Origin of the sequence: Kaistella palustris DSM 21579, from assembly GCF_000422265.1 — a bacterium.
In the GTDB taxonomy this organism is placed as follows: Bacteria; Bacteroidota; Bacteroidia; order Flavobacteriales; family Weeksellaceae; genus Kaistella; species Kaistella palustris.
Genome location: NZ_AULL01000012.1, coordinates 346,029 through 461,371, shown reverse-complemented (window position 1 = coordinate 461,371; position 115,343 = coordinate 346,029). Strand labels below are relative to the sequence as shown.

Annotated in this window: 89 protein-coding genes, 5 tRNA genes, 1 other RNA gene and 2 pseudogenes (2 of these 97 cut by a window edge); 31 read left to right on the top strand and 66 right to left on the bottom strand. The window is 41.8% G+C overall.

Annotated features, from left to right (window positions below; all coding sequences use genetic code 11):
- The 22 genes from rpoB to rpsU form a co-directional block, all read right to left on the bottom strand.
- On the bottom strand, window positions 1-2,383 hold the 5' portion of the coding sequence (gene rpoB, locus H562_RS0103285) for a DNA-directed RNA polymerase subunit beta (protein WP_027376201.1). It extends 1,445 nt beyond the left edge of the window; the window shows 2,383 of its 3,828 coding nt (coding positions 1-2,383); its start codon is at window positions 2,381-2,383; the stop codon falls past the left edge of the window.
- Window positions 2,384-2,933: 550 nt separating this feature from the next.
- Window positions 2,934-3,302, bottom strand: a complete 369-nt coding sequence (gene rplL, locus H562_RS0103280; protein ID WP_027376200.1) for a 50S ribosomal protein L7/L12 — start codon at window positions 3,300-3,302, stop codon at window positions 2,934-2,936.
- Between the two features lie 55 nt (window positions 3,303-3,357).
- Window positions 3,358-3,963, bottom strand: a complete 606-nt coding sequence (gene rplJ, locus H562_RS0103275) for a 50S ribosomal protein L10 (RefSeq protein WP_027376199.1) — start codon at window positions 3,961-3,963, stop codon at window positions 3,358-3,360.
- Between the two features lie 13 nt (window positions 3,964-3,976).
- Window positions 3,977-4,669: a 50S ribosomal protein L1 gene (gene rplA, locus H562_RS0103270; protein WP_027376198.1), complete on the bottom strand. Its 693-nt coding sequence runs from the start codon at window positions 4,667-4,669 to the stop codon at window positions 3,977-3,979.
- A gap of 11 nt (window positions 4,670-4,680) precedes the next feature.
- Window positions 4,681-5,124 carry a 50S ribosomal protein L11 gene (gene rplK / locus H562_RS0103265; RefSeq protein WP_027376197.1) on the bottom strand — a complete coding sequence of 148 codons (444 nt, stop codon included), beginning with the start codon at window positions 5,122-5,124 and terminating at the stop codon, window positions 4,681-4,683.
- 210 nt (window positions 5,125-5,334) lie between these two features.
- A complete protein-coding gene (locus H562_RS0103260) occupies window positions 5,335-7,617 on the bottom strand; it encodes a T9SS type A sorting domain-containing protein (protein ID WP_027376196.1) in 2,283 nt (760 codons plus the stop codon).
- A gap of 218 nt (window positions 7,618-7,835) precedes the next feature.
- Window positions 7,836-8,378, bottom strand: coding sequence for a transcription termination/antitermination protein NusG (gene nusG, locus H562_RS0103255; protein ID WP_027376195.1), 543 nt, complete (start codon window positions 8,376-8,378; stop codon window positions 7,836-7,838).
- Between the two features lie 12 nt (window positions 8,379-8,390).
- Window positions 8,391-8,594 carry a preprotein translocase subunit SecE gene (gene secE / locus H562_RS0103250; protein ID WP_027376194.1) on the bottom strand — a complete coding sequence of 68 codons (204 nt, stop codon included), beginning with the start codon at window positions 8,592-8,594 and terminating at the stop codon, window positions 8,391-8,393.
- 13 nt (window positions 8,595-8,607) lie between these two features.
- Window positions 8,608-8,678 (bottom strand) — tRNA-Trp (locus H562_RS0103245).
- 54 nt (window positions 8,679-8,732) lie between these two features.
- A complete protein-coding gene (tuf, locus tag H562_RS0103240; protein ID WP_027376193.1) occupies window positions 8,733-9,920 on the bottom strand; it encodes an elongation factor Tu in 1,188 nt (395 codons plus the stop codon).
- A 312-nt stretch (window positions 9,921-10,232) separates the two neighbouring features.
- A complete protein-coding gene (locus H562_RS0103230; protein WP_027376192.1) occupies window positions 10,233-13,331 on the bottom strand; it encodes an efflux RND transporter permease subunit in 3,099 nt (1,032 codons plus the stop codon).
- Window positions 13,332-13,391: 60 nt separating this feature from the next.
- Window positions 13,392-14,477, bottom strand: a complete 1,086-nt coding sequence (locus H562_RS0103225) for an efflux RND transporter periplasmic adaptor subunit (protein WP_027376191.1) — start codon at window positions 14,475-14,477, stop codon at window positions 13,392-13,394.
- A 2-nt stretch (window positions 14,478-14,479) separates the two neighbouring features.
- Window positions 14,480-15,721 (bottom strand): TolC family protein, encoded by a 1,242-nt coding sequence (locus H562_RS0103220; RefSeq protein WP_027376190.1) that lies wholly within the window; start codon window positions 15,719-15,721, stop codon window positions 14,480-14,482.
- A 79-nt stretch (window positions 15,722-15,800) separates the two neighbouring features.
- A complete protein-coding gene (locus tag H562_RS0103215; protein WP_034690490.1) occupies window positions 15,801-17,168 on the bottom strand; it encodes an ATP-binding protein in 1,368 nt (455 codons plus the stop codon).
- Window positions 17,165-17,848 (bottom strand): response regulator transcription factor, encoded by a 684-nt coding sequence (locus tag H562_RS0103210; RefSeq protein ID WP_027376188.1) that lies wholly within the window; start codon window positions 17,846-17,848, stop codon window positions 17,165-17,167. Before H562_RS0103210 ends, H562_RS0103215 begins: the two co-directional genes overlap by 4 nt.
- A gap of 73 nt (window positions 17,849-17,921) precedes the next feature.
- A tRNA-Thr gene (locus H562_RS0103205) sits at window positions 17,922-17,993 on the bottom strand.
- Window positions 17,994-18,043: 50 nt separating this feature from the next.
- A tRNA-Gly gene (locus tag H562_RS0103200) sits at window positions 18,044-18,116 on the bottom strand.
- 69 nt (window positions 18,117-18,185) lie between these two features.
- Window positions 18,186-18,268: transfer RNA gene (locus tag H562_RS0103195), tRNA-Tyr, on the bottom strand.
- 17 nt (window positions 18,269-18,285) lie between these two features.
- Window positions 18,286-18,359 (bottom strand) — tRNA-Thr (locus H562_RS0103190).
- Between the two features lie 100 nt (window positions 18,360-18,459).
- Window positions 18,460-18,750: an HPF/RaiA family ribosome-associated protein gene (locus tag H562_RS0103185; protein ID WP_027376187.1), complete on the bottom strand. Its 291-nt coding sequence runs from the start codon at window positions 18,748-18,750 to the stop codon at window positions 18,460-18,462.
- Window positions 18,747-19,637 (bottom strand): tyrosine-type recombinase/integrase, encoded by an 891-nt coding sequence (locus H562_RS0103180; protein WP_027376186.1) that lies wholly within the window; start codon window positions 19,635-19,637, stop codon window positions 18,747-18,749. The genes H562_RS0103185 and H562_RS0103180 overlap by 4 nt, the downstream gene beginning before the upstream one ends.
- Before the next feature lie 80 nt (window positions 19,638-19,717).
- On the bottom strand, window positions 19,718-19,915 hold the full coding sequence (rpsU, locus tag H562_RS0103175) for a 30S ribosomal protein S21 (RefSeq protein WP_027376185.1): 198 nt from the start codon (window positions 19,913-19,915) through the stop codon (window positions 19,718-19,720).
- Window positions 19,916-20,005: 90 nt separating this feature from the next.
- Between rpsU and H562_RS0103170 the strand changes: the two genes are divergently transcribed.
- On the top strand, window positions 20,006-23,164 hold the full coding sequence (locus tag H562_RS0103170) for a UvrD-helicase domain-containing protein (RefSeq protein ID WP_027376184.1): 3,159 nt from the start codon (window positions 20,006-20,008) through the stop codon (window positions 23,162-23,164).
- Window positions 23,165-23,335: 171 nt separating this feature from the next.
- Here the strand turns inward: H562_RS0103170 and H562_RS0103165 are convergent, their stop codons facing one another.
- The 11 genes and pseudogenes from H562_RS0103165 to H562_RS0103115 all read right to left on the bottom strand — a co-directional run bounded on the left by H562_RS0103165 (window position 23,336) and on the right by H562_RS0103115 (window position 42,946).
- A complete protein-coding gene (locus tag H562_RS0103165; protein ID WP_027376183.1) occupies window positions 23,336-23,752 on the bottom strand; it encodes a hypothetical protein in 417 nt (138 codons plus the stop codon).
- A 219-nt stretch (window positions 23,753-23,971) separates the two neighbouring features.
- Window positions 23,972-24,922, bottom strand: coding sequence for a hypothetical protein (locus tag H562_RS15315; protein ID WP_156831954.1), 951 nt, complete (start codon window positions 24,920-24,922; stop codon window positions 23,972-23,974).
- Between the two features lie 243 nt (window positions 24,923-25,165).
- Window positions 25,166-27,823, bottom strand: coding sequence for a 4-alpha-glucanotransferase (locus tag H562_RS0103155; protein WP_027376182.1), 2,658 nt, complete (start codon window positions 27,821-27,823; stop codon window positions 25,166-25,168).
- Between the two features lie 231 nt (window positions 27,824-28,054).
- Complete coding sequence (gene cysS / locus H562_RS0103150) at window positions 28,055-29,521, bottom strand: cysteine--tRNA ligase (protein WP_027376181.1); 1,467 nt, start codon at window positions 29,519-29,521, stop codon at window positions 28,055-28,057.
- Between the two features lie 51 nt (window positions 29,522-29,572).
- Window positions 29,573-30,238, bottom strand: a complete 666-nt coding sequence (gene folE, locus H562_RS0103145) for a GTP cyclohydrolase I FolE (protein ID WP_027376180.1) — start codon at window positions 30,236-30,238, stop codon at window positions 29,573-29,575.
- A gap of 218 nt (window positions 30,239-30,456) precedes the next feature.
- A pseudogene (sov, locus tag H562_RS14565) lies at window positions 30,457-37,527 on the bottom strand (T9SS outer membrane translocon Sov/SprA).
- Window positions 37,528-37,530: 3 nt separating this feature from the next.
- Entirely contained in the window at window positions 37,531-38,115 is a 585-nt protein-coding gene (ruvA, locus tag H562_RS0103135) for a Holliday junction branch migration protein RuvA (protein ID WP_027376179.1), read from the bottom strand.
- 28 nt (window positions 38,116-38,143) lie between these two features.
- Window positions 38,144-40,432 (bottom strand): NADP-dependent malic enzyme, encoded by a 2,289-nt coding sequence (locus tag H562_RS0103130; protein ID WP_027376178.1) that lies wholly within the window; start codon window positions 40,430-40,432, stop codon window positions 38,144-38,146.
- Window positions 40,433-40,522: 90 nt separating this feature from the next.
- Window positions 40,523-41,383 (bottom strand): BadF/BadG/BcrA/BcrD ATPase family protein, encoded by an 861-nt coding sequence (locus tag H562_RS0103125; protein WP_027376177.1) that lies wholly within the window; start codon window positions 41,381-41,383, stop codon window positions 40,523-40,525.
- 138 nt (window positions 41,384-41,521) lie between these two features.
- Window positions 41,522-41,770 (bottom strand): NifU family protein, encoded by a 249-nt coding sequence (locus H562_RS0103120; protein WP_027376176.1) that lies wholly within the window; start codon window positions 41,768-41,770, stop codon window positions 41,522-41,524.
- A 69-nt stretch (window positions 41,771-41,839) separates the two neighbouring features.
- Window positions 41,840-42,946, bottom strand: a complete 1,107-nt coding sequence (locus H562_RS0103115) for an Mrp/NBP35 family ATP-binding protein (protein ID WP_027376175.1) — start codon at window positions 42,944-42,946, stop codon at window positions 41,840-41,842.
- Between the two features lie 371 nt (window positions 42,947-43,317).
- Here H562_RS0103115 and H562_RS0103110 point away from each other — a divergent pair, with 371 nt between their 5' ends.
- Window positions 43,318-43,923, top strand: coding sequence for a DUF4142 domain-containing protein (locus H562_RS0103110; RefSeq protein ID WP_027376174.1), 606 nt, complete (start codon window positions 43,318-43,320; stop codon window positions 43,921-43,923).
- Between the two features lie 207 nt (window positions 43,924-44,130).
- Here H562_RS0103110 and H562_RS0103105 read toward each other — a convergent pair whose 3' ends face one another.
- The 5 genes from H562_RS0103105 to H562_RS0103080 form a co-directional block, all read right to left on the bottom strand.
- A complete protein-coding gene (locus H562_RS0103105; protein WP_027376173.1) occupies window positions 44,131-45,381 on the bottom strand; it encodes a dicarboxylate/amino acid:cation symporter in 1,251 nt (416 codons plus the stop codon).
- Between the two features lie 116 nt (window positions 45,382-45,497).
- Complete coding sequence (locus H562_RS0103100) at window positions 45,498-48,197, bottom strand: TonB-dependent receptor (RefSeq protein WP_034690558.1); 2,700 nt, start codon at window positions 48,195-48,197, stop codon at window positions 45,498-45,500.
- 274 nt (window positions 48,198-48,471) lie between these two features.
- Entirely contained in the window at window positions 48,472-48,891 is a 420-nt protein-coding gene (locus H562_RS0103090) for an SH3 domain-containing protein (protein ID WP_027376171.1), read from the bottom strand.
- Between the two features lie 6 nt (window positions 48,892-48,897).
- Window positions 48,898-49,377, bottom strand: a complete 480-nt coding sequence (locus H562_RS0103085) for a BON domain-containing protein (RefSeq protein ID WP_027376170.1) — start codon at window positions 49,375-49,377, stop codon at window positions 48,898-48,900.
- A gap of 149 nt (window positions 49,378-49,526) precedes the next feature.
- Complete coding sequence (locus tag H562_RS0103080; protein WP_027376169.1) at window positions 49,527-50,138, bottom strand: alpha-ketoglutarate-dependent dioxygenase AlkB family protein; 612 nt, start codon at window positions 50,136-50,138, stop codon at window positions 49,527-49,529.
- A gap of 61 nt (window positions 50,139-50,199) precedes the next feature.
- Between H562_RS0103080 and H562_RS0103075 the strand changes: the two genes are divergently transcribed.
- Window positions 50,200-52,056 carry a CocE/NonD family hydrolase gene (locus H562_RS0103075; RefSeq protein WP_027376168.1) on the top strand — a complete coding sequence of 619 codons (1,857 nt, stop codon included), beginning with the start codon at window positions 50,200-50,202 and terminating at the stop codon, window positions 52,054-52,056.
- A gap of 104 nt (window positions 52,057-52,160) precedes the next feature.
- On the opposite strand, the gene speB is transcribed toward H562_RS0103075, so the two are convergent.
- Window positions 52,161-53,018 carry an agmatinase gene (gene speB, locus H562_RS0103070; RefSeq protein ID WP_027376167.1) on the bottom strand — a complete coding sequence of 286 codons (858 nt, stop codon included), beginning with the start codon at window positions 53,016-53,018 and terminating at the stop codon, window positions 52,161-52,163.
- Between the two features lie 110 nt (window positions 53,019-53,128).
- Here speB and H562_RS0103065 point away from each other — a divergent pair, with 110 nt between their 5' ends.
- From H562_RS0103065 to H562_RS14560, 4 genes are all read left to right on the top strand, one after another.
- Complete coding sequence (locus H562_RS0103065) at window positions 53,129-53,788, top strand: HAD family hydrolase (RefSeq protein ID WP_027376166.1); 660 nt, start codon at window positions 53,129-53,131, stop codon at window positions 53,786-53,788.
- Window positions 53,789-54,340: 552 nt separating this feature from the next.
- Window positions 54,341-54,613, top strand: a complete 273-nt coding sequence (locus H562_RS0103055; RefSeq protein WP_027376165.1) for a DUF2089 family protein — start codon at window positions 54,341-54,343, stop codon at window positions 54,611-54,613.
- Window positions 54,613-55,182, top strand: coding sequence for a YIP1 family protein (locus tag H562_RS0103050; protein WP_027376164.1), 570 nt, complete (start codon window positions 54,613-54,615; stop codon window positions 55,180-55,182). The genes H562_RS0103055 and H562_RS0103050 overlap by 1 nt, the downstream gene beginning before the upstream one ends.
- 2 nt (window positions 55,183-55,184) lie before the next feature.
- Complete coding sequence (locus H562_RS14560; protein WP_034690486.1) at window positions 55,185-55,394, top strand: DUF5808 domain-containing protein; 210 nt, start codon at window positions 55,185-55,187, stop codon at window positions 55,392-55,394.
- 211 nt (window positions 55,395-55,605) lie between these two features.
- Here the strand turns inward: H562_RS14560 and H562_RS0103040 are convergent, their stop codons facing one another.
- From H562_RS0103040 to H562_RS0103030, 3 genes are all read right to left on the bottom strand, one after another.
- The gene (locus H562_RS0103040) at window positions 55,606-56,997 is read right to left on the bottom strand and encodes a type III PLP-dependent enzyme domain-containing protein (protein ID WP_027376163.1); all 1,392 of its coding nucleotides are present in this window, start codon (window positions 56,995-56,997) and stop codon (window positions 55,606-55,608) included.
- A gap of 119 nt (window positions 56,998-57,116) precedes the next feature.
- Complete coding sequence (locus H562_RS0103035) at window positions 57,117-57,764, bottom strand: thiamine diphosphokinase (protein WP_051190373.1); 648 nt, start codon at window positions 57,762-57,764, stop codon at window positions 57,117-57,119.
- A complete protein-coding gene (locus H562_RS0103030) occupies window positions 57,727-58,296 on the bottom strand; it encodes a cob(I)yrinic acid a,c-diamide adenosyltransferase (protein WP_027376161.1) in 570 nt (189 codons plus the stop codon). Before H562_RS0103030 ends, H562_RS0103035 begins: the two co-directional genes overlap by 38 nt.
- 214 nt (window positions 58,297-58,510) lie before the next feature.
- Here H562_RS0103030 and H562_RS0103025 point away from each other — a divergent pair, with 214 nt between their 5' ends.
- Complete coding sequence (locus H562_RS0103025; protein ID WP_027376160.1) at window positions 58,511-58,996, top strand: RNA polymerase sigma factor; 486 nt, start codon at window positions 58,511-58,513, stop codon at window positions 58,994-58,996.
- The gene (locus tag H562_RS0103020; protein ID WP_027376159.1) at window positions 58,983-59,576 is read left to right on the top strand and encodes a hypothetical protein; all 594 of its coding nucleotides are present in this window, start codon (window positions 58,983-58,985) and stop codon (window positions 59,574-59,576) included. The genes H562_RS0103025 and H562_RS0103020 overlap by 14 nt, the downstream gene beginning before the upstream one ends.
- Window positions 59,577-59,614: 38 nt before the next feature.
- Here the strand turns inward: H562_RS0103020 and H562_RS0103015 are convergent, their stop codons facing one another.
- The 4 genes from H562_RS0103015 to H562_RS0103000 all read right to left on the bottom strand — a co-directional run bounded on the left by H562_RS0103015 (window position 59,615) and on the right by H562_RS0103000 (window position 64,909).
- Window positions 59,615-60,454, bottom strand: a complete 840-nt coding sequence (locus H562_RS0103015; protein WP_027376158.1) for an alpha/beta hydrolase family protein — start codon at window positions 60,452-60,454, stop codon at window positions 59,615-59,617.
- A gap of 97 nt (window positions 60,455-60,551) precedes the next feature.
- Window positions 60,552-61,445: a ribokinase gene (locus tag H562_RS0103010; protein ID WP_027376157.1), complete on the bottom strand. Its 894-nt coding sequence runs from the start codon at window positions 61,443-61,445 to the stop codon at window positions 60,552-60,554.
- A 119-nt stretch (window positions 61,446-61,564) separates the two neighbouring features.
- On the bottom strand, window positions 61,565-62,203 hold the full coding sequence (locus H562_RS0103005; protein ID WP_027376156.1) for a DUF4241 domain-containing protein: 639 nt from the start codon (window positions 62,201-62,203) through the stop codon (window positions 61,565-61,567).
- Window positions 62,204-62,290: 87 nt separating this feature from the next.
- Window positions 62,291-64,909, bottom strand: coding sequence for a valine--tRNA ligase (locus H562_RS0103000; RefSeq protein ID WP_027376155.1), 2,619 nt, complete (start codon window positions 64,907-64,909; stop codon window positions 62,291-62,293).
- Between the two features lie 125 nt (window positions 64,910-65,034).
- Between H562_RS0103000 and H562_RS14555 the strand changes: the two are divergent.
- Both H562_RS14555 and H562_RS0102990 read left to right on the top strand, forming a co-directional pair.
- A pseudogene (locus H562_RS14555) lies at window positions 65,035-65,391 on the top strand (DUF1573 domain-containing protein); the annotation flags it as partial.
- Window positions 65,392-65,603: 212 nt separating this feature from the next.
- On the top strand, window positions 65,604-66,479 hold the full coding sequence (locus H562_RS0102990; RefSeq protein ID WP_027376154.1) for a polyphosphate kinase 2 family protein: 876 nt from the start codon (window positions 65,604-65,606) through the stop codon (window positions 66,477-66,479).
- Between the two features lie 19 nt (window positions 66,480-66,498).
- Here the strand turns inward: H562_RS0102990 and rnpB are convergent.
- Window positions 66,499-66,826, bottom strand: an RNA gene (gene rnpB, locus H562_RS15320) — RNase P RNA component class A.
- Between the two features lie 163 nt (window positions 66,827-66,989).
- Here rnpB and H562_RS0102985 point away from each other — a divergent pair.
- The gene (locus H562_RS0102985) at window positions 66,990-67,826 is read left to right on the top strand and encodes a mechanosensitive ion channel family protein (RefSeq protein ID WP_027376153.1); all 837 of its coding nucleotides are present in this window, start codon (window positions 66,990-66,992) and stop codon (window positions 67,824-67,826) included.
- An 86-nt stretch (window positions 67,827-67,912) separates the two neighbouring features.
- On the opposite strand, the gene H562_RS0102980 is transcribed toward H562_RS0102985, so the two are convergent.
- The 11 genes from H562_RS0102980 to clpB form a co-directional block, all read right to left on the bottom strand.
- Window positions 67,913-70,087 carry a reprolysin-like metallopeptidase gene (locus H562_RS0102980; RefSeq protein ID WP_027376152.1) on the bottom strand — a complete coding sequence of 725 codons (2,175 nt, stop codon included), beginning with the start codon at window positions 70,085-70,087 and terminating at the stop codon, window positions 67,913-67,915.
- A gap of 15 nt (window positions 70,088-70,102) precedes the next feature.
- Entirely contained in the window at window positions 70,103-70,546 is a 444-nt protein-coding gene (locus H562_RS0102975) for a hypothetical protein (protein WP_027376151.1), read from the bottom strand.
- A 231-nt stretch (window positions 70,547-70,777) separates the two neighbouring features.
- On the bottom strand, window positions 70,778-71,971 hold the full coding sequence (gene sucC / locus H562_RS0102970; RefSeq protein ID WP_027376150.1) for an ADP-forming succinate--CoA ligase subunit beta: 1,194 nt from the start codon (window positions 71,969-71,971) through the stop codon (window positions 70,778-70,780).
- Between the two features lie 107 nt (window positions 71,972-72,078).
- Complete coding sequence (locus tag H562_RS0102960; RefSeq protein ID WP_034690483.1) at window positions 72,079-72,945, bottom strand: DMT family transporter; 867 nt, start codon at window positions 72,943-72,945, stop codon at window positions 72,079-72,081.
- A 261-nt stretch (window positions 72,946-73,206) separates the two neighbouring features.
- Window positions 73,207-73,593 (bottom strand): DUF423 domain-containing protein, encoded by a 387-nt coding sequence (locus H562_RS0102950; RefSeq protein WP_027376147.1) that lies wholly within the window; start codon window positions 73,591-73,593, stop codon window positions 73,207-73,209.
- 1 nt (window position 73,594) lies between these two features.
- Window positions 73,595-73,765: a hypothetical protein gene (locus tag H562_RS15605; protein ID WP_156831953.1), complete on the bottom strand. Its 171-nt coding sequence runs from the start codon at window positions 73,763-73,765 to the stop codon at window positions 73,595-73,597.
- A 140-nt stretch (window positions 73,766-73,905) separates the two neighbouring features.
- Complete coding sequence (locus H562_RS15855; protein ID WP_084466316.1) at window positions 73,906-74,175, bottom strand: putative toxin-antitoxin system toxin component, PIN family; 270 nt, start codon at window positions 74,173-74,175, stop codon at window positions 73,906-73,908.
- Window positions 74,153-74,398, bottom strand: coding sequence for a hypothetical protein (locus H562_RS0102935; RefSeq protein WP_027376145.1), 246 nt, complete (start codon window positions 74,396-74,398; stop codon window positions 74,153-74,155). Before H562_RS0102935 ends, H562_RS15855 begins: the two co-directional genes overlap by 23 nt.
- Before the next feature lie 26 nt (window positions 74,399-74,424).
- Window positions 74,425-75,753 (bottom strand): hydroxymethylglutaryl-CoA reductase, degradative, encoded by a 1,329-nt coding sequence (locus tag H562_RS0102930; RefSeq protein ID WP_027376144.1) that lies wholly within the window; start codon window positions 75,751-75,753, stop codon window positions 74,425-74,427.
- 155 nt (window positions 75,754-75,908) lie between these two features.
- The gene (locus H562_RS0102925; protein ID WP_027376143.1) at window positions 75,909-77,834 is read right to left on the bottom strand and encodes an ABC-F family ATP-binding cassette domain-containing protein; all 1,926 of its coding nucleotides are present in this window, start codon (window positions 77,832-77,834) and stop codon (window positions 75,909-75,911) included.
- 691 nt (window positions 77,835-78,525) lie between these two features.
- Window positions 78,526-81,117, bottom strand: a complete 2,592-nt coding sequence (gene clpB / locus H562_RS0102915; RefSeq protein ID WP_027376142.1) for an ATP-dependent chaperone ClpB — start codon at window positions 81,115-81,117, stop codon at window positions 78,526-78,528.
- A 350-nt stretch (window positions 81,118-81,467) separates the two neighbouring features.
- Between clpB and H562_RS0102910 the strand changes: the two genes are divergently transcribed.
- The 11 genes from H562_RS0102910 (at window position 81,468) to H562_RS0102860 (ending at window position 92,732) form a co-directional block, all read left to right on the top strand.
- Window positions 81,468-82,556, top strand: a complete 1,089-nt coding sequence (locus tag H562_RS0102910; protein ID WP_027376141.1) for an FAD-binding oxidoreductase — start codon at window positions 81,468-81,470, stop codon at window positions 82,554-82,556.
- 26 nt (window positions 82,557-82,582) lie between these two features.
- The gene (locus H562_RS0102905) at window positions 82,583-82,843 is read left to right on the top strand and encodes a hypothetical protein (RefSeq protein ID WP_027376140.1); all 261 of its coding nucleotides are present in this window, start codon (window positions 82,583-82,585) and stop codon (window positions 82,841-82,843) included.
- 30 nt (window positions 82,844-82,873) lie between these two features.
- Window positions 82,874-83,818 (top strand): 1,2-phenylacetyl-CoA epoxidase subunit PaaA, encoded by a 945-nt coding sequence (paaA, locus tag H562_RS0102900; RefSeq protein WP_027376139.1) that lies wholly within the window; start codon window positions 82,874-82,876, stop codon window positions 83,816-83,818.
- Between the two features lie 17 nt (window positions 83,819-83,835).
- Window positions 83,836-84,750, top strand: a complete 915-nt coding sequence (gene hutG / locus H562_RS0102895; protein WP_027376138.1) for a formimidoylglutamase — start codon at window positions 83,836-83,838, stop codon at window positions 84,748-84,750.
- Window positions 84,751-84,988: 238 nt separating this feature from the next.
- Entirely contained in the window at window positions 84,989-86,764 is a 1,776-nt protein-coding gene (locus H562_RS0102890; RefSeq protein ID WP_084466315.1) for a GEVED domain-containing protein, read from the top strand.
- 290 nt (window positions 86,765-87,054) lie between these two features.
- Window positions 87,055-87,294 (top strand): acyl carrier protein, encoded by a 240-nt coding sequence (locus H562_RS0102885; protein WP_002976354.1) that lies wholly within the window; start codon window positions 87,055-87,057, stop codon window positions 87,292-87,294.
- 21 nt (window positions 87,295-87,315) lie between these two features.
- Window positions 87,316-88,560: a beta-ketoacyl-ACP synthase II gene (gene fabF / locus H562_RS0102880; protein WP_027376136.1), complete on the top strand. Its 1,245-nt coding sequence runs from the start codon at window positions 87,316-87,318 to the stop codon at window positions 88,558-88,560.
- 11 nt (window positions 88,561-88,571) lie between these two features.
- Entirely contained in the window at window positions 88,572-89,336 is a 765-nt protein-coding gene (rnc, locus tag H562_RS0102875) for a ribonuclease III (protein ID WP_027376135.1), read from the top strand.
- Window positions 89,311-89,784 (top strand): IPExxxVDY family protein, encoded by a 474-nt coding sequence (locus H562_RS0102870; protein ID WP_027376134.1) that lies wholly within the window; start codon window positions 89,311-89,313, stop codon window positions 89,782-89,784. Before rnc ends, H562_RS0102870 begins: the two co-directional genes overlap by 26 nt.
- On the top strand, window positions 89,777-91,222 hold the full coding sequence (gene pyk, locus H562_RS0102865) for a pyruvate kinase (RefSeq protein ID WP_027376133.1): 1,446 nt from the start codon (window positions 89,777-89,779) through the stop codon (window positions 91,220-91,222). The genes H562_RS0102870 and pyk overlap by 8 nt, the downstream gene beginning before the upstream one ends.
- A gap of 313 nt (window positions 91,223-91,535) precedes the next feature.
- Window positions 91,536-92,732 carry a hypothetical protein gene (locus tag H562_RS0102860; protein WP_027376132.1) on the top strand — a complete coding sequence of 399 codons (1,197 nt, stop codon included), beginning with the start codon at window positions 91,536-91,538 and terminating at the stop codon, window positions 92,730-92,732.
- A gap of 263 nt (window positions 92,733-92,995) precedes the next feature.
- Here H562_RS0102860 and groL read toward each other — a convergent pair whose 3' ends face one another.
- Together groL and H562_RS0102850 are read right to left on the bottom strand one after the other, a co-directional pair.
- Entirely contained in the window at window positions 92,996-94,618 is a 1,623-nt protein-coding gene (gene groL, locus H562_RS0102855; protein WP_027376131.1) for a chaperonin GroEL, read from the bottom strand.
- A gap of 79 nt (window positions 94,619-94,697) precedes the next feature.
- Complete coding sequence (locus tag H562_RS0102850; RefSeq protein ID WP_027376130.1) at window positions 94,698-94,976, bottom strand: co-chaperone GroES; 279 nt, start codon at window positions 94,974-94,976, stop codon at window positions 94,698-94,700.
- A 152-nt stretch (window positions 94,977-95,128) separates the two neighbouring features.
- Between H562_RS0102850 and H562_RS0102845 the strand changes: the two genes are divergently transcribed.
- On the top strand, window positions 95,129-97,519 hold the full coding sequence (locus H562_RS0102845; protein ID WP_027376129.1) for a DUF4347 domain-containing protein: 2,391 nt from the start codon (window positions 95,129-95,131) through the stop codon (window positions 97,517-97,519).
- 11 nt (window positions 97,520-97,530) lie between these two features.
- Window positions 97,531-98,019 carry a hypothetical protein gene (locus H562_RS0102840; protein WP_027376128.1) on the top strand — a complete coding sequence of 163 codons (489 nt, stop codon included), beginning with the start codon at window positions 97,531-97,533 and terminating at the stop codon, window positions 98,017-98,019.
- A 60-nt stretch (window positions 98,020-98,079) separates the two neighbouring features.
- Here the strand turns inward: H562_RS0102840 and H562_RS0102835 are convergent, their stop codons facing one another.
- Together H562_RS0102835 and H562_RS0102830 are read right to left on the bottom strand one after the other, a co-directional pair.
- A complete protein-coding gene (locus H562_RS0102835; protein WP_027376127.1) occupies window positions 98,080-100,449 on the bottom strand; it encodes a M1 family metallopeptidase in 2,370 nt (789 codons plus the stop codon).
- Window positions 100,450-100,524: 75 nt separating this feature from the next.
- On the bottom strand, window positions 100,525-101,106 hold the full coding sequence (locus tag H562_RS0102830) for a HupE/UreJ family protein (RefSeq protein WP_027376126.1): 582 nt from the start codon (window positions 101,104-101,106) through the stop codon (window positions 100,525-100,527).
- A gap of 53 nt (window positions 101,107-101,159) precedes the next feature.
- On the opposite strand from H562_RS0102830, the gene H562_RS0102825 reads away from it, so the two are divergent.
- Window positions 101,160-101,642, top strand: coding sequence for a DUF6702 family protein (locus H562_RS0102825; protein WP_027376125.1), 483 nt, complete (start codon window positions 101,160-101,162; stop codon window positions 101,640-101,642).
- Window positions 101,643-101,656: 14 nt separating this feature from the next.
- On the opposite strand, the gene H562_RS0102820 is transcribed toward H562_RS0102825, so the two are convergent.
- From H562_RS0102820 to radA, 3 genes are all read right to left on the bottom strand, one after another.
- A complete protein-coding gene (locus H562_RS0102820) occupies window positions 101,657-102,229 on the bottom strand; it encodes an acyl carrier protein phosphodiesterase (RefSeq protein WP_027376124.1) in 573 nt (190 codons plus the stop codon).
- A 54-nt stretch (window positions 102,230-102,283) separates the two neighbouring features.
- The gene (locus tag H562_RS0102815; protein WP_156831952.1) at window positions 102,284-102,670 is read right to left on the bottom strand and encodes a hypothetical protein; all 387 of its coding nucleotides are present in this window, start codon (window positions 102,668-102,670) and stop codon (window positions 102,284-102,286) included.
- Window positions 102,671-102,911: 241 nt separating this feature from the next.
- Window positions 102,912-104,258 carry a DNA repair protein RadA gene (radA, locus tag H562_RS0102810; RefSeq protein WP_027376122.1) on the bottom strand — a complete coding sequence of 449 codons (1,347 nt, stop codon included), beginning with the start codon at window positions 104,256-104,258 and terminating at the stop codon, window positions 102,912-102,914.
- A gap of 220 nt (window positions 104,259-104,478) precedes the next feature.
- Here radA and H562_RS0102805 point away from each other — a divergent pair, with 220 nt between their 5' ends.
- Complete coding sequence (locus tag H562_RS0102805; protein WP_027376121.1) at window positions 104,479-106,086, top strand: CTP synthase; 1,608 nt, start codon at window positions 104,479-104,481, stop codon at window positions 106,084-106,086.
- Between the two features lie 166 nt (window positions 106,087-106,252).
- Entirely contained in the window at window positions 106,253-108,061 is a 1,809-nt protein-coding gene (gene yidC, locus H562_RS0102795) for a membrane protein insertase YidC (RefSeq protein WP_027376120.1), read from the top strand.
- Between the two features lie 72 nt (window positions 108,062-108,133).
- On the opposite strand, the gene H562_RS14550 is transcribed toward yidC, so the two are convergent.
- Window positions 108,134-108,760, bottom strand: coding sequence for a ribonuclease HII (locus H562_RS14550; protein ID WP_034690479.1), 627 nt, complete (start codon window positions 108,758-108,760; stop codon window positions 108,134-108,136).
- Between the two features lie 128 nt (window positions 108,761-108,888).
- On the opposite strand from H562_RS14550, the gene H562_RS0102785 reads away from it, so the two are divergent.
- From H562_RS0102785 to argS, 3 genes are all read left to right on the top strand, one after another.
- Window positions 108,889-111,876 (top strand): SusC/RagA family TonB-linked outer membrane protein, encoded by a 2,988-nt coding sequence (locus H562_RS0102785; protein ID WP_027376119.1) that lies wholly within the window; start codon window positions 108,889-108,891, stop codon window positions 111,874-111,876.
- A 26-nt stretch (window positions 111,877-111,902) separates the two neighbouring features.
- Window positions 111,903-113,519, top strand: coding sequence for a SusD/RagB family nutrient-binding outer membrane lipoprotein (locus tag H562_RS0102780; protein WP_027376118.1), 1,617 nt, complete (start codon window positions 111,903-111,905; stop codon window positions 113,517-113,519).
- An 83-nt stretch (window positions 113,520-113,602) separates the two neighbouring features.
- Window positions 113,603-115,343, top strand: partial view of an arginine--tRNA ligase gene (argS, locus tag H562_RS0102775; RefSeq protein ID WP_027376117.1) — the 5' portion only. The gene runs 20 nt beyond the window's last position; the window shows 1,741 of its 1,761 coding nt (coding positions 1-1,741); the start codon lies at window positions 113,603-113,605; the stop codon falls past the right edge of the window.

Below are 115,343 nucleotides of genomic sequence, written 5' to 3'. Positions count from 1 at the left end.
CACGAACTACTTTTTCATTGATAACGATCGCATCCTCAAAGTTATACCCTTTCCAAGGCATGAAGGCTACGACAAGGTTTCTACCCAAAGCAAGTTCGCCGTTCTCAGTTGCGTAACCATCACAAAGAACCTGACCTTTCTGCACTTTCTGACCTACTCTTACGTTTGGTCTCAAGGTAATGGTCGTACTCTGATTCGTTTTACGGAACTTGGTAAGTTTATAAGTTTTGGTTGATGAATCAAATGATACCAGATCATCATCTTCACTTCTTTCATATTTAATGGTAATGCGGTCAGCATCTACATATTCCACCACACCATTACCTTCTGCATTGATCAGAATCCTGGAGTCGGTAGCAACCTGTTTTTCAAGACCTGTACCTACGATCGGAGCTTCGGGTTTCAATAACGGAACTGCCTGACGCATCATGTTGGATCCCATCAGCGCACGGTTCGCATCATCATGTTCCAGGAATGGAATCAAAGATGCAGAAATACCGGAGATCTGGTTTGGTGCCACGTCGATCAAATCAACCTGCTGTGGCTCAACTACCGGATAATCACCATCTAAACGGGCGATTACTCTTTCTGTAGAGATCGTTCCGTCTTCGTTCATTTCCACGTTGGCCTGTGCAATTACCTTATCTTCTTCGTCTTCAGCATTAAGGAAAACGGCTGTCGTTTTAAGATCTACTTTACCGTTGGTTACTTTTCTGTAAGGCGTTTCAATAAATCCTAAACTGTTGATCTTCGCATAAATCCCTAAAGATGAAATCAAACCAATGTTTGGTCCCTCAGGAGTTTCGATCGGACAAATTCTACCGTAGTGTGTATGGTGAACGTCACGAACCTCGAAACCGGCTCTTTCTCTTGATAAACCGCCAGGCCCCAGGGCAGAAAGTCTACGCTTGTGCGTGATTTCTGAAAGCGGATTGGTCTGGTCCATGAACTGAGAAAGCTGGTTCGTACCAAAGAACGAGTTAATTACTGAGGTTAAAGTCTTTGCATTTACAAGGTCAATCGGCGTGAAGATCTCGTTATCTCTAACGTTCATTCTCTCACGAATCGTTCTTGCAATTCTGGAAAGACCTACACCGAACTGGCCGGATAGCTGCTCACCTACTGTTTTAATCCTTCTGTTGGACAGGTGATCGATGTCATCAACTTCCGCTTTAGAATTTACCAACTCGATCAAGTGTCTCACGATCGAAATGATGTCTTCTTTAGTTAAAACTTCAGTTTTTTCAGGAATATTTAAGCCTAATTTTTTATTTAATCTGTATCGGCCAACTTCTCCTAAAGAGTAACGCTGTTCTGAGAAAAAGAGTTTTTCGATGATACCTCTTGCTGTTTCCTCATCTGGCGGATCTGCATTACGCAACTGACGGTAAATATATTCTACCGCTTCTTTTTCGGAGTTGGTCGGATCTTTCTGTAAAGTATTCTGAATGATAGAGAACTCGTTTGAATTTTCTTTGTGGATCAAAATTGATTTCACGCCGGCGTCCAGAATAAGATCTAAATGTTCTTTTTCCAGAATCGTTTCACGGTCAAGGATGATCTCATTTCTTTCAATAGAAACCACTTCACCTGTATCTTCATCTACGAAATCCTCGAACCAGGTGTTCAGAACTCTCGCAGCTAAGGTTCTTCCTTCTACTTTTTTCAGGGCAGCTTTGGAAACTTTCACTTCCTCCGCAAGGTCGAAAATCTGAAGGATATCTTTATCGGATTCGTAACCGATAGCTCTTAACAATGTTGTTAAAGGTAATTTTTTCTTTCTGTCGATATACGCAAACATAACGTTGTTGATGTCTGTCGTAAATTCCATCCAGGATCCTTTGAAAGGAATAATTCTGGAATAATACAGTTTTGTTCCGTTGGCGTGATAAGTCTGACCGAAAAATACACCTGGAGATCTGTGTAACTGAGTTACGATCACACGCTCAGCACCATTAATAATAAATGAACCGGACGGAGTCATATAAGGAACCGGACCTAAATACACATCCTGTACAACAGTCTGGAAATCTTCGTGTTCCGGGTCAGTACAGTACAGTTTTAGTCGGGCTTTCAGGGGAACTGAATAGGTCAGTCCTCTTTCCACACACTCATCGATGGAGTAACGAGGGGAATCTACCAGATAATCCAGGAATTCCAGTACGAACTGGTTTCTGGAATCTGTGATAGGGAAATTTTCTTCAAAGGTTTTGTACAGGGATTCGTTGAGTCTCTGCTCCGGAAGGGTATCCAACTGGAAAAAATCTTTGAAAGATTGGATCTGAATGTCCAAAAAGTCAGGCGTTTCAATTTTCCCTTTGGCTGTAGAGAAATTGATTCTTTCGTTTCCCTGAGTTTTAGCGACTGCTTTAGATTTACTCATAAAAATTTTAAAGAATGAAGGGGTTAAAAAATATTTTGTTTAAAAAATATCAGGTTCAGAGTAGAGATCTGTAGATGAGAGAAAATGAGACAAAAAGAACAGATGGTGAAAACTTTGGCGCAGTTATCTGATTAATTCTTTTTAAAAGTCCCTGATCAGTTATCTATCAGTCTTTTATCTAAAACCTAACTGCAACGCCGGTATATCTTTTCACGGAGTAGTGCAAAATATTTTTTTCTTTTGGCGGCAAAAAGCACGAGACCGGAAAACACAGAAAATTCTCTTCATTCACAGATGAAAAGAGTTTATAATGGTGTTTCGTTTAGTTGTATGTAATTTGATGCGCCAAAAGGAGTGCAAATATACAACATTTCAAACTGAAATGCAAGCGGTTGGTCGAAAATAAAATATCCTGCGCAACATGGTTTGTATATGGCCGAAGTCGTAACTTTTACAGGTAGACAAATATTTATTCCGAACAAAATTTCAAAAAAAATTCCGCCCTGATTCTCATCGGGACGGAATTGATATAAAGTGTATCGGAAATGAATTATTTCAATTCTACTTCAGCACCAGCTTCTTCAAGTTGTTTTTTCAACGCTTCAGCTTCGTCTTTAGAGATACCTTCTTTGATTGCAGTCGGAGCTGAATCTACCATATCTTTAGCTTCTTTAAGTCCTGCACCGGTTAAGTCTTTAACCAATTTCACAACTGCTAATTTAGAAGCACCTGCAGCTTTAAGAATTACGTCGAATTCTGTTTTTTCTTCAGCAGCGTCAGCACCTGCACCACCTCCGGCAGCAACAGCTACAGCAGCTGGTTCGATTCCGTACTCATCCTTAAGGATTGCAGCTAATTCATTTACGTCTTTTACAGTAAGGTTTACAAGCGTTTCCGCTAAGTTTTTTAAATCTGACATTTTACTAATGTTTTAATTTGTTGAACGATTTATTTTGATTTTTTTTTGAGTCTGATTACTCTGCACTTGGTGCATCATTGGTTTCGGCATTTGCCTCAGGAGCAGCTTCCGCAGCCGGAGCTTCTTCTGTTTTTGCTTCTTCAGCGGCCGGAGCTGTTTCTTCCGCTTGAGCGTCGTTGGTTTCCGGTTTGTTCTGAAGGGCAGAAAGTACATTTCTAAGCGGCGACTGAAGCAATGTGATGATTTCACCAATCATTTCTTCTCTTGACTTGATGTTTACAAGTGTCTCAAGATTCTCATCACCTACATAGAAAGTTTCCTGTAAATAAGCTGATTTCAAAGCAGGGATTTCTGCTTTCTTTCTGAAACCCTGGATCAACTTTGCCGGAGCATTCGCTGTTTCAGAGATCATCAGTGCAGAATTTCCTTTGAAACTCTGGAACATTTCTGAGTAATCTACTCCTTCCATCTGTTCCATTGCTTTTTGCAGCAAAGTATTCTTTACAACTTTCATTGTAATGTTCTGCTTAAATGCCTGTCTTCTGAAATCTGAAGTCGCAGCAGCATTCATTCCTTCCAGATTTGCTACATAGACCACTTTCGCGTCCTGCAACATATCTTTAATATCTTGTATTACTAATACTTTATCTTCTTTTGTCATTGTTCTTCAGATTTTAGTTTACAGATTTAGTATCAATTGCAATACCCGGGCTCATGGTAGAAGACAAGTAAATGCTCTTTACATAAGTTCCTTTAGCTGCAGTAGGTTTCAATTTAACCAATGTCTGAATCAGTTCAGCAGCATTTTCTCTGATTTTCTCAGCTTCGAAAGATACTTTACCGATTCCAGCGTGGATGATACCGTATTTGTCTACTTTGAAATCGATCTTACCCGATTTTACTTCAGATACGGCTTTACCGATATCCATAGTTACAGTTCCTGATTTTGGGTTTGGCATTAAACCTCTTGGTCCTAATATTCTACCCAATGGACCTAATTTACCCATAACTGCAGGCATGGTAACGATCACATCAACATCTGTCCAACCGTCTTTAATTTTTTGCAAGTATTCGTCAAGACCTACGTAATCAGCACCAGCTTCTTTAGCTTCTGCTTCTTTATCCGGAGTTACAAGGGCAAGAACTTTTACGTCTTTACCGGTACCGTGTGGCAGAGATACAACACCTCTTACCATTTGGTTTGCTTTTCTTGGATCTACACCTAACCGCACAGCGATATCAATAGATGCATCGAATTTTGCAAAATTCACTTCTTTCACTAAAGCAGAAGCTTCGGTAAGGTTGTAAATTTTATTTTTTTCTATTTTGCTTAAAGCTTCTTTTTGCTTTTTTGTCAGTTTTGCCATTTCTATAAGTTTTAAGCGTTAGTTGGTTTAGTTCCTGTTACTCTTAAGCCCATAGATCTTGCAGTTCCTGCTACCATGGTGAGTGCACCATCAATTGTAAAGCAGTTTAAGTCTGTCATTTTATCTTCGGCAATTTTTTTAACCTGATCCCAAGATACAGAACCCACTTTTAAGCGGTTTGGTTCACCTGAACCTTTTTTCTGCTTAGATGCTTCCAGTAACTGGATTGCAGCCGGTGGCGTTTTGATAACGAATTCAAAAGATTTGTCTTCGTATACCGTAATCACTACAGGTAAAACCTGTCCCGGTTTATCTTGAGTTCTTCCGTTAAATTGCTTACAAAACTCCATAATATTCACACCTGCCGAACCCAATGCTGGACCAACTGGTGGAGAAGGGTTTGCTGCTCCTCCTTTTACCTGGAGCTTAACCATTTTAAAGACTTTTTTAGCCATTTTTGTTTTTTAAAAAATTAAGAAATTTATGAATGTGGAAGCATTTATAAATTTGCAGAGAGTTGTCTCACCTAACTACTCTACATTTCGGATTGCAAAATTAAGAATATTTTTTAATCCTGCAAGGTAAGATGTTGATTTTTAATAAGAATTTTATACTAAAACAAATAACCGCCTGGTGAAAAGCGGTTAATTTATGGTTTAAATTTTTCAGTTATTAACTGTCACTTTCTTTACAGTTTTTCCCTTCGTGCCGGAAATTGTAACCATATAAATTCCCGGTCGCAATGATACAGGGATTTCCGTTAAACCTGAAATATCCTGCGTTTTTCGAAAAACAGTTCTGCCGGTCACGTCGGTCACCATAATAGCTGCATTCTGAAAACTGGAGGGTGACTTTATCTTCAGAAGATTCCGGACAGGATTCTCGATCGTAATTTGATTCAGGGAATTTTCATTCGTAGCTAAAGTCGTCGTGTTTAAAATCTCATTCAGTGCAAACTGTACATTCTGGGCATCGAGTGTCACATGATCTTCATTAACGGACGGAACTGAATATGCCGCAAATGGAGTCACCGAAGAAGTGGTGACCGGTGCATAGTAATCAGCGGTATTCGAAACGGCAAGTGAACTCAGTGTTGGAATAAAATCGAAATTTAAAATATTCAGGTTATTCAGAAACTCGGTCAGCAAAGCATTTCCTTCGGCAAAAGCAGCGAATTTCGCAATATCGAACCTGCCGCCTGGCGCCGAATCCAGCCCGTCGGATGTGGCCGGAGATTTAGAACTGGCCATACTCTCATAAAAGGTGATCCAGAAGAGGATCCACTGCTGTCCTTTGAAATGACTCACTTCTAAAGTCTGATTCTTAGCAGGCGTAAAATTAAGTTTAATAATCGCCCTTTGTGTGCCCGAGGTGTTAAAGGTGTGATCCAGCACCGTCATTCCGGGAGTTCCGGTCGTGGTTCCGTTTCCGGCCCCATTGGCGATCGCTACATTTCTTGTGTTTTGTGGGAAACCCATTGTATTTAATTCATTCTGGAACGCTGCGCGAAAACCGGGCGCACCAACCGGCAGGAGAAGCGAAGTATCAAACTCAGTTGCACTTCCGTTTTGCAAATGCGCCTCAAAATGATCGAGAAGCATTTCCTTAGCAGCCGGACTCTTCAGCATGCCGTTTACAATTTCCTGCATGGTAAGGTCACCCAAGGGACCGAAACCCATATAATTGAAAAGATGCTGAAAACCGACAGGTACATTGGCACCCAGATGCGGTGCATCAAAGGAAAGATAAAGCCGTGCGTCATGCGACATGCCATTCAGCTCCATATATCGCAGCGCGTATCTCGTAATAAGCCCACCCATGCTTGGACCTATCACCACATTTTTGGCTGCTCCTGCTTTTTGCGCATTGATTACATTTAACAGTTCTGCGAGGATCATGGCGTTCCTCTGTATGTAGTCTACGCCGCCATCGATAATAGTTATGCCATCAGGTCTGGTATATTTTGGGAAATTAAGGACAATGATATCATAACCCTGCGCACGAAGCACGTCGCCAAGATTTTGATTGGTTCCGTAATTGAGGAGGTTGTAAATATCGGTAGTATTTCTGGTGTCGCCGGGATCAAAACCATCAACTAAAATGATCGGTTTATCCAGAACGCCATCTACACTGTCCAAAAAAACCTCATACTCGCCTTTTCCGGTGAACGAAGCATTTTCACCATAACCCTGATAAGGAATCGTGGAGGAAATGGTCGTCACCACATTAGGCCGGAACGCAGAATCGTTATGGTTTTCAGCGGCCCTTTTCTGATATTTAACGTTAAGACTGAAGGATTGATCCAAAACCCGGCCATCAGTAAAATATAGTTTATATGGAATTGTCTTGACACCGTTTGATGAAAACTTTAGCACAAAAGGCACACCGACATTAATTTTTTGCCAGCCGTTTTCGGATTTAATTTCTACCGCTGAAATATGCCGGTCGGTCGTGTTGAATACCAGGTCATTTTCCAGCAGAAACTTCACTTCATTATTTGTGGCCTTTCCAAGGATGGGCGCAAGAATATTGATCTGATGCTTATCGAAGACAGCGCCGGATGCATCTTTTACTTCAAACTGGTCATCACTGTTGAGAGCGACTTTATTCAGTTTCAAAGCATCTGAATTTATATTTTCAAAGTCAGCCGTAAGCAGCGAGAGCGGAATATAATCTTTACTAAATCCAAGATTGGCTTTTTTCTGAATAAAGTCAACTTTTGGCAGGCGGTCCAGAAAATCGGCACGCTGCATTTCATGATAAATCTGAAGAAATTTCGTCGCGGAAACCCCCTCATTTTTCAGATTCGTGGCATCCGAAACGGGGTAAACTCTGTCATAAAGGATTTTTGTTTCAGAAGATTTCGCAAGGAGATCATAGTTTTTGCTCTGGCCAAAAACGGAACAGACACACAAAACTAAGATCAGAAGTGTAAATTTTGATTTCATCTTATTTGGTTTTAAAGACGAAGCTACAAAATAAATGACTTGAGTATTTAAATTCCGGCGAAAATAAACGGCTGTTAAAACGCTTAATTATCTGCTTCCCAGGTTTTTCGGGACTTGGAACACATTTTTTACCTGGTAATTTGTTGCTGTTTCCTTTTCATTAAACAAAAAAAAGAACCAATAAAATTGATTCTTTTAATAAAATATAAAATTTTGTGTTATACTTTTTCCACCTGCATGTAGCTGAGTTCCATGGGTGTTTTTCTTCCGAAAATCATTACAGAAACTTCGATCTTCTTTTTGTCTTCATGCAGTTTTTCTACCGTTCCGTTGAATCCGTTGAAAGGACCATCGATCACTTTTACGTTCTCACCAACGACGAAAGGTATTGCAGTTTCCACAGCGAATTCGGAAAGTTCATCCATTCTGCCAAGCATTCTGTTCACCTCTACTTTACGCATCGGTACGGGATCTCCGCCTTTGGTTAAACTTAAAAATGAAATTACGCCGGGAATATTTTTAATGATGTGCGGGATCTCACCTACCAGATTAGCTTCTACCATCAAGTAACCGGGATAATAAGGTTTTTCTTTCGGCACCTTTTTCCCGTTTCTCATCTGGATCACTTTCTCCATCGGGATGACCACCTGGGTAACGAAATCTTCGAAACCGTGGTGCTTCATTTCATTCTCAATATAGGTTTTCACCTTATTTTCCTGCCCGCTGATGGATTTCAGTACATACCACTTCAAGTCACTCATTGGATAATACTTTTAATTGAACAGGTTAATAAAAACAGATAAGAAATTGGCAATTGATTTACTGAAAAGAGAATCCACGCCAAACGTGAAGAGGGCTAAAATTACAGTTCCGATAGTCACCACAATTGTTGAAGACTGAAGCTCCGGCCATTTCGGCCATTCTACCTTATCTTTGAATTCTGTGTAAGAACCTTTTAAAAAATCAACTAAGCTCATTATCATTTTTTTGCACGGGCACAAGGACTCGAACCCTGATCAACGGTTTTGGAGACCGGTATCCTACCATTGGACGATGCCCGTAGATTAAAAAAAGTTCCGTAGTTTCCCTACGGAACTTTATTATTTAATTAGAAATTAATCTAAGATTTCAGTTACCTGACCTGCACCAACTGTTCTACCACCTTCTCTGATCGCAAATCTAAGACCTACGTTAAGAGCGATTGGCTGCAACAATTCTACAGTGATTGTTAAGTTGTCTCCTGGCATTACCATTTCTACACCTTCCGGTAAGAAGATCTCACCTGTAACGTCTGTAGTTCTTACGTAGAACTGTGGACGGTATTTGTTGTGGAATGGAGTGTGACGGCCACCTTCTTCTTTGGAAAGGATATAAACCTCAGCTTTGAAAGATTTGTGTGGTTTTACTGAATCTTTCTTAGCGATTACCATACCTCTCTTGATGTCGGTTTTTTCGATACCTCTCAACAATAGACCTACGTTATCACCAGCTTCACCTCTATCAAGGATCTTTCTGAACATCTCAACACCTGTAATTGTAGAAGTGATTTTCTCATCACCCATACCTACGATATCTACAGGATCACCAGTGTTGATCACACCAGCCTCGATTCTACCGGTTGCAACAGTACCACGACCAGTAATTGAGAATACATCTTCAATTGGCATAAGGAATGGTTTATCCTGATCTCTAACAGGAAGTTCGATCCAAGTATCAACGGCATCCATTAATTCTTCGATTTTTTCAACCCATTTCGCATCTCCGTTAAGACCACCTAAAGCAGATCCCTGGATTACCGGTGAGTTGTCACCATCATATTCGTAAGAAGAAAGAAGGTCTCTAACTTCAAGTTCTACTAATTCTAAAAGCTCAGCATCGTCAACCATGTCAACTTTGTTCATGAAAACAACGATTCTTGGTACGTTTACCTGACGACAAAGAAGGATGTGCTCTCTTGTCTGTGGCATAGGTCCGTCAGTAGATGCAACTACTAAGATTGCTCCATCCATCTGTGCAGCACCTGTTACCATGTTTTTTACATAGTCGGCGTGACCTGGACAGTCAACGTGAGCGTAGTGTCTGTTTGCTGTTTCGTATTCGATGTGTGAAGTATTGATGGTAATACCTCTTTCTTTTTCTTCTGGTGCAGAGTCGATAGAAGAGAAATCTCTTGCTGTTCCGAATCCTTTGTCAGATAATACCTTACTGATCGCTGCAGTAAGCGTAGTTTTACCATGGTCTACGTGACCGATGGTACCAATGTTCAAGTGTGGTTTGTTACGATTAAACGTTTCCTTTGCCATGATATAAATTATTTATTAATTAATTATTTAATTTTTCGGTGTGCAAATATAGTAATTTTTTGAATATTGAAAATCATTTTTTTACAAAAAATTTCAACATTCAAAATCACGTGCGCACCCGTAAAATTATTGGACTGCAAATTTACGGAAAAAATATTTATTTTGAAAAACCTTTGGCAAAATTTAAATCATTCATTTTTCCCTTTATATAAACTGTTTTAAACGGCAGTTACTTTTGCCAGGTTTGCCATAATGATTTCCGGGTTGCCTGCAATTTTTTCAAAATGCGAAAATTTTAAATTAATTACTCAGCTAGATATGATCCGTTTTGTAGGTTTTATTAAAGACCCAGAAAATGATCGGGAAGATCAAAAGGGTTAAAACGGTTGCGGTCACCAGACCGCCAATAATTACGATTGCGAGCGGTTTTTGCGATTCTGACCCAATTCCTGTGGAAAGTGCTGCCGGAAGAAGTCCTACCGACGCCATCATAGCGGTCATGATTACGGGACGCGTCCGCACTTTTACACCTTCCAGAATTCCGGCGGCGACTTCCATTCCGGCTTTTATATTCTGATGAAATTCCGATAAAAGGATAACGCCGTTCTGAATACAGATCCCAAAAAGCGCAATAAAACCTACACCCGCAGAAATCCCGAAATTCATACCGGTAAGATGCAGTGCGATGATCCCGCCGATCAGCGCAAATGGTACGTTGGCCAAAACCAAAAGTGAATCCTTTAAATTCCCAAATAGAACAAACAGCAGTAAAAAGATCATCACCAGACTGATCGGCACTACCTGCGCCAGTCTTTTTGTAGCCCGTTCCTGATTTTCGAACTGCCCCGTCCAGCCGATGGAATAACCGGGTGGCAGTTTGATCTGGTCGATCTGTTTCTGCGCATCGGCTATGGTACTTCCGAGATCGCGGTCCCGGATCGAGAATTTAACACCGATATATCGCTGGATGTTGTCTCTATAAATAAAAGCGGCGCCTTCTTCCTGGTTAATGTCTGCGATCTCCTTCAGCGGAATCAGCGTGCCTTCCTGCGTGGGAACCATCAAAAGCTCAAGATCTTTTTCATCTTTGCGATATTCCTGCGCATAACGGATCCTGATATCGAATTTCCTTTCGCCATCAAAAAGTTCCGAAGCTGTTTTTCCGCCAAAAGCAGTTTCCAGCACTGACTGCGCATCCGCAAGCGAAACCGCATACTGTGCCATTTTATTCCGGTCGAGCACAACGCTCAGTTCGGGCTGCCCGATATTTCTGATGATGCCGGGTTCCTTCACACCGTCTACATCTTTCAAAATATCATACACCTGTTTCGCGTACTTATCGAGGGTATTCAGATTCTCACCATAGATCTTCACGCCGTTTTCAGCTTTGAAGCCGGCCACAGCTTCGGCAACATTATCGGAGATCGGCTGGGAGTAGTTATAGGTTATTCCCTGACATTGCTTCAGTTTTTCGTCCATCTCTTCGATCAGCCCGTCCATGGTGATTTTTCTCTTCCATTTTTCTTTTGGTTGAAGATTCACCGAAAACTGCACAAAACCAAAACCGTTGGGATCGGTACCATCGTTGCTGCGACCTGTTTGCGACAAAACATCGGTGACTTCGGGAAAACTCCGGAGCGTTTTCTTAAGCTGCTCTGTTTTCTTTAAGGATTCCTTGAGACTGATGCTCATCGGCATTTCTGCAGTTACCCAAAGTGCACCTTCATTCAGCGGCGGCAGAAATTCTGTTCCTAAAAATCTTGCAGAAAAAAGCGTCAGTCCAAGAAAGGCTAAGGCTACCGCAAGACTTATTTTTTTATTTTTAAAGGTAAATGCCAAACCTTTGGAAACGATGCGTTCCCAAAAAGCGGCGAAGACATTGTGTTTTTCCCGCACATTTTTATTCAGCAGCATGTGCGACAGCAGCGGAACCAATGTGAGTGTAAAAAGCAGCGCACCCAACAGCGCAAATCCCAGAGTAAACGCCAGCGGCGAGAACATTTTACCTTCCACTTTCTGAAAAGAGAAAATGGGCAGAAGCGAAGTAATGATGATCACTTTTGAAAAGAAAATGGCTTTACCCAGACCTGTGCCGGTCGTTTTTATCCAGCCGCCTTTTGCCATTTTGTTAAAGCGTTCCATGCCGTATTTCTTGGCTTTATGATCCAGCATGACAAAAATACCCTCGACCATCACGACGGCGCCATCAATAATAATCCCAAAATCCACCGCCCCGAGTGACAGTAAATTCGCACTCATACCGGCCATCCTTAAACACAGAAAAGCAAATAAAAGGGAAAGCGGAATAACGATCGATACAATAAGCGTTGTGCGCCAGTCCGCCATGAAAATAAACACGATCACCGTCACGAATATGATCCCCTCGATGAGATTGTGCATGATCGTTCTGGTCGTAAAATCCATGAGCGTTTCCCGGTTATAAACCGTGACTACCTTTGTGTCTTTGGGTAAGATCTTGGTGTTGAGTTCTTCGATTTTATCTTTGACGAGTTTCAAAACCTCCACAGGATTTTCGCCTTTGCGCATGACGATGATCCCTGCTACCACGTCGGTTTGGTCATTGTAGCCGGCCTGCCCTACTCTCGGCAGCGAACTTTCATTCACCGTCGCGACACTTTTAATTAAGATGGGATTGCCATGATCATTTTTAATGGTGACATTCTCAATATCCTGAATTGATTTTAACAAACCGATGCCGCGGACCACATATGACTGTCCGTTTTTCTCGATCACGTCTCCGCCCACATTCAGGTTCCCCTCATTTACGGCATTGTAAACCTGCGAGGTGGTGAGGTTATATTGCTGCAGTTTTCGCGGATCGATACAGAGTTCGAAGATCTTTTCCTGACCGCCGAAAACATTCACATCGGCGACGCCGGGAATTCCGCGGAAAGCACGGTCGACCACCCAGTTTTGGAGTGTCAGCAGTTCGCGGGAATCTTTTTTATTGCTCTGCAGAATATAGCGGTAAATTTCTCCTGTTGGACCGTACGGTGGCTGGACTTCCGGTTCGGCGCCTTCGGGAAAATGTACGGTCCGGAGTTGATTGTTCACCTGGATTCGGGCAAAGGAGTCATCAACACCATCATCAAAAATAATTTTAATAATAGAAAGCCCAAACATGGTCGTACTTCTGATACTGGTTTTTTTCTGCACCGAACTCATCGAAAGTTCCACCGGCGTGGTCACAAAACGCTCCACTTCTTCTGCACTTCGGCCGTTCCACTGCGTGATGATCACCATCTGCGTATTGGTTACATCCGGAAAGGCTTCGATCGGCATATTCCGGAAACTGATGTAGCCCGAAATTGCCAGAAGCGCCACCCAAATAAAAGTGAAAGCCCGGTTTTTAAGTGAAAACGCTATAATATTTTTTATAAATCTGTTCATGAAAGTTTTATTTTCGAAAAACGGTTGCAGAAAAAGTTGAACTGAAAGTGAAGTGCGCTTCTATTCGTTCAGCGAACGGTAAATCAGGAGTTGATTGTTGGTTACCACTTTATCGCCGGCCTGTAATCCGTCGGAGATATAAGAGGTAGTGCCGGTCTGTTTCAGTACTTTTACTTCCTGCACTTTTACATCGCTGCGGCTTTTAAAAAGAATGACGTAATACCTGTTGTCATCAAAGATCAGCGCACCGGAGGGCACGGCAAAAGCGGTTTTATCTTCAGTAGTAAACACTTTGATCGTTGCTTTGCTTTCCGGAATGAGCTCGCCGTTTGCATTGGTCAGGACAACTCTCGCCTGCATGGAATTGGTTTCAGGATCAATGATCTTAAAGATTTTATCGATTTTTCCGTGGAAAATTTTTTCCGGCGCGGTCAACGTAGAAACCTCCGCTTTCATTCCCAGGGCGATTTTATGAATATCGCTTTGGTTGATATTTAAAAGCGCCCAGACGTTTCCCGTATTTGCGACATCGAAGATATTATCACTGCGGTCACTGCGGAGCTGCATATCTTTATTAATGTTTTTTTCTACGATATAACCGCTGATAGGAGACGTCACCGAATAAATATTGCCTTTCCCCATATTATACACCTGATTTACAGATTGGGAGCGGCGGAGTTCGTCCTGGGCTTTCTGAACCTGACTTTTAGCTTCCAGAACTTCCCTTTCTGTACTGAGTTTTCCCGCATACATGTCCTGAGCAACACGCAAATTCTTCTGCGCAATGACGAGATCGGTTTTCGCAACACTGAGATCTTTTTGATAGCCCGCCACTTCTGTACTTCTGATGGTCGCCAGGACCTGACCTTTCCGCACAAAATCGCCGAGTTCCACATTTACACTCACCACATTTCCCCCGACGAGCGGAAAAATATCAATGTATTGATTTTTGTCTGCGGCTATTTTCCCGAAAAATGAAGTTTCATCCTTGATGTACTCTTCCTGAACCTCAACCACGGTGGTCGATTTCATCATCAGGTCGCTGATGACAAAACTTTTCGCGGCTTCAGTCTCTTTTTGGGGTTCCTCTTTTTTACAGGTGATCAATGTAAATAATGCGAGTAAAATGATTAGATTTTTCTTCATGATTAATTGAAAATAGGAGTTTGTACCAGTTGGTTCAACTGTTCAGCAGAAATGACGACCTGCTTTTTAATTTCGTCGATTCGCAGAACGGTTTCCTTGTAACTGTTGGTAAAATCTGTAAAGTCGATCAGAGTGACATTGCCTTTCCGGAAATTATCCTGCATTCCTTTGTACACAGCGTTCAGGTTATTGAGGTCAGATTGTTGAATACTGAAATACTGCTCATAATTATTTTGCCAGTTTTGGTATGCTGCCGTTATTTTATTCTCGAGGTCCTGTTTTAGAACTGCTGTGTTTTGCTGACTTTGGTCGACCAAGATTTGGGCTTTCTGTACATTTCCCTGATTCTGTTTCCATAAGGCAATGGGAATTCCTACCGTGAAGTTGACTTCGTTTTTATAAATACCGCTGTTTTGGTTCCATTGCAGGCCACCGGTGATATCAGGCGTATTTAAGGATTTTTGCCATTTGTAATAGGCTTTGCTGTTTTCAATGGTCTTTAATGTGAACAGATAGTCTGCATTATGTTCCAGGGCCATCTTCTTTATTTCATTTAAAGAAGGAAGCGGTTGATTTTGGATCAGCGACTGTACTTCTTCAGGAGACATTTCAGGAACAATACCCTCGCTGATTCCGGTCAAAGTGTGGAAGTCCTGCAGCTGCGAAGAAATGCTGTTTTTGATCTGGGTTTTTTCATTGGTAAGATCCAGAACCATGGCCTGTAATCTCACTTCATCTTTCAGCGCGATGTTTCCTTGGGCGGTCTGCACTTTATAGGCTTTTACGAGATCGGTCAGAAAACCCAGCTGCTCATCGATGTTTTCAATTTTTTTCTGATCAAAATAAATGGAGTAAAAGGTTTGCCGCAGTTGGGCTTTGAGTGCCACCAGTAATTGATTAAACTGAAGCTGCGCCAGTTCCTTATTTGATCGTGCGAAATCCACTTCATTTTTTCTTTTACCTCCCAGAAGAAAAAGCTGCTGTACGGCCAGACTTTTACTCGGTCCCACATTCAGAAAGGTCTTTTGTTCAGGATTAAAGGCGTTCGCTTCGAAAGAAGCTTGCGGGAGTTCCCAGATTTTTGCCTGCACAATCTCTGCCTCGGCTGCAGAAATATTATACTGCTGCGCTAAAAGTTCCAAATTGTTTGTTATGAAAGCCTGTTCCGCTTCCTGAAGTGTAATTTTCTGCTGCGAAAAAACTGCTGAAGAAATAAAAAGTGTAATTAGGATTATTCTGTTCATGCTCACCATTTAAGTGCTGCAAAAATGGCCAGATAACCTTAAAATAAACTTAAGGAAAAATTAAATAATGCTTAAAAAGCTAAAGTGGAAATTTCAGTATAAAGATATTTCGTTTCACAGAAGCACTTTCATAAGTAATCGTCGCGCGGTGATATTCCAGAATTCGTTTCACAATTTTAAGTCCCAGTCCTGATCCGGAAGTCTTCTGCGAATTGCTGCCCCGCATAAAGGGTTCGAAGAGACGGTTCTGTTCCTCCGCCGAGATCGTCGCGCCATAACTCACCACTTTCACTGTAAGTCCGGTCAGAGATTCTTCCAGAAGAACTTTTACCTCATCGTTTTCGGCATAAAGGGCAGCGTTTTTAAAAAGATTCGTAAAAACAATTTCGAGCAGGGATTTAACGCCCTGTATCGTAAGCTGCGCATCTTCGGAACTCGATTCCGAAATTTGAAAATCCAGCTTCAGCGCGGGGAAGTTTTTCTCCACCTTACCGTACGCATCGAAAATTACCTCATCGATCCTTACTTCTTCATAAATCCTTTTAATATTTTCTTTATCAAATTTCGTTAGGACCAAAAGTGAATTGGTAAGGTCCGACAACTGATAAATCTCCGTAGAGATCTGAGATAACACAGCCAAAGTTTCTGGCGAGTGCCGTTCCGATTTTTTCAGATTTTCAAGTTGAAAAGCCATTCTCGTCAAAGGTGTCCGGATCTCATGCGACGCGCTGGCGGTAAAATCCTTTTGACTCTGAAAAACATCGTTTAAGCGCACGATCATCGTGTTGAAGGACTGCGCCAACACGCCGATCTCATCATTCGTTGCCTTCACGGGGATCTGGGTGGTAAGTTTGTGCGCGGTAACTTCCGAAATTTCTTTCTTGAGTTTTTCTAAAGGTTTCAAAAACTTTCCGATGATGTAATAGCTGAAGAACCAGATCAGAATAATGCTCATTAAATAAGAAAAAATAAGCAGATATTTTAAGTAAGCGAGTTTACTTTCCCCGGAAGTATCCCTCGCCGTGGTAATGATATAATAGTTTTTTCCCTGGATGGTGCGCAGGGCTGCGTAAGTTTCGGGGTTAGTATGTTCCGTATAGATCGTTTTCTCCCGGTCCAGACGGTCGAGCAGGTTTTTGTCCCATCCTGTTCCATGATCCTCGAGCGTACCATAGAGCAGGTGTTTGTCGGCATCGAAAATTACGATGTTTTCGTTCAGCATGATATTATCGGCGGTTTCGCTGAAGACCAGGGGATTTTTCGCGTTGAACTCCCCGGACTGCGAAATAAAACTCGTGGTAAAATCCAGGCGTCTTTCAAAACGCTCTTTAAATTCCTCGCGCCGGAAAGAATTAAAAGAAAGATAAATGACAGCCAGCACCACTCCAAAGAGCAGCGTAAAGGCGACACTCAGGTTCAGGGCGATCTTTTGTTTCAGCGATCTCACGGCGCGGGACTCAGGAAATAACCATATCCGGAGCGGGTATGAATTAGTTTAAGAGGAAAATCCTTATCGATTTTTTTTCTTAAAAAATTAATGTAGACTTCCACAGTATTGGTGTTCGTGTTAAAATTGTGCTCCCAAACGTGTTCTGTAATTTGCTGTTTCGAAACGGTGCGGCCCTGCGCTTCGGCTAAAAATACCAGCAGCTGAAATTCCTTCGGTGTGAGCGCAATTTCCTGTGTGCCGCGGTATACTTTCTGTTCGGTCTTGTTGATGCGCAGATCTTCCACCGAGAATTCATCGTCTGCAGCTTTATCTGCTGGGCGGTAGCGCCGAACAAGGGAGTTAATGCGCATCAGCAGTTCTTCGAACTGAAATGGTTTCACGAGATAATCGTCAGCGAGTCTGCTGAACGCTTCTTTCTTATCTGATAAATCACCGAAAGCCGAGATCATAATGATCGGTGTATGTACCTCTATGGCGCGGATTTTTTCGCAGACCTCCAAACCGTTTATTTTAGGCACATTAATATCGAGAAGATATAAGTCATATAAATTAGGCTTCAACTCGGTAAGGAACTGCTCACCGTTGAAGGTTGTTTTCACTTCGAAACCGCTTTCGGACAGAAAACGGGTAAGTTCGGCCGAGAGAATGAGGTCATCTTCTAACAAAAGAATTTTCATAAAGATCGATTTTGAAAAGTCGCTGAAATATAGGCAAAAAAAAATCTCCCACTTACATGAGAGATTTTTGCAGAGCCAACTATGAGATTTGAACTCACGACCTCTTCCTTACCAAGGAAACGCTCTACCCCTGAGCTAAGTCGGCGAAAAACTAAAAAAAAATCACAAGCCGCTGTGTTGGTTGTGATTTCTGTGAGCGGAAGACGAGGGTCGAACTCGCGACATTCAGCTTGGAAGGCTGACGCTCTACCAACTGAGCTACTTCCGCATTTTTGTTGCCAAAAATTGTTGGTAAACGGATCACAATTCTAAAAACTGCAATGCGTTTTATAAAATGTGGGGAGAGTAGGATTCGAACCTACGAAGTCGTAAGACAGCAGAGTTACAGTCTGATCCATTTGGCCACTCTGGAATCTCCCCCCAATTTTATAAAAAAGAGCCTCCAGAGGGACTCGAACCCACGACCTGCTGATTACAAATCAGCTGCTCTAGCCAGCTGAGCTACGGAGGCAAAGATTTTAAAGAACTTCTTATCTCTTTTTGCGAGTGCAAATATAAGTGAGTTTTTTTGAATCTTACAAATTATTTTGAAAAAAAATTCACAATTTTTTTTACGCCAATTCTTTCTTCTTGATTAGCAACTTTTTAGCAACTTCGGCACATTGGTCTAAACTCTCCTCAAAACTCGCCGTGGTCTTCTTCACCACGATATCATCGCCCGGAACGGCCAAAAGTACTTCTACCGTTTTGTTTTCTTTATCGGATTTGTTTTCCACTTTCAGGTAAACTTTGCATTCCACGATCTTATCGTAATAAACCTCAAGCTTGTTCAGTTTTTTTTCGATATGTTCTTCTAATGGTGCATGTGGTGTCAATCCCATTGACTGTACTGAAATCTTCATAAATCTACATTTTTTTTTGCTCGCGGATGAGCACTGTTAAACACTTTTTTTAATTGTTCAATATTGGCGGTCGTGTATACCTGCGTAGATGCAAGTGACGAGTGACCCATAATCATCTTCACCTTAGAAATCTCAGCCCCATGCTCTAAGACGTGTGTGGCAAAACTGTGTCTTAAAATATGGGGACTCTTTTTCTTCTTCGAAGATACAAGACTAAGGTAGGAATTTACGGTTGAATACACAAATTTATCATTTAGTTTCTTGCCCTTCGCGTTGATGAAAAAATACATTTCGCTCTCTTTCAGCGGCTTCCTTTCCGGCAGAAATTCCTGCAGTTTTTCAGCGAGTTTTTCCGAAACAGGAATTACCCTTTCCTTTTTTCCTTTCCCAATGACCTTTATTTCTTTTTTGCTGAAATCCACATCTGCCAGCAGCAGATTCACGAGTTCTGCGCGCCGCATTCCCGTTTGATAAAGGGTTTCAATGATGAGTTCTTTCAGGAAACTGCGTTTTTTCTGCTGAAAATCCTTTAACCGTTCGTTTTCCATTTCCTCCTCAGAAAACGGAATCTGCTTCTCGGCGTAGAACTTTAGTGACTGAATGTTTTCAAGAGGCGAAACTGCGATCACACCAACCTTCAGCAGAAAAAGATAGAAACTGCGGAGCGACGAAAGTTTGCGGTTGATCGATCTTTTCGAAAGCATTTTTTGACTGAGATCGGCCATGAAATTCCGAATGACCTTTTTGTCTACCTTTTCGAAATCCCGGTGTGATTCGGTTCTTACCAAAAAAGCTGCGAAATCCGACAGATCCTTTTTGTAGCTTGCTGCAGTGTGCGGTGAGTAGCGTTTCTCAACCGTAATATATTCCAGGAACCGTTCAATCATCATACCGTAAACAAAAAAATCACTCTTCAAATATACTTATTTGAAAAGTGATTTATGTATTTCGCGAAGAAAATTTAGATTTAAGCCTGCTCGTCCTTGCTCAGATTTCTCTGTTTGTGAGCTGCTTTCAATTTAGCCTGTCTGTTTACTACAGAAGGTTTGTTGAACTGTTGACGGCTTCTAAGTGCACGGATAGTTCCGGTCTTGTCAAACTTTCTCTTGTATTTTTTTAAAGCTCTGTCGATGGATTCACCATCTTTTACTGGGATTATTAACATAATTTACATCTCATTTTGGTTTGCAAAAGTAAGATTTTTTTTCGGATCCACAAATATTTTTAGTATTTTTAAAGTCTATAATCTTTTCTCATGCAAAAAAATTATGCAGTCATCAACGCCTCAGCGGGTTCGGGCAAAACCTATGCTTTAGTACAGAACCTCCTGGCAATTTGTCTGCGCCACCCTTCGCAACCCACGATCATAAGAAATATTCTCGCGCTTACCTTTACCAATAAAGCAGCCAATGAAATGAAGCACCGCATCATCGAGTGGCTGAAGAATTTTTCGGCGCAGGAGTACGCAAATAATCAGGATCTCATTAAAATTCAGGAAAAACTTGCAGATCAGGGAATTCCTTTGACCTTAGCAGAGCTCCACCGCCGCTCCAAAAAAATCCTGGATTATGTACTGCACAACTACTCCACTTTAAATATCGGCACTATCGACAAATTTAATTCCCGCCTTGTGCGGAGTTTCTCCTATGAACTCGGTCTGGCGCAGAACTTTAATCTCGAGATTAATCCGGAACCTTTTCTGCTGGAAGCTGTAGATAAAATGCTGGAAGAAATTGGCGAGCAGAATGATGTTTCAGAAGCTTTTATGGATTTTGTGAATTACAGCCTGGATAATAATGAGCGCGTAAATCTGAACCAAACGCTGTACAAATCCGCGAAAGAATATGTTCAGGACAAACATTATTTCCGCCTGAATCAGAATAAGGATTTTGACTGGGAATCTTACGAATCGGCCAAATCAAAACTACGGAGCGAGCTAAAAGACCTTAAAGAAGAAATGCAGCAAACCGTTGCAGATACGCTGGCACTACTTGAGGAGAAAAACCTGAGCATCAGCGATTTCAAAGGTGGAAATACCAACAGCATTGCCAAATTCTTTTATGAAGCCGGCAAATATTTGCGGTCCGAGCGAAAGGACTTCCTGTTTCCGACAAATGAAGATTCGGCAATACAACTGTTTCTGGGAGGCGCTTCAACTTCAGGAAAAAACAGGCAACAGGAGATTATGGAAATCCTTGATTATCTGATTGACAGCCGCCGGAAAATCATCGAAAAATTTATTCTTTCCCAAAAAAAAGAAAAAATCCTGCGCGCCATTTTACCGCTGAAAGTAAATAAAGACATTCAGGATAAACTCGCGGTGATCGAAGCTGAAAATGATCTGGTGCTGCTGTCGAAATTCAATGTCCTGATTCACGAAAACCTTCGCGGGGAGCCGTCATCTTTCATTTACGAAAAAGTGGGCACAAAATTCGACCATTATTTTTTCGATGAGTTTCAGGACACTTCTTTCCTGCAGTGGCAAAATATGCTGCCGCTCCGGGATCATGCGATCTCATCGAAGGAAATGAGTTTTACGCTTGTGGGCGATCCGAAACAAAGTATTTACCGCTTTCGGGGTGGTGATGCGCAACTCATGCTCGACATCATTAATAAAAAAGAAAAAACACTTACCTACGCCGAACTTGAAAACCTGGGCAGCAACTGGCGGAGCGCGAAAAACATCGTCGATTTTAATAATGAACTTTACCTGTATTCATCCACGTTTACAGAAGATGAACATTGTGAACTCTTTGGCAACGGCTCGCAGCAAATCGCTCAGTCTGATATTGAAGGAAGAGTGCGCGTGAACTTATTTGAGAACAGCACAAAATCTGTTTTCTACGAAGAAGTTGCGGTCAAAATGAAGGCGGATATCCAGCAATGTTTAAACAATGGTTTCAGCCTTTCGGACATCACCATTCTGTGCCGCGGCAATTTTGATATTTTCAGCCTTTCGCAACTGCTTGGCAAACTTAAGGTAAACTACAACGGTGAAGAAGATTATATAAAAACGGTCTCTGAATCGGGCTTAACGCTGAATTTATCGGCTACTTTAAAGGCGCTCACGGAATATCTGCGCTGGGAACAGAACCCGAAAAATTTTCAGTTTCCTGTTAAAATGCTTTATTATCTGAAAGTTCTGGGCAGAATTAAAGTGACAGATTTTACAGCAGAAATGCTGCAGATGCTGGAGCGCCGCACCAAACCGGAAATGGAAGATTTTATAGAAGCTCAATATGGCCTGCGATTAAAAACCGACGGTTTACTACAGTTAAACCTTTATAATACAGTAGAACATTTCCTGCAAAAGTTTTCGGTAGAAGATAAGGAAACCGATTTTCTTTTCAATTATCTCGAAATGGTTTTTGCCTATTCCCAAAACAGCAGTTCCACACTGAAAGATTTTCTGAAATACTGGGATGAAGAAGGAAATAAGGCAACGATACAGGCCTCAGATAATCTTGATGCAGTAAAACTCATGACGATCCACAAAGCCAAAGGGCTGGAATTCCCCGTGGTGCTGCTGCCTATGCAGAACTCACACAAAGACGCGAAGTTCAGCAACTGGCTCGACATCGGCGCGGAAAACGGTTGTACCTCAGTTAATATTAATGGTTTCGATAAAAAACTGGAAGCTTATGATGCCGACATGGCGGAATTTAACCGTACAAATGTGTACCAGAATAAAATCGACCGTTTTTGTCTGCAATATGTGGCGACAACCCGTGCAGTGGAGCAGCTTTTCTTTTATATTGAAAAAGAAAACAAGTCGACTAATAATCTGGAGATCTACGAATTTCTAAAACCAAAAGTTCCGAAGGATGAAAACCAGGAAGATCTTTCTTCCTTTGATCTTTATGAAACGACGCCTGAAATTTTAAAAAAGAAAGGCACTAAAAAAAGCCGCGACCTCAGCACGAAAGCCATTTACTTTAAACCGGAAACCTCCAATCCCGAGGCGATCAAAATTGCTACCCCATCCAAAAGTTACCAGAAAAGGGTAGAAAAAGTGCGGATCGGAATTTTTGCACACGAGGTTCTGGCACAGATCACCACTGAAAAAGATGTAGAAAAAACGCTGGAAACCTATCTACTCGAAGGTACAGTGACTGAAGATGAAAAGACAGAAATTGCCGAACGCATCTACAGTATTCTACGCAATCCCGAATATGCGAAGTATTTTGCGGAAGGCCAAAAAGTCATCAATGAAAAAGATATCATGCTTTCTGAGAATGGCGGATCACGGATCTTCCGGCCGGACCGTATGATCGACACGGGCGAGGGTTTTATTATTCTTGATTTTAAAACCGGCGATATTAAAGAAAAACATCAGATACAGCTCGATGCTTACCAAAACGTACTCGAAAAACTCGGTAAAAAGGTTTTGAAAACAGCGATCATTTATCTGTAAATAATTCTGCCAGAAAGCCAAGTGGGAAAATTTGTAATATAATTTGGACCTTACCACAGTATCAAATCGTTGACACCAGAGCTCCTGCAGAAGTTTTTTTACTTAAAACTGATTATTCGGAAATAAAAAAAGCGGGAAAAATTTCCCGCTTCCACTTAAAAAAATATATAATTATGAACTTGATTTTGCCGACATTTTCTGCATTCTGTGATTTTGCATTTTTTTGCTTCTCTCCTGCATTTTTTCCTGTTTTTTCGTTTCCCATTTCTGGTACTGTTCAGGAGTAAGGATTTGCTTCATCTCAGAATTCCACTGGTTTTTCTGAGCTTTCATTGCCTCCATCTTTGCTTTTCTCTGGGCCTGCATCTGCGGGGCATTTGCTTTTCTTTCTGCCATTTTTTTATCCTGCAGCGCCTTGATCTGCGCAACCTGCGCATTAGAAAGGTTCAACTCGGTCTGCATCATTTTCAATTTGTTTTCACGCATCTGCTCCATTTGTGCCGGATCTTTTTTCTGCATCATTGGAGTCTGTTGTGCCATAGCGAATGTTCCTGTAATGAAGGCCGCGCCTAAAATTAATTTTTTCATTTTCTTATTTTTTATAATTTATTGTTAACTGTTGGTTTGATGTAATGCCTGAACTGAAGTTAAAGAACTGCTATCCTAAAGTTTTGTTAAAACTGCTAAAACACCTGTCAGCAGACGATTTGTTGAAAATATTCCGGATATTTTAAATAAATTTAACTCAGAAAAAAGAGCAGCTTCCGAAAAAGCTGCTCCTCATCACTATTAAAACTAAATCTAAAATTATCGGGAGGTAAACCTGAGTCCCGATGTACTTTTGGGCGCCGAGTTGCGAAGTCCCGGTGCCGGCTTTTGCTGAACCTTGGGAGCGCTTTCAATCCTGCGTTGCGGAGCCGAATTACGTAAACCTGCATCATTATTTCTGAGACCGCTGTTGCTTTGAGGAGCTACTGTTTTGGGTTGTGTAGCTTCCCGCTGCGGAGTGGCATTATTTCTGAAACCATCAACATTGGCTCTGGGAGTAACAGGCGCTACCGTTGAATTCCCCGCCCGGAAACCGTTGTTATTGCTGTTATTCTGTAGCGCTGCATCATTCCTGAAACCGTTCCCCGGCGTACTGGTGTTGCTCTGCGGTGTGTTCTGAAAACCAAACTGCTGTCTTGGAGCCGTCTGATGATATTGCACACGGTCTATACGGTAACGGTTCACATTGATGTTTCTGTACCGCGGCACTACATATATATTGGTTACGTAATGCTGTCTTCTGTAATTCTGATAATATACAACCGGATTATAGCCGCGGTAATAGTTATTTTGAAAAACCACGAAAATCTGTGGACCCATAATTCTCTCCAGTGCATAGAATCTGTCATAATACCATCGGTCCGGATTCATGCGGTAATAACTGTTCCAGGCGGCATAGGTGGGGAAACTGTTATTCAGCATTATAATTTGCTGAACCTGCCACGGCGCTAACTGATATCTAGCAAAAAAACGGTTCCAGTTCACATCGTAGATGCTGCGCTGATAGTCGTTATAGTAACTTTCATACAGATTATTGGTGTAGTAATCTGAAGGATAGTTGTAATAATAATCATCCGGGAAATAAGCGGCATCCTCAGCATCGCCATAGTACGCATAATCGCCTGCCGAATTGGGGTAATAATCGGGATAACTCTGGGCGGAAGTCAGTGCTGCAAAAAACACCGAAAGTCCAAGATATATTTTTTTCATTTTATACTGAATTTGGTTTTTAATACTATTGGTAACAGTTTGGAAAAGTTTCAGATCACTGTAAGGAGTAATTTTTCAATAACCTGTTTTACCTCTTTGTCGTCTGTTTGATGTAAAAATCAAAAAGAAGTTAAAACCGGAGTTTCAACTTCTTTATAAAACACTTTGAATGTGCAATTTACCTAAACCAAAGCGCACATGGCGCCCGTTTTAGTTTCAATAATATTCAAACATTTACTCAATTTAGTTTCTGTTCGAATCGCTGACCCACACAGCTATCTTTTTATTAAATTCCACGTTCTCTTTCAGGTCTTCCAGATTTAGATGCATGCGGTATCGCCAATAGTGCGGGAACTGCGCGGGATCGTTAATCCGCTCATCCGCCATATTGGGATTTGTAAGTTCACTTTCAGTCGCAAGAAATTCCTGGAGCGGAAAAATTGCCAGCATTGCGTTGTTGTACAAATGCTGCTTCATAATGATCTCTGCAAGTTCCGGCTCCAAGTTCCATGGCGCAGTTCCTGCCTGGCCAAGCTGGTGATTAAAGTACTGCTGAGTCAGAGCCCGGTCTTCCTGCCACCATTGGCGCAGCGTTGAACTGTCGTGTGAACTTGCGGTAACCACATTTAAATAACCGGCATTTTTAGGATCATACCACGCAATATTTTCAGAAGGCATGCGCTGTACTTTTAAAGCGGTAATTCCCAACCTGTCCATCACCTGCGGCACGCAGTCCGGTACAAGACCAAGGTCTTCACCACAGATGAGCATATCGGTGGCATTCAGGATTACGGGGAGTTTCTCCATACCTTTTTCGTACCACAATCCTTCCTGCCGATGGAAGAAATAATCATTATAAAGTTCAAATACAGCCTGTTTCTCCCAATCCGGAAGATAGTTAAATGACTCTGTCTTATTAATATTAAATCTGGGGTGGTAGACTGTTTCGCCATCTTCAGTTTCCTCTTTCAAAAACAGCACATTTGCGCAAAGTGAAATCAGCTTTTCTTCCGCCCAGTCACGACGGTTATTTTTAAAATAGTCACTCAGTTTCCGCTGGGTATCGAATTCTTCTTTAAAAGAATACAGGCCGTTAAAATGGTCATTCATAAACTCGCTATGAATCTCGTCGCGGTGTTGCCCGAAGTAATCCCATAAAATCTGATCATTAATATAAGGTTTGCAGTAACGGTCTTCATTAAAGGGAATATGCCTTGCCTCGAATTCGGTTAAACGTACGGGCACAGCGGGATAAAAATAGCCAAGGATTCCCTGCGTGGCACTCATCGGCATCCGCCAAATCCGGAAAAAGCCGAGAATGTGATCGATTCGCATGGCATCGAAATATTGCTCCAGCGCTGTGAAGCGGTTTTTCCACCAAGTGTAGCCATCTTTTTTCATCGCTTCCCAGTTGTAAGTTGGGAATTCCCAGTTCTGGCCCAGGTCGGTGAACTGATCCGGTGGTGCACCCGCCTGAAAATCCATGCCGAAAAGTTCCGGTTCGGTCCACGCTTCAACCGAATATCTGTAAATTCCAATAGGCAGATCACCTTTAACGGAAATTCCGAGACTGTGCGTATAATCTACCGCGTCCTTAAGCTGTAAATGCAACTGATACTGCACCCAGGCATGAAGCATTGCGGTTTCGTAATCTTTATTTTTTGGATCGAAGAATGGCGCAATTTTACCCGCAATATATTTCTTATGGGTTTTCCAGGTGTTGAAATTGGGCGTTTTATATTTGTCCCGCTGCACGCAGAAGGCGGCGTATGGCAACAGCCAGCTCTGATTTTCTTTAATAAATTTCTTAAAACCGCGGTCTTTTAAGATCTGATCTTTATGAGCCCCGAAAACGGCCGCTGCATATTTCCACTTCGCCGAGATGACCGCTTCGTAATCGATAAGATTCAGGGAATTAAGCTCCACTTTTTTCGCTGTAAATTCCGCTGTTAGCGCTGCGGGTAAAGGAAACTCCATTTTATCCAAAGTCAAATACTGCGGATGCAGGGCATAAACGGAGATCGCTGCGTACGGATAAGAATCAGTCCAGGTGTAATTCGCAGTGGTATCGTTGATGGGTAAAATCTGCAGCAGCGAAAGGTTAGTTTCCTTTGCCCAGTCCGCAAGGTTTTTCAGGTCCGAAAATTCACCTACACCAAATCCGTTTTCCGTACGCAGCGAAAATACCGGAACAGCAACGCCGGCTGCATGGTACATTTCGAAAGCCTTGAACCGGAAAAAATGATCAGCCTGGATCTGCAGCACATTTTTCTCGGAATTCGGAAAAGCCCAGCGGTTTTCGCCGTATTCGATATCAAAAACTTGCCCGGAATCCATATCCCTCAGTCCGTATTTGTACTGAATTATTTGGTCCGCTAAAATTTCAACCGCGGTTTCCCAAATTCCAAAATCGGTCTGGGTAAGGATTATTGCTTTTGAATATTCCCAGCTACCCACCGCATCGGCATTGCCGAGCAGTACAACCTGCCAGTTCGGGCGGTAGACAGGAGCCTCTAAACGGAAAAGATGGGTGTGCTTTTTCAATATGGGAACCTTTGCTCCTTTGAAACTGCTTAATGTATTTTTAAGGATTTTATTATTTAAATAATTTTCCGGGAAATTTTTGAGATTCCAAACATCGTAGATCAAAAATTCGTTGTAGGAATGCGGGAAAGTCAAATGATGCAGCGAAAATTCTTCGTCGAGAATCTGGCCGGACTCGTCGGTCAGCAGGTATTTGTATGAAACCGTTTTCGAAAAATAATCGATTTCCGCCGACCAGTTTCCGTTTTCGGTATAACTTAAGGAATATATTTTATCCTCGGACCCTTCTTCCAGGAGGCAAACCTGCAGATTCTCACCGACTTTCGTTCGGAAATTAATGTTAAGATATAATTTCATATAAAGTTTTCTTTGATGTCTGCAATTTAGGAAATTCTTAAAGAAACTAAGGACAAAAACGAGGGATTATATAATTTTGAAAACCACTTTAACAACTAATAATCACATACTTACAACATTAAATTGTAAACATGCGATTTATCAGTGTAAATGAAAAGTGTTTTTGAGGAAACAAAAAAACCTCTCTTAAAAATTATTTAAGAAAGGTTGAAAATTATAAAAAATATATTCCTACGAAATTGAATAACTCGTACCGTCACGGCCATCTTTCAGCTCAATACCTTCGGCGAGCAAACGGTCGCGGATCTGGTCTGAAAGATCGAAATTTCTGGATTTTCTTGCCTGGTTCCTTAGATCGATCAAAACCTGCAAAGTTTTATCAAGTTTTTCATTATTGTTTTCTTCGATATTTTCAAGACCTAAAACATCAAATATAAACCCGTGCATCAGCTTTTTAAGTTCTTCCAGATCTTCGGAAGTAAGCGTGTCTTTTTCATCTTTCAGCTTAAAGATCACATTTACCGCTTCAAAGATATGAGAAATGAGGATCGGCGAATTAAAATCGTCGGTAAGCGCCGCGTAGCATTTTTCCTTCCACGATTTTATATCGAAACTTGAAGCGGTGCCGGTTTTAAATTCAGTAGTTGAAAGCAGTTTCATCGCTTCCATCAGACGCTGGAACCCCTTTTCACTGGCAATCATTGCTTCGTTTGAAATATCTAAAACGCTGCGGTAATGCGCCTGCATAAAATTAAATCTTACAACAGCCGGATGGAACGGTTTTTCGAAAAAATCGTTGCTGCCGGAAACCAGTTCCATAGGCAGAATATAGTTGCCGGTTGATTTACTCATACGCTGGCCATTCATAGTCAGCATATTGGCATGCATCCAGTAATTTACAGGTTCCGTACCATTGCAGGCTTTACCCTGAGCCACTTCACACTCGTGGTGCGGAAATTTCAGGTCCATTCCGCCGCCGTGGATATCGAATTTTTCACCAAGATATTTAGTCGACATGGCAGTACATTCCAAATGCCAGCCAGGGAAACCTTCGCCCCACGGAGAATTCCAGCGCATGATGTGTGCGGGTGAAGCAGACTTCCAAAGCGCAAAATCCTGGGGATTTTTCTTTTCCGACTGACCGTCGAGATCACGGGTATTTGCAAAAAGTTCCTCGATATTTCTGCGGGAAAGTTCACCATAATTCAGCCCGCGCCTGTTATACTCCAAAACATCAAAGTAAACGGAACCGTTGCTTTCGTAAGCAAAACCTTTCGCAATGAGATCCTGCGTAAGTTCGATCTGCTCCAGGATATGTCCTGTGGCAGTAGGCTCGATTGTGGGTGGCAGCAGGTTGAAAACTTCCAGAACTTTGTGGAAGTCCACCGTATATTTCTGCACGATCTCCATAGGTTCCAGCTTTTCGAGCCGCGACTGTTTCACGAACCGGTCGTTTGCCACGTCACCATCGTCGGTTAAGTGTCCGGCGTCGGTAATGTTGCGCACGTATCTTACATTGTAACCGAGATGTGTGAGCGTGCGGTAAATAAAATCGAAGGACATGAAAGTACGCACATTTCCCAAATGAACATTGCTGTACACCGTAGGTCCACAAACATACATCCCTACGCTGTTTTCGTGTAGTGGTTTAAAGATTTCCTTTTCTCCCGACAGGGAGTTATATATTTTGAGTTCCATGTGTTAAAATTGATTTAAGACTGATGAGCAAATAAGTCTGAAGCGGATCATTTAATCCAGTTTTGCGTGACTTCCTACGTAATGCAGGAATTCCTGGCGGGTAATAGGATTGGTGCGGAATATTCCGCTCAGTTCCGCGGTTATGGTGGAACTTGCTGTGTCCTTGATCCCGCGGCAGTTTACGCACAGGTGTTTTGCATCTATGATACACGCAACATCGGTCGTTCCCAGGGCAGATTTCAGCGCATCTACGATCTGCATGGTGAGCCGCTCCTGAACCTGCGGCCGTTTTGCATAATAATCCACAAGACGGTTAATTTTCGAGAGTCCAATAACCTGACCTTTGGAAATATAGGCCACATGCGCTTTACCAATGATCGGCAGAAAATGGTGTTCACAAAATGAATAAACCGTGATGTCTTTTTCAACAAGCATTTGGCGGTATTTGTATTTATTCGAAAAGGTAGAAATACCGGGCTTATTATCAGGAAGCAGGCCACCGAAAATTTCGTTCACATACATTTTTGCAACGCGCCTTGGTGAGTCCTTCAATGAATCATCGGTCATATCCATGCCCAAAGTCTCCATTATCTGATGGAAGTGCTCCTGGATAATTTCGATTTTCTCAGCTGGTGTTTTATCGAAGGCATCGCTGCGAAGTGGCGTATGTTCTTTGCCGGTAAAGATATCGTCGTCATTATCAATTTCCTGATCCATTTTGTAAAATATAAGAAGACAAAATTAAGAATTTAACTTTAATAAAAAGTGCAGAGAATTTCCAGTGAAAAGCAGTAATTCCGTTAAAGAATATTTCTAAAGCAACTGCCGAATATTACTTTCAGAAATAGTTGTGAAGGACAGGCTGCGTAAATCATTAAACAAAAAATCCCTCTCAAAAAGAAAGGGATTGAATTTAAACCGTTTGATCATTAATTCTAAAAACCGCCGCTTCCCGAGAAGGTAAACGTGGCAGAAAGTCCGGCACGTATGGTAGAAAGTGGGAACGCTGTAGAAATTTTGTATTTCGTTAATAACTGGTCATAGAAAAAACGGAGGTTAAAGTTCTGCGACATTTGGTAATCTGCAGAAAGTTTAATGCTCATCATTCTCTGTCCTCCGGTGATCTGCGAATCATTCTGAAGGATATTTGTAATTCTCGTCTGGCTGTCGCGCAAAGAGAAATCGCCACGTATGTTCAGGTCACTTTTAATGGTTTTGGCTTTGCCTTTAAAATTAAGTTTCATTTTCAGGTCCTTAATGATGTAGCCGAAACCTACAATATATTCCTTGCCGGTATCTTCGGTAAGCGTATGGTTTACCAGACCGAGCATGAAGAGTCTGTCGCGGTTATACTGTGCGCGGAACTGCATATTGTTTCTCATGGTCACATCGGCGCCGATCAGTGGCGAAAACGCTTCCACATAGCCCACCTGTGAGAAAGTGTATGGATTAAATTCATTCCCGAAACTGTCGGTCGACGGCGCTGAAGCATTGTTTTGCATATTGTAGTAATCTACGCTCGACTGAATTCCGGTGGCTGTGTATGTTGACGTCTAGCCATGAAGAATATCAAATTTTGAAAACTGGCTGTTAATTAGCGGTATATTCTTTAAACCTGAATATGTTACACGCCAGTTTGGAAGCGGGAAACCTGCCTTTTTAGGATCTGAAAGTTCGCCGTTTACAGATTTACCTTCTACAGCGGCCTGAAATGCAGGAATTAAAATATAAGAATCCGCTAGACCTTTTCCGTTTGCAAAATCTACAGGATCGTAAACTCCACCCGACTGCTGGTAGATCTGTTTGGCATTTTCATACATCGTATCATAAATACTTTTTCCGTCGGTAAATGCTGTGCGGAAAGTCCAGGCTGTACGCGAGTAACTGATCAGATCGGTTCCAAACGAATTCTGGAAGCCAGGCATCACCGGATCAGCATCTACGTTGAAACCGCCCTGGATAAAGTTGCTGTTATAATTTTTAAGGAAATTCACATCGATTCGGAAATCATTTACAGGCATGATCTGCACATTGGCCAGGAAGTTCTGGCTTTTGAGCTGCGAGTAAGGATCATTCATATAAACCGAATTCGAAACCCAGCCATTCTCGATGACCGTGCGGCGGATATCTGCCTGCGAACCCAGAAGGAAGCCATAAGTTGGCCCGCCCAAAGTCTGGCCGTAACCATACCAGTTCGGCGCAGAAAGCAAGCCGGGAAGTACAGTTCCGTTGTTTTCATTATAAGAGACATCCAACTGTTTGATGGAAGTCAGCGCAAAGGCAATACTTTGGAACGGATTCAGTTTATTCTTGAATTTATAACTCTTGAAGCTTTTCTTTTTGCCCTTCTTCTGCCAGGCAAGATTATACGCATTGTTTAGGGAATCAATCTCCTGCTTGCGTTTCTGCATAGTGGTATTGATCTTCTGGAAGTACTTGAACTTGCTGAAGAATTTCGGCACATCAACAGTCGAAGTCGCTACGATATTATTGGTATTCTGGCCAATGCTGCCTAGACTTTCGATCTGATTTGTTTCCGGATTTACAAAATTCGTGAGCGTGGTACTCCGCGCGTTCCAGTTGTACGTAAATCCATAACCAAGTTCGGCATTGATGAAATCCAGATATGGCAGATACTCAAACGGGAATCTGTAGTTCAGCTGTACGCGGTGATTGTAGAGAACAGGCCGGCCGGCGCGGAAGGGATCGGTGAAAATAGATCTGTTGTTCATATCGAACACATTCAGATTATCATTCAGCGTGCGCATGGCGGAATTGATCTCGAGTTTCAGCGATTTGGTAAAGATAAACCCGAGGCCATACTGCCAACCGAAATAGAAATTTCTGTTTTTAATGACATCAAAATCCTGAGCCGAATTTCCATTAAGGATAGCCTCAATATTTCTGAATTCGAGCTCGTTGTAATTTCTGTCGATTTCTGTACGGAAAGACAGCCTTGTAGGAACAGGATTAAAATTAATTTCCTTGATCGGTCTTAAATATTTATATGCTTTCGCAGTATCGCTTACAATTTTGTTGAAAGGTCTTAGTACCCACGGTTTGAAGCTGTAATTGTAATCAACGTAGCCACGCAAATATTGGCGGTAGTTTTTCTTGGTATACACATCGCGGAAAAAATCATCATTATAAACCGCGGTTACCGAAAGATTTTCTACATCGTAGAATTTGGGCTTTTTGTTCGGGTTCATTCTTTCCTTACGCATATTTACCACACCTACGCTTCTTTGTTGGGTATAGGTCCGTGCGACTTTTTTCAGTTCCTCTTTATTTGGAGCCTCTTCAAAAGTGACGTCATTATCCAGCGGATTATATTTTGGATCTTCAATGGTTTGGGTGTAGGAATAGTTCACCGGAATTTTCATACCTATTTTTTCCGGCAGGAACTTATCTACGTTCACAGTTGTATTGATGTTGACCGCCGATAGTTCAGACTGTGCGCGCTCCGCAGGTTTCTCGGTAATTCCGCCGAAACCGATCGTGGAGAACGAAGCATTGGCATTGACCAGGGCAAAATCACCAAGGTTAAAATTAAGGCTTGCATTTCCGGCATAACCGCCTTTGTTTTCAATTTCCGACAGACGGATTTCATTCACCCAAAGAACGATATCTTTGGAATTGACCGGATCTGTATTCCGCACACCGAGCATAATATTGGTTACGTTCCCCAGGCTTGGGCGACCTTTAATAAAAATCTTTTTATTCGGATCTATGCTGTTGAATTCATTGTCTTCCGTGCGCTCATCAATTGCGACCTGGGAATTCTGATCGCGCCGCAATTTGGCATCCACAAAATTTTGAATGGCCAGATTAATGGTGTTTTCAGATGGCCAGATCTCCATCGGTGAAGTGGCATTTCTTGCGGTATATTTTAATGAGATCTCGTATTCATAATAGTTGTCCGTCGCATCGCTGCCAAAACGGATAAAGAATTTGGCATTGGGATCCAGGCTGCTGCTTTGTGCATTATTGCGTACATCTTCGGCATGAACAAAAAGTTCCAGATTTTTATAGCGGCGCATATCCAACGCTACATTCTTGAAAACACCTCGTGAAGTCTTGGCCTCCAAAGGCGAGGTTTTCAGATAAAGCGAAGCTTCGTTTTGTCGTTGCGCACCCGCTGTACCGCTTAACACCTGTCTTTCGATTCCCGGCGGCAGAACGTAAGGCGGCTGGTTCAGACCGTTCTCCTCAAGATTCACACTACCCACATCCAGGTTTTTATTATCGACCGGATTCACACCTTCGGGATCTGTATCCACTGTCGCTATATCTTTGGTATATTTTCTCCAGTCACTTCGAACAAGGTCAAATGTCCCAAAACGAATTGTAGAAGTCTGGTCGAAACCGGTCAGGAGCATTCTGGCAAAACGCACATTATTAAGAATAGAAAGATCTTTTACACCGCCTTCATTTGCGCCGGTATCAAACTGCGTAACAGGAACACGGTAGAGATACCATTTGTTTTTACCGGTCTGACCATTTTGAAATTTTACTTCCACCTCTTTTTCATCCACAATAAATTTCTGGCCTAAACCAAGGCTTGATTTATCGAGGTTAATGGTGTACTGCGTATAATTTTCGTTTTGATCCAGATTGTAATCGCGGTTGATATCTTCAGCATCGGGAGTTTGGGTAGCAACCTCCAGCGTATTACTCTGTGAATTCCCCTCTACGCCGCGGAAATATTTATACCGCTCGGAAACCGACGAACTCTGCGGACCCTGAAATTTATCGGAAAGATAAAATACAAAATCATCGGAAGCCGGATCTGCAAGATTGGTGACAGGATTTATAAAATTGGTTCCGAATTTAGCGGCTTCGCCCTGCGCATCTAAACCATCGTAGCCGAGATCCTGTGCAGTTCTTTCTTCGTTTTCGGTAGAAAAAGCGTACAGAATCGGATATTGGTTTGGCTGCGTTCCCCAGTTTGTAGTGGTCGTATTTGCGGGAATATTAGGTGTGGGCAAACCGTTTTCATACTGCAGTTTTCCGTCTTTCAGTACATCTTCGCTTACATTTCCCAGCTGCAGTAAGAGTTTAGGATTTGCACCCAGCGAATTTCCATCAGCATAAGGATCCATCATCCAGAATTCCACATACTCGATGTTTGAATTAATGAAATTCGAAACCGATATCGGCCTCATCAGTCCGGCCCAGCGTTCCTGCGTAGATTCGCTGTTTTGATTTACGTTATAAGGTCCTCTTTCCTGCGGAAAATAAGTGATATCGAAAGTATTGGTGTATAACTGTTCGCCTGCTACGAAATCCCTTGAGTTATAAAGTTCCTTTGTCTGAACGCGTCGCGAAGCGTGATTAGAAACTGCCTGCGCATTGATTCCGTTTGGTGCAGCACCGCCAATTCCATAAAATCGCGGATCAATGTTGTACCAGGTAAGCAAACCCCGGCCGTTCCCGTGTGCAAGATTATCATTCAGATTACCATTAGAAAAATAAGGTTCAGGGTTTTTTTCGGGCTTCGAAGCCAGACTCCACATCGCAGGTTCTTTTAAGGAGATTTTCGAGGTGGTTTGCTCGAAATCATCGATATAAGACTGATTGCCAATGCCGTTATTTTGACCTGGAATAAGATACGCGCCTTCGGCTACAAAACTAATATTTGATGGTGCTTCTGTATTTACAAAAGGAATTTTATCTGTAAGCCTTGTCAGGAATGGTAACTCATTGTTGTACAAAATATTAAATCCGGCCATCGTATTGTTCACCGCTTCCTGCCCAAAGTTTACTTTCTGGGTTAACGGCGTTTCGGCGTAGTTCACCACGGTTCCACCAATGGTTAAATGTTCGTTGAATTTTCTTTCGAGATTTAAACCTAAAAATCTTTTTCGCTGCGTGTTGAAAGTGAGCTGATTCTCCAGTGAAATATTGATCGCCTGGCCCGATTGTTTCACAGCTTCATTAATGATATTCACCGTTCCCAACATGTAATCGACGGTATAATCAATACCTTCCTGAAGCTGAACACCATTTGCAGTAACTTTTACCGAACCCTGCGGCACGTTGATCGCGCCGAGAGAAATCCCTGAACCCTGCGAACCTTTGAACCGCCCCTCCAGTGTGTAGCCTAAGGCGAGACGGTTTTCCGCCGCCACATTTTTAAACTGATCATACAGCTCATTAAAAACAAACTTGGGATCGCTGCTGCCAAGAACGCCCTGCAGATACGCGCCGAACGGCTTCGCTTTAGTAAAAATGATTTTTCCGTCCTCAGGATCAACCGTAATTCCCGGTACAAAATCGAAAATACCATCGCCCGTGGTCGTACCGTTTTGCTGCAAGTCATTGTTCATGTTCAGCCGGTCCCAGTTGAAGAGTTTCAGCAGGTTGGTATTTTCTACCGCTGTGCCTGGCAGGTAATTCACTTTGCCATTTTGGGCATCACGCAGATAGACATTCAACAAAAAACCATCACTGTTGATCTGATTGGTGTTTAAAGAATAAATATTCTTCATCATCAGATCCCACATCGGGGTGGTGGTGGTGGTTTTTGTATTGGATTTTAAAAGTTTTGTGATGAGCACGGGACTTTCTTCCGAAAATTCCCCAACCTTGTACACTTTGCTGTCACCATTCAGCGTAAATGAATAGGATACTGCAAGGAGCTGATTATCATTAAGCCGCTGATTCAGGGATATATATCCCAACTGCGGATGGAACCTGAATTCGTTTTGGTTCAGTTTTCGGGCTTTCCGGTTGAATATAAACTGTTCGCCATCGGTGTATGTTTCGGGAGAACCGTTGGCATTCGGAAAAGACTGCCCGTTGATGGCGTTGTATGCCGTATTGATATCCCTGATGCCGGCACCAAGATTCACAATTCCCTGATAAAGTCCGTTTTGTGAATTATCGGGAAAACCGCTGATTCCTTCACCCAGATCACGGATACCCAAAATCCCTTTCTGATCCTGAAGATTGCCCGAACCCTGGTCTAAAACCCAGGCTTCAATTCTGGTTATATTGATCCGCGAATTGATCTGCGGATAATTCAGTAACGCATTGTCGTAACTGTCAAGGAAATAATGGCCAAGATAATAGTGCTGATTGTCTTCATAATCAATGGCATTAAGTTTAAAAGTGTTCATCACGCCGCCGCCCTGCGCAATGATATTCCGCGCCTCACCCTGCTGTTGGGAGAAAACGAGAGTTCCGTAGGTTTTGCCCAGCTGAAATTCTGTCTTAAGACCAAACAGCGATTCCGAACCGCGGATCAAACTGGTAGAAAGCGGCATATTTACATTTCCAAACTCGACTCTCTTTATAATCTTATCTTCGCCACCGGTAGTTTTGTCATTTAAACCTTTGGTCTGCAGATCTTTCCAGGTGCCTTTTGCCTGCCACACGAGATTCATCCGGTTTTCGAAAGCAAAGCCACTCTGTGTATCGTAGTTGGCTTTAAGCTGCAGGTTTTCACCTACTTTACCTAAAAGTCCGAGCTGAATTCTCTGTTGAATGTCGATTGCAAAATTGGTACGGTTTTGCGGCAGAATTAATGGATTATCAATTTTCTGATAAAGCCCGCCTATATCGAATGAGGCGAAACCCTGCGGAATGATTTCAATTTTATTTCCGCCAAACAGGGATTCGAAAAGTTTGTTCTTGATATTTAAACTTGGCAGCAGACCTTTTTTCACCGCATCGGACTGATCCTTGCGGTAGCCGAGATTGTTGGTGGCAGATTTTTCGTTATAATATGCGCTCAACTGATTGTTAAGCATATACTGATTATACTCCGCTGTGGTCATGGAAACCGGATTGCCAACCACCATATTTCCAATTTTCGGGTAAAGGAAATACATGCCGCTGGTCACATCGTAAAAAGCTTCGTAGCGCGTAGGATTGGGTATGGAAAAATCCTGACGTACGGACACACTATCCTCTGGTTTGATCTGTGCAAATGCGCTCGCAAAAGAAAAAAACAAGAAAATAAAAACTAGAAATCTATGCTGAAAAAAATTATTCTTCTCCAAATGTTAAATATTTTTTAAAATTTGCTTTACCAAATCTTCCACTGAAAGATCGGGTGTTTGCTTTAGAATACGGTCTGCAATCTTCTCGCTCATCTTTTTTGGTATGCCCAAAACCTCTAAAGCAGATAACGATTCATGTTTAACTTTATTATTTACAAATGTAGAAATATTTTCACCGGAATCCTTGAATTTTTGGACTTTATCCCGCAGATCCACAATGATTCTCTCAGCGGTTTTGGTACCGATTCCCTTCACTTTCTGAAGCAGTAAACTATTGTTGGTAAGTATGGCTGAGGCGATCTCGTTGTTACTTAATGACGACAGCATAATGATCGCTGAGACCGGTCCTACTCCGTTAACACTAATTAACAGATTGAAGAGTTCTTTCTCTAAAATAGTGTTAAAACCAAACAGCAGATGTACATCCTCGCGGATGATCTGCTGTATGTTTAAAAACGTTTCTTTACCCAAAACCAATTTTTCCGAAGTCTGTAAACTGATCCCGACATAATAGCCGACACCGTTCACATCAATAACCATGGAGGTTGGGTGAAGCTCCTGAACAATTCCTTTTAACGAATAAACCATTTTTTTTCTTTGTGTTGAATCTAAATTTTTATTGTGAGAGTTCGCGGCGCTGCGCATCCAGAACGGCAATAGTCGCAAGATTCACAATTTCGTCTACACTCGCCCGCATCTGTAAAACATGAACCGGTTTTTTTAAGCCCATTAAAATTGGACCTACAACCTGCGCGACATTGAGTCCGCGTATAATTTTATAAGAAATATTCGCACTCTCCAGGTTCGGGAACACAAAGACATTTGCCGGTGTTGTTCCTAATTTTGAGAACGGATAATCTGAAAGCAGATCAGCATTTAAGGCAAAATCCGGCTGTATTTCACCATCCACAACCATATTTGGGAATTTCTCATGAAGTATAGAAACCGCCTTGGCTACTTTTTTCGATGTCTCCGACACGCTTGCGAAATTTTCAAATGACAGCATTGCGATCCTTGGATCTACCGCAAAAGTTTTCACGGTCATTTCCGACATTCTTGCAATATTCACCAGGTCTTCGGCACTTGGATTTGGATTAAGTGAAGTATCAGCAAAAAACAGAGGCTTTTTATCCGTAAGGATCATCATCATCGATGAAATTTTGTCTACGCCTTTTTCCTTTTCAATGATCTTTAAAACCGGTTTTATGGTTGATGCGTAATTTTTGGAAAAACCTATGATCAGTGCATCGGTATCGCCGTGATGCAGCATGAGCGGACCAAAATAATCACGCTGGCGCACATAACGTTTTGCCTTATATTCGTTCATGCCTTTTCTCTGGCGCAGTTCCCAAAGTGTCTGGCGATATCTGATGCGGTTTTCCTCCTGGTCTTCATCCATCGGATCTACGATCGGCACATCGATATTGATCCCGAATTTTTTCATCTGTTCGCGCACATATTTTTTCTCACCCATCAGGATCGGGAACGCAATGCCTTCCTCATAAAGGATCTGTGCAGCTTTCAACACATTGTATTCCTCTGCATTGCCTAGTGTTACGCGTTTTGGATTTGAACGTGCTCGTGTCTGCATCATTCTGAGTAATTTCTCGTCGCGACCCATTCTGTCGAGAAGCGCAGTCTCATACTCATCGAAATTTTCGATTGCTTTGCCGGCGATTCCGCTTTCCATTGCAGCTTTTGCCACAGCGATAGAAACTTTGGTAATAAGTCGGTTATCAAATGGTTTCGGTATAAAATATTCGCGACCGAAATTCAGACCTTTTAAATTATATGCCAGGATCACAGCTTCGGGAACAGGTTCTTTTGCAATTTGCGCGATCGCCCGCACGGCGGCAAGTTTCATAGCTTCATTGATTCCGGTAGCCTGCACATCGAGCGCACCGCGGAAAATGTACGGGAATCCGAGGACGTTGTTTACCTGATTAGGATAATCGCTTCTGCCCGTTGCCATAATAGTATCGGGACGCGTTTCCATAGCGAGCTCATACGCAATTTCGGGATTTGGATTGGCAAGACCGAAAACAACAGGATTTTCTGCCATAGACCGCAACATATCAGCAGTCATCACATCTGCTTTTGAAAGACCGATAAACACATCAGCATCTTTCAGCGCATCTGCTAAAGTTTCCTTTTCTGTATTGGCTATAAACTGTACTTTTTCAGGTGTCAGGTTTTCGCGTCTGTTGGTGATAACGCCTTTGGAGTCGCACATAAGCACATTTTCTGCTTTAAGTCCGAGTTCTAAATACAGTTTTGTACACGCTATAGCTGCGGCGCCGGCGCCATTGACAACCATTTTTACATCCTCGATTTTTTTGCCGGCGATTTCAAGTGCATTTAACAATGCTGCCGCCGAAATAATTGCCGTTCCGTGCTGATCATCGTGCATTAAAGGAATCTGAAGTTCCTGTTTCAGGCGCTGCTCAATGTAGAAAGCTTCAGGTGCTTTAATATCTTCCAGATTGATCCCACCAAAAGTTGGCGCGATGCCTTTAACAATATCAATAAATTTATCAGGATCTTTTTCATTGATTTCAATATCAAATACATTGATGTCGGCAAATATCTTAAACAGAAGCCCTTTTCCTTCCATGACGGGTTTTGAAGCTTCAGCACCGATATCGCCCAACCCTAAAACCGCAGTACCATTGGAAATTACCGCTACCAGATTTCCTTTGCCGGTATATTCGTAAGCCAGTTTCGGATTCTTTTCGATCTCAAGACAGGGAATTGCAACACCGGGAGAATATGCAAGGGAGAGATCTCTCTGCGAGGAATGCGGTTTGGAAGGGATAACTTCGATTTTTCCCTTCGGTTCAATACTGTGATAATCTAGTGCGGCCTGATTGAAATTTTTCTCGTCGCGGTTGGTTTTTGTTGACATTTTGGTTTTGTCCGGGAGTAAAAGTGGACAAGCTTTTTAATATGTTAAAAAAAATTCTGCAAATTACAGGAGTCTGCGAATTTCGTGATTTTAAGTCAGATTTAAAATATATTCGGTATGATATGCTACCAGACTTTCGATGGGTTTCTGCACGACTTTTCCGATTTTTAAATTCAGTTCTGCGGCAGCTGAGCGTAAAATATCTTCATAAATATAGGCAATGAAACCTATGAAATTAATTTCCACCTCGTGGGCTTCGGGATAAGGAAGCACCTGATAATCCAGGAAATTTTTCATCTCATCAAAAACCATATTCTGAAAATAAGGATGATGTTTCCGCTCGGCAATAAACTGGTTAAACGCCCCTAAATAAGCGTTGGCTCTGGGATTATGGTACATGTGTTTAATGGCATCTTCGATGGTAAGGTTATATGTCGCTTTGAAATCGCGTTCCAGATCGCCGGGAAGCTTTTTCATAAAAAAACGCCGCAAAAGATGTTTTCCCAAAGCACTTCCGCTACCTTCATCACCGATCAGAAAACCCAATGAAGGCAGATCGACACGGATTTTTTCACCATCGAAAAAACAGGAATTGGAACCCGTTCCTAAAATACAGACCATGGCAGGTTTACCATTGTAGGCGGCGTACGCGGCGGCCGTCATATCTTCTTTCACCGAAATGTCTGCCTGTGGAAATGCGTAGGTCAGCTCATTGTGAACCTTGTGTACGTTTTCGGGAGTTCCGCAGCCGGAGCCGTAAAAAAAAATCTTTTCAATGTGATTTTTCAGAAAGAAAAGTTCTTCGTTCTTATCAATCTCGCGTCCAATAAATTCAGGATTGATGATATTTGGATTGAAACCCAAAGTTGTGGTTTTGCAGTGCGGTTCTCCCGAATTCTGCAGAATTACCCAGTCACATTTCGTGGAGCCGCCGTCAACAATGGCAATCATATAGTTTAAACTTTAAGGCGCTAAAATATTAAAATTAATTTTAAGGATAGAACCGCGACCAAATGCGGTATTTTACCATACAATTCAAAAAAAAAAGCAATCCGGGCGGACTGCTTTATAATTTAAGCAAAAGAAAGTTTAATCGACTTCCAACACGTGCAGAATTTCGGGAGCGTGCTGCTTCACCGTATTTTCCACGCCCAATTTCATCGTTGAGAAACTCATGGGGCAGCCGTTGCAGTTCCCGATGAGTTTTACATAAACTATATCTTCTTTCACATCAACCAGTTCTATATCGCCACCGTCCTTGTTCAGAAACGGACGGATACTCTCCAGGGCAAACAGGACTCTGGTTACGGTATCTTCGTGGTTATTCTGGGTTTGCATATTTTCGGGTGACAACATTTCCTTTCTATTGTATATTTTGTTTTAAACCGTGGCAAATCTGCGTTCGGTTTACTTATTTTTCGGCGAGCAGCCCGCCATCGTGGTGATCTTTACTGCTTCGGTAGGTGGCAGAAATTTATTCCTTTCCACCAGGCTGCCGATCATATTCTGGGTGGTTTTGGTGTAGACTTCGGCAATCTTTGAACCTTCCTGCAACACAGCGGGTCGACCTACATCACCGGACTCACGGATGCTTTGGATGAGCGGAATTTCGCCCAGCACAGGAATACCAAGATCCTCTGCCAGAAACTGCGCGCCCTGATTTCCAAAAATATAATATTTGTTATCCGGCAGTTCTGCAGGTGTAAAGTAAGACATATTTTCTATCAATCCCAAAACAGGAATGTTAATACTTTCCATCTGGAACATGGCAATACCTTTGCGCACGTCGGCAAGTGCGACATGTTGCGGCGTACTTACGATCACGGCGCCCGTTACTGGAACTTCCTGAATGATTGAAAGGTGGATATCACCCGTTCCCGGCGGAAGATCAACAAGCAGAAAATCAAGTTCGCCCCACGCTGCATCGCGTATCATTTGGTTTAATGCTTTGCTGGCCATCGGTCCACGCCAAACAACAGCCTGATTGGCGCCGGAAAAATAACCGATAGACAGCATTTTCACACCGTAATTCTCTACGGGCTTCATCAGGTTTTTCCCGTCGATCTGTACCGAAAGCGGTTTGGCATCTACCGTATCGAACATAGTGGGAATGGAAGGTCCGTAAATATCAGCATCGAGAACACCAACTTTAAAACCCATATTGGCGAGGGTTACCGCAAGGTTTGCAGTAACGGTGGATTTACCCACACCACCTTTTCCGGAAGCGATGGCTATAATATTCTGTATTCCGGGAATCTGTTTTCCTTTGATCTGGCTCTGCTGTATTTCTGAAGGTTCCGGTGAGGCGATTTTTAACTTTAAAACCACATCTTCACCAAACTCCGTGGCAAATGCCTGCTTCATAGCAACCTCAAGTTTCTTTTTCTCGTGCATTGCCGGTGAGTGAGCGGTCATATCAATATATACATCATTTCCCATCACCTGAAAATTCTGCACCAAATCATCAACTTCTATCTCTTTCAGGAAAGACTGTACCTTTTCTTTCGTCATCATAATTCTTTATAATAATTGTGTGACAAATTTAGGCAAAATTTTGTTATTTAGAATGAGTAAAATCTATGAGAAATGTTTGGTCGGAAATGTAAAAAGTTTCAAACGAGCTATTTCTAAAACGATAAGACAACAGTCATTAAAAGGACTTCAGAGCTTATTTTAAAAAATGGAATCTTCAGATTTTTCTAGCAGTAAGGAATAATTTCCAATTTTAAGCGTGATTAAGCGGGCTATTGAGCGACCGGATTATATTAATTAACAAAATATTTTCAGTAAAATATACATAATTAACGACTTACAAAACTTTTGGCAAAAAAATTGCACGAAAACTTTAACTAAATCATTAATTATAAACCAATAAAATCACTATTATGAAAAATTCCATTTTAACAGTTCTTGCCGTTGCAACACTGGTTGCCTGCAAAAAAAATGAAACTACCAAACTGAATACTGCAACCGACAGTTCTGCGATGATGCCCGCAACCGATTCCAGCATGATGCCGGCAGATTCCACCACAATGACCAATACCTCCGCGACCACACTCAGCGATATGGATAAAAAATTTGCCGATAAAGCTGCAATGGGAGGGATGATGGAAGTAAGCCTGGGTGAATATGCAGAAATGAACGGTACCAACGCCATGGTGAAAGACCTGGGGAAAATGATGAAAGAAGACCATAGTAAAGCAAACAACGAACTGAAAAGCTGGGCTACATCCGCAGGATATACCCTACCCGCCACGCTTGACCAGGATATGCAGAAAAAAGTTGATGATCTGAAAGCAAAAAAAGGCGCAGATTTCGACAAAGCATATACCGATATGATGGTTTCTGATCACAAAGAAGATATCAGCCTGTTTAAAGACGAGGCTGCAAAAGGCGGAGATTCTAATTTAAAATCTTTCGCTTCCAAAACACTTCCTACACTGGAACACCATTTAACAAAATCTGAAGAGGCGAAAAGCGCAGTAAAATAACATGCATACATAACTATAAATCCCGCGATAAAAGCGGGATTTTTTGTGGGCAGAACTTAAATATTCAATAATCTGCGTAAATTGTTTTTTTTGATTGGTTTCAATTTAATCGATGATGAACTTTGAAACGCAATTTTATTTAATTTTTGCGGTATTATTTTAAATTATTTTTCCGACTTAAAATATTAATGAAATTCAGTGAATGATCTACAGATCACCGCCATGATTCTCAAGCTGGCCTTCCCATTTCGAAACGGCAGAAGTGGCCAACGCATTACCCAAAACATTGGTCATACTCCGGCCCATATCGCAAAAATGATCAATAGGTAAAATCAACGCTATTCCTTCCGGCGGGATCCCAAACATGGTGCAGGTTGCTACAATGATCACCAAACTGGCACGCGGCACGCCGGCAATACCTTTAGAAGTTAACATCAAAACCAAAAGCATCGTGATCTGCTGACCGAGGGTCATATCGATGCCGTAAATCTGGGCGATAAAAATCGCTGCAAAAGTCATGTACATCATACTTCCGTCCAGATTAAATGAATACCCGAGCGGCAGGATAAATGATACGATCCTGTTGTTGCAGCCGAATCTCTCAAGCTCTTCCACAAGTTTCGGGAAAACGGCCTCGGAACTCGTGGTAGAAAAGGCAATAAGCAAGGGCGCTTTAATTCTTCTTAATAACTCAAAAAGCCGGTTTCCTAAAATAAGATAGCCTACGATGCAGAGCACCAGCCATAAAACACCTAAAGCAAAGAAGAAATCGCGCAGGTAGATCGCATAGACTTTAAAGATCTCGAAACCGTTCGTTGAAACCACTGCTGCGATGGCGCCCAACACACCCAGCGGTGCAAACCACATGATATAGCCCACCATCTTTAAAATCGCGTGAGCACAAATGTCAAAAGCTTTAATAATAGGCTTGGTATATTCCTCGCCCATGTTGGCCAGGGCAACGCCGAACATGATAGAGAAAACCACGATCTGAAGCACTTCATTTGTGGCAAAAGCTTCGAAAAGGCTCTTAGGAATAATATGATTTACAAAATCTTCCAGGGAAAATCCTTTGCTGGTTTTCAGCAGTTCATCAACAGACGACGCATCCTGTATCGGCAGTTGGGTCACATGGCCGGGCTCCAGCCAGTTTACAAAAATAAGTCCGATGAAAAGTGACACCAGAGAAGCTGTAATAAACCAAAGCATGGCTTTAGTACCCACGCGTCCGATCATTTTGATGTCGCTCATTTTAGCAATTCCCACAACCAGTGTGGTAAATACCAGTGGCGCAATGATCATCTGCACAAGCCGGATAAAAACAGTGCCGAGCAGTTTAATATTTTTTGCAAAAGGCACGGCACTTTCAGGATATTGTGTGTGAACGATGCCTCCCATAATTACGCCGATAACCAAAGCGATGATAATAGCGATGAACAGCTTGTTTTGACCTTTCATGGAAATGTTTTTTTTTGTAAGCGCTACAAATATAGTTTAATTTCCGAAAAAGTTTCAGGACTGCACGGCGGAACGTTCTCATACAAAATAATTTCCCACCCGATGATCGCGCCGCTCTAAGTTTTCGCGCCGAAGCTGCTCAGATTCACCACCAGCGATAGCATAAAATATCTTTTCAGGATCAGTTCTTCGCGATCCTCCACAAAATTATCGCCGATGGTACGGGTTGCGTTCTGTCTCTGGTTAAGCAGATCGTTTACACTGAATTTCAGCATCATCTGATTCTTAAAGAACTGATAATTTACGCTTGAATTCCAGAAATAGGAATTCTTGCTGAAATCTGCGGCAATGCTTGAGTTTCGGGTGAAGTTAAAATCATTACTGAAAAACAGCGTTTTACTGAAACAGTAATTCGTAAGCCGCAGCGATAGGTTTTGGCGCGCTGTAATTGTTTTATCCAACCGGTAATTGCTGTAATGTGATGAGGAAAAATTTATGCCGTAAGTTGCCCGCAAATTAAGTACATCTTTCACATTTAAATTTACTCTGAACCGCGGCGATAATGTGTAGATTTTATTGGTAAACTCCGTGGCATCAATAAAACCCTTGCGGTAACTGTAGTTGCCACTGAATGATGGCGCGAGATCTAACTTATTACCGTTCCACTTGTAGGTTTTGGTAAGTGAAGTTGAAAAATTAAGCCTTTTGTTCCCACTAATGTTTTCGTAGGTGCTGAACTGCTTCCCGGCGTCATCGTAAAAGGAATAATTCACAATATCATTATCGGAATAACTGAATCCCAGCCTCGAAAAAAAACTTAGGCCGCGCGCCACATTGAAGGTAGTAAAATTTAAATTGGTATTGTTTTGCCACGTACTTTTCAGCTCCGGATTTCCCTGCGTAGTGATCAGCGGATCAGAAACATCTATGTAGGGATTCAGATAACTGACCTGCGGAACGCTGTAGGTAGCGGTGTTCGAAATGCGCAGACTGGTGGTCCTGTTAAATTTATAATTGAGCAGTAGATCATATTCCGGCAGTAAAAAATTTTTCTGAAAATTGTATTCCTGCATATTGTAAACAGAATTAATGTTCAGTCTTGTGGAGTTCAGGTTGGTTCCGACCCGGAAATTATATGCGGACTTATTTAAATTATAAGAAACCCCTGCATTTACCAAAGTATTGTTTTGGTTGAGGGTATTGGAAAGCAAGGTATTATAATCTGAATATTCACCGGTGCCCAAATTGAAATCTACCACAACCAGATCACGGTCTAATTTCTGAAGATCATAGTTGATCTCGAAAGCAACAGTCGCCGAATCCGATACAGGTTCGTAGTATTTGGCATTAGCACTGAATGAGTTGGCAGAATTTTTATTTCTTGAAAGTTGGTTTCTGGAGTCGTTCTGATCCGGTGACTGGTAAAACTGCGTTTCCTGCAGAATGTAATTCGTGTTTTTATTTTCTGAAAAAGTATTGCTGACGGAAGCAGATAAAGAGCGGTTTGGCTTACCGAATTTTCTTATGAGACCAATTTTTGGTTTAAAGACGTTTGCAAAACTGTTTCCACGGGTAGAATTCCGGTTGCTGTTCAGCAGCGCATCATCACGCAGTGTCACCGTATTGTTTTCGGTGGTATTATCTGTGGAACTGTTGGAGAAATCTGTAGAGAATGTGATGCTGGTCAACTTATCGAGTGCTAATGTGGCGTTGGTATTATAATCAAAGGTATTCTTATCGCTGTTGCCACTTTTTTCCGTTCGGGTATCGAGTTTGTAATCGGGCAGGAACGTACTTCTGGATATTTTGGACCACGTCTCCAGATTCAGATCTTTATATTCAACACTAAATTTATCGAGATCCAGATCACGACCGATCTTATCCGCATAGTTCGCTCCTATTATTGAGGTCCGCAGAATTCCAGTACTGGCCGTACGTCCGTTGGCAGCATTATTCCGGTTATTTTTCTGGAAAAAACCATCTACCGAAAAACTGGATATATTAATATTATTCGAGCCTGCGATCAGTGCAAAATTGGTCTCCTGTTTGAATTTGGCGTAAAGCCCTTTCACATCATACCGGTTATCGGTACCATAACCTAAGTTGAAATTCCTGATATTTCCCTTGTTATTTCTTTCATCGATATTGAAATTTACGGTTAGACTGTCGGATTTAGGCGTTCTGCCGGTGAGTTCCTCCTCTTTGGTTTTAGAGGTCGTGATCTGGATTTTTTGGATGAGATTTGCCGGAATGGTTTCCATCGCAATTTTTCCGTCTTTGTTGAACAAAGGTTTCCCGTTGATGAGGATTTTGTTTACAGGCTGTCCGTTCACGGTCATAACACCGTCGTCATCGGTTTCTACGCCGGGGATCTGTTTCAGCAGTTCATCGATTTTGTCGTTCGGATCTACTTTCAGATAGGACGCGTTGTATTCGATGGTATCTTTTTTAATCTTAACCGGCGAAGCGGTGATGGTCACTTCCTCAATATTACCTGTTAAATCTCTTTCGAGTTTTAGAAGGCCAAGATCAATATTTCCGGTGATGCCAGCATATTTTCTGGAGAAAGTCTTATAATTGTCACTGGATATCTGAAGCAAAACGGCTTCTTTCTGTGCGGGTAACTTTAAACTGAAACTTCCGTTCCTGCCCGTGCCTGTAAAGTTGATGACGGCAGAATCCTTCTGCTTAAGCAGCGAAACGGTCGCGTTTTCGATGGATTTACTTTCGGGATTCTGTACAGTTCCGGTAATTGAATATGTTTGAGCGCTTAAACTCAGGCTAAAAATCACAAAAAGAAGCAGGTATTTTTTCATTTCCACATTGGTCATTTTAAAAAGTTGACACACGCAAAAAACCTGCCGCACTTGCTTTTTCCCGTAAACTACCGAACCAGGCGGAGTGCCGGACAAGCGATCGCAGTGGAAATCCTTTTTTTTGGGGAAGGGAAAGAAACGGCAAAAAAAAGATTGCAACGGAGAGCGCGGTCCCGCCGGAAAACTTCAGTTTGCCGGCGGGATGGCCCCAAAAAAAAACCTCCGCTCCGGAATGTTCCGAAGCAGAGGCTGCTCAATATAATCGAAGAAAAATCTAGGCGCGCAAATATCTGGAATAGGCGTAACCCTCTTCACCATCGGCGGTCCTGATTTTCCACCAGTCATCGGATGTTTGCTCAACGAGCGTTACCGATTCCCCTTTGCCAGCCTTGCCTACAATGGCGCCATCGGTAGAAGGCTGCTGACGGATGTTGAGGTTGGAATCTTCGGTCGCAACGGTTAACGAAGCGCCGGCGGAGAGACCTGCTACCTGCACATCCACATTGATATCGGAAGCGGAATATGTAGAATCGATGGCTCCCAAAGCGTTCCAAACTGCATCTTTGGCAGCGGTAGACGCGGCATTTCCCGTGACGTACAGAATGCCGTCCTGCTCATTAACCTGAAGGTTGGATACTCCCGCAGACTGTGCTGCAGAAATTACTCCGGCGTATTTATCTTGTAATGCACTCATTATTTGTTATTTTACGGTATAGTTATAGTTTACTTTTCCAGGTTTCAAGGCATCTACCGACATTTTGATCTGTCTTGCCTGCGCGCTGGACACATTTCCGGTCAGCGTAAGTTCGCCATTTACCACCTCTACATTTACAGACGGAAAATCCTTAACCGCGTCGGTTACTTTTTGCTGAACTGCGGGATCAACGGCGGAAGCGGTTTCTACTACAACCGGTGCTTCGATAGTTGACATGTCCATTACATCCTTAATTCCGGGAATTGCTTTTAAAGAAGCGATCATAGAATCTCTGGAAGCCTCATCAGCGAAAGTTCCGCTGAGGTGCGCTGTGCCGTCTTTCACTTCAACAGAAGCTGTGGGCGTGGAGGTCACTACAGTTGTAGCCTGCGTTTGAAGCTCCGCATCGGAAACTTTCTTTTTGCAGGAAGTGGATCCAAATGATACGGCGAGCGCTAAAGCTGCCATTGCAAGTGTCTTTTTCATTGTTTTTTTTTAATTGGTTAGTAAACGTGAGTTTCAAATTTAACGATTTAAAATCCGCTTGATTCCTAATGGTATTATAAATTTTTCTTAAAGTTTAATCATTTCACCGGAAATTTACTAAAAAACGGGTGATTGCTGCAAAAACTGCGTTATTTCATTTCAATAGTACGGAAAGTGAGGTTTATGCGCGGCGAGAAAACTTTCTTGGTAGGCGGCAGGCGGTGAACCCAGTATTTTTGAGTTTCACCTTTCATTACGAGCAGGCTGCCGGCCTCCAGTATTACATCTACCCTTTCCCTGGTGATTTTATGTTTGAAGGAAAATTTTCTTTCAGCGCCCAGACTTACGGAAGCGATTGCGCCATTATTCTTCAGGTCTTTTTCGCCGTCGCTGTGGTAGGCCATGCCTTCGCTGCCATCATGATAAAGGTTGAGGAGGCAGGAATTAAAGGTTTCACCGGTTTTCTCTTCAACTAATTTTTTCAGTAATAAAAGTTCTGCAGTCCAGGCATGTGCGATCTTGGTGGAATTGGAATAGGTATATTCAAAATCCCGATCGCCATACCAGGCCACTTTTCTTTTGGTAAATATCTTTTTGCCAAAAATTATTGCTTCATCATTTTTCCAGGCAATTTCACCGAGAAATTTTTCGTATAATTTTACCGCTTCCGTTTCACTTAAAATTTTCCCGTAATAATTCACCGTTCCGTCTTTGGGAAGAAGGTTTTGTTCTGGATCTGCAGTTCTTTCAAATAATTCCATACGCGTCACATTTCTTCAAATTTCTGTTTTTTATTTTATAAATTCGTTCAAAATTTTATCCATGAAAAAATACATGCAGTTCATTTTTCTTTTATTAATGGTGTTTAGCTTCGGTCAGAACAAGCCGGACAATACTTTCATTAAAGAAAATTACACCAAAAAAGAAGTGTACATCCCGATGCGCGACGGCGTAAAACTTTTCACTTCAATTTACATTCCGAAAGATATTTCTGCCAGCCACAAACTGCCGTTCCTCATGCAGCGGACCTGCTACAGCGTAGCGCCATATGGGCCGGATGCCTACAGAAACGGTTTGGGTCCGAACCAATATTTGATGAAAGACGGCTATATTTTCGTTTATCAGGATGTGCGCGGCCGATATATGAGCGAGGGCGTGTTTACGAATATGACGCCGCAGGTTGCGCACAAAACCAAAAAAGATGTTGACGAAAGCACCGACACTTACGACACGATTGAATGGCTGCTTAAAAATATACCGAACAACAATAAAAAAGTCGGCCAGTACGGAACTTCTTATCCCGGTTTTTATACTGCAGCGGGAATTTTATCCGATCATCCGGCGTTAGTCGCTTCCTCGCCACAGGCGCCGATTTCGGATTTCTGGAATGATGACTTTCTGCACAACGGTAAATTCATGCTGGGTTACTTCCGGACTTTTCCTGTCTTTGGCATCCAGAAAACCAAGCCCGAAAAAGAAGGCTGGTATATGGACACTTTCATTAAACCCACTTCCGAAGACGGCTTGAAATTTTACAGGGAAATGGGGACATTGAAGGACGGTTACGAAAAATATTATAAAAATAATTTCTTCATGACCGAAATAATGAATCATCCGAACTACGATGATTACTGGCAAAAAAGAAGTATCCTGCCCCATCTGAAAAATGTAAAACACGCCGTGATGACGGTGGGCGGTTGGTTTGATGCAGAAGATCTTTCAGGTCCTTTAAATATCTACAAAACCATAGAAAAAACCAGCCCAAAAGCTAAAAACACCATCGTTATGGGACCGTTTTCGCACGGAGCCTGGGCGCGTGAAACCGGGAAAGCCTTTCATAATGACATTTATTTCGGCGACAGTATTGCCACTTACTACCAGAAAAATCTGGAAACCAAGTTCTTTAATCATTATTTAAAAGGTGATACGAAAAGTGATGCGGGAATTCCGGAAGCCGTAATGTTCGATACCGGAAGTAAGGAATGGCGCGAATTCGCGCAGTATCCGCCAAAAAATGCGCAGAAAGTGAGTTTCTATCTTACAGACGGAACTTTGAAAAACAAGGCGGAAAATAATTTTACAGAATATTACAGTGATCCCAACAAACCGGTTTTGAGCTCAGATAACCTCAAGGATTTTAATGGGTTTACTCCCAGAAATTACATGAGTGAAGACCAAAGATTTGCCGAAGGAAGGCCGGACGTGGTTACTTTTACCACAGATGCATTAACCGAAGATATTACTTTTGGCGGAGAGTTAATGGCGAAACTCAATATCGCATCTACTTCTACCGATGCTGATTTTGCCGTAAAACTGATTGATGTGTACCCCGAAGATTTTGTACCGAAAGAGAAAAAAGATGGTGTGATCTATGGGAATTACCACCAAATGGTGCGCAGCGAAATTATGCCGGCAAGATTCAGAAATTCCAGGGAAAAGCCTGAAGCATTAGTTCCCAATCAAAAAACTGCCGTGAATTTTAAATTGCAGGATGTGATGCACACTTTCAAAAAAGGACATAAAATCCAGATTCAGATTTCAAGCACCTGGTTCCCGCTGTTTGCAGTGAATCCACAGAAATTCATGGCAAACCCGAACTTTGCAACGGAAGAAGATTACACCAAAGCTTTTATTAAAATTTTTGGGGATAGTTCTTTGGAAGTGGATGTTTTGAAGTAGAAGTTAGAAGTTAGAAGTTAGAAAAAGTAATAAAATAAAATGCCTTTCCAATATTTTGGAGAGGCATTTTTATTATCTTGAATCTTGATTCTTAATTCTAACTTCTAATCCCTCGAAATATGGTAATACGCCAACATTTTATAGTATAATTTCGCAGCTAAGAAAGCAGTTGGTTTGGGCATCGGCGAATCCATGAGTTCCACGATATCAAAGGCAACTACATTACATTTCTGAAATACTTTTCTTAATAATTCTAAAGTTGGATACCATTGTAAACCGCCTGGTTCCGGTGTTCCTGTGGAGGGCGCGACGGAGGGATCGAATGCGTCCAAATCAATTGTGATATACACATTTCCCGAAACTTTTTCTAAAACATCATCGATCCAGTCTTCTTTCTTAGCGATTTCGTGAGCCCAGAAACATTGCTCTTTATTCACATGTGCCATTTCTTCGATATCGCAGGAGCGGATGCCGACCTGAACCAAATTGTGTTTTTTACTCGCTTCGTAAACTGCACATGCATGGTTAGATGTGGAGCCGTGAAAATCCGGACGTAAATCGGTGTGCGCATCAAGCTGCAAAACGGTTAAGTTTTCATACTTTTCTCCTACCGCACGAATCGAACCGATAGAAACTGAATGTTCGCCGCCAAAAAGCGTGAATAATTTTCCGTCGTTCTTTAAAAGTTCTAGTGTTTTTTGGTAAACTGCTTCAGTCATTGCTTCAGGAGAAGATTTCTCGCTGATCTCGCCACCCAGAAAAATACCTTCCAGATAAGGTTCTGTATTGGTTTCAATATCATACAACTCCATATTTTCAGAAGCATCTAAAAAGAGTTCGGGACCTTTATCTGCACCCTTTCCCCAGGTTGAAGTACCGTCGTAAGGAACTGTGACGAGCATTACTTTTGAATTATCCAGCGTCGCATTTTCTGCGGGGATTCCGGCATATGTTTTATTCATGACTGATGATTTTTGTTTCCAGATGACAAAGGTAAAAAAATCAAATAGAGATCAGCATCTCTGCAATTCGTAACTTGCTGTAAAATTCTATTAACTTTAAGAAAAAATTTATGCCATTAAAAGCAGTATTATTTGATATGGATGGTGTGCTCGTAGACACCGAACCGCTGCACCGGAAAGCGTACTTTCACATGTTTGCAGATTTGGGAATTACAGTTCCGGAAAGCCTGTACATCACTTTTACCGGAGCCGCCACCAAAAAGGTTTGCCGGATCCTTATTGAAAAATATGATCTTAAAGAATCTGTCGCCGATCTGGCGGCACTGAAAAGGAAATATTTTAAGCAGTACTTTTATTCCGAGGCCGATTTTGATCTGCTGCCCGGCGTGCGGGAGATCATTCAGAATTTATTTGACAGCCGGATCAAACTGGTGCTGGCTTCATCGGCCAGCATGACGACGATTATTATGGTTTTTGAAAAATTTGGTCTCGCAAAATATTTTGTGGGAAATATCAGCGGAGATGATTTAAAGGAGTCGAAACCAAATCCCGAAATCTTTAACCTGGCGGCGAAAATTGCCCACGAACCCAACGAAAACTGCGCAGTGATCGAAGATTCTACGAACGGTATTTTGGCGGCTCACGCGGCGGGTATTTTTTGCGTGGCGTATAAAAGTCCACATTCTACCGGACAAAATTATGAAAAAGCAGATCTTGTCATTTCCGATTTCACTGAGATTGAATTTGAAAAATTGAAAACCTTTTTCTAAAATAAGTCACCAATTTCCCTCCTGCAACATACGCGAGTAAGCTTATTTTTCAGTAATTTTTTTTACGTAATTCCCTTATTTAAAGCCAACATACATGTAACTTTTTAAAGATAATTCGGAACAAATATCTACCACGGTAATATGACCGGAAATAACGTTTTGCAAGATGGTTTCAAAAAATATTTTGTTACAATGAAAGTTGACCGGTAAAAAAAATCCTGTGACTGGGCGGCATTACAGGTTATTTTAGAGAAGTTATTATGGGAGCACTTCGTTTCCCGCAATGACAAACTGCCAGAAATTCCAGCCCCGATTGAAACGGCAACCTTTTTCTTCTGGAATTCCGGCGTAAGTTTGCATATAAAATTTTGGATTTTGAGTTATATTTTTAAGATTTTCAAAGATAAAAATTTCCCTTTGATAAAAATATTAATCTTTATTTAAAAGTTTAGCACTGTAAATAAAACTAAAAACTTTGTTGTTATTTTAAAATTTATTTTAACTTTGTTAAAGTACTTTTAAACTTTATTTAAAATAAAATCAATTAAAGTAATGAAACTTCCTATTTTTTGCCCAAGTTGTGACAGTTCTCTTAATGTGAGTCAAATGAAATGTGGCCAATGTGAAACCACGGTTAATGGAAATTACGATTTGCCACTTTACCTGAAAATCTCCCATGAAGAACAGGATTTTATTCTCAATTTTTTTCTCTCCAGTGGAAGTATCAAAGAAATGTCAAAGCAGGCAGAACTTTCTTATCCTACGATGAGAAATAAAATGGATGACTTGATCGAAAAAATTAATCAATTAAAAAAATCAGTATAATGAACTCGAAGATTATTTTCAATCCATTTTTGAAATTTACGGAAAAGCAACTTTTGATTTTCGGTTTGCTTTTCTTTTTTATCAATGGATTGGTCTGTTATTACGCAAGAATTAAAATTGACAGTATTTTTCATTTTTCTCCCTTGAAAAATTCAGATTTAGCAATTGCATTTTTTTACTGCGGTTTCAGTATTGTTTTCGCTGTGATCGTTCTTTTTATTTTAGGAATTATTTTCAACAATAAAACCCGCCTCATCGATATTTTGAATGCAGTGCTCATTTCGCAGGTTTTCAATTTTCCTACTGTTTTGGCAACAAAATTTATTGATCTGGAAAAAATCTCGGGAAAAGCAATGCAAAATTTACACTTAGAATTCACAGATTTGATTTTACTTTTAGTTTTTGTTGGAATTACTTTGCCCTTTATAATCTATGGAATTGTACTGCTATATAATGGCTTCCGAACTGCCACTAATATAAAATCCTGGAAGGAAATTGCAATCTTCGCGGTAGTTCTGTTTATTTTACTTCCAGTTTCTCAATCAATTTCTTACATTTTAAGACTTTAATTATGAAAAATAACAAAACAGAAATAGAAAATTCTCCCTGGATCTGGGGAATATTTTATTACAACAAAAATGACGACCGGATCTTTCCGCCAAAAAGAATTCCGTGGATGGGTTGGACGGTAAATTTTGCGAAAACAAAATCGATTTTAGAACTTTTATTGATGATGGCTTTCTTCGGATTTATTATATATATGATAAAATCGAGAAGTTAATTTAGGGATTGCTTCGTGCCTCGCAATGACAAACTGCCGGAAATTTTAGCCCCGATTGGAACGGCATCCTTTTTCTTTTTTTCTGGAAAAAAGAAAAAGATATAGTGGAAAGCGGGACGGGTTTTGAAAGAAAGCGGAAACTGGGTTGCTCCTAAAAACTACCCCGTCTTTTTGCTGTCGCAAAAATCCACCCCTTCAAAGAAGGGGAATTTTAATATCCCAAAATTTTCAAGACATCTTCGGCTTTCTGTTCTTCGCGGAACACCTTATAAGTGAAATTCCCCTCTTCATCTTTATCAATCAGGATATGTTTCGGTTGCGGCATCAGACAGTGATGCACGCCGCCGTAACCGCCAATTGTTTCCTGGTATGCGCCGGTGTGGAAAAATCCTATGTATAATGGTTTTGTCTCGCTGAAAACCGGCAGGTAAATCGCATTTGTGTGTTGCTCAGAATTGTAGTAATCGTCTGAATCACAGGTCAATCCGCCCAGAAAAACCCGTTCGTAAGTATCTTCCCAACGGTTGAGCGGCAGCATAATGAATTTTCGCGAAATCGCCCACGTATCTGGCAAAGTCGTCATAAATGAAGAGTCGATCATGTTCCATTTCTCACGGTCGTTCTGGCGTTTCTGGGAAATGATTTTATAAAGATGGCCGCCACTTTCGCCAACGGTAAAACTACCAAACTCGGTATAGATATTTGGTTCTTCCACACCTTCTTCTTCGCAGAATTTCTTGATCTGGGACACGATTTCATTCACCATATACTGGTAATCGTAGTCGAAATTTAAAGAGGTTTTTATCGGAAAACCACCGCCGATATTAAGCGAATCAACTTCCGGCGCAATCTTTTTCAGACGTGCGTATACGCGCAAGCATTTATAAAGTTCGTTCCAGTAATATGCGGTATCCTTAATTCCGGTGTTGATGAAAAAATGAAGCATCTTCAGTCTTGCATTCGGATGGTCAGCGATTTTCTGACTGTAATAGGGAATGATATCCTTGTACCCAATTCCGAGACGCGAGGTATAAAACTCAAACTTAGGTTCTTCTTCGGAGGCGATCCTGATGCCGATGTTAAAAGTGGTATCGATACTTTCGGTAAGTTTATCGAGCTCGCGGTAATTATCGAGAATAGGAATGATATTCTGAAAACCGTTATTAATGAGATCAGAAATTTTTGCCAGATAATCATCGGTTTTAAAGCCGTTGCAGATCACCTCCACATCTTTTCCGTATTTGCCTTTTTCGTAAAGCGAACGGATGATGTCCATATCGTAAGCGGAAGAAGTTTCCAATGAAATATCATTTTTCAGCGCCTCTTCAACAACAAATGCGAACTGGCTCGATTTTGTACAATAGCAATATCTATAGCCTTTTTTATAATCATTTTTCTCAATAGCCTCCTTGAACCAGGCCTTTGCCCGCTCGATATTCATCGAGATCTTCGGCAGGTAATTAAATTTCAGAGGCGTGCCAAACTCCTCCACCAACTCCATCAGAGGTATATCGTGAAATTGCAGATGATTTTCCGCAACGTTGAATTCTTCGGTTGGGAAATAAAGGGTTTGATCAATAAGTTCTGAATATTTAATTTTCATTTTCGGGGCAACTGTTTACAGATTTGTTTTGCAAAGTTGAGAAAAAAAAGTGGGTTTACACTGTATTCCGTTGGCTTTGGCAGAAAACCAGGCCTGAGCCGGTTACTGCTGCACTGCCTCTATCTTGACAGGAAAATGACCAGCGCGCCATTTTCAAAATCAATTGTTACGCGTTCATCCACAGCAATGTTCCGCGTGCCGATTCTGGTGGTAAGATCAAGATTTTCTTTTGTTAAAGGCCATTTCAAGCCCGTAGTTATAATATTTACAGTTTTGGGAAAAGGATAAAGCGAAACTGTTTTCCCTTTTACATTTTCTAAAACTAAATCTTTAGGTGCAAAAAAATACGATGAAAATTCATCGAAAAAAGTGATTTCCAGTGCGTCTTTAAAAATAAAAGCTACGGTAAGATTCCCGAGAAAATGATCCATTTCGGCACCGCTGCCGCCATAGACATCTACTTTTTTAAATCCTTTCTCTGCAATAATTTCAAGTGATTTCTGAAAATCGGTTTTGTTCTGATCGGGCGTATAAATGAATTTTTCCTGGTAAACATTTTCATCATTTCCGGAATGCGAATCGAAATCGCCTGAAATAAAATCCAGTTTTTCAAGCGGGAAATTCTTTTCTTTTAAGTAATGAAAAGCGCCATCTGTAGCTGCAATCAAAGAATAAACTTCCGTTTCGGGAAGATTTTTCGGAGGAATTCCGTTGATGAAAAGTAAAGCTTTATCGGTCATTTGGGTTCCAGTATTCTTCTGGTTCATTGTGCAAATGAGAAATATAACGCGCCAAAACAAACAAATAATCTGAAAGTCGGTTCAGATATTTGATCAGTTCCGGCCGAACTTCTTCCGATTCATTCAAAAAAACCAAACTTCTTTCCGCTCTTCTGCAAACAGTTCTGCAGATATGCAGGGAAGTTGGACCTTTTCCGCCGCCGGGAAGAATAAAATATTGGAGTGGTTTTAATTCTTTTTCAAATTCGTCCATCCAGTTTTCCAGTTCTTCAATTTCCACTTCCGAAATCATTAAAGCCAAGCGGGATTTTCCATTGGCTAAAGTGAGTTTGTCAGTCGGAGTTGCGGATTCTGAACCTACTGTAAATAAATCGAACTGAATTTTTTTGAGTTGATCTAAAACTTTTTCATCCGTGATTTCGCATTTTGCAGAACCGATAAATGAATTGAGTTCATCGATATTTCCGTAAGATTCTACTCTTGCGGAAGCTTTGGAAACACGGGTGCCGCCGTAAAGTGCAGTTTCGCCTTTGTCGCCGGTTTTGGTATATATTTTCATTTTTTTCTAATGCTTGATGTAAATTTAGGGAATTTAAAATATGCGCTGAAATCCTTCTTTTAACCATTCAACAATTTTATTTAAAATTTCTGTAATAATTCCGGACTGTTTGCATCCAATGTACAGAATCAGAAAACGTAATTTTCGTCACGCTTAAATAATCATCAATGGAAAAAGAATTACACGCAGACAACCATCATCAAATTCTCAGGAGATGACCTACGACTTCGATCAGCTTTATCAGGAATTTTCGCCAAGGATGTACAAACTATGTTTGAGTTATTCCGGCGACAAATTATTTGCAGACGATCTTCATCAGGAAACCTGGATTGCGGTTTGGAACAGTTTGCCAAAATTTCGGGGCGAAAGTAAAATCGGAACCTGGATTTACAGAATTGCCATAAACACTTGTTTGGTGGGCATTAAAAAAGAAAAAAATAAAGACCAAAATTCGGAAGCAATCCTTTCAAAACTGGTGTATGAAGAAACGCTGGATAATTCGAAAGAAATTAACCGGCTTTACGAAAGCATCAGCAAATTAAAAGAAAGCGAACGGATCATCATCACCTTGGTTTTGGAGGAAAAACCGTACGAAGAAATTGCAGAGATCACCGGAATTACCGAAAATAATCTGCGCGTAAAAATTCACAGAATTAAAAAAGAACTTCACGAAATATATACTAATCATGGAAGAATTTAAAGAACTGGAAAACCTATGGAAACAGTCTGAAACCGAGGTTCCTGCAAAAAAATCAAATTTATCAACCATAAAATCCAATCGTATGAAACTAAAAAACACTTATATTAAAGGCGCCGTATTACTGATTCTCACAGGTATTTTCATCCTCGTCCTGTTGTACAATTTCGATGCAGTACTGCAGACAACGCCCATTATTTCGTCGGTGATCCTGGTTGCCGCAGCCTGTTTCCTGCAGGCATTGCTGATGCTTTTTACAGCAAATAAAATCACTAAGATCGACGAAAGTCATAAACCGGGCACTCATCTGAAACAATGGCAGGATTTCCGGGAATTCCAGAAGAATCAGAGACACTGGAATATGCCGGTTTATTACATAATACTTGGCGCTGCAGTAGGAGTTTACCTGTACGAGATGCTAAAAAATGTGGAGCCGTGGAAGATGATTTTGGCACTTTCGATCACGTACGCCTGGCTGTTTTTCGCATACTTTTATCTGGGTAAAAAAGAAATTAAAAGGCAGGATGCAAAACTCGACGGTATCTTATCCGAACTGAAAAATCTTGAAAATCAATTCCATTAATTGAAAATCCGGAAGTTTTAAAAGCTTCCGGACTTTAACTAAAGGTCATTTAAAATTATTTGCCAAAGGTCTTTATTAAAACTCCGGAAAAAATTGATATGGCCGATCTCCGCCCTCGGCGACTCGCAAATCTTAATTTCGCGGAAAGTTGCTTTCAAATTCGGATAGACATTGTTCAGGAGATTTCCCATGCCTTTTCGTGTGACCCACGCATCATCTTCTGCATGAAGGATAAGCGTTTCCTTGTCTAAACTGGCGGCTACTTCTTTCTGCGCTTTTTCATAAAGTCCGGCGGTTGATTCTTTATTTAAAATTAAAGTCTGCCAGTCATACGCCACACCTTTGGGCAGGGATTCCCCAAGCCCGAAAAAATGTGCCGGGAAATAACCCAAAACTGAAGTCGTGAGCGGCAAAGCCAACCCAAAACCCAACAGTGCAGTAACAGCTACACCAAACTTCAGATTGCCAAAATAGGCATCCTGAGTGGCAACGAAAATGAACTTTTTGAAAAAAAAAGCATCGGGATTCATGCCGATGATCAATGCACCCACAGAATGTCCGAGACCATATTTTTCGTGATCCTTATAATTCTCCTTAATAAAAGTGGTGAGTGTTTTAAAATCTTCGTTTCCCCAAATCCTCATGGAGGCATGGAAATTTCTTATATCGGCGGGTTTGGACTCGCCTATACCACGGTAGTCGTAAGTAATTACAGTAAAACCCTGTGCGGCAAAAAATTTGGCAAACGAAAAATAAATCTGCTGTTTTACGCCGGTTGCCGAGTTGATCAGCAGTAATTTTCCGTTGGGTTGGGACGGCTCGAATATTTTTACAGACAGTGGAAAGCCGTCTGCAGTGTTTAAAAAAAGTTCCTGCATTTTGTATGAACTCCCACCTGAAAACCGGTGAAATATTCTTTAAAAATATAAAAATTAGGAAAGACAAGAATAAATTTTGATATGCGAAAAACAGCAGTTACTCCTGCGGAAAGTCTGCCAGATAAGGCAGTCCTGTTTGTGAGCCACGGCTCTCGGCGACTTTTACGGAAATATCATTTCCAAATTTCACGCACTCGTCAACTGAATTCCCGTGACACAGCGCAATGGCAAAACCGGAAGTAAAGGCATCGCCCATACCGATTTTGTGCCACACCGAATCGTGATCATTCCGGTGGTATTTCATCTCCGAGCCATTGAAATAAGTGGTGGAATTGGAATCGTCGCGGACAAAAAGTTTATTGGGATATTTGGTAAGAATTTTCTCGCGCTTATCTTCGCCAAACACAAGTGAAAGTTCATTTCGCTTTGCCACGATGAAAGTAGCCGCTTCAATTACCTGAGGCGACAGTTTTTTTGCAGGTGACGCGTAAATCCCGATCTTCTTGTTATTTTTCTTTGCGAGTTCTACTGTAAATTCCACAACTTCCATAGGAACTTCAAGTTGAAGTAGAATGAGGTCTGCAGTGGAGAAGAATTTTTCTGCAGCTGCCACATGTTCGGTAGTGAGGCAATAGTTAGACGCGGGTACCACCACAATGGTATTGATTCCCTCGCAACTGGTGACGTACGCAGTTCCTGTGGCGGCATCTTCGGTTTCTACTACAAAACCTACATTTACATTTTCCTCTACAAGATTCCGCATGATCTGCTGCCCGAACGGATCCATGCCCACGCAGCCGATAAAGTATACACTTGCACCCAAACGTGCCGTTGCAACCGCCTGATTTGCGCCTTTGCCCCCGAAAAAGCTTTCCGACTTCTCGGCCATTACCGTTTCATTAGGCTTGGGGAGATATTTGGTATCGAGCACCAGATCGATGGAAGAACTTCCCACTACAATTATTTTCGGCTGGTCTGATGAAAGTATCATGAATTCTGAAGTTTTAAAAGCATGCGGTTAATAAAGACAAAGACGCGATAAATCGCGCCCCGGTAACTATCTGTCAAATTTATTATTTATAAAATTCATCAGGAAATATTTAACTTAAATTAACTTCCGATCTCGATGAACTCAGTTACTATCTTTACGGGCTGATTGTCTTTTGCAAAGCCGATGTAACTGGCATAAAATCCTTCGCCATAACCTGTTTCAAAGGCAAATATATTTCCTTCTTTTTCAGCATCAGGTTTTAAAAAGGCGTATTGATCAATGGCACCGTTTTCATCAAAAAAATATTCGTGGAAGAATTCCTCGTATATCCCCATAAATTCTGCGCCTTTGCTGTGAAAAAGTTTTTTTTCGAGGTGATTCAGGCATTCCTGCGTTTCGACATCCATAAAACAGCCCATTCCACTTTCCACAGGATAGCCGAATATTTCTTCATCCTGCAAGTCTTCGGTGTTTTGATCGTGTGTGGTGGCGAGTTTCCAGTCGGACACTTCGCTGTCGGAAAAAATAATTTCTACATACGCTACACAGTTGCTGTCTTTTTCGCGGTGTACGAGCACCGGAAATTCACCCTGCGGAAAATTGATCCTGAACTCCTTCATGTCATTCGTAATCAACGGATCACAAGCGACAAGCCTTCCTGTAGGCAAGTTGATCAGACCTGCATCGAAGGTTTCTATTGAGGGATTCTCGACAAATTTCTTGCTGAAAAGCTGCGCTATATTTTCCACATGTTTCATAATTACGAATATAGTAAAGATAAAAGAAAAACCGATACGCAAATATGTTTTACGTACCAGTCTTTTTTTTGTTCCTAAGTTTGGTATTTACAGCGTTTTTAATTTCTCTTCCAAAAGAACTATTTTGTCCTGCGCATCCTTTTGCTTTTTCAGTTCATTGTCCACGACCTGTTGTGGTGCTCCGGCCATAAATTTTTCATTTGAAAGTTTTTTCTGTACCGATATCAAAAATCCTTTTAAATATTTAATTTCTTCTTCGGTTTTCGATTTTTCTTCGGCCAGATCCAGATTTTCGCTGAGTGGTATAGAAATTTCGGTACCACCGACTAAAAAGGAAAAGCTTGGTTTGTCAGTCTTTTCAGCAAAATGAACCCGGGAAATATTTGCCAGCTTACATATAAGTTCCAGATTATTAAATTCCTTTGCATTGGTAAAGACCTCAACTTCCTCGCGCGGCGAAATGCCTTTACTTTGGCGGTAATTCCGGACGCCTGAAATCACCTCCTTAGATACCTCAAAATTCTGAATGATTTCCTTATCAAAATCTGATTCCTTTGGCTGCTGCGTAATTACAAGCGCATCATCCGTGGTTCGTACTGCAATGTGCTGCCACAGTTCTTCGGTCAAAAATGGCATAAAAGGATGAAGAAGTTTTAAAAGATCCTCGAAATAGGCGATTGTTCTGAGATAAACTTCCTGCGAAACAGCTTCGCCATAATTCGGCTTCACCGCTTCGAGATACCAGGAGCAGAAATCATCCCAAATTAATTTATAAACCAGATGCAGTGCATCGGAAATGCGGAACTTTTCGAACTGAACGGTAATTTCCGCGATTGTTTTTTTCGTCTGCTCACCGAACCAATTGATCGCCTGCATGTCTGCAGGATTTGCTTTAATGGTTTCATCTTTTTTCCAACCCTGTACGAGTTTATAAGCGTTCCAGATCTTGGTGGCAAAATTTCTTCCCTGCAACATTAATTCTTCGTCGAAAAGAAGATCATTTCCTGCGGCAGAACTTAAAAGAATTCCGACACGGACGCCATCAGCACCATATTTTTCCATCAGCTCAATTGGATCGGGCGAGTTACCGAGTGATTTCGACATTTTACGCCGCTGCTTGTCGCGCACGATTCCTGTGAAGTATACATTTTTAAAGGGTACTTCGCTGCGGTATTCGAGTCCCGCCATAATCATTCGTGCCACCCAGAAAAAGATGATATCCGGACCGGTCACGAGATCTGAGGTTGGATAGTAGTAATTGATCTCCTTATTATCAGGCGATGAAATCCCGTCAAAAACCGACATTGGCCAAAGCCAGCTCGAGAACCAAGTATCAAGTGCGTCGTCATCCTGCCGAAGATCAGAGATTTCCAGAGTCTGATCCATCGCTTTATCTCGGGCGAGTTCCAGCGCCCCCTCCATGGTTTCAGCCACTACAAAATCATTTTCGCCATCGCCGAAAAAGTAAGCCGGGATTTGCTGTCCCCACCAAAGCTGCCGCGATATATTCCAGTCGCGTATGTTTTCCATCCAATGTTTGTAGGTATTCTTGAATTTTTCCGGATGAAATTTTATTTCATCGTTCATCACGACATCCAGTGCAGGTTTTGCAAGGTCGGCCATTTTCAAAAACCACTGCACGGAAACTTTTGGTTCGATTACCGCGCCCGTCCGCTCGGAGGTTCCCACTTTGTTTACATAGTCTTCTGCTTTGATCAGAAGTCCTTTTTCCGCCAGTTCTTTGGCAATTTCTTTACGTACGATGAAGCGGTTTTTGCCGGCATAATGTTGGCCGTAACCGTTCAGGTTGGCATGTTCATCCAGCGAATCGATCATCTGAAGTCCGTGGCGCTTACCGATCTCGTAATCATTGGTATCGTGTGCCGGCGTGATTTTCAGCGCACCAGTCCCGAACTCCACATCTACATAATCATCTTCAATTATCGGAACTGCACGGTTTACGATCGGTACGATCACCTTCTTTCCGCGGAGGTGGGCATAGCGCTCATCATTTGGATTAATGCAGACCGCGGTATCACCAAAGATGGTTTCCGGCCGTGTAGTTGCCACAGAAATGAATTCCTCTGAACCTTCCACTTTATATTTCAAATAATAAAGCTTACCATTTTGTTCTTTAAAAATAACCTCTTCATCGGAAATATTGGTTTTGGCTTCCGGATCCCAGTTTACCATTCTGTAGCCGCGGTAAATAAGTCCTTTATTATAAAGATCGACAAATGATTTGATCACCTGGCGGGAGAGTTTGGGTTCCATGGTGAAGCTTGTTCTATCCCAATCGCAGGAACAACCGAGCTTCTTTAACTGTTCCAGAATAGTTCCGCCATATTTATCTGTCCAGTCCCAAGCGTGCTTCAGGAAGACCTCTCTGGAAATATCTTCTTTATTAATGCCTTCGGCTTTCAGTTTGGCTACAACTTTTGCTTCGGTAGCTATGGAAGCGTGGTCTGTTCCGGGCACCCAACAGGCGTTGAAACCCTGCATCCTGGCCCGGCGCACCAGCACATCCTGTATCGTATTGTTCAGCATGTGACCCATGTGTAGAATTCCGGTCACGTTTGGTGGCGGGATTACGATCGTATACGGCGGTTTATCGTTGGGTTCGGAATGAAAGTAATTGTTTTTCAGCCAGTAAGCGTACCATTTATTTTCTGTTTCCTGGGGGCTGTATTTATCTGAAATCTGCATATTGTCTGTTATAAGCTTTATTGCTGCAAAAATAGGGAATTAAAAAAAATTATCTGTATGTGAAAATAATTTTTAACTTTGTCTCTCGATTTTTATCAAACAAACAATATAAACATTTAAAAAATATGAAAAAGATTTTTGCGGGTTTATTTTTAACCGCTTCCCTGGCGTTTGTCTCAGCACAAACCATATCATTCGACAGAACCACCTTTGATTACGGAACCGTAAAAACCGGTGCAGACGGACACAGAGTATTTACTGTAAAAAATACAGGCGACAAACCGCTGATCATTTCCAAAGTTCAGGCATCTTGCGGCTGCACAACTCCAGAATGGAGCCAGGATCCGATCATGCCCGGAAAAACTGCCGAAATCAAAGTAGGATACAATACAACAATTGTAGGACCTTTCACCAAAATCATTGAAGTTTATTCTAATGATCCTGCGAACAGCAGATCAGTGATCAACATCAAAGGAACTGTGGACGCCGCTGCGGCTCCCGCAGCCACTGATATGAAAGCTGAAAAAGCGGTAGTTGCACCGGTAAAAATGGCTGGCGACACTGCTAAAAAAGCAGCTCCTGCGCGTAAAAAAGCTCAGAAACCAGCCGCAATGTAATTGTTGCTAACTTAAATAAACAGAAAAATCGCTTCTTTATCGGAGCGATTTTTTTATTTTTAGTAAAAATTAAAAAGATGGATTTGGATTTCAGCGACAATTACAAAGTAAACGGCAGGTTTGCGATCAAAGATTGCGACACGGAATATAAAGGCAAACTGGAGAAAAGCGACGGTAAAAAAATGCTGAAGAATGAAAAAGATAAACTCCGCGAACTACAGGAAAGACTGTATGCGGATGGAAGCAAATCGCTGCTCATCGTTCTTCAGGCAATGGACGCCGCGGGGAAAGATTCGCTGATCGAGCACGTTTTCGGTGGCGTAAATCCGCAGGGTTGCGATGTGCACAGCTTTAAAACTCCCAGTTCCAAAGAATATGCGCACGATTTTTTGTGGCGGCATTATATCGCATTACCCGAAAAAGGGAAAATCGGAATTTTCAACAGAAGCCACTATGAAAGTGTGCTTGTATGTAAAGTTCACCCTGCTTATAACCTCAGCGAAAAAGTGTGGGATTCGGTTGATGATTTTGATGAAGAGTTTTGGGCAAACCGTTACGAAAGTATTCGGAATTTCGAGAAACATCTCGCAGAAAACGGAACCACCATTGTTAAAATATTTCTGAATGTTTCGCAGAAGGAGCAAAAGAAAAGATTTCTGGACCGCATCAACGAACCCGACAAAAACTGGAAATTCTCCACCGGTGATCTTCCAGAACGTGCTTTGTGGCAGGAATATATGCGCGCTTACGAAGAAGCCATTAACGAAACCTCAAAAAGTTATGCGCCGTGGTTTGTAATTCCTGCGGATGATAAATGGTTTGCACGGGTGGCCGCCATTCAGATCATCATTGATGCTTTGGAAAAAATGAATCCCCGGTTCCCTACTTTGCTCGATGCTGATTACAAAGGTTTGGAGGCGGCGAAAGAACAACTGGAAAATGAGCAAGACTAAATCCCATTAAAGAAAAAAAACCACAAGAAAAACTGTAAGCCGGATTCTGTAAACCCGAAAGCTCGGGAATGCCTGTTATTTATCTGCGCTCTGCATTGCTGCAAAGCTTGAGCTGTTTACCCCTCGGTTTTTGGAGCGAGCCACTCCTATTCCGCCGAAACGGAAATCCGATATACTTAACATTGCACCGCAAAGAGTTTACCTGGTTTCACTATAAATTAATATACATACTTTCTGTTGCACTTGTCCTGATCTCGCGACCGACGGCTGTTAGCCGCTTTGCTGCTCTGTGGTGTCCGGACTTTCCTACCTCCGCCGGAGCGGAAATCAACAGGCCGTTTTTCTTGTGGACGACAAAGGTAATACTTTTAATGTTTTTTCATACAGCGCCGAAGCTGTGCTATGTTTTTCTAAACAATTCATTAACTTATAAAGAATGTCACACACCTATTTTCTCAATTGGAATTTGGAGAGAATTTTGCAGCATGCAGAACAAATTAAATTTAAAATATGGATTATTACGGAATAGTACTGTCGGTTCTTGAGAGATGGTACGCAAGGTTGGCTCAGGCTACACCGAAAATTGCCGTCGGGATTTTGCTATTTGTTCTTATTCTGACTATGAGTTCGTACCTGAGCAAAATCGCCGTAAAGCTGTTCCATCGTTTTTTTCCGAAAAGCAAAGGAACCTCATTCGTGATTCTGGTAAAAACCTTTAAGTTCCTCATCATTCTGGCGGGAACGTTTATCGCCCTGGAGATAATGGGACTTGGTGGATTTATGCTGAAGTTTCTCGGTAGCTTGGGTGTCGCCGGTGTAATTGCCGGTGTGGCACTGAAGGATCTGGTATCATCCATATTTTCGGGTGCTCTTATTGGTATGGATAAGGCATTTGCAAAAGGAGATTACGTTTCCATTAAAGAAGTAACAGGCGTGGTTGAAGATATCGGCTTTCTGACTACAAAAATCATTACCGATGAAGGCAAGAAAGTGTACGTACCTAATCAACTTATATTCAGTGCGCCCTTTGTTAATTATACTGCATCCGGCCAAAGGAAAGTCTTTCTGGAACTTCAGATCCCAAGTACACAGGATCTGGACAAAGCCACAAAAGTGATCTTAGATGAAATTAAAACTTTCGATTATGCCGATCCGGTGGAACAGTCCCAGGTTATCGTTCTGAAACAAAATTTCGGCATCTACTACCTGGAAGCGAGATTCTCAATGAAAAGAGGTGAAAATATAGTGAGGGTACGCAGTGAATCCTTACTTAAGTTAAAGAAGAAACTGGAAGAAACCCATATTGACCTGGCACAACCGCCGGCCGGCGATATAAATCCTGAATAATGCGCTTTACATTTTACGCTTCTAAAATCTACTAAAAAAAAGGATGCTCCTCACGAAGCATCCTTAAAAATATCAAGAAATAGCGCTTATTTTTTGATCATTAATTTATCTGAGAATTTCTCACCACTGGCAGTTTCTACGCTCAGGATGTAATTACCGTTGGTTAATTTTTCAACGTTAAGTTTTCCTTCAGCATTAACTTTTCCGGATGTGATCACTCGGCCTGTGGCATCAAATATCCGGTATTTTGCACCTTCAGCCTTGTTCATCTTTACAGTAACTTCATTTTTCGCCGGATTAGGATAAACTGCAAACGATTTAAGTTGTGTGTTGGCAGTTGCGAGGTTTTTCTTCACTGAGAAGTACGAAGCGTTTACTGCAAAATAGATGTTGTCTAAAGCTTTCACCATAATTCTTGCAGAAGCAATATCTTCATTAGGTAGGTTTACCTGAGCGGAACCATTGTTGGGAACGCTTTCAGACAAAACTACATCGAAGGTCGAACCATTATTGTTAGACAAAAGTATGGTTACGTTCTGCGTATTTATTGGTGCAGCATCTGTTCCGGCCACATCCCATGTCACAGTAATTGGATCCGCTGCATCATATTGTGTATTTGCGGTTTGCGAGGTTACGGTGAAAGGTCCGGCGTTATCAACGGTCACTTTCATTAAATCTCTCGCCGCCTGATTCCCGGTTTGGCGGTCATCATTTACAATAAGGGAGAAATTTAAAGTTCGGGCTACACTTGGCGTCACTTCCCATTTCGGAGTAAGATTGTTGAGTAAAATAAAACTCATAGCCGGGAAGTACCGCGACGGTGATTCGGTCGGTAAATACGATCGGTAAACAGGTCCTACTACAGCAGTGGAAAGAGGCGGCTGGGTGTTATTGCTGTTATCCAACTGTTCCCATAAGTAGGTAATCGGATCATTATCGGGATCTGTTCCCACACCTGTGAGTACGAAAGCTGTTCCCTTTGGAATGGTGTAATCCAAACCTGCATCTGCGGTCGGAACCAAATTATTGTTTGTTGTTTTGACGGAGCAGTCTGTGGCCCTTTTCAGAACATTATAAATCTCATTGAGTGTTGCTGAGTGAAAATACGGATCACTGTGCGCCTGGATGTTATTGGCACCACAAATACCGGCATAAGCCATAATGGTAGTTCCGCCACCCGGCTCGAACGCTGTGGAACTGTTTGCGTTGCCGGCACATGAACCGGTTGCAGCCCGGAAGGTATGATTGCCCCCAAACTGATGACCCATTTCGTGGGCTACATAATCAATGTAGAAACCATCATTGATAGGAGCTGTTAAGCCTGTCACACCACCCGCTTTGTTATTTTTACAGATGCAACCCAGGTAAGCTACGCCACCGCCGCCGGTAGAAAACACGTGTCCGATGTCGTAATTTGCAAAACCTATAACACTGTCAATATTAGTCTGGTTCTGGCCCAGCATCGTGCTTCCGTTATTATTGGTATATGGATCTGTGGCTGCATTTGTATAAATCAGTTCATCTGTATTAGCAACCAGCACCATGGTTACCGATACAGATTTCTCATACACACCATCAACTCTTGTCATGGCCACTACCATTGCCGCAAGGGCTTTGGGTACGGTACCACCGTGGAAGGTGGTATATTCGCCGGTTGCAGCAAGCGCTAAGCGGTAAGTTCTGAACTGGCCATCGGAAATCAATGGCGCTTTCATCTCAGATTCAGAAACTTCGGGGAACGCTCCTTCCACTTTGCAGTCGAAAAGTCTGTCGTTTACAGGCAGGGCGCTTCTTTTGTAAAAAATATAATGTGAATTGTTCTGTGTATAACTGTCGAGGTAGCTTACGTCCCAACCATCAAAATACATCGCACTTACACCATGCTCAGGTGTAACGCTGAAACGGATGGAATTGGCAGGATTACCTTTCTGATAACCTACATACGAGCGCAGTTCCGGATATTTTGCCTGAAGTGGCGCTTCCATAACCGATGCTTCCTGCACGATATAGGAACGCATTTTACCATCCGGCGCTGGAAAAGTGATCACGTGACTTTGGTCTTTGGAAAAGCGCTGCGGCACCGTAGCCAGGTCACTTTTCAGCTGCTGAAGATTCAGTTGATAGATAGAAAATTCTTTCGGTTTCGCATCACGCGAAGCGAGGTTGTCTTTTGGAACTGAATTCGTTTTGGTCCAGTAGTTCTGGCCAAAGGCTAATGACGTGAACATCAGACATGAAAAAATAAAGCTTTTTGTTTTCATGGGTTTTTATTAAAGTTAATTGGAATAAGTAGTTACAATATTTTTTAAAGGAATTTTCGTTTGAAGTTTTACCAAAATATTAGGCTGCATGCGGCTTGCCTTCTTTATCTGAGGATTGTCCGACTCTTTGAGACCTACATATAGCGTATCGTTAGCGGTGGTGATTCCGGTGATTTCTACATCATTTGTATCTTTTAATGTGGGCTTGAAAACAACATACAGTTCACCATCATTTACAGAGGGAATTGGAGCCAGGCGGTTACCCACGGTATTCCTGTGAATTACGGAATAAACAGCATCCATTTTCGCCTGCGTATCGATGACCAGAAATTTTTCCGGTGTTAAATTGTAAGGATAGTGGTTTACGGTCTCAAACTCAACAGGCGTCCTTAAGGAGTTTTTGCTTTGTGAATCGCAGGAGAGAAACGCCATCAGAAAAAAGATATAAAGAAATTTCATAATATTAAAGTAGGTCCGCAAATATACATTAATTAAAAAATGAAAAATAACCGAAATGCAATAAATTATGCAGATCAGGGTATATTTATTAACGCAGAAGAATAATTTTTGCTAAATCCCATGCTTTATTTCGCTTTCAATCAATTCCTTTCAGTTTAAACCCCATTGATTTCAACAAAAAAAACCGCCCGAAAAATTCGGACGGCTTACATTATTTATCATGTTTAGATCTTAATGACCTAAAACTTCTTTTACTTTGTTTGCAGCTTCTTCTAAAGTGATCGCAGAATGCACCGGCAAACCTGAGTTATCGATCAGCTGTTTGGCTTCTACCGCATTAGTTCCCTGCAGACGTACAATCAGCGGAACCGGCAGGCTTCCCATGGCTTTATAAGCATCTACAACACCCTGTGCCACCCGGTCGCAACGTACAATTCCACCAAATATATTGATCAGGATCGCTTTTACGTTTGGATCCTTCAGAATGATTCCGAAAGCTTTCTGAACTCTTTCTGCATCAGCCGTTCCACCCACGTCGAGGAAGTTTGCGGGATTACCACCGGATAATTTGATGATATCCATTGTTGCCATTGCAAGACCGGCACCATTAACCATACAGGCTACATCGCCGTCGAGTTTTACAAAATTAAGACCTGCTTCACCAGCTTCCACATCGGTAGGATCTTCTTCGCGGGTATCTCTCAGTGCAGCAAGATCTTTGTGACGGAAAAGTGCGTTGTCATCTAAAGAAACTTTGGCATCTACCGCAATAATTTTATTGTCTGAAGTTTTTAAAACTGGATTGATCTCAAAAAGTGAGGCATCAATACCTACATAAGCGTTATATAAAGAAGTAATGAACTTGACGAAATCCTTGAATGCGGCTCCTTCCAACCCTAAGTTGAAGGCAATTTTTCTGGCCTGAAAACCCTGAAGTCCAACAGCCGGATCGACAGTTTCGTTATGAATCAAATGCGGCGTTACTTCGGCAACGTGCTCAATATCCATTCCACCTTCTGTAGAATATACGATCATATTTTTGCCCTGTGCTCTGTCTAAAAGGACAGAAACATAAAACTCTTTGGTTTCAGTTTCTCCCGGATAGTACACATCTTCGGCTACCAAAACGAAATTCACTTTTTTGCCTTCAGCAGAAGTCTGTGGCGTAACCAACTGCATTCCGATGATATTCTGGGCATTCTCCTTCAGTTTTTCGATGTTGGGTGAAAACTTAACACCGCCACCTTTACCACGACCACCTGCGTGAACCTGTGCTTTTACAACCCAGCCTTCGTTACCGTTGAGTTCGGTTAACTTCTTTGCTGCATCTACAGCTTCATCTACATTATTTGCGATAAAACCTCTTTGGATGTTGACGCCGTATTTCGCCAGAATTTCTTTGGATTGGTACTCGTGAAGATTCATAATATTTTAATTAGATTTCTATTTTTAAAAGATTTACAAATTTAAGAAAAATTGAGAAGATAACAGATGTGGCACCGCACTTTTTTAACTGAAACAAGTCAGGCAGTTTATTGTAGCGGCGCGTTTTGTTTTTCATAAAAGGTTGTTGCTATCCCTGCGAGAATTATGACAGAACCGACCATCTGAATGCCACTGATTTTTTCGTGCAGAAAAACTGCAGCCAGGATCGTGGCGAAGATAGCCTGGCTTAACAGACTTAGCGAAACGCGCGTTGCACGCATATTCTGTGTGGCATAACTTATAAGAAGCCAGGCAATTAGCTGGCACACAATTCCCTGCACTACAAGCGACAACCAAGCAGCATCTGAGAAGCCAGAAAAACTTTCGTGGAAGAACACATTAATAAAAAAAAGAAATACAGTGCTGAAAAGCATGCTGTACGTTATGAAAGTCACCACCGGAAGTTTCTGAAGCACTGTTTTGCTGACCAGAATGTATACCGCATATAACACGCCCGAAAGTATGCCCAGGAAGAATGCAAAATCCAGTTTCAGATCCAGAATTGTTTCTACACCCACGAACACGATCATTCCCAGCAGTGCGATCAATGTTCCCAGCCAAAAACTTTTCCTCGGACGGTAACTCAGGAAGAGAAACGAAAAAACGCCAACCCAGATCGGTGACAGATTCGTAAGCAAGGTCGCCTGCGTGGCACTGGAATGCTGAATGGAAACGTTCCAGACGGCGATATCTGAGGCGAATAAAATTCCGCACGCTATAACCGGTAAAAGATTTTTTAGATCGGGAAGCTGCAGTTTTTTGGTGTAAACCGAATACGGCAACAGTATTGCGGTAACGATTGCCATCCGGTAAAATGCAGAAATTAACCCGGAAGTCAGATTCATGCGGACAATAACGGGAAAAATCGAGATGCAGAGGATCCCGATAAATAAGGCGAGTCTGGGTTTTGTCATTTTAATATTTGCGGCCTGTGTCCCGGCATATTTCTAAATATTCCTCGGACATATCCTTCGAAAAAAAGTTTGTTTCAAAATACTCATCGGTATGGGGAATGTAAAGACTGTATTTTTTTCCTAATGGAATGAGCGGAATAAAAAATATTTCAAAATAAAATCTGTAAACCTTGATGACTGCATTTACGTAAAAACCGTTCTTAGGAATCTTACGGTTTTCTTTCCCTAAAAGTTTAGTTCTGAACCCGAAAACAAAGAACATCAGGTCTTATTCTTTATAAAATAGAATATCAGCAGCGCCCAGGAAATAATCATCAGCAAACCACCGAGCGGTGTTATTGGACCGATAATTTTGGAAGGAACAGCCGCGACCTCGCTAAATGCCAGCAGATAAATACTCACCGAAAACAGAAATGTTCCCGCAATCATCAATATTGCGATCCACCGCTCAGATGCCGTTTCAAACTTCAAAATATAACCAACGATCAGTAAAAATAACGCCGCGTACATTTGATATTTCACACCCGTCTCAAAACTTGCAAGTTTGTCTGCAGAGATGATCTTTTTCAACGCGTGCGCGCCGAAAGCGCCTAATATAACAGAAATCAGTCCGTAAGCCGCGCCTGTAATTAATGTAAATGTTTTCATTTTATAATTCTCCTTTTTGATACATGATCACCAGTTTCCCTATAACCGTCAATACTCCGATTGCGATAAACATCCACGCAAATTTTTTGGAGCTTTCGAAACCCGGTGTTTTTGTGGTTTCCAGAAAAAAGCCGAAAATTAAAATTCCGAGCGCTAATATTAATCCGAACATATCTTAATCTTTAAATTTCTCCATAAAATCCTTGAAAGAAATTACGGCTACTTTTTCATTTTTAAAATCAATGAGTTTTTTGTCACCAGAAACTATAATTTTTGTTTTGGATTGAATTGCTAAATCAAAAAGAAAATCATCTATAACATCCGGACGTCCGGAAAATTCTTTTTTGTAGTGATGAAATTAGATAATGAATCGAAATAACTCATTGCATCTACAATATTTTCTGCTGAAAAAACGTCTTTGAATTTTTTCCTTGAGATAACATTTAACAATTCATTTCTTAAATTATCATCAGCAATTAAAATAAACTCATTGTCGCTGATAAATTCTAAAAATTGGAGACTATTCTTCCTCAAAAATATGGAAATCCAAATGTTGCTATCAAGAATGATCCTCTTCCCCATGACTGGATTTTTCCCTTCTTACTGATCTTACTTCTTCCACAATTTCTTCCATAGATATTTCGTTGGGGCACACAGAATCATCTAATTTTTTAGCTAACCTACGGAGTTTGTTGTAACGCTCTGCTTCGTTCGAAACTGTTAAGTTTAAACCTAACTTTTGTGCGATCTCTAAAAGCAGATCCAGGTCTTTCTTTGAACCGTTATTTAAAATTAAAGTTTCCATTTTAGAGACGATTTATTACAAATATATTACTTATTTCTCAAGTTATTAAATTCCGAAATCACTTCATGATGCGAAACTGTTTTATCTTTAAAGTACGTTACAAAGTGGTTTTTCTCCGCTTCCGTAGCGCCGAGTTGGTTCAGGATATTGAGCAGGTGCATTTTCATGTGTCCTTTCTGAATGCCTGTTGTAACTAAAGACCTTAACGCACCAAAATTCTGTGCCAAACCGGAAACGGCTAAGATACTCATGAGTTCCTGTGCGGAAGGTTTTCCCAACAGCGCCAAAGAAAACTTCACCAAAGGATGAAGATTCGTCAAACCACCGACTACACCAACGGAAATTGGCAGATCAATCCAAAACCGAAAAATCCCGTTATCGATCGTGCAGTGCGTTAAACTCGAGTATTTCCCGTCCTTCGCGGCATAAGCATGCGCACAGGCTTCGGTTGCACGGAAATCATTCCCGGTGGCGATCACCACAGCATCAACTCCGTTCATAATTCCTTTGTTATGAGTTGTTGCACGAAAAGGTTCAATTTCCGCGATCGTAACTGCACGTTTAAATTTTGTCGCAAATTCTTCATTGGAAATCCCACTGTCGTCTTTCAAATCCTCGATTTTACAGGAAACTTCGGCTCTTACAATGCAGTCCGGTGTGAAGTTCGAGAGAATATTCATCACGATCTGCAGCGAATCTTTTTCCCCGCGTGTAAAATCTGCTTCGTTTTCAACTTCTTCCTTTAAAGTTTTGCCAAACTGCTCCAGGCAGGAATTAATGAAATTCGCACCCATGGAATCCACCGTATCAAAACTGGCTTTCAACTGGAAATAATTCTCCAGATCCGCAGTTTTATCGATGAGTCGGATATTAAGAATTCCACCGCCACGATTTCTCATGTTTTTGGTAATTTCTTCTGTCGCTTCAAAAAGTTTTTTCTTTAATTTAAAGTTGAAGAAATGCAACACTTTATGAGGTTCTACATTCAGAATGAAATGCGTGTGACCGAGTTTTTTAGTATTAATTATGGTGGTTTTAAAACCGCCTTTATCGATCCAGAATTTCGCTGCTTTTGACGCTGCAGCAACTACAGAACTTTCTTCCACGGCCATCGGCAACGCAAGCAGTTTCCCATCAATAAGAAAGTTGGGCGCAATTCCGTAAGGCATATAAAAATTGGAGATCGTATTCTCTGAAAACTCGTCGTGAAGCTTCTGGATCGCGGAATCTTCATTCCAGTATTGTTGCAGGATCTGCTCGTAGCTGCGGTCTTCGGTGAGATATTCTTTGATCAGCCAGTCGATCTTTCTTTGTTTGGAAAGTTTCGAAAAGCCTTCAACCGGACTGTGATTCATTGAAATTAAATTTGAATTTCAAAGATAGCGATTTCGGTTGGATGAATTTAACAGGAATCAAGAGATTATCCCGAATAACTGTATGTAAAAAAAAGTGTCAATCCTAAATTTCCTGGATTAACACGGTTATATTTTTTCAGGTACGAAATCTTAAACTAATCTTCCAACTGCGTTCCCAGATATTCCCATTCCTGAAGCGCCAGATCTAAATCTGCTTTCTTCGAGTTGTAAACTTCTAAAGTTTCTTCCGAAGGATTTTCAGAAGTAAAAGAAGCTTCCATTTCTTCAATCTTCAGTTCAAGTTCAGAAATTTTTTCCTCTACTTTCTTGATTTTATTCTGAATGCTTTTTTCTTCTTTCGAGACGATCACCACTTTTTTCTCAACCGGTTTTTCAACCACTTTTTCTACAACAGGTTCATTTCTGGATTCTGCGAGTTTTGATTTTTCGGCTGAGATCTCACGGATGCTTTCTTTTTGGCGGAATTCCAGATAATCATTAATGTCACCCAAAAATTCCTTCATTCTTCCGTCGCGGAATTCGAAGATCTTATCGCTCAGACCCTGCAAAAATTCCCGGTCGTGAGAAATTACGATCAGCGTTCCTTCGAATTTCTGAAGGGCGAGTTTGATGATTTCTTTGGATTGAATATCGAGGTGATTCGTCGGTTCATCCATGATCAAAGTATTGAACGGGCGAAGTAATAATTTACACAGCGCCAAGCGGTTTCTTTCACCTCCGGAAAGTACTTTGGTTTTCTTCTGCACATCGTCGCCCTGAAAAAGAAAACTCCCCAAAAGGTCACGAACGCGCGGCCGGGTTTCTTCGGTAGCCGCATCTTCAGCTTCTTCCAAAACGGTTTTGTTAGGTGTTAAAACTTCTTCCTGATTTTGGGCAAAGTAGCCAATGTTTACGTTGTGGCCCAGATTCCACTCGCCGGAATAATCGGTAATTTCACCGGAAAGGATTTTGGCTAAAGTTGTTTTACCCTGGCCGTTCTGGCCAAGCAAAGCGATACGGTCGCCGCGTTCAATAAAGAAATCCACTTTATCGAAAACCTGTTTCTTACCGTAAGCTTTTCCAAGATCTTTAGCTTCAAAAATTACTTTACCCGGAGTTACAGCCGGCTGAAAACGGATATTAAATTTCGAAACATCATCGGTATCCACTTCAATCCTTTCAATCTTATCTAATTTCTTGATCAGCGACTGCGCAAAAGAGGACTTGGTGGCAGAAGCGCGAAAACGGTTGATGTTATCTTCCATCTGCTTGATTTCCACATCCTGATTTTTCTTGGCCTGGATCTGCTTTTCCTTTCGCTCTTTGCTCAGCTCAAGATATTTGGTGTAGTTGGCTTTATAATCGTCGACTTTTTTATTATTAATGTCGAATGTCCGGTTACAGACAGAGGTCATAAACTGTTTATCGTGACTCACCAGTACGATAGCACCGGGATATTCTTTCAAAAAAGCTTCCAGCCAGATGATCGATTCCATATCAAGGTGATTGGTTGGCTCATCGAGCAGCATCAGGTCATTTTTCTGAAGCAGCAACTTCGCGAGTTCGATCCGCATTCGCCAGCCACCGGAAAACTCATCGGTGATCTTATGAAAATCATCTGCTTTAAATCCGAGTCCAAGTAAAACTTTTTCTACATCACCTTCCAGATTATAAGCATCGTGATGCATGAGAAGATCATTTAATTCCGTCATACGGTGAATGATATTTTCGTATTCTACACTTTCGTAATCTGTTCTGGTCACCAGCTGATGATTCACCTCATCCAGCTCATTTTTCATCGCGTTGATCTGTTCGAAAGCCTGCAAAGTCTCATCCCAAACCGTGCGGCCTTTTACAAAGTCCAGATCCTGTTTCAGAAAACCGATCGTTACGGCACCTTCCTGCATTATACTTCCCTCGTAGAAGTTGATTTCGCCGGTCAGCATCTTCAGAAGGGTGGATTTGCCGGCACCGTTTTTACCGACCAAGCCAATTTTATCATCTCTTTTGATGGTAAAATTTACGTTTTGAAAAAGATAATTTCCGGAATGATGAAGACCTAAACCTTGTACAGAAAGCATAATATAGCGAAATAAATGATTGTGAATTTTTCGAGGTGCAAAAGTAAGGAAACTAATTGAATGCCCAATATTTGCGCGGCACAGCTCACTTCGGTTTCCGGAAAAGATTTCAACGGAAACTTTTTTGTTTTTTTTTCCGCAGAATATTAGCCGGTGCTATAAACTAAAACTAATTAAAATCTTCAGCATCTGAAACCTGGCCGGCGCCATTTTATTCTTTTCTTAAAGGGGATCAAATGTTAATTTTTCCTTTGCCTGAAAATTTTTAATACTGAAAAAACAAAAAAAAGAATCCATCATGACTGATGGATTCTCAAAACACAAATGATGAAAAAAAATTTATTCTTCCGCTTTTAGGCATTAGAATACCGCAAAGGAATGTATAATTTTTTAATTTACAAAATAAAATATGTGAATTTCTGTAAGTAATTACAACGACATTTTATAAACATCACCTAATCAGAAAGTAACATTAATCAAAAAGTTGCGTATATCTCGTTCAAGTGAGCGGAAACAATGTGGTGCATATTAAAATTATAGCCAGTTTTTAGGCTGAAAATCCACATACCTTTCATCATTTACCAATTCAAACTAAATTTATTCGCAAATTCAAAGCGAAAAAATAAAAAACCGCCTTTTGCAATTTTTACAAAAAGGCGGTTTAAATGGTATTTAAAAATTACGTTAAACTTTATTCCGCAGGACGGAAAACAAGTCCGCTCTCATCAAAATAATCGAGAATAATTCGGTCACCATCATTTACATTTCCTGCCAGAATTTCTTTGGAAAGCTTATTTAAAACTTCCTGCTGCAAAACCCTTTTCAGCGGTCTGGCTCCGAAACTTGGGTCATAACCTTTGTTGGTAATATAGTGAATCGCATCTTCGGTCGCGGTCATGATAATTCCTTTCTGTGCAAGCATAGCGTTAAAACCGCGCAGCTGATACTGCACGATCTTGCCGATTTCTTTTTTATTCAGTGGCTGGAAGAGCACGATCTCATCGATCCTGTTGATGAATTCCGGTCGCAGGGTCTGTTTTAGAAGCGCGAATACTTCTTCCTTGGTTTTTTCAACCACTTCATCCACATTGTCATCGGTAATATTGTCGAAATTTTCCTGAATCAATGGCGAGCCCAAATTTGAGGTCATGATCACGATCGCATTTTTAAAATTCACTACACGTCCTTTGTTATCCGTCAAACGCCCATCATCCAAGACCTGCAGAAGCGTATTGAAAACATCGGGATGCGCTTTTTCAATCTCATCTAAAAGTACCACGGAATAAGGTCTTCGGCGAACTGCTTCGGTGAGCTGACCGCCTTCATCGTAACCCACGTATCCCGGAGGCGCACCGACCAAACGAGAAACGGAATGACGCTCCTGATATTCGCTCATGTCGATCCGCGTCATGTTATTTTCGTCATCGAAAAGGTATTCGGCGAGTGCTTTTGCCAATTCGGTTTTCCCGACACCTGTGGTTCCCAGGAAAAGGAAACTTCCGATGGGCTTACGCTCGTCATTCAAACCGGCGCGGTTTCGGCGGATCGCATCGGACACAGATTCTATGGCTTCCTCCTGCCCTACGACTCTTTTGTGCAGTTCATCTTCCAGATGCAGCAGTTTTTCTCTTTCCGACTGCACGAGTTTCGTTACCGGAATGCCTGTCCATTTAGAAATGACTTCAGAAATATTTTCTGCCGTAACTTCTTCCTTGATGAGTTCATTCTGATGATTCTGCATTTCGAGCTCCAGTTTCTGTAGATCGTCTTCTTTTTCTTTGATCTTTCCATATTGGATTTCGGCTACTTTCGCGTAATCGCCGACGCGTGATGCACGTTCAGCTTCAAGTTTCAGTGCTTCAATTTCTTTTTTAATGGAAGTCAGGTCTTCAGATTTCTGTTTTTCTTTCAGCCACTTTGCGTTGATTTCATTGCGCTGTTCTGCAACTTTGGAAATATCTTCTTTTAAATGCTGAATTTTGATATCGTTGCCTTCGCGCGAAATTGCGGCAAGTTCAATTTCCATCTGCATAAGTTTACGGTCCAGCACATCGAGTTCCTCAGGCTTTGAATTGATTTCCATGCGCAGTTTGGCCGAGGCTTCATCAATTAAATCGATGGCTTTATCCGGCAGAAAACGGTCGGAAATATAGCGTTGAGACTGTTCTACCGCAGCTATAATCGCCTCATCTTTAATACGTACCTTGTGGTGAGCCTCATATTTATCTTTAATTCCACGTAAAATGGAAATCGCAGATTCTGTGTCCGGTTCTTCGACCATCACTTTTTGGAATCTTCTTTCAAGCGCTTTGTCTTTTTCGAAGTATTTCTGATATTCATTTAAAGTTGTGGCGCCGATTGCACGAAGCTCACCTCTTGCCAATGCAGGCTTCAGGATATTGGCCGCATCCATCGCACCTTCGCCACCACCGGCACCAACCAGCGTGTGAATCTCATCGATGAAAAGTATGATCTGACCATCGGATTTGGTCACTTCATTAATTACGGCTTTCAGTCTTTCTTCGAACTCACCTTTGTATTTTGCACCTGCGATGAGTGCCCCCATATCCAGAGAATACAGGGTTTTATCCTGCAGGTTCTCAGGAATGTCACCCGAAATGATCCGGTGTGCAATTCCTTCGGCAATGGCCGTTTTACCCACGCCGGGCTCACCAATAAGAATGGGATTGTTTTTGGTTCTTCGGGAAAGGATCTGCAGAACGCGGCGGATTTCTTCATCACGTCCGATTACGGGATCAAGTTTACCTTCGGCGGCGAGTTCGTTAAAATTTTTAGCGTATTTATTTAAGCTTTGGTACGTTTCCTCCGAACTTGCCGATGTTGCTTTGGAACCTTTTCTCAATTCCCTGATGGCGGTTTCCAGGCTTTTTTTGGTCACGCCCATATCTTTAAGCATCTGTGAAACTTCAGAATTCACTTCAAATAGCGAAAGCCACAGATGTTCGATGGTCACGAATTCATCGCCCATTTTTTTGGCTACATTCGGCGCATCCAGAAGGATTTTATTTGCGGATTGCGAGAGGTAAATGTTACCGCCTTCCACCTTGGGGAGCTTCTCTAAATTCTCCCGGTTTCTTTCGCGGATCAGCGTTAATTCTGCGTCCGATTTCTTCATCAGAAAATCGGAAATATTTTCATCTACCTGAAAAATTCCTTCAAGCAAATGTTGGGGTTCAATACTTTGGTTGCCAAATTCCATTGCGATCTGCTGCGCTTTCTGTATGGCTTCCTGGGATTTTACGGTATATTGGTTTAGATTCATAACAGTATTTTTTAAGGTTTAAAAAACATCAAGAATTCAAAAAAAACTTCTGAACTCCCGATGCTTCGTTTAATCACTTATTCAATTCACACTTTGAAAATCAAAAACTGTTCTATTTAATAATTTCCGTAAAAACAAGTCATAATTTCCGATTTTAAAAATTAAGAACCATCAATTTAAGACAAAAATTCACATTTAATGCAGTTTCAGTAAAGATATGGCAAGCGAAAATAAAAAAAACGGAACATGATAATAGGACTGGTTCACTCCCGGCGTAGATGAAAACAGAAGGGTTTATATAAAATTATTATATTTGTTTCACTTCAGCAAAACTATTTTTGAGTATTTATATGCACCATTTTCACCAGTTAAAGACGACCCGGGTTTCGAAAGAAACAAACGACTCCATCCATATTGCCTTCGAAATTCCAACCGCTTTGCGGCATCAATATTCCTTTAAACAAGGGCAGTACCTAAATGTACGTTTCAATTTTGATGGCGAGGAACTTCGCCGTTCTTATTCTATCGTAAATGCGCCATCGGAGGGAAATGCGGAACTGGAGATCCTTGTAAAACATCTGGAAGAAGGCAAAGTTTCCACTTATCTTAATTCTGAACTCAAAGTAGGTGATGTTGTTGACGTGAGTCCGCCAATGGGCCACTTCTACACAAATCACCATGTGACCAATGAAAAAACCTACGTTGGACTGGCGGCAGGAAGCGGGATTTCACCGGTACTTTCGAATCTTAAGGAAGCGCTTTTCCAGGAACCGAACAGTAAAGCATATTTGTTTTTCAGCAACAAAAGCCTGAGCGAAATCATCTTTAAAAAACAAATTGACGAGCTCGCGCAGAAATTCGGTGGGAGGCTTCGCGTTATATATATGCTGTCGCGCGAGAAACATTTTGAAGATGAGCTTTTCGAAGGACGTATATCGGCGGAAAAGCTAAGCTTGATTTTAGAAAGATTTCCGGAAATTCCTGTGCAGGAAGCGACCTATTTTATTTGTGGACCTTCGGAAATGATCAAAAATATTTCCGATTTCCTTAAAAAAGAAATTAAGGTTCCTTCTCTGCAAAGTCTTTATGAATATTACGCGGCACCCGATGAGGAGGGAAATGCGGAGATGAGTGACGAGTTTAAAGCCATACCGAATCTGGAAAGTATGGTTACAGTGATCATTGATGATGATGAATATTCGTTCCACCTTAATTCAAAGAAAAACAGTATCTTAGATCAGGCAATTAATGAAAAGCTTCCGGTTCCTTTTGCCTGTAAAGGTGGCGTCTGCTGCACCTGTAAGGCACAGGTTATGGAGGGCGAGGTCTTTATGGAGAAGAACTTCGCACTGACCGAAGATGAAGTGGCGCGCGGTTTTGTACTGACCTGCCAGTGCCACCCAACAACCAATGTGGTAATGCTGAATTACGACGTTTAAAGATTTATAACAGAAAATTAAAAGAAATGGATACCTGGAAATTTGCATCGCTTATTGAAGTTGATAAGGAATATAAGATCGACGGACTTAACATCTGGAATTATTACTGGCATTGCTCTGACCGCAAAATCGAAGTCATCAGTCCGTTCGAAAGGAATATCTGTTTCTTTAACGAATACGAAATTCAGGCTCCCGAAAAAACTCTGACCTTTGTTGCCGGAGAATTTTCTAACGGGAAAATCGGACTTTACCTCAAAGAGGATATCGCGATTACGCTGAACAATTAATCTCAGCAATTTACCATTAATACAAACAGGATGAACCACGATAAATTTTTAGAATACGTACAGGCAGAAAATAAAGTTGAACCCAAAGACGTGATGCCCGAGGACTACCGAAAATTACTGGTAAGGCAAATCTCACAGCATGCACATTCCGAGATTATAGGTATGCTGCCGGAAGCCAACTGGATTTCCCGCGCACCGACATTGCGCCGGAAGATGGCGCTCCTGGCAAAAATCCAGGATGAAGCCGGACATGGGTTATACCTTTACGCCGCCACCGAAACCTTAAATAATGGCGAGATTGCGGCAGACCGTGACTCCACTTATAATGATATGCTTTCCGGCAGGGCAAAATATTCGAGCATATTTAATTATCCTGCACTTTCGTGGGCAGATATTGGTGCAATTGGCTGGCTTGTAGACGGTGCTGCAATTATGAATCAGGTAATGCTTATGGGAAATTCTTATGGCCCATATTCACGCGCAATGGTGAGGATCTGCAAGGAGGAATCTTTCCACCAACGGCAGGGTTATGAAATTTTAATGACGCTTTGCCGCGGCACCAAAGAACAGAAGGATCTTGCTCAGGAAGCACTGAACCGCTTCTGGTGGCCGGCACTGATGATGTTTGGACCTAATGACGATGCTTCACCAAACTCGCAGAAGTCTATGAATTACCGCGTAAAGAGAGAAAGCAATGATGCTTTGCGCCAGCGTTTTGTGGATGTGACTGTAGGTCAGGCTGAATTCCTTGGCTTGAAAATTCCGGATGAAAAATTGAAGTGGAATGAAGAAACGCAACACTACGATTTCGGTGATTTGCCATGGGACGAATTTATGGAAGTTCTGAAAGGGAACGGTCCGTGCAATAAAAAACGCCTGCAAACCAAAAGACAAGCGCAGCGTGAACACGCCTGGGTAAAGGAAGCTGCAATAGCTTATGCATCGCAGCTGGAAAGTGAAACCGAAAATCATTAAGAACGAAAAAAAAACCTATGATCTGGACCGGACGATTTGACGGCGACAATCCCCTGAGTCAGCGGATCTACCAGCGTGTTTTCCCCGCGACTGATTATGGACTGATTTGCGAGGGAGATTTTGTTCTGCATGGCTTTGCAGTGGATGAAGGTGTAAGACGAAACCAAGGTCGCACCGGCGCAAAAGATGCACCAGATATCATCCGCAAAAACATGGCGAACTTTCCCGTAGTTCAGCCTAAATTTTCATTAAAAGATTTCGGCAATTTAACCTGCGACGGTGACCAACTGGAGAAAGCACAGCTGGAACTCGCTAACCGCACTGCAAAAGTTTTCAGTAAAAATGCCAAATCAATTGTTCTCGGTGGTGGCCACGAGGTGATGTACGGGCATTTCTCCGGACTTCGGCAGGCATTTCCCGAAAAAAAAATCGGCATCATCAATATAGATGCGCATTTTGACAACCGCGCAATGGAACCCGCGGTCGGCGCCACTTCCGGCACAGGTTTCTTACAGATCGCCGCTCAGGAAAAAATCCATTCGCTGCATATTGGAATCCAGAAGAATTCAAATACACTGCAACTTTTTGATACAGCGCACCAGAACGGAATGATTTATCTACTTGCAGACGAGCTTTTCTTCGAGAATCTTCCTTTTATATATGAGAAAATCGACGACTTTATCGGAAAGGCCGACATCCTGTATCTCACCATCTGCATGGATGTATTCAATGCTTCCATAGCGCCCGGAGTTTCTGCAGCCGCGCATAACGGTATTTTTGCAGATCCCGCTTTCATGCATTTTTTCTGCCATATTCTTGAAACACCTAAGTTAAAAGCTTTGGATATTGCCGAAGTTAATCCCACCTACGATATAGGAGAAAGAACTGCAAGACTGGCAGCTTCCCTAATCAACGAATTTCTGATGGTCTAGACTCTTTCTTTCTATTCACCTTCCGGGTTCCGTTATTTCTCCGCAAATTTTTCCTGAATAAGTTTTTCGGTAATCGATTGTATCGCAAACTGCGCTAATCGGACCTGCTTGTCCAATTCTCATTAAATCAATGAAAGAGACTTATTGCAATAAAAAAATCAAAATTATTTGGTTTTTATTGATAATTTTTTATACTTTAGTCCAGTTAAAAAAATTGTTTAATTAAATTTCAATTCTTATGAGAACAAAATTATCCTTATTGATGATGGCTATGCTTCCTCTCGCAGGTTTCGGTCAACATGCAAAATCCAAAGTATCGGTACATCCGATAAAACAAAAAACAATCCTTCATTCTGCTGCTGCTCAGATGACCGCTCTGGCACCTGCAGCTTATTGCCTGCCTTCTGCAGACTGCAGTGATGGAGATGTAATTACAAATGTTACTTTTGCCGGAATCAATAACACCACCACATGCAGTGCGAGCGGTTACGGCGATTATACCGCGATGCAGGGGCAGATCGTGGCAGGCCAGTCCTACCCGATATCTGTTACAGTTGGTGACGGTTGGTTCGAGCGTGTTTCCGTTTGGATCGATTATGATAAAAATGAAACTTTTGATGCAGGTGAATTCATTGGCGAAATTGGTCAGGGTTCAAGCACAGGCGAAACACTGAGTGGTAACATTACAATTCCGACAACTTTAGCTGCAGGTTCGTACAGAATGAGAGTAATGGTTGTTGCAACAGGCAGCGACAATCCTGCAAACGAAGATCCTTGCGATGGCGCCGGATATGGTGAGACTGAAGATTACACTTTAGTTGTAGCACCTACAGTTGTTACAGGCTGTTTAACTGCACCAAACGGGCAATATCCTTCAACTGCAGTAACTCCAACATGTAACGGCGCACCACAAACAGTAACCGGTGCCGGATATGCAGGAGAATATTCTGTAGTGAACTTAACCGCAGGCACAGCTTACATATTTACAGTTTCTAAACCGACTTATTTCATTACTGTAGCTGATAATGCCGGTACTACTGCTTTGGCTTCAGGTGTTGGTACAGTAACGTACACGCCGACTGCTTCAGGAGCATTCCGTTACTATGTACATACTGATGCGAATTGCGGCAGCGGAACAAGCGCAACTTTCCACACCAGATCAATTCAGTGCGGCACTACGCCACCTCCACCAACTGAGCCGGATTACGGCTGTGACCAAACGTATACCGGAGAACCGGATTTGGCCAACAACATTACGAAAAGCTTAAATTACGCTGTAGCAAACGATTTCTTTGTTCCAATGGAAAGCCAGCAGTATAAAATCCAAACCATCACTGCGGACATGGTACCATTAGCGGGTGGTTCAGATATCGCTTCATTCGACATTAAGATCATGAGCGACAGCGGATCCAAAACTCCGGGTGCAGTTGTAAAAACATGGACCAACGTTGTACCTGTAAGTGTAACTACTTTACCAGATACTTTCGCGGGTTACCCAACGTATGCAGTGAAACTTGACCTTGGTAACTACGAATTGCCGGTTAATGCTTCAGCTGATACAAGATACTGGATCTCACTGCAGGCTACTTCTGCTTCATCTACAAGTATTTACTGGATCGGTTATAAATATAACGAAGGTTGGGTTACAGCTTCAAACTACCAGTCTACAGACGGTGGAACAACTTATGCCCAAATCATTAATGCTGATGCACCAGGACAGCATTACGACAGCAACTGGTCTATCGACGCAGAATGTACACTTGCAGCGGTAAGTGAATCAGGTAAAACAGAAGTTTCTTTCTATCCGAACCCTGTTCACGATTACCTGACCATCAATTCTAAGAAAGCAATCGAAACTGTACATGTTTACAATGTTGCAGGCCAGAAAATGCCGGTTTCCTCTAAAGTAGTTAACGGTAAAATAGACATGAGCAAAATGGCTCCAGGTGTTTACATCATCAGTACTATTCTTGAAGGCGGTAAAAATGAATCCTTCAAAGTGATCAAAAAATAATCACTGCCCATAAATGAGAGATGGCCCGATATCATATCGGGCTATTTCTTTTTTCTAAAGCCTTCATAATGAGTAATAAATTTTAAGGAAACAGCGGATATACAAAACGCAATATTATAGTAGCCATTTCTCAAAACGCCCGCTGCCAAAGGTCGCAACACCAAGGCAAGACAGGTAGAAATTACCGGCTTGTTGGGCTGAAATTTTACTTAAATATTCCTAAAAATCTAACAAATGATAAAGAATTTTATATATTTGCATCAATTAACAATTAACTAAAATAAATTACTATGTCAGACATTGCATCAAGAGTAAAAGCTATTATCGCTGATAAACTCGACGTTGAGGAAACAGAAGTAACTCCAGAAGCCAGCTTCACCAATGATTTGGGAGCAGATTCTTTGGATACTGTAGAACTTATCATGGAATTCGAAAAAGAATTCAACATTCAGATCCCAGATGACCAAGCAGAAAAAATTACCACTGTAGGACACGCTATTGCTTACATCGAAGAAGTAGTGAACAAATAATATTCAACAAGAAAAAAATTTATGGAATTGAAAAGAGTAGTTGTTACCGGATTCGGCGCTATTACGCCTCTTGGAAGTAATGTCAACGAGTTTTGGGAAAACCTGATCAAAGGTGAGAGCGGTGCTGCTCCGATTACTCTTTTTGATGCCTCAAGGTTTAAAACCAAATTTGCCTGCGAAGTTAAAAATTTCGATCCACTGAATTATTTTGATAAAAAAGAATCAAAGAAAATGGACCGGAACACGCAGTTCGGAATCGTGGCTGCCCGAGAAGCAGTAGCGCACTCCCGGATTATCGATGATAACGTAGACAAAAACCGTGTCGGTGTAATTTGGGGCTCAGGGATTGGTGGCCTTGAAACTTTTGAAAAAGAAGTCTTAGGCTGGGCCAATACAGATATTCCACGTTTTAATCCGTTCTTTATACCAAAAATGATCGCCGATATTACAGGTGGTCAGATCTCAATAGAATACGGTTTCCACGGACCTAACTATACTACTGTTTCCGCGTGTGCCTCATCAGCCAATGCACTTATCGATTCCAAAATGCTGATTCAGCTGGGGAAAGCCGATGTAATCGTGTGCGGAGGTTCAGAAGCTGCAATTACAGCAAGTGGCGTCGGTGGCTTTAATGCAATGATGGCGCTTTCAACCAGAAATGATGATCCTAAAACTGCCTCGAGACCTTTTGATAAAGACCGTGACGGTTTCGTTTTAGGCGAGGGTGCCGGATCTATAATTCTGGAAGAATATGAACACGCCAAAAAAAGAGGAGCTACGATTTACGCAGAACTGAAAGGCGGCGGCATGAGTGCAGACGCTTATCACATGACGGCACCACATCCTGAGGGATTAGGCGCTTATCTCGTGATGAAAAACTGTCTGGAAGATGCCGAAATTACCGCTGATGCTGTAGATCACATCAACATGCACGGCACATCTACACCTCTGGGCGACATTGCGGAATCTCATGCAATTTCCCGACTTCTGGGCGAGCACGCCTTTGATATTCAGATCAACTCAACAAAATCGATGACCGGGCATTTGTTAGGCGCAGCGGGCGTGGTGGAAGCCATAGCAGCTCTACACACCATTATGCATAATATCGTTCCGCCAACCATCAACCATTTTACGGATGATGAGAAAATCGACAGCCGACTGAATTTCACCTTCAATCACGCCGTAGAAAAAACGGTGAACATCGCGATGAGTAATACCTTCGGTTTCGGTGGACATAACGCCTGTGTGCTCTTTCAAAAAATCTAAGAAACTTATCGATGGAGTTAAAGAAGTATCTTTCTAAATTCCTGGTCGACAGAAAAAAAAACCTTTCTGAGAAAGACTATTTCCTAAGCACAAACATCAGCCGGATTACCGGGTGCAACGTGCAGAATATCAGCCTCTACCGCGAAGCGTTCTCACTGAAAACATCCTCCAGAAATAAACAGGTTAAAAATTACGAGCGGCTCGAATTTTTAGGCGACTCTGTAATTGGAGCAATCATTTCATGTCATCTTTTTGCAACCTATCCGGAAGCTAACGAAGGATATCTGACGCAGATGAAGTCTAAGATCGTAAACCGAAAAAATCTGAACAAACTCGGAACAGAACTTGGCCTTACGAAATTTCTTCAAAATGAATCCACTACAGCTTTAAGTGAAAATATTGCCGGGAACCTGTTTGAGGCGCTTGTTGGTGCACTGTATCTGGATGTAGATTATGAAACCTGCAAGAAAGTGGTTCTTGAAAGACTGCTTACACCTACCGAAATTAATAAGCTCGAAAATAAAATCGTAAGTTACAAAGGTTTGCTGCTGGAATGGAGCCAGAAACAGAAAGTAAATCTAAAATATGAGACCTGCGAAGAAATGCAGCCCAACAAAAATCTGGTTTTCAGAAGTTATGTGTGGCTGGACGATGAAAAAATCTCAAACGCCACAGAAACTTCAAAGAAAAAGGCAGAAGAAAAAGCCGCGCAGCGCGCATTCTATATCTTAAATAAAAAAAAGAGTATCATTGAAAACCCGAAAAATCTTGCTTGATGTTGAGGATGACAATGAGGAACTCAATATTGGTTTAATACGTCTGGCAAAAGCTGTTCCCGAGCACGAGCTTTACTACGAGATCAACCGGCTCAACGAGTTTAAGTTTAAAAGAATTGCCGACCTTGTAATTCATGGTACTTACTTCGATTATTCCTTCAGCCGGTTCCAGGCTTACTATTCTGAGTCGAAGATCTGCCTGCAGTGCATATCCAACAAATCTTTTGAAGCACACCAAAAAAGCGCACCTCCCGAATTATTTTCCGGCGAAGACGAAGTGAAAATATTACTGGAGCATTATTCCGATGTGGACTATCTCCTTAAAACATCGGAACCAATTGATGATTTTTCAGTAATTTTGCATCCGGAAAATCTGATGTTTCAGATTCAGGATTTTCCACTAAGCCCTAAAGAAGAGCTTTATCAAATAATTCAATATTATGAATAAGTATTTAAAAAAGACCAAGATCATCGCAACACTGGGTCCGGCAACAGATGGGAAGGAAGTGATCCTTCAACTCATCCAGGCGGGCGTAGATGTTTTTAGAATAAATTTTTCCCACGCAGATTACGATATAGTTAAGAAAAACGTAGAGATCATACGTGAGCTCAATCAGGAATATGGCTTTTCAGTAGGAATCCTTGGCGACCTGCAGGGCCCGAAACTCCGGGTGGGCGTTGTAAAGGAAGGTTCATACTTAAACCCTGGTGATATCCTGACTTTCACCAATGAAAAAATTGAAGGCGACTCGAAACGCGTTTATATGACCTATCAGCAGTTCCCGCAGGATGTAAAGGCCGGTGAAAGAATTCTGATCGATGACGGAAAAATTGTACTGGAAGTTCTGGAAACAAATAACGTAGACACTGTAAACGCAAAAACCATACAGGGAGGTCCGCTCAGTTCAAAAAAAGGGGTAAACCTGCCCAACACCAATGTATCTTTGCCGGCACTTACCGAGAAAGATATAGAGGATGCAAACTTTATGTTGGATCTGGAGCTGGATTGGATCGCATTATCATTCGTACGGCACGCACAGGATATTATTGACCTGAAAGAACTTATGCGCGCTCACCCAACAAACAAAATGAAAACGCCGATCATCGCAAAGATCGAGAAACCCGAAGGCGTGCGCAACATTGAACAGATACTGATGGAATGTGATGGGTTGATGGTTGCCCGCGGCGATCTTGGTGTAGAAGTTCCTATGGAAGAAGTTCCCGCGATCCAGAAAAACCTGGTAGAGATTGCCCGTAAATTCGCGAAACCGGTGATCATTGCTACGCAAATGATGGAAACCATGATCAGCAGCCTGACGCCGACGCGTGCGGAGGTGAATGACGTGGCAAATTCCGTACTTGATGGTGCCGATGCGGTAATGCTTTCCGGCGAAACATCGGTAGGGAGATATCCTGTAGACGTGGTGAAGAACATGTCGAAAATCGTGAAAAATATTGAACAGACACATTTCTATCAAACCAAGAATTCGCCTATCGAGCACGAGTTCAACTGTATTGATGAGCGTTTCATCACCAACAGGATTTGTCTGGCCGCAGTGCGTATCGCAAAAACAACCAATGTAGAAGCGATCGTGACGCTCACCTATTCCGGCTATACGGCATTTCAAATTTCGGCGCACCGGCCTAATTCAAATATCATTGTGTACAGTTCCAACAGGCGCGTAATCACTATGCTGAATCTGCTTTGGGGCGTACGGGCATTCCATTACGATATGCAAAAATCTACAGATGAAACTATAGTGCAGGTCAACACACTTACACGCGATTACGGTTTTGTGGAACAGGGCGATTTTGTGATCAACCTCAACGCTACACCTTATTATGAAGGCGGCAAGACAAACACCCTGCGTTTAACTACAATTTAGAAACTGTAAAGTTAAATTTTGCCACTTTAGAAATAGGTAAATAGAAAGTCCGTTCAAAACTGGAATTGAACGGACTTTTTTTATGACAGATGCAAAAACTATTGTAGAATTTGGATTTGCGGCGTAATTATTTTTATGAAAAAAGGCGTAATAAAAATCTGATATGTATTTTTATCCGCCTTTCTGAAAGTGTCCCTTCATCATTTGTATTGTGATGACAAAAATAAGAATTACGGCAGATAATTAAAAGTACAGTTAAGTACAGTTACAGTTCTTAAATTTTTATTAAATTTGTAACAATAACATTAATTGCATGATTATAAGCCATAAGATTCTCTACTATTTACAGCATTCAATAGTTCATAAATTTGGAAAGGATATAAAATCCGTAAATGACTGTGCTGAACTTGCCGGCGAAATCAGTAAAAACGGCCCACTTCTGAATGCACAGACTTTCCGAAGATTCTTTGGTCTGGTTAAAAGCAGCGGTGGATTCAGCAAATATACATTGGATACGCTGGCCCGATACTGTGGTTCTGCGGATTATAAAACGTTTGTGGAAGGACTGGCAAAAAATGATCTCGCCTCTATACTGCAGGAACTGGGCAGTGATAATTCGCCGAGTGACTACTGGAAGATCAGTGATAAGCTCTGTGAGAAAATTTCGGAATCACCTGCAGCCCTCGCAAGTGTACACCATGAGCTGCTGAAGTATCCGCGAGCCAGAACCTACTTCATAGAACATCATCCGATGCGGGATTTGGCGGGAACGGTGTATACGCTCTACTTCCACCGTTATCTGAAATACGAAAATCACAATGAGGCTAAACTTTTTGCGTACGGTTTTCTGTATATGGGTTCCTACCTGACCGAAAATGCAGAGTTCATGGAGATTTACCATCAAAAGATCTCAGAGACCGAACTTACACCCGATGTGTACGTGTTACCAGCCGGCCGTAAGTTTGGTGTAATGCTGCTGCATGCCTGGGTGCAGCAGGATGAAAAATCATTTAAAAAAATTTACAAAGAAATGCTTCTTGCCCGGGAACAATACCGCACCGTATCCGAAAGATCGGTCTGCAGTTTTGAATACTCGGTGCTGGAACATTTGATCTATACGGACAAAACTGAGGAAATGCGATTCCTGATTGAAAATAATACGAAGCAGAAATTCAGTGACCGCAAATTTGTGCCGCAAGACCGGAAAGAAAATCATGACGAATGCTGGAAAATCATGTGTGCCGTAGCTTACTATAAAATGGGCGAGTATGAAAAATCTGAAAGTCTGCTGAGAAAGACCAACCTGGACCATCTTGCGCTGGGATGGAAAAAATCATATTCTATACTTTATTATTTCATGAAATATGAATTTTCCGGCAGCGAGGAAAGGGTGGAAATAAAAGCCATACTTGCAAGACTGATTGAAGAAACACATTTTGTCTATTACCTTAAAAGGCTAAACAGCCTGGATAACAATTACGCCCTGAACCTTGCACCCGTAACCTGGTAAAGATTCGCTGGAAAAACCGAAATGCAGATTTACATCAAATGAATATCGAACCTCAAGAATTTTATTTCCCAGGAGCGTAACACTTTTCGGAAATTAACCTAAACTTTCTGCCAGCCCGGATAGAAGCGGCATCCCGACGCAGCGCGGCGGATACAGCGGATAGCCGGCGAACCCTTCGGGACTGCACACTTTTGCTGCTCCAAAACAAAAAAACCCGCTCAGAAAAACTGAACGGATTAATTGAATTTATTTATCTGAAGAATTTACATCATTCCGGGCATTCCGCCGCCCATTGGCATTGCGGGCTCGTCTTTTTTTACTTCTGTGATCACACATTCTGTTGTTAAAAGCATACCTGCAACGGAAGCTGCATTTTCGAGCGCCACGCGCACCACCTTTGTAGGGTCGATGATTCCAGCTTCGAACATGTTTACATATTCTTCAGTTTTGGCGTTGAAACCAAAGTCATCATTACCGTCAGTTACTTTCGCAACGACTACTGAGCCTTCGCCACCAGCGTTTTCTACGATCTGTCGCAATGGCTCTTCAATCGCTCTTTTCACGATTCTTACACCCGTACTTTCGTCAGCATTAAGGCCATCGAAATTAAGCACTGAAATCGCTCTAACCAAGGCAACACCTCCACCGGCAACAATTCCTTCTTCTACAGCTGCGCGGGTTGCATGAAGCGCATCATCAACACGGTCTTTTTTCTCTTTCATTTCTACTTCAGAGGCTGCACCTACATAAAGTACCGCTACTCCACCTGCTAATTTTGCAAGTCTTTCCTGAAGTTTTTCTTTATCGTAGTCGGAAGTTGTAGATTCCATCTGCGCTTTGATCTGGCTTACTCTGCCTTTGATCTGTGCTTCATCACCACCGCCGTTTACCAAAGTAGTATTGTCTTTGTCGATCACCACTTTTTCTGCTGTTCCAAGCATTTCTAATGTTGCATTCTCCATAGTGAAACCTCTTTCTTCAGAAATCACAGTTCCGCCTGTAAGAATTGCAATATCCTCTAACATTGCTTTTCTTCTGTCGCCGAAGCCCGGAGCTTTCACCGCAGCAATTTTCAGCGAACCTCTTAATTTGTTCACTACTAAAGTTGCCAAAGCTTCGCCTTCTACTTCTTCGCAGATGATCAACAGGGATTTTCCTGCCTGAGCAACCGGCTCCAGAACCGGAAGCAAATCTTTCATTGAAGAGATTTTCTTTTCTACCAAAAGGATGTACGGATTCTCAAGCTCAGCGACCATTTTTTCGGGATTGGTTACGAAATAAGGTGACTGGTAACCTCTGTCGAACTGCATTCCTTCTACCACATCAACAGTAGTATCGGTTCCTTTCGCTTCTTCAACAGTAATTACACCTTCTTTACCCACTTTTCCGAAAGCTTCGGCGATCAGTGTTCCGATGGCATCTTCGTTATTGGCAGAAATTGAAGCTACCTGCTTTATTTTTTCTGATGAATCGCCCACGGTCTGAGACTGGGATTTAAGGTTTTCAACAACTGCAAGAACTGCTTTGTCGATCCCTCTTTTCAGATCCATTGGATTGGCGCCTGCAGCTACGTTTTTCAAACCTTCGCGCACGATTGCCTGCGCAAGAACGGTTGCAGTAGTTGTTCCGTCACCGGCGATATCGTTGGTTTTAGAAGCTACTTCTTTTACCATCTGAGCACCCATATTCTCTACGCGGTCTTCGAGCTCGATTTCTTTTGCCACGGAAACGCCATCTTTTGTGACATGTGGTGCACCGAAAGATTTTTCGATTACTACGAATCTACCTTTTGGTCCCAGTGTTACTTTAACTGCATTTGCCAAAGCATCAACACCTCTTTTCAAAGCGTCTCTTGATTCTACATCAAATTTTATTTCTTTTGCCATTGTTTTTGTCTTTATTAAATGAAAACTGCACGTAGTACAGCGTTCTGATTTTAGTAATTAAAATTTAAAACTTTTATTTTTATCCGATAATCCCGAGCAGGTCGGCTTCTTTTACAATCAGGTAATCTTTACCTTCCAACTTCAATTCAGAACCTGAATATTTGCCATAAAGGACTTTGTCGCCAACTTTTACAGTTGTTGGCTCATCTTTTTTTCCGGGGCCCACTGCTACTACAGTTCCTTCCTGAGGTTTCTCTTTTGCAGTGTCGGGAATAATGATTCCGGAAGCGGTGGTAGTTTCGGCAGCATTCGGTTCGATAAGAACTCTGTCTGCTAAGGGTTTGAATTGTACTGACATATTTATTATATTTTTTTTTATAGCAGGGAATTTACTATTTTTGTGCCACACAAATTATGATGAAATATTGGCACTTAAAAAGCGACCGTAAGAAATTATGGCAGGCTTTTCAAGACTAGTTGCGTCTGTTTGTGTACACAAAACACACAACGATGAAAAAAAATCTAGTCTTTCTTTTGGCAATATTTTGCCATGCTTTTCTGTTCGGCAAAAGCCCAGGCCACACCAGCGTGTATGTGGATGCCAGCCTAACCAATTTGTCGGTTTCTGACAAAATTATTAATCCCCAAACCTTCCATCTCTTCAGTCACGGCCGTCCCGGCGAACTTTACGTGAATAACGAGTGGATGGATGCGCCAAAGATTGCCGCACATTTTCGTGAAAATTTAAAGGGCAAAACCGAATTGTACATCTACGGTTGTAGTTTTGCGCAGGGCGCGAAAGGTGAGGCCGCTGTTCAATACCTCCGAAAAAATTTAGGTGTGGAAGTTTCCGCCTCTACAAATGTTACCGGTAAAGATGGTGACTGGATCCTCGAATCCGGTCACGGCCAAAATTCGCTGGTAGTGAAAAATTATGCAGGAAATCTGCAGCTCGACAAAAAGCATTACCTCAATCCAATTGTAGTCGGCGCATACACTAATGTTACAGTCACCGAGGAATATATTTATCTTTCGACTCCATCCGTCTCTAATATCACGGTGCAAATGGATTTTCCTGCGGGTTCAGGTTCTCCGCGGGTGTCTGTAAAAAATCTGAACGGCGGCGCCGCAACTATTGTCACCAATGGTTCCCTCACATTTAATAACGCCAATCCGCTTCGCCTTCAATTCGTTGACAGTTCCGGTCAGGTGATCGCACCGGGGAACACGCCAACTACCATTCCTCTTGAGAAAGCGGGCACTATAATTTCAGGTACGGCAGAAGGTCTGGTTTTTACTTCTAATGACACTTTTTATGTAAACTATCGGGCCAGGAGCACGCCACAGGCCGGTTCTGTTCTTGCGAAGGGAACGACGGCACTGGGTAAAGAATTCCGCTGGGGCGGTTCTCCTGTAGAATACAGTACCACCATTAGGGAAACGGGCAATATGCTTTCTGTAATGGCGAGCGAGGATAATACCACTGTTATTATTTCAAATATAAAGAGTGGGACAAAGTTTATCAATGGGTCCGGCGGAACTACCCTGACGGGGCCAAGTATTACGAAGATACTTCAGAAAGGCCAATCATTCATTCTATATGCACCGGTAGTTTATAATCAAACATCCATACAGGATACAGGTTGGTTGGGAGCAAAAGTTTTGTCTAATAAGGATATCACAACGGTGGTCGGCGGTCTGCTGCAGCAGGGAAGCAGCAGTGATAACAGGGACATTGGCCTAGACCAGTTGGTGCCCATAAACAAACTTGGTCTGGAGCACGTGATTATGAAGGGGAACGGCAAAACACGGGAAAAAGTGATTGTCATCGCCACTGAAAGCAATACAGATGTTTATCTGAACAGCAGCGGGTCGCCTTTTGTTACACTGGCTGCCGCCGGAGATTATGTACTGATCCCCAGTTCAAATTTTAACAGCGGTGGTAATATGCGCATACTGGTCTCAAATCCTGCATATGTTTTTCATAAAATATTCGGCAGTGACCGTGACAATACGAACAGCTTAATGTTTATTCCGCCTTTGTCCTGCTTCGGCCAAAAAGTGGTTGATATTATTCCCGATGCGCGCCGAATTGGTAACACCGCCTACACCGATACCGAACTTGCTGTACTTGCAGTTCCCGGCACAGCGAATAAACCCGTGGTCACATTAAACGGAGCACCGGTTGCTACGACTTCGCCGGCAACCGGTAACGCGGTGGCAGGAAATTCAAACTGGGTATCTTATCGCTTTCCTATCACCAATAACGGCGATGTAAAGGTTACCTCAGCAGGAACTATTCAGGCAGAAATTTTCGGTGCAGACAACGATGCGGGTTATGGCGGATATTATTCCGGATTTGGCGAAACTCCTATTTATACCATCTCCCTTAATACGTCTTATCCTTACCCTTGTCTGGGTAAAACAACTATGAGTATACCAGCGAATCTGGGAACTTACCAGTGGTACCGGAATAATGTCGCTATATCGGGGGCAACCTCCAACTCGTACACGCTAAATTTAACTACCGATCCGGCAAGTGCCTCCTATTATGTGATCGTAACCTTCCCGGGTGATTGTACGGTTCGCTCGAATACACTGGTAAGTGACGACTGTCCGTGCTCGAAACCCGGCGCTACAGGCACACCTGATTCATATACAGATTTTGGTATCAGTATCCGTGACAAGCGAACCACAGCAAACTGGCCGAAGGACGTGCCGAACGGATTTATGACAATAGAATCGAATACTAAAGGTTTTGTGGTAACCCGCATGTTGAGTCCGGAAACATCAATTCTGAATCCTGTACCCGGCATGTTGGTTTACGATACCGATGACGACTGTCTGAAAATGTATGACGGTAGCGGCTGGAAATGCATTAAGCAAGTTTGTAACGACTAAACACAATTACGATGAAAAAAATAATTTTAATACTGCTGGCAAATTTGGCCTACGGACAGATTTCTATCGGTAAAACTACCGTGTCAGGAAGTGGCATTCTTGATTTTGCTACTGGTACGACCAAAGGCATTATTCTGCCGAACGTGACTAAAAGTTCAACCATGACTAATGTAACACCGGGAACTATAGTGTTCGATCTGGATACTTCGAAAGTGCTTTACAATGATGGTTTCTGGAAGGAGCTTACAGACAAACCGGGTATTGCACCAACTCTACTTGCCGGCACGGATTATAATAATGCTAAAGTGGTATTCGGTGATCAAACTACTACAGCTGACGGCGCGCTGGTTTTAGAGGCACCTGACAAAGCACTGATTCTGCCACAGATCACCAACCCTGTGGCCAATGTAAAATCCCCTGTCGCGGGAATGATGTGTTATGACCCGAGCGCCAAACTGATGTGCATTTACAACGGTAAAGAATGGTTTTTCTGGAAGTAGAAACGTAATACAAAAAAGCTGTTTCGAATTGAAACAGCTTTTTTTATACCCAAACTTTTTTTATTTTTTCCCCACTGCCTGCATTGGATTTATTTTTCCGTTCGAAGCTCCGCGTACGGCTCCTTCTTTTTTTTGCTTAAAGACTTCAAACTTTGAAGTAGGCTCCGCGATGTCGCCCCAGAAATTATTGGACGTATCAATATCAGCAGTTTCGCGCATGGGGTCGAGTTGAATTGATTTCAGTTTTTTACTAAAGTAGTACGTTTTAGAAACTTTCTGCTCATTTTTTCTCCAGATCTGGGCTGAGGATTTATCGTTTGCTTTCGTTCCGTCTTCGAAGGTAAATTCCAGAATAATCGGCATGACCAGACCACCTTTGTTGCTGAAATCAATCTGATAAGCGTAGATCTTCCCAAGGTTTGCTTTTTCTTTTGCGGATACTTTTTCCAGGTTATCTTCTTTTAAAGAGTAGGTTTTTGCCTGATCCACCTTTTCCATACCGCGGTTATAACGCCAGTAGAAATCCTGAGTTTCTTTATCGGAATCCGTGTAAAAAGTAATGCTCCTGTCTGCGCGGTTTCTGATCTTCGAAATATCATCAAAATCACTTTGCAAAGGTTTATCGACAGTATACGTTATTTCGCGCGCCTTTGGAGTGCCTTCCAAATCCGGCGTTGCTAAAGTAACTTTGTCAATGGCAATATCTACAGGCTCAATACCGTAAAACCAGCCGCGCCAAAACCAATCGAGATTCTCGGCACTGGCATCATTCATCGTACGAAAGAAATCTGCAGGTTCGGGATGTTTGAATGCCCATCTTTTTGCATACGTTTTAAAGGCTTTGTCGAAAAGTTCGCGTCCCATGATTGTTTCACGCAAGATATTAAGTCCGGTAGCCGGTTTTGAGTAGGCGTTCGGTCCAAACTGCACAATATTTTCAGAATTGGTCATGATCGGCTCCAACTGATCTTTCGGCAACTTCATATAATCCACGATTTCGTAGGCCGGACCACGGCGGGACGGGAACTTATTGTCCCACTTCTGTTCGGTCAGATATTCTAAAAAAGTATTTAAACCTTCATCCATCCAGGACCATTGTCTTTCGTCGGAATTCACGATCATTGGAAAAAAGTTATGTCCTACTTCATGAATGATCACACCGATCATTCCATTTTTAATGCCTTCAGAATAGGTGCCGTCTTTTTCGGTTCTGCCGTAATTGAAACAGATCATCGGATATTCCATTCCGTTTGCAGCTTCGATGGACTGTGCGACAGGATAAGGATACGGAATGCTGAACTCGGAATATGTCTTAATGGTATGAGCAACCGCAGGCGTGGAAAACTTGCGGTACAAACCGTACGCTTCTTTCGGATATAAGCTCATTGCCATCACCTGATTGTTGTTTTCGGGAATCGTCACTTTCATGCCGTCCCAAATAAATTTACGGGAAGACGTCCAGGCGAAATCACGTACATTCTCAGCTTCGAATTTCCAGATCTTCCTTTCTTTGGACTTATTTTTTTCTGCTTTCTTAGCTTCCTCCAGAGTAACAATTTCAATCGGTTCATTCGAACTCTGTGCCTGCTTCCATCTTGCGAGCTGGGCGGAAGTCAACACTTCGTCATAGTTTTTACCCACGCCCGTTCCGGCTACAATGTGATCTGCAGGAACATTCATAGAGACATTAAAATTACCAAAGACGAGTGCAAATTCGCCGCGGCCGGTAAACTGATTATTTTGCCAACCTTTGAAATCGCTGTACACGCACATTCTCGGATACCACTGCGTAATTGTATAAAGGTCATTACCGTCTTCGGGGAAAAACTCATAACCTCCGCGGCCGCCCATTACAATACGGTTTGGAATATTATAATTCCAGTCGATCTTAAAAGTGATCTTTTCTCCTTTTTTTAAGATTTTCGGCAAATCGATGCGCATCATGGTTTTATTGATGACATATCTTAAAGGACTTCCTGCCCCGTCTGTTACTTTTTCCAGATTTACGCCGTATCCATTATCTTTGGCGGGAAGATCAGTAACCTTTAACCGGTCACTGGTGGTCACTTTTGGCAAAAAAGATTCACTGTCGTAGCCCGCATTCTTTGTGGTCGACTGCTCATTTTCATCGAGCTGAAGCCAAAGGTAATCCAGGTCATCCGGAGAATTGTTATAATAGGTCACCGTTTCCGAACCGCGCAGATTTCTCTTTTCCTCATCCAAATATGCAGTAATATTATAATCCGCCCTGTTTTGCCAATAGCCCTGTCCCGGGGCACCGGAGGCAGTGCGGTAGATATTCGGCGTCGGCAGGATCGTACCCAACTGCTCGAACTTATTGCCGTGGTTGCTTGTTGGATTGTTCTGAATGTTCTGCGCAAAAACGGTTAACGGTAAAAGCAGTGAGAAAACGAAACTTTTGAAATGCATTTTCATTATTTAATGGTGGAAGGTCTGTAAAATTAAAATAAATATTCAAAAAAGATAACGGTACGCAGCATTAATTTAAAAAAATGGAAATCTTTCCAGACAGAGTTTCAACGATATAAGCAGTGTAATTGCAGAAGCAAAAACCATCCAGTGCAGTTTTTTAATTGTGAAAAATTTAATAAGAAGAAATTCAATCCCCAAAATTAACGACACTACAAGCACCTGACCAAGCTCCAGCCCGATATTGAAACCGAGCAGCGGAACAAATATATCCTGCTCACTGGCAATCATAAGTCTCGCAGTATTCGCAAATCCCATCCCGTGAATCAAACCAAAAATTAGCGCAAGATAAAAATTGAGTTTCATGAGACTCTGCTGTTTGTGGCGCATGAGCATGTTATCTGCGGCAGTTAGTAGAATCGTTAGCGGAATGAGGAATTCCACCCAGTCAGCTGGCAGACGGAAAACATCGAGCACGCTCAGCGCCAAAGTCATGGAGTGACCAATCGTAAAGGCGGTGACCAGAATCAAAATCTTTCGCCAGTCATAATAAGTATACACCGCGACAAGTACCAAGACAAATAACTGATGATCCAGCGCATCCCAGGAGATTATATGCTCCCAACCCAGCTGTAGATAAAAAATAAAATCGTGCATTGCTACTGTTTAGAAGCGAGCGATATTACAAAAATTATTTCTAATTTTGACCCATGCAAAAAGTTTTTCTTCTGTTTTTATTAACCTTTTGTGCTTTTTCTCCGGCAAAGGATCTGCATCCCTATCACGTTGGTTCTGTCGAATTTAACTACAATACAAAATCGAAAACCTTTCAGATAACCGGTAAGTTTTTTTTGGATGACCTGGAGAATGCTTTAAATGAAAAATACGGCGCAGCCATTCACTTCAACGAAGAAAAATACAGAAAACAGATCAATGAAAACCTGCGCAAATACTGTCTTGAATATTTAAAGTTAAAGGCCGACGGTCATTTCCTGAAGGTTAATTACGTTGGTTACGAAGAGGAAAATGAATCTGTAAACATCTTCCTTGAATCTGAGCCCGTGCAAAGCCCTAAAAAAGTGGAAACCGCCGTAAGTTTTCTGTATAATTTCTTCGATGACCAGATGAATATCATCCACATCATTGTAAACGGAAAAAGGCAAAGTGAAAAACTGGACTATCCAAACAGATAACTGTATAAAAATTTTTAAAAACGCGCATTTACGTCCACAGCATGTGCCTGCAAATCGGGAAAAAATTTATTAAAGTGCCTTTGAAGCTGCGGTTTATTTTGTAAAAAAACATCAAACACCGGCAGGTCCTTTTCGAGATATTTCGCTTTGTTCAATACATTCTGTACCGAGTATTTGATTCCCCAATCTTCCCTGTAGTTATACAGCCAGTTATCTCTTTCCATCCCTTCCAGCATTCGCCCTAAACGCTCGGGCAAATATTCTTCGAATTTCCGCAATACATGATAAACCTTTTGGGTATGCGCCGCCAAAGCTGCTTCGCTCAGGGAATTGGCTAAAAAATAGTCCATTGCCACATCGACAAAAGCGCCGGAATACAAACGGACCAAAGGACTGAAAAGTTTTTTTGCCTCGCGAAGTTCAGGGTGCGAATCTGTAAAAGTATCGATCTCACGGTGCAAAGTAATTCCCTGCTGCATTTTCTCGGGATAGGAAAAGCGGTCTCTGTTGGGAATGAAATCCTCCAGAAACTGCCCAACGATCTGCTCATCGGAAAATGTAAGAAAGGAATGGGCGAGGTAATTCATTGAAGTTATTTTGGGAGCGCTGTTAGGGCTCCGAGCCCTAACAGCGCTGTATTATTAAGTTTGAAATTCAGACAAGGATTTCTTAAAATTTTCAACACCGTTAAACAATGCAATCACTTCATGGTATTCAGCTGTTAAGGCTGTACTGCTCAAAATGTCAGCAACAGAAGAGTACGGATAATTTAGAAAATCTTCGGTAACATGGTGCTTCGCCGGATTTTTGTTAATGTGTAAAACAGATTTAATCAGTTGTTGCTCCGACTTTATTTTCTTTCTGCGAAATGGAAGCTCAAAAAGTTTTCCCGTCCTGCCAAAACGTTTGTTGATGGCTTGCGAGTAGCTGTTGAATGCATTTGAAAACTGCTGACTTATTACCTTGTTGACATCTTGTTTTTCGGCGAACACTGCTCTGATATCTTCCTCACTTTTTGTTTTGATCAAAATATGAAAATGACCCTGAAGCAAACAGTAACTGTATATACCCGCCACCGATGCCGTTTTTTCTGAAACACATTTTAAAAAATAAAGATAATTTGCGTGACTGAAAAAGATTTGGGCACCATTTATCCCTTTGTTATAAATGTGGTAGAAGCAGTTGAGTTCCAAAGGTTCAATGTCTTTTTTCATCATCAGTTTTTTAAAGCGCTGTTAGAGCTCGGAGCTCTAACAGCGCTGCATAATATTAAAACAGCTTCTCATGAAAATCTTCGATCTTACTTACTTCTTCCACGATAATCCCGAATTTTTTCTTTGGAATTTTATTCAGGTTCGAAATGAATATTTTCTCGTAACCTAACTTTTCTGCTTCCGAAATGCGCTGTTCGATTTGTGGGATGGGCCGGATCTCGCCACTCAACCCAATCTCGCCGGCAAAACAGAAATGTTCGGAAATGGCTACATCGTCATTTGAGGAAAGAATAGATGCAACTACAGCGAGATCCAGCGCGGGATCACCCGTTTTTATACCACCTGTAATATTTAGAAAGACATCTTTGGCTCCCAACTGAAAGCCGGCTCTTTTTTCCAGAACTGCCAACAGCATATTGAGTCTTTTGAAGTCGAAACCCGTGCAGCTGCGCTGTGGTGTTCCATATACGGCTGAACTTACCAGCGCCTGAATTTCAATCAACATCGGTCGGTTACCTTCCAGCGTAACGGCAACAGAATTACCGGAAAGTTCCTCGAACTTTTTAGTGATAAGAATTTCAGAGGGATTTTTTATCTCTTTTAAGCCCTGGGAAACCATCTCATAAATACCGATTTCCGCAGTGGACCCAAAGCGGTTTTTACTGGCGCGCAAAAGCCGGAACAGGTGATTTCGGTCGCCATCGAAATTCAACACGACATCAACCATATGCTCCAGAACTTTTGGGCCGGCGATCTGTCCGTCTTTGGTAATATGTCCGACTAAAAAAGTCGGTGTATTATTTTCCTTTGAAAATTTAATGATCTCGTTGGAGGTTTCCCGGATCTGCGAAACGGTTCCCGGTGAACTTTCTATAAGTTGACTTTGGAGCGTCTGGATAGAATCGATGATCATGAAATCCGGTTTCAGCTTTTTGGCTTCGTGCAGGATTTTTTCCACGGAAGTTTCGGTAAAGAGGAAACAGTTCGGATTTTGAAGTTCTGTGAGTCTGTCGGCGCGCATTTTTATCTGCGAGGCACTTTCCTCACCGGACACATACAGGATTTTCTTTTTCATCTTTAAAGCCAGCTGAAGCAGCAGTGTTGATTTTCCTATGCCCGGTTCGCCTCCAATCAGCGTGACGGAACCCAATACTATACCGCCGCCCAACACGCGGTTCAGTTCTTCCGAGGGCGTTGTAATGCGCTGTTCTTCCTGCGTTTCAACTTCGATGATGTTGATGATGTGCTGTTTGGATTTGTCGATGTAACTTTTAATCGGCGATTTCTCCACAATTTCTTCTACCAGCGTATTCCACGCGCCACAGTTTTTGCACTGTCCCAACCACTGCGGATATTGTGCGCCGCAGTTCTGACAGAAATATGCCGTTTTCACTTTTGCCATACTGCGAATTTCCTGAAAATAATCGAAACTTCGGGAATAATGGACCTTCGATTTCAGTGATTGCCCCTAGTCCTGATCGAACGGCCTGCCTGAGCTCTTTTTGGGTGGCAGCCCAAAAAAGCGAGTAGTGAGAGCAGGTTCCCGACTCCTGAAAAAAAATTGCAGGCTCTTTATTTGCCCTCTCTTTCAATTTCACCTAACTTTGCCCAAACCTAAACTAATGAGTAAAAAGAACACGAAATACATCTTCGTCACCGGCGGTGTAACTTCTTCTTTAGGCAAAGGAATCGTCTCGGCATCACTCGGCTTACTGCTGAAATCCAGAGGTTTCAACGTCACCATCCAAAAACTCGATCCCTACATCAATATCGATCCCGGTACGCTGAATCCTTATGAACACGGCGAATGTTATGTGACCGAAGACGGCGCAGAAACCGACCTGGACCTGGGACATTACGAACGATTCCTGAATTCTGCGACTTCGCAAAACAACAACGTGACTACCGGTAAGATCTACCAAACTGTAATTGAAAAGGAGCGCAAAGGTGACTTCCTTGGGAAAACAGTTCAGGTGATCCCACATATTACGAATGAAATCAAGCGCCGCATAAAAATTCTTGCAAAACAGAATTTCGACATTATCATTACCGAGATCGGAGGCACTGTAGGCGATATTGAATCTTTGCCTTATATAGAAAGTGTGCGCCAGCTGAAATGGGAGCTCGGCGAACAGAACTCCATGGTTATTCATTTAACATTGCTTCCGTATTTGGCATCAAGCGGGGAGCTGAAAACTAAACCTTCTCAGCATTCTGTGCGCCAGCTGATGGAATCCGGGATCCAGGCCGATGTTCTGGTCTGCCGTACCGAACACAAAATACCGAAAGAGCAGCGCGCAAAACTGGCCCAGTTCTGTAACGTAGCTTTGGAAAATGTGATCGAATGTAAAGATCTGGAGACGATCTATGAAGTTCCGCTTTATCTTCAGAAACAGAATTTTGATGATGTAGTGCTGAACGAACTTAATTTGAAAGCCGAAAAACAGGCGGACCTGAAAGACTGGAAAAATTTCCTGAAAAAATACCAAAACCCAAAGAAAAAAGTAGAGATCGCACTCGTTGGAAAGTACGTATCTCTTCAGGATTCCTATAAATCCATTGCCGAAGCGTTTATCCATGCAGGTGCAGATCTGGAAACCGAGGTAAAAGTACGCTGGGTTTACAGTGGCGAACTGGATGAGGCAAATGCCGCAGAGACTTTTGCCGGTGTCGATGGCATACTGATCGCGCCGGGTTTTGGCGACCGCGGAATTGAAGGAAAAATTTCAGCTGCAAAATTTGCCCGCGAAACCCAAATACCGCTTTTGGGAATTTGCCTGGGAATGCAGATCATGACGATAGAATTCGCAAGAAATGTACTCGGTTACAAAAAAGCAAATTCAATGGAATTTGATACGTCGACACCGGAGCCGGTTATTTCATTAATGGAAGACCAGAAAAACGTGGTCGATAAAGGCGGAACAATGCGTTTAGGTGCGTGGAAATGTACGCTGAAAGCCGGCTCCAAACTCTATGAAATTTATGGTGCCAAAAATATTTCAGAAAGACACCGCCACCGCTACGAATTCAATTCGGAGTTTAAAGAAGAGTTCGAGAAGAACGGTCTGGTTCCCACAGGCTTTAATCCGGAGACCGAACTGGTGGAAACGCTTGAGTTGAGGGACCATCCTTTTTACATCGGCGTTCAGTATCACCCCGAATACAAAAGTACGGTAGCCACGCCGCATCCTTTGTTTAAGGCCTTCATCAAAGCGTGTTCAAAAAAATAAAAGCAAAAGAGATAATTTCCACAGGTTTATCTCTTTTTCGCTTAAAAAAGGAAATCCTTAAAAAATTCTCCATTGCCAAAAATTTAAGTATTTTTGTCACCCAAAATTAAGAGGCAGCATATACTTGTTTTTTAAGCCACTTAATTTAAATATCAAATTAATTATAATGCAGCAAAATAACGGTTTAGATAAAAATCAACTCATTAGTTTCGCACTGTTTTCGATGATCTTGATCGGCGCCATGTTTTATTTTCAAAACAAACAGGCACAGGAGCAGCAGCTGAAAGACGCACAAAATAAAACTGCCGTTGTGCAGCCTTCTGCCCAAAACGCTACCAAACCGGCACTGGTCACCAATTTGAATGACAGCGTAAAAACCGCCGCAATTCAGCAGGTTCAGCTTAAAAACAAGGAGTTGACGATCGGCATTTCGACTTTGGGCGGTCAGATCTCTACTGTTCAGCTTAATGAGTATAAAGCTTATAATAAAAAAACCGATGTAAACGACAAAGAGCTTCTGATCTTTGATAAGAATAACTCATCGTACGGTTTTCAGTTCAAGGATAAAACCGGGAAAGTTTTCAATACCAAAGACCTGGTTTTTACGCCGACACAAAATGGAAACAGTGTCACCATGCAGGCTTCTGTTAATGGCGCAGTTATTCAGTTCATTTACGATCTCGGAAATAAATATACGGTCGATTTCAACGTAAAAACCCAGGGATTGGGCCAGCTGGTCTCCGATCAGAAAGCTGACTTCATCTGGGATTATTCGGTGCGCGGGATGGAAAAAGGCCGTTCCCAGGAACAGACGCACACAGAATTTAATTATACTTTTAATAATTATTCAAGTTTTGATTATGACGGCCGGACCACAATGGATGAACCCGATGAAAATCTGAACTGGCTTGCAGTAAAACAGCAGTTTTTTTCTGCTTTAATAGAACCTCAACACGGTTTTAAAAACTCCCATGGGTCGCAGGATATGATCGATGAAGGTGAGTTTCTGAAAAAATTCAATTTTAACGGACAGGTAGATTTAGCGGGAGGCGAACTGAATCAGAATTTCAAATGGTATTTTATGCCGCTTGATTTGCCGCTCCTTAAATCATACAACAAAAACTTCGATGAGTTATTACCTTTAGGCTGGTCATTCATCGGCACGCTTAACCGCTGGTTCTTTATTCCAATGTATAATCTGATCTCAAGTTGGGGACTTGCAGCAGGTTGGGTGATTTTTTTAATGACCATCATCGTGAAGATCATTCTTTCGCCGGTAATGTTTAAGCAACACAAACTCAGCGCGATGATGCGGGTGATCCGTCCGGAAATTGACGAGGTCAATGAGAAATACAAGGACGCAGATCCAATGAAAAAACAGCAGGAAAGTATGGCTGTATACCGGAAAGCCGGTGTAAATCAGATGGCGGGATGTTTACCTGCAGTGCTCCAGATCCCAATCTTCTACGCGCTTTTCCGCTTTTTCCCGAATATGATTGATTTAAGAGGCAAAAGTTTCTGGTTTGCCAAAGACCTTACTGCTTATGATGATGTGATCAAACTGCCGTTCCATATCCCGTTCCTGCAGGACCACTTAAGTATTTTTGCAATTGCGTGTACGGTGGTGATTTTAATTTATACCATTATGACTTCAGGGAACATTCAGCAGCCGGCGCAGGCAGGAATGCCAAACATGAAGGTCTTAATGTATATCTTCCCGATCACTTTCCTTTTCTTTTTGAATACTTCAGCATCCGGACTTTCATGGTATTATTTCGTATCGAACGCGATCAACATTTTAATTATTCTGGTGATCAAATACTGGATTCTGGATGAGAAAAAGATCCACGCGCAGATCCAGGCGAACAAGAAGAAGGAACCAAAGAAAGAAGGTAAATTCCAGAAAAGAATGCGCGAAATGATGGAGAAAGCGCAGGAACAGCAAAAAGTACAGCAGCAGGGCAAGAAAAAATAGGTACTCCTTATTATATCTAAAAACAAAAACGGATGAAAATTTTCATCCGTTTTTGTTTTGCGTTAAGTTAAATTACATTTCGGCTTCTACAATAATTTCCTCCTCATAAACTGAATAATCCAGCCGGAAAGAACGCCGATGATGAATGGTTGGTCCATACTTTACAAGGGCGTCGCGGTGTTCTTTTGTTGCGTAACCCACATTCGTGTTCCAGCCGTAATGCGGAAACTCTTGATGTAGATCGATCATCAACTGGTCCCGGTAATTTTTTGCCAGGATTGATGCACAGGCGATTGATAATATCTTTGCGTCACCTTTTACAATGCATTCGTGGGGAATAAAATTGTAGGGATGAAAACGGTTTCCATCAATTAAAAGAAGTTCCGGCGTCATCTTTAGCTGATCCAAAGCCCGGTGCATAGCGTGAATGCTGGCATTTAAAATATTGTGTTCATCAATATAAGCTGCAGAAAGCTCCGCAATGGCGTAATCTTTTACGTTGCTTTTAATGTACCCATCAAGCTCTTGGCGGGTTTTAAATGTTAATTTTTTGGAGTCATTAACCAAATTTTGGTTAAAGCTGTCATCAAGAATCACGGCTGCAGCTACGACAGGTCCACATAGGCAACCCCGACCGACTTCATCGCAACCTGCTTCCAGGTATCTGTTTGAAAAGCTTTTCAATAATATCGTTTCCATTATTAAAGCAGTAAGTTCATTTATTTTCCGCAGCAAATTTACGAAACAATTAAGAATTTTTTAACAAATTGTTTGGTCATATAAATTAAAGTTTGCACTTTTGTGGTAATGAAAAAATTTAATTTGATATGAAGAAACTAACAACAAGCGTTTTAGCAGTAGTTTTGACTTCGTCATTTGCTTTGGTAAATGCGCAGAAAAGGGATACCGCCAGAACGCAAAACATTGACGAAGTTATTGTCACTGGAGCATTAGGTATTAAAAGAACCGCCGACGCTACAACCTCTGCACAGCAGGTTGTAAGTGCCGACGAACTTAACCAGGCCTCGAACCCAAACGCGGTGCAGGCACTTTCAGGAAAAGTAGCAGGTTTACAAATTAACCTGAATAACAGCTCTGTTAACAGCAGCAGTTCAATTCAGTTAAGAGGTATGCGTACAATTTCCGGTAGTAACGAAGCATTGATCGTAATTGATAATGTTATTTCTACCGCTACAGTTTTGGCAAGTTTGCCACCGGACATCATTGAGTCAATCAACGTTATTAAAGGAGCACAGGGTGCGGCCCTTTATGGTGCAGACGGGGTAAACGGAGTTGTGATTGTTAGCACAAAAAAAGGTGCTAAAAACAAACTTTCTGTAACCTACGACGGCTCTGTTGATTTTGAGTCTGTTGCCTTCACACCGAAGAGACAGAGTAAATATGGCCAAGGCTGGGACAAAGCAAGAGATCAGTATGAGAATGGAGCTTGGGGACCTGCCTTTGACGGAAGTGCAACTGTTTACGGTTTACCAATGTACGACTACAACGGAGATGGCACTATTTCCCTGAACGGTATAGGTTGGGGTGATGACGAATTCAGTGGTGATAACCTGGCCGCTATTCAGGGCGCCTATATCGCACGCCCGGACGAAATCAAGAAGTTCTTCCAAACCGGTACAACTTTCAGCAACGGAATCACAATCAATGCCGGCGACGAAGGAAAGTATGCATTATTCAATGTAAATAACACCAGAAGAGATTTCGTTATTGATGGTGATAAATCCAACAAAACATCTGTATTGTTTAAAGGAGGTACTAAACTTGGGAAATTCTCCTTTGATGGAGGGTTTAACTACATCCGTACCGACTTTTCCCAAACTACACTGATGTACGACGAAACAACAAATGATGCTCTATATTGGAGTTTGCTGCAATCTGCCCCGGACATCCCGATTACAAGCTATCAAAACTATCCGGACAATGCGTTCGCCTGGAATATCTACTATCAGAATCCATACTGGAGAATGAAGCACGTGCGTGAGGATTATACAAGAAATTACTTTAGCGCAAATTTAGGTACAGGCTATGATATCAATGATCACATTAACGTACGATATACTGGTAACCTGCAGCAGACCAACACCAATTCAATGAGACACAGGGATGCATTTAGTACTGCAAAGTACAGTGGTGCTGCCGGAAGTTCTGTTAAAAGCATCGCTTCAGCGCTATTCCTTGATAACAGAGATTATACCGATTACTACGGTGATATTCTTTTGAACTTTGACTACGATTTAACCAGTGATTTAAACCTAAAATTAAACGTAGGTCATAACTACCAGGAGCATAGATTACAAATAATGCAGAATGGTGGAAGCAACTTAGCGGTGCCAGGAGTTTACGTAATGACGAATGTAACCAAGCCACTGGCTGCGGGTTCTACAAGTCTTACGAACGGAACATACAGAAAAAATTCCCAGGCAGTATTCGCGAATTTAGATTTAGCATATAAAAACTATTTATTTTTAAATGCAACAGGTAGAAATGAATGGTCTTCTGTACTTCCGAAAGCACACAACTCCTATTTTTATCCATCTGTAGGTTTGTCCTTCGTCCCAACAAAAGCTTTTGATTTTGGTGGCGATATCTTAAACTATTTAAAAGTCTCTGGTAACTACACACGCGTAGGGAACTCCAGTGTTATCGATTGGTATTTAATTAATCGAACTTCCGAGCTTGTAGCTGGTTTCCCACTTAACGGTGTGAACTCCTACAGAAACGGAATGGTACAGACAGATCCAAACATCCGACCAGAATTCGTTACCACAGGTGAGGTTAACTTAGATCTTGGTTTCTTGAGAGACCGAATCAGACTTAATGGATCTGTTTATCAGCAGGATACTAAAGATTTGATTACTAAACAGACTGCATCTTCTGCTTCCGGTATCAATCAAAAACTGATTAATATCGCTAAGATGCGCTCAAAAGGTGCGGAAATCAACCTGAATCTGACACCATTTAAATCTGCTGACTTCAAGTGGGAACTTAATGCAGGTTATGCATATAACGAATCTATCGTACTCGATATCATGGAGGGAGTGGATGAAATTAGTTTAGTTTCCGGTAGCAAATGGGGTATCTATGCTCAAAAAGGGTCCATTTTCCCATTGATTAAAACTTCGATGATGCAGAGAGATCCTGCTGGTCGTATCATTATTGATCCAGCAACAGGAAACCCGCTGATTACAGCTACCCTGGAAAATGCAGGAAGTGCAGTACCGAAAAGTACGTATAGTTTTAATACCAATATATCTTACAAAGGATTGCGACTAAGTGCTGTTGCAGATTACAGATATGGTGCTAAATTTATCGCTGATGTTATTGATGGTTTAGCTTTTGGTGGAACATTATATGAGTCAGGAGAAGTTGACAGAGAAAATGGTGGTTACATCATTCCTAATTCTGTAATTCCAGATGGAAACGGTGGCTATACACCAAATACCACTGTTAAAACTGGAGGAGATACTTACAGTAGTGTTATCAGCTATTTCAGTGGTAAATATTCCAGTTACGGCGAGAACGTGCTTGTAGATGGTCAGGCTTTTAAACTAAGAGAGGTTTCATTGTCATACACGCTTCCAAAAGATCAGACAAAAGCTTTTGGTGTAGACGAGATCACATTTGGAACATATGCCAGAAATCCTCTCCAGAAGTTTGCTGATAACAATTTAGATTACGCAGATCCTGAAACGAGCTATTATTCAGGTTCTACGAATAATGCGAGGGGTATCGCATCTCGTACACAATACCCAAGTACTAAAGTTTATGGTTTTTCCTTAAACGTAAAATTCTAATTTAGCAAAAATTATTCTTAACAATTATGAAAAAGTATATTTTAATCACACTGTTAGGCGTCGGACTGGTTTCGTGTAGACTAGACGACAACTTAGATCCTAACAAAGTCCTGTCTGATCAAACGACCCCCGAACTTAGACTTTCCGGTGCTTCTACTACCGCTTACGCCACCCTAGCGGGCAACGGGGTGAATGGTGCTACTGGTAACGGGAATGGTATGAATGCATTGGGAAATGCATGGACTAATACTTGGTCTGGAAACTTCGCGACGTATGGTAACCCATACACTACCGAAGCAGATCTTGATATTTCAACAACGTACAGACAAATCATCTTTACCGAAACTTATAAAGTTTTAACACGTTTCCAAAGAATCATAGACTTTGGTGATAGTTATGGTAATTATGTTGCGATTGCAAAAATCCAGAAGGCTTTCTATATGCAGTATTTAGTTGACCTCTACGGGGACATTCCTTACTCAGAAGCATTTCAGGAAGCAGATAACCCAACTCCTAAATACGACAATGATGTTGACGTTTATAAAGGACTGGTAGGAGAATTACTTCAGGCTCGCACTTTAATTGACTCGTACGGCACAAATCCTCAATATAAGGTAACTGCTACATCCGATCCAATATTTAAGGGAGATATGACGAAATGGAAAGAATTTGCAAATACAGTTTTACTTAAGTATGCAGTTCGTCTTTCAAATACCACTGATGCTGCGGGAATCGCATTGAGAAATCAAATAATCACTGCACTTGCCGGTGCTACTTATGTTACTTATGATGTTTCGATCAATCCAGGATACAGTAACGCATCTCCGGATACTCAAAACCCGTTGTATAATGCGTTCGGTATCAGTACTGCGAGTGGTGCAAGTAATACAAACGGCTATCTTTTACAGACTGCATCAGACCACGCAATTAAAGTATTACAGGGTGATCCTTCAAAGATTACCAGTGGTGTTTCTGATCCCCGTATTGATTTCTTATTCACAAAGGGTAAAAAATACAACAATACGGCAGCTGGTGGCGAAACAGGTTATTTTGGATATCCACAGGGTATGACTAATGATGATTATAAGGTTTACATGGGCTATACTGTAGATGCCAGAAAACCTGTTACCGGAAACTTCTCGTTTCTTGGTGGAATCTTCCTTACAAGTGCCGGCGCCAGTGCCAACGGTTATTTGATGATGAAGGCTGAAAGTGAATTCCTACAGTCCGAAGCAGCTCTTCGTGGCTATGCAGGATTCTCAGGTGATCAGGCGCATTTCCAACAAGGTGTAACAGCATCATTTAACTTTGACGGTAAGAGCGCAGATGCTGCAGGGTATATCGCTTCTATCAGTTCAAAACCAAAAGTGGGCTGGGCAGGATCTACAGAAGATAAAATCGCAGCTATCCAATATCAACGTTGGGTTGCACTTATCAACTACAATGGAATTGAATCTTACATCAACTATTTGCGTACCGGTTACCCAGAAACTCCTCTGGCTACAACTGCTACAAAACCAAATAAACCATGGAGATTACTTTATCCGGCAGCGGAATATTCAAGTAATACAGCAAACGTACCTGCTATGACCCTTGCAGATGCATTTACTAAAAATTCATTTACACCGTTTATCTATAAATAATTTATAGAATCCGGCTAAAACAGAACCACTCCTTCCCGGAGTGGTTTTTTAATTTCCGTACATTTGTATTTCAAATTAACAGTATGAACATCAAGAATACTATCGAAAACAAAATCTCCCAAATCATTCATACGCTTTATCAAATCGGCGAATCTGCTGTTGAGGTTCAGCAAAACAAAACAGAATTCGAAGGCGATTTTACGCTTGTGACTTTTCCATTGGTAAAGATTCTTAAAAGAAGCCCCGACCAGATTGCAGTTGAAATCGGTGACGCCTTACTTACCCAGGCCGACTTTGTTGAAAGCTATAAAGTGGTCAAAGGGTTCCTGAATATTTCCATTAAAAATAAATTCTTTCTCAACAACCTTAACTCAATTACCCGGGATTTTGATAAAATCGACAGTAAAAATGAAACTGTCATGGTTGAATATTCTTCGCCAAATACCAACAAGCCTTTACACCTAGGTCATATCAGGAACAACCTCCTCGGATATTCTGTGTCGCAGATCTTAAAGGAAGACGGCTACGATGTGATCAAAACCCAAATCATCAATGACCGTGGAATTCACATTTGCAAATCTATGCTTGCCTGGGAAAAATCGGGCACACAGGAAACGCCATATTCCACAAATATTAAAGGTGACAAACTTGTAGGGAATTACTACGTTGCTTTCGACAAAACCTACAAAAGCCAGATCGCCGAACTTGTTGCTGCGGGCAAAAGTGAAGAAGAAGCAAAAAAGACGGCACCGGTTATCCAGGAAGCACAGCAGATGCTGTTAAACTGGGAGAAAGGCGATGAAAAAGTCCGCCAGCTCTGGCTCGAAATGAACAGCTGGGTTTACGAAGGTTTTGCCGAAACCTATAAAAGGTTGGGCGTTGATTTCGACCAGATTCAGTATGAAAGCGACACCTATCTATTGGGGAAAAACATGATCCAGGAAGGTTTGCTGAAAGGTGTACTCTACCGAAAAGAAGACGGTTCTGTTTGGTGTGACCTGTCGGATGTAGGTCTCGATCACAAACTGCTCTTGCGTTCAGACGGCACGTCGGTGTACATGACTCAGGATCTTGGTACGGCAGTGCAGCGCTTTGAAGAAAACGACATCCAGAAACTTATTTACACGGTCGGCAACGAACAGGATTACCATTTCGATGTGCTGATCAAGATCCTCAAAAAATTTGGTTATCCATGGGCCGAAAACCTCTACCACCTTTCATACGGCATGGTAGAACTCCCGGCCGGCAAAATGAAATCCCGCGAAGGAACAGTGGTTGATGCCGATGACCTTATGCAGGAGATGTATGAAACTGCAAAAGAAAAAGCCCAGGAGCTCGGTAAACTCGAAAATCTCTCCGAGGTGGAAAAGGAAAAATCTTACGAAACTGTGGGACTTGGCGCTCTGAAATATTTCATGCTCAAAGTGGATCCCAAGAAGAAAATGCTCTTCAATCCCGCAGAAAGTATCGATTTCTCCGGCAATACAGGACCTTTCATTCAGTACACATACGCGCGGATCCAGTCGCTTCTTGCAAAGGCAGAATACGCAGCGCAGCCGGTGGACAGTTACGAGCCCAACGCTTCGGAAAAGGAACTCGTGATGAATCTCTCGAACTTTAAAACCGTGATTTCGCGTGCTGCCGAAACCCTTTCTCCGGCACTTATTGCCAACTATATCTACGACGTGGTAAAATCCTACAACTCTTTCTACCAAAACAATCCCATCCTGAATCAGGAAGATGAGAGCGCAAAACATTTCCGGCTGGAACTTTCAGCACTTACCGGCAGAACGATTAAAAAAGGCCTGAAACTTCTGGGGATCG

Coding starts and splice junctions, on each gene's coding strand:
- rplL (WP_027376200.1), bottom strand. CDS start 3,302: ATGTCAGATTTAAAAAACTTAGCGGAAACGCTTGTAAACCTTACTGTA.
- rplJ (WP_027376199.1), bottom strand. CDS start 3,963: ATGACAAAAGAAGATAAAGTATTAGTAATACAAGATATTAAAGATATG.
- rplA (WP_027376198.1), bottom strand. CDS start 4,669: ATGGCAAAACTGACAAAAAAGCAAAAAGAAGCTTTAAGCAAAATAGAA.
- rplK (WP_027376197.1), bottom strand. CDS start 5,124: ATGGCTAAAAAAGTCTTTAAAATGGTTAAGCTCCAGGTAAAAGGAGGA.
- H562_RS0103260 (WP_027376196.1), bottom strand. CDS start 7,617: ATGAAATCAAAATTTACACTTCTGATCTTAGTTTTGTGTGTCTGTTCC.
- nusG (WP_027376195.1), bottom strand. CDS start 8,378: ATGAGTGACTTGAAGTGGTATGTACTGAAATCCATCAGCGGGCAGGAA.
- secE (WP_027376194.1), bottom strand. CDS start 8,594: ATGAGCTTAGTTGATTTTTTAAAAGGTTCTTACACAGAATTCAAAGAT.
- tuf (WP_027376193.1), bottom strand. CDS start 9,920: ATGGCAAAGGAAACGTTTAATCGTAACAAACCACACTTGAACATTGGT.
- H562_RS0103230 (WP_027376192.1), bottom strand. CDS start 13,331: ATGAACAGATTTATAAAAAATATTATAGCGTTTTCACTTAAAAACCGG.
- H562_RS0103225 (WP_027376191.1), bottom strand. CDS start 14,477: ATGAAGAAAAATCTAATCATTTTACTCGCATTATTTACATTGATCACC.
- H562_RS0103220 (WP_027376190.1), bottom strand. CDS start 15,721: ATGAACAGAATAATCCTAATTACACTTTTTATTTCTTCAGCAGTTTTT.
- H562_RS0103210 (WP_027376188.1), bottom strand. CDS start 17,848: ATGAAAATTCTTTTGTTAGAAGATGACCTCATTCTCTCGGCCGAACTT.
- H562_RS0103185 (WP_027376187.1), bottom strand. CDS start 18,750: ATGAAGATTTCAGTACAGTCAATGGGATTGACACCACATGCACCATTA.
- H562_RS0103180 (WP_027376186.1), bottom strand. CDS start 19,637: ATGATTGAACGGTTCCTGGAATATATTACGGTTGAGAAACGCTACTCA.
- rpsU (WP_027376185.1), bottom strand. CDS start 19,915: ATGTTAATAATCCCAGTAAAAGATGGTGAATCCATCGACAGAGCTTTA.
- H562_RS0103170 (WP_027376184.1), top strand. CDS start 20,006: ATGCAAAAAAATTATGCAGTCATCAACGCCTCAGCGGGTTCGGGCAAA.
- H562_RS0103165 (WP_027376183.1), bottom strand. CDS start 23,752: ATGAAAAAATTAATTTTAGGCGCGGCCTTCATTACAGGAACATTCGCT.
- H562_RS15315 (WP_156831954.1), bottom strand. CDS start 24,922: ATGAAAAAAATATATCTTGGACTTTCGGTGTTTTTTGCAGCACTGACT.
- H562_RS0103155 (WP_027376182.1), bottom strand. CDS start 27,823: ATGAAATTATATCTTAACATTAATTTCCGAACGAAAGTCGGTGAGAAT.
- cysS (WP_027376181.1), bottom strand. CDS start 29,521: ATGGAACTCAAAATATATAACTCCCTGTCGGGAGAAAAGGAAATCTTT.
- folE (WP_027376180.1), bottom strand. CDS start 30,238: ATGGATCAGGAAATTGATAATGACGACGATATCTTTACCGGCAAAGAA.
- ruvA (WP_027376179.1), bottom strand. CDS start 38,115: ATGGTTTATTCGTTAAAAGGAATTGTTCAGGAGCTTCACCCAACCTCC.
- H562_RS0103130 (WP_027376178.1), bottom strand. CDS start 40,432: ATGTCAACAAAAACCAACCGCGACGAGAAAAATTTCAATCAGGCCGCA.
- H562_RS0103125 (WP_027376177.1), bottom strand. CDS start 41,383: ATGATTGCCATTGTTGACGGCGGCTCCACGAAATGTGACTGGGTAATT.
- H562_RS0103120 (WP_027376176.1), bottom strand. CDS start 41,770: ATGCAAACCCAGAATAACCACGAAGATACCGTAACCAGAGTCCTGTTT.
- H562_RS0103115 (WP_027376175.1), bottom strand. CDS start 42,946: ATGATGACGAAAGAAAAGGTACAGTCTTTCCTGAAAGAGATAGAAGTT.
- H562_RS0103110 (WP_027376174.1), top strand. CDS start 43,318: ATGAAAAATTCCATTTTAACAGTTCTTGCCGTTGCAACACTGGTTGCC.
- H562_RS0103105 (WP_027376173.1), bottom strand. CDS start 45,381: ATGAAAGGTCAAAACAAGCTGTTCATCGCTATTATCATCGCTTTGGTT.
- H562_RS0103100 (WP_034690558.1), bottom strand. CDS start 48,197: ATGAAAAAATACCTGCTTCTTTTTGTGATTTTTAGCCTGAGTTTAAGC.
- H562_RS0103090 (WP_027376171.1), bottom strand. CDS start 48,891: ATGAGTGCATTACAAGATAAATACGCCGGAGTAATTTCTGCAGCACAG.
- H562_RS0103085 (WP_027376170.1), bottom strand. CDS start 49,377: ATGAAAAAGACACTTGCAATGGCAGCTTTAGCGCTCGCCGTATCATTT.
- H562_RS0103080 (WP_027376169.1), bottom strand. CDS start 50,138: ATGGAATTATTTGAAAGAACTGCAGATCCAGAACAAAACCTTCTTCCC.
- H562_RS0103075 (WP_027376168.1), top strand. CDS start 50,200: ATGAAAAAATACATGCAGTTCATTTTTCTTTTATTAATGGTGTTTAGC.
- speB (WP_027376167.1), bottom strand. CDS start 53,018: ATGAATAAAACATATGCCGGAATCCCCGCAGAAAATGCGACGCTGGAT.
- H562_RS0103065 (WP_027376166.1), top strand. CDS start 53,129: ATGCCATTAAAAGCAGTATTATTTGATATGGATGGTGTGCTCGTAGAC.
- H562_RS0103055 (WP_027376165.1), top strand. CDS start 54,341: ATGAAACTTCCTATTTTTTGCCCAAGTTGTGACAGTTCTCTTAATGTG.
- H562_RS0103050 (WP_027376164.1), top strand. CDS start 54,613: ATGAACTCGAAGATTATTTTCAATCCATTTTTGAAATTTACGGAAAAG.
- H562_RS14560 (WP_034690486.1), top strand. CDS start 55,185: ATGAAAAATAACAAAACAGAAATAGAAAATTCTCCCTGGATCTGGGGA.
- H562_RS0103040 (WP_027376163.1), bottom strand. CDS start 56,997: ATGAAAATTAAATATTCAGAACTTATTGATCAAACCCTTTATTTCCCA.
- H562_RS0103035 (WP_051190373.1), bottom strand. CDS start 57,764: ATGAACCAGAAGAATACTGGAACCCAAATGACCGATAAAGCTTTACTT.
- H562_RS0103030 (WP_027376161.1), bottom strand. CDS start 58,296: ATGAAAATATATACCAAAACCGGCGACAAAGGCGAAACTGCACTTTAC.
- H562_RS0103025 (WP_027376160.1), top strand. CDS start 58,511: ATGACCTACGACTTCGATCAGCTTTATCAGGAATTTTCGCCAAGGATG.
- H562_RS0103020 (WP_027376159.1), top strand. CDS start 58,983: ATGGAAGAATTTAAAGAACTGGAAAACCTATGGAAACAGTCTGAAACC.
- H562_RS0103015 (WP_027376158.1), bottom strand. CDS start 60,454: ATGCAGGAACTTTTTTTAAACACTGCAGACGGCTTTCCACTGTCTGTA.
- H562_RS0103010 (WP_027376157.1), bottom strand. CDS start 61,445: ATGATACTTTCATCAGACCAGCCGAAAATAATTGTAGTGGGAAGTTCT.
- H562_RS0103005 (WP_027376156.1), bottom strand. CDS start 62,203: ATGAAACATGTGGAAAATATAGCGCAGCTTTTCAGCAAGAAATTTGTC.
- H562_RS0103000 (WP_027376155.1), bottom strand. CDS start 64,909: ATGCAGATTTCAGATAAATACAGCCCCCAGGAAACAGAAAATAAATGG.
- H562_RS0102990 (WP_027376154.1), top strand. CDS start 65,604: ATGGATTTGGATTTCAGCGACAATTACAAAGTAAACGGCAGGTTTGCG.
- H562_RS0102985 (WP_027376153.1), top strand. CDS start 66,990: ATGGATTATTACGGAATAGTACTGTCGGTTCTTGAGAGATGGTACGCA.
- H562_RS0102980 (WP_027376152.1), bottom strand. CDS start 70,087: ATGAAAACAAAAAGCTTTATTTTTTCATGTCTGATGTTCACGTCATTA.
- H562_RS0102975 (WP_027376151.1), bottom strand. CDS start 70,546: ATGAAATTTCTTTATATCTTTTTTCTGATGGCGTTTCTCTCCTGCGAT.
- sucC (WP_027376150.1), bottom strand. CDS start 71,971: ATGAATCTTCACGAGTACCAATCCAAAGAAATTCTGGCGAAATACGGC.
- H562_RS0102960 (WP_034690483.1), bottom strand. CDS start 72,945: ATGACAAAACCCAGACTCGCCTTATTTATCGGGATCCTCTGCATCTCG.
- H562_RS0102950 (WP_027376147.1), bottom strand. CDS start 73,593: ATGAAAACATTTACATTAATTACAGGCGCGGCTTACGGACTGATTTCT.
- H562_RS15605 (WP_156831953.1), bottom strand. CDS start 73,765: ATGTTCGGATTAATATTAGCGCTCGGAATTTTAATTTTCGGCTTTTTT.
- H562_RS15855 (WP_084466316.1), bottom strand. CDS start 74,175: ATGGGGAAGAGGATCATTCTTGATAGCAACATTTGGATTTCCATATTT.
- H562_RS0102935 (WP_027376145.1), bottom strand. CDS start 74,398: ATGGAAACTTTAATTTTAAATAACGGTTCAAAGAAAGACCTGGATCTG.
- H562_RS0102930 (WP_027376144.1), bottom strand. CDS start 75,753: ATGAATCACAGTCCGGTTGAAGGCTTTTCGAAACTTTCCAAACAAAGA.
- H562_RS0102925 (WP_027376143.1), bottom strand. CDS start 77,834: ATGCTTTCTGTACAAGGTTTAGGTCTTCATCATTCCGGAAATTATCTT.
- clpB (WP_027376142.1), bottom strand. CDS start 81,117: ATGAATCTAAACCAATATACCGTAAAATCCCAGGAAGCCATACAGAAA.
- H562_RS0102910 (WP_027376141.1), top strand. CDS start 81,468: ATGCACCATTTTCACCAGTTAAAGACGACCCGGGTTTCGAAAGAAACA.
- H562_RS0102905 (WP_027376140.1), top strand. CDS start 82,583: ATGGATACCTGGAAATTTGCATCGCTTATTGAAGTTGATAAGGAATAT.
- paaA (WP_027376139.1), top strand. CDS start 82,874: ATGAACCACGATAAATTTTTAGAATACGTACAGGCAGAAAATAAAGTT.
- hutG (WP_027376138.1), top strand. CDS start 83,836: ATGATCTGGACCGGACGATTTGACGGCGACAATCCCCTGAGTCAGCGG.
- H562_RS0102890 (WP_084466315.1), top strand. CDS start 84,989: ATGAGAACAAAATTATCCTTATTGATGATGGCTATGCTTCCTCTCGCA.
- H562_RS0102885 (WP_002976354.1), top strand. CDS start 87,055: ATGTCAGACATTGCATCAAGAGTAAAAGCTATTATCGCTGATAAACTC.
- fabF (WP_027376136.1), top strand. CDS start 87,316: ATGGAATTGAAAAGAGTAGTTGTTACCGGATTCGGCGCTATTACGCCT.
- rnc (WP_027376135.1), top strand. CDS start 88,572: ATGGAGTTAAAGAAGTATCTTTCTAAATTCCTGGTCGACAGAAAAAAA.
- pyk (WP_027376133.1), top strand. CDS start 89,777: ATGAATAAGTATTTAAAAAAGACCAAGATCATCGCAACACTGGGTCCG.
- H562_RS0102860 (WP_027376132.1), top strand. CDS start 91,536: ATGATTATAAGCCATAAGATTCTCTACTATTTACAGCATTCAATAGTT.
- groL (WP_027376131.1), bottom strand. CDS start 94,618: ATGGCAAAAGAAATAAAATTTGATGTAGAATCAAGAGACGCTTTGAAA.
- H562_RS0102850 (WP_027376130.1), bottom strand. CDS start 94,976: ATGTCAGTACAATTCAAACCCTTAGCAGACAGAGTTCTTATCGAACCG.
- H562_RS0102845 (WP_027376129.1), top strand. CDS start 95,129: ATGAAAAAAAATCTAGTCTTTCTTTTGGCAATATTTTGCCATGCTTTT.
- H562_RS0102840 (WP_027376128.1), top strand. CDS start 97,531: ATGAAAAAAATAATTTTAATACTGCTGGCAAATTTGGCCTACGGACAG.
- H562_RS0102835 (WP_027376127.1), bottom strand. CDS start 100,449: ATGCATTTCAAAAGTTTCGTTTTCTCACTGCTTTTACCGTTAACCGTT.
- H562_RS0102830 (WP_027376126.1), bottom strand. CDS start 101,106: ATGCACGATTTTATTTTTTATCTACAGCTGGGTTGGGAGCATATAATC.
- H562_RS0102825 (WP_027376125.1), top strand. CDS start 101,160: ATGCAAAAAGTTTTTCTTCTGTTTTTATTAACCTTTTGTGCTTTTTCT.
- H562_RS0102820 (WP_027376124.1), bottom strand. CDS start 102,229: ATGAATTACCTCGCCCATTCCTTTCTTACATTTTCCGATGAGCAGATC.
- radA (WP_027376122.1), bottom strand. CDS start 104,258: ATGGCAAAAGTGAAAACGGCATATTTCTGTCAGAACTGCGGCGCACAA.
- H562_RS0102805 (WP_027376121.1), top strand. CDS start 104,479: ATGAGTAAAAAGAACACGAAATACATCTTCGTCACCGGCGGTGTAACT.
- yidC (WP_027376120.1), top strand. CDS start 106,253: ATGCAGCAAAATAACGGTTTAGATAAAAATCAACTCATTAGTTTCGCA.
- H562_RS14550 (WP_034690479.1), bottom strand. CDS start 108,760: ATGGAAACGATATTATTGAAAAGCTTTTCAAACAGATACCTGGAAGCA.
- H562_RS0102785 (WP_027376119.1), top strand. CDS start 108,889: ATGAAGAAACTAACAACAAGCGTTTTAGCAGTAGTTTTGACTTCGTCA.
- H562_RS0102780 (WP_027376118.1), top strand. CDS start 111,903: ATGAAAAAGTATATTTTAATCACACTGTTAGGCGTCGGACTGGTTTCG.